At 68.5% G+C, this 111,561-nt stretch carries 108 protein-coding genes and 2 pseudogenes (1 of these 110 only partly in view); 51 read left to right on the top strand and 59 right to left on the bottom strand.

Annotated features, from left to right (window positions below; translation table 11 throughout):
* Window positions 1-56, top strand: the 3' portion of a protein-coding gene (locus tag ACFXKA_RS28710) for a helix-turn-helix transcriptional regulator (protein WP_379429656.1). Its footprint begins 892 nt before the window's first position; only the last 56 of its 948 coding nucleotides appear in the window; its start codon lies beyond the left edge, outside the window; its stop codon occupies window positions 54-56.
* 49 nt (window positions 57-105) lie between these two features.
* On the opposite strand, the gene ACFXKA_RS28705 is transcribed toward ACFXKA_RS28710, so the two are convergent.
* From ACFXKA_RS28705 to ACFXKA_RS28685, 5 genes are all read right to left on the bottom strand, one after another.
* Entirely contained in the window at window positions 106-522 is a 417-nt protein-coding gene (locus ACFXKA_RS28705) for a PIN domain nuclease (RefSeq protein ID WP_379429655.1), read from the bottom strand.
* Window positions 519-737, bottom strand: coding sequence for a type II toxin-antitoxin system VapB family antitoxin (locus tag ACFXKA_RS28700; protein ID WP_356995753.1), 219 nt, complete (start codon window positions 735-737; stop codon window positions 519-521). The genes ACFXKA_RS28705 and ACFXKA_RS28700 overlap by 4 nt, the downstream gene beginning before the upstream one ends.
* A gap of 64 nt (window positions 738-801) precedes the next feature.
* Entirely contained in the window at window positions 802-1,716 is a 915-nt protein-coding gene (locus ACFXKA_RS28695; protein ID WP_379429654.1) for a family 43 glycosylhydrolase, read from the bottom strand.
* A 238-nt stretch (window positions 1,717-1,954) separates the two neighbouring features.
* Window positions 1,955-2,854, bottom strand: coding sequence for an alpha/beta fold hydrolase (locus ACFXKA_RS28690; protein ID WP_379429653.1), 900 nt, complete (start codon window positions 2,852-2,854; stop codon window positions 1,955-1,957).
* Between the two features lie 59 nt (window positions 2,855-2,913).
* Window positions 2,914-4,212: an MFS transporter gene (locus ACFXKA_RS28685; protein WP_379429652.1), complete on the bottom strand. Its 1,299-nt coding sequence runs from the start codon at window positions 4,210-4,212 to the stop codon at window positions 2,914-2,916.
* 335 nt (window positions 4,213-4,547) lie between these two features.
* Between ACFXKA_RS28685 and ACFXKA_RS28680 the strand changes: the two genes are divergently transcribed.
* On the top strand, window positions 4,548-5,489 hold the full coding sequence (locus ACFXKA_RS28680) for an acyl-ACP desaturase (RefSeq protein WP_379429651.1): 942 nt from the start codon (window positions 4,548-4,550) through the stop codon (window positions 5,487-5,489).
* Between the two features lie 55 nt (window positions 5,490-5,544).
* Here the strand turns inward: ACFXKA_RS28680 and ACFXKA_RS28675 are convergent, their stop codons facing one another.
* From ACFXKA_RS28675 to ACFXKA_RS28665, 3 genes are read right to left on the bottom strand one after another with little or no spacing between them, the layout of a single operon-like run.
* Window positions 5,545-6,384, bottom strand: a complete 840-nt coding sequence (locus ACFXKA_RS28675; RefSeq protein WP_379429650.1) for a carbohydrate ABC transporter permease — start codon at window positions 6,382-6,384, stop codon at window positions 5,545-5,547.
* The gene (locus ACFXKA_RS28670) at window positions 6,381-7,277 is read right to left on the bottom strand and encodes a carbohydrate ABC transporter permease (protein WP_379429649.1); all 897 of its coding nucleotides are present in this window, start codon (window positions 7,275-7,277) and stop codon (window positions 6,381-6,383) included. Before ACFXKA_RS28670 ends, ACFXKA_RS28675 begins: the two co-directional genes overlap by 4 nt.
* A complete protein-coding gene (locus ACFXKA_RS28665) occupies window positions 7,274-8,572 on the bottom strand; it encodes an ABC transporter substrate-binding protein (RefSeq protein WP_379429648.1) in 1,299 nt (432 codons plus the stop codon). Before ACFXKA_RS28665 ends, ACFXKA_RS28670 begins: the two co-directional genes overlap by 4 nt.
* A 325-nt stretch (window positions 8,573-8,897) precedes the next feature.
* On the opposite strand from ACFXKA_RS28665, the gene ACFXKA_RS28660 reads away from it, so the two are divergent.
* From ACFXKA_RS28660 to ACFXKA_RS28640, 5 genes are all read left to right on the top strand, one after another.
* Window positions 8,898-11,225, top strand: a complete 2,328-nt coding sequence (locus ACFXKA_RS28660; RefSeq protein ID WP_379429647.1) for a carbon starvation CstA family protein — start codon at window positions 8,898-8,900, stop codon at window positions 11,223-11,225.
* A gap of 7 nt (window positions 11,226-11,232) precedes the next feature.
* Window positions 11,233-11,472, top strand: coding sequence for a YbdD/YjiX family protein (locus ACFXKA_RS28655; RefSeq protein WP_379429646.1), 240 nt, complete (start codon window positions 11,233-11,235; stop codon window positions 11,470-11,472).
* 67 nt (window positions 11,473-11,539) lie between these two features.
* Window positions 11,540-13,042 (top strand): Ada metal-binding domain-containing protein, encoded by a 1,503-nt coding sequence (locus tag ACFXKA_RS28650; RefSeq protein ID WP_379429645.1) that lies wholly within the window; start codon window positions 11,540-11,542, stop codon window positions 13,040-13,042.
* The gene (locus ACFXKA_RS28645; protein ID WP_379429644.1) at window positions 13,039-13,557 is read left to right on the top strand and encodes a methylated-DNA--[protein]-cysteine S-methyltransferase; all 519 of its coding nucleotides are present in this window, start codon (window positions 13,039-13,041) and stop codon (window positions 13,555-13,557) included. Before ACFXKA_RS28650 ends, ACFXKA_RS28645 begins: the two co-directional genes overlap by 4 nt.
* A gap of 72 nt (window positions 13,558-13,629) precedes the next feature.
* Window positions 13,630-13,902, top strand: coding sequence for a DUF2277 domain-containing protein (locus ACFXKA_RS28640; RefSeq protein WP_379429643.1), 273 nt, complete (start codon window positions 13,630-13,632; stop codon window positions 13,900-13,902).
* Between the two features lie 31 nt (window positions 13,903-13,933).
* Here the strand turns inward: ACFXKA_RS28640 and sigJ are convergent, their stop codons facing one another.
* Window positions 13,934-14,824: an RNA polymerase sigma factor SigJ gene (sigJ, locus tag ACFXKA_RS28635; protein WP_379429642.1), complete on the bottom strand. Its 891-nt coding sequence runs from the start codon at window positions 14,822-14,824 to the stop codon at window positions 13,934-13,936.
* 133 nt (window positions 14,825-14,957) lie between these two features.
* Between sigJ and ACFXKA_RS28630 the strand changes: the two genes are divergently transcribed.
* Together ACFXKA_RS28630 and ACFXKA_RS28625 are read left to right on the top strand one after the other, a co-directional pair.
* A complete protein-coding gene (locus ACFXKA_RS28630; protein ID WP_379429641.1) occupies window positions 14,958-15,542 on the top strand; it encodes an NADPH-dependent FMN reductase in 585 nt (194 codons plus the stop codon).
* Between the two features lie 10 nt (window positions 15,543-15,552).
* The gene (locus tag ACFXKA_RS28625; RefSeq protein WP_354833469.1) at window positions 15,553-16,020 is read left to right on the top strand and encodes a nuclear transport factor 2 family protein; all 468 of its coding nucleotides are present in this window, start codon (window positions 15,553-15,555) and stop codon (window positions 16,018-16,020) included.
* Window positions 16,021-16,073: 53 nt separating this feature from the next.
* On the opposite strand, the gene ACFXKA_RS28620 is transcribed toward ACFXKA_RS28625, so the two are convergent.
* Window positions 16,074-19,313: an AAA family ATPase gene (locus tag ACFXKA_RS28620; protein WP_379429640.1), complete on the bottom strand. Its 3,240-nt coding sequence runs from the start codon at window positions 19,311-19,313 to the stop codon at window positions 16,074-16,076.
* Window positions 19,314-19,887: 574 nt separating this feature from the next.
* Window positions 19,888-21,024, bottom strand: a pseudogene (locus ACFXKA_RS28615) (exonuclease SbcCD subunit D); the annotation flags it as partial.
* A gap of 284 nt (window positions 21,025-21,308) precedes the next feature.
* Here ACFXKA_RS28615 and ACFXKA_RS28610 point away from each other — a divergent pair.
* Both ACFXKA_RS28610 and ACFXKA_RS28605 read left to right on the top strand, forming a co-directional pair.
* Complete coding sequence (locus tag ACFXKA_RS28610; RefSeq protein WP_354833465.1) at window positions 21,309-22,475, top strand: DNA recombination protein RmuC; 1,167 nt, start codon at window positions 21,309-21,311, stop codon at window positions 22,473-22,475.
* Window positions 22,476-22,599: 124 nt separating this feature from the next.
* Window positions 22,600-23,781, top strand: a complete 1,182-nt coding sequence (locus tag ACFXKA_RS28605) for a DUF6542 domain-containing protein (protein ID WP_379429639.1) — start codon at window positions 22,600-22,602, stop codon at window positions 23,779-23,781.
* A gap of 137 nt (window positions 23,782-23,918) precedes the next feature.
* On the opposite strand, the gene ACFXKA_RS28600 is transcribed toward ACFXKA_RS28605, so the two are convergent.
* On the bottom strand, window positions 23,919-24,935 hold the full coding sequence (locus ACFXKA_RS28600; protein WP_354833462.1) for a 4-hydroxy-3-methylbut-2-enyl diphosphate reductase: 1,017 nt from the start codon (window positions 24,933-24,935) through the stop codon (window positions 23,919-23,921).
* A gap of 114 nt (window positions 24,936-25,049) precedes the next feature.
* Here ACFXKA_RS28600 and ACFXKA_RS28595 point away from each other — a divergent pair, with 114 nt between their 5' ends.
* The 3 genes from ACFXKA_RS28595 to ACFXKA_RS28585 all read left to right on the top strand — a co-directional run bounded on the left by ACFXKA_RS28595 (window position 25,050) and on the right by ACFXKA_RS28585 (window position 27,595).
* Window positions 25,050-25,787, top strand: a complete 738-nt coding sequence (locus ACFXKA_RS28595; RefSeq protein WP_379429638.1) for a lipid droplet-associated protein — start codon at window positions 25,050-25,052, stop codon at window positions 25,785-25,787.
* 357 nt (window positions 25,788-26,144) lie between these two features.
* On the top strand, window positions 26,145-27,371 hold the full coding sequence (gene xseA / locus ACFXKA_RS28590) for an exodeoxyribonuclease VII large subunit (protein ID WP_379429693.1): 1,227 nt from the start codon (window positions 26,145-26,147) through the stop codon (window positions 27,369-27,371).
* Window positions 27,371-27,595 carry an exodeoxyribonuclease VII small subunit gene (locus ACFXKA_RS28585; protein WP_354833459.1) on the top strand — a complete coding sequence of 75 codons (225 nt, stop codon included), beginning with the start codon at window positions 27,371-27,373 and terminating at the stop codon, window positions 27,593-27,595. Before xseA ends, ACFXKA_RS28585 begins: the two co-directional genes overlap by 1 nt.
* A gap of 3 nt (window positions 27,596-27,598) precedes the next feature.
* Here the strand turns inward: ACFXKA_RS28585 and ACFXKA_RS28580 are convergent, their stop codons facing one another.
* Window positions 27,599-27,952 carry a DUF4440 domain-containing protein gene (locus ACFXKA_RS28580; protein ID WP_379429637.1) on the bottom strand — a complete coding sequence of 118 codons (354 nt, stop codon included), beginning with the start codon at window positions 27,950-27,952 and terminating at the stop codon, window positions 27,599-27,601.
* Between the two features lie 40 nt (window positions 27,953-27,992).
* Complete coding sequence (locus tag ACFXKA_RS28575) at window positions 27,993-28,574, bottom strand: DUF4245 domain-containing protein (RefSeq protein WP_379429636.1); 582 nt, start codon at window positions 28,572-28,574, stop codon at window positions 27,993-27,995.
* Between the two features lie 128 nt (window positions 28,575-28,702).
* Between ACFXKA_RS28575 and glpX the strand changes: the two genes are divergently transcribed.
* Together glpX and ACFXKA_RS28565 are read left to right on the top strand one after the other, a co-directional pair.
* The gene (gene glpX, locus ACFXKA_RS28570; protein WP_354833453.1) at window positions 28,703-29,734 is read left to right on the top strand and encodes a class II fructose-bisphosphatase; all 1,032 of its coding nucleotides are present in this window, start codon (window positions 28,703-28,705) and stop codon (window positions 29,732-29,734) included.
* A gap of 150 nt (window positions 29,735-29,884) precedes the next feature.
* Window positions 29,885-31,291 (top strand): class II fumarate hydratase, encoded by a 1,407-nt coding sequence (locus ACFXKA_RS28565; protein ID WP_379429635.1) that lies wholly within the window; start codon window positions 29,885-29,887, stop codon window positions 31,289-31,291.
* A 66-nt stretch (window positions 31,292-31,357) separates the two neighbouring features.
* On the opposite strand, the gene ACFXKA_RS28560 is transcribed toward ACFXKA_RS28565, so the two are convergent.
* Window positions 31,358-32,542, bottom strand: a complete 1,185-nt coding sequence (locus ACFXKA_RS28560; RefSeq protein ID WP_379429634.1) for an FAD-dependent monooxygenase — start codon at window positions 32,540-32,542, stop codon at window positions 31,358-31,360.
* Between the two features lie 105 nt (window positions 32,543-32,647).
* Between ACFXKA_RS28560 and ACFXKA_RS28555 the strand changes: the two genes are divergently transcribed.
* Complete coding sequence (locus ACFXKA_RS28555) at window positions 32,648-33,400, top strand: TetR/AcrR family transcriptional regulator (RefSeq protein WP_379429633.1); 753 nt, start codon at window positions 32,648-32,650, stop codon at window positions 33,398-33,400.
* A gap of 49 nt (window positions 33,401-33,449) precedes the next feature.
* The gene (locus ACFXKA_RS28550) at window positions 33,450-33,872 is read left to right on the top strand and encodes a limonene-1,2-epoxide hydrolase family protein (protein WP_354833445.1); all 423 of its coding nucleotides are present in this window, start codon (window positions 33,450-33,452) and stop codon (window positions 33,870-33,872) included.
* Window positions 33,873-33,980: 108 nt separating this feature from the next.
* On the opposite strand, the gene ACFXKA_RS28545 is transcribed toward ACFXKA_RS28550, so the two are convergent.
* From ACFXKA_RS28545 to ACFXKA_RS28530, 4 genes are all read right to left on the bottom strand, one after another.
* Entirely contained in the window at window positions 33,981-34,838 is an 858-nt protein-coding gene (locus ACFXKA_RS28545; RefSeq protein WP_379429632.1) for an acyl-ACP desaturase, read from the bottom strand.
* A gap of 114 nt (window positions 34,839-34,952) precedes the next feature.
* Entirely contained in the window at window positions 34,953-35,471 is a 519-nt protein-coding gene (locus tag ACFXKA_RS28540; RefSeq protein WP_379429631.1) for an LGFP repeat-containing protein, read from the bottom strand.
* A 194-nt stretch (window positions 35,472-35,665) separates the two neighbouring features.
* Window positions 35,666-37,009 (bottom strand): PhoH family protein, encoded by a 1,344-nt coding sequence (locus ACFXKA_RS28535; RefSeq protein WP_354834070.1) that lies wholly within the window; start codon window positions 37,007-37,009, stop codon window positions 35,666-35,668.
* A gap of 288 nt (window positions 37,010-37,297) precedes the next feature.
* Complete coding sequence (locus ACFXKA_RS28530) at window positions 37,298-37,684, bottom strand: DUF488 family protein (protein WP_354833440.1); 387 nt, start codon at window positions 37,682-37,684, stop codon at window positions 37,298-37,300.
* A 22-nt stretch (window positions 37,685-37,706) separates the two neighbouring features.
* On the opposite strand from ACFXKA_RS28530, the gene ACFXKA_RS28525 reads away from it, so the two are divergent.
* Together ACFXKA_RS28525 and ACFXKA_RS28520 are read left to right on the top strand one after the other, a co-directional pair.
* Window positions 37,707-37,979: a hypothetical protein gene (locus ACFXKA_RS28525; RefSeq protein WP_354833438.1), complete on the top strand. Its 273-nt coding sequence runs from the start codon at window positions 37,707-37,709 to the stop codon at window positions 37,977-37,979.
* Between the two features lie 179 nt (window positions 37,980-38,158).
* Complete coding sequence (locus tag ACFXKA_RS28520) at window positions 38,159-38,467, top strand: glutaredoxin domain-containing protein (RefSeq protein WP_354833436.1); 309 nt, start codon at window positions 38,159-38,161, stop codon at window positions 38,465-38,467.
* A 112-nt stretch (window positions 38,468-38,579) separates the two neighbouring features.
* On the opposite strand, the gene glyA is transcribed toward ACFXKA_RS28520, so the two are convergent.
* Window positions 38,580-39,875, bottom strand: coding sequence for a serine hydroxymethyltransferase (gene glyA, locus ACFXKA_RS28515; protein ID WP_354833434.1), 1,296 nt, complete (start codon window positions 39,873-39,875; stop codon window positions 38,580-38,582).
* A gap of 562 nt (window positions 39,876-40,437) precedes the next feature.
* Window positions 40,438-41,634: a DUF885 domain-containing protein gene (locus ACFXKA_RS28510; protein WP_354833432.1), complete on the bottom strand. Its 1,197-nt coding sequence runs from the start codon at window positions 41,632-41,634 to the stop codon at window positions 40,438-40,440.
* A 303-nt stretch (window positions 41,635-41,937) separates the two neighbouring features.
* Between ACFXKA_RS28510 and coaA the strand changes: the two genes are divergently transcribed.
* Window positions 41,938-42,870, top strand: coding sequence for a type I pantothenate kinase (gene coaA, locus ACFXKA_RS28505; RefSeq protein ID WP_354833430.1), 933 nt, complete (start codon window positions 41,938-41,940; stop codon window positions 42,868-42,870).
* 141 nt (window positions 42,871-43,011) lie between these two features.
* On the opposite strand, the gene ACFXKA_RS28500 is transcribed toward coaA, so the two are convergent.
* Together ACFXKA_RS28500 and ACFXKA_RS28495 are read right to left on the bottom strand one after the other, a co-directional pair.
* Window positions 43,012-43,617 (bottom strand): hypothetical protein, encoded by a 606-nt coding sequence (locus tag ACFXKA_RS28500; RefSeq protein WP_354833428.1) that lies wholly within the window; start codon window positions 43,615-43,617, stop codon window positions 43,012-43,014.
* An 80-nt stretch (window positions 43,618-43,697) separates the two neighbouring features.
* Window positions 43,698-44,477 (bottom strand): isoprenyl transferase, encoded by a 780-nt coding sequence (locus tag ACFXKA_RS28495; RefSeq protein WP_354833426.1) that lies wholly within the window; start codon window positions 44,475-44,477, stop codon window positions 43,698-43,700.
* A gap of 144 nt (window positions 44,478-44,621) precedes the next feature.
* Here ACFXKA_RS28495 and ACFXKA_RS28490 point away from each other — a divergent pair, with 144 nt between their 5' ends.
* The 3 genes from ACFXKA_RS28490 to ACFXKA_RS28480 all read left to right on the top strand — a co-directional run bounded on the left by ACFXKA_RS28490 (window position 44,622) and on the right by ACFXKA_RS28480 (window position 47,683).
* Complete coding sequence (locus ACFXKA_RS28490; protein WP_379429630.1) at window positions 44,622-45,329, top strand: hemolysin III family protein; 708 nt, start codon at window positions 44,622-44,624, stop codon at window positions 45,327-45,329.
* 58 nt (window positions 45,330-45,387) lie between these two features.
* Window positions 45,388-46,962, top strand: coding sequence for an adenylate/guanylate cyclase domain-containing protein (locus tag ACFXKA_RS28485; RefSeq protein WP_379429629.1), 1,575 nt, complete (start codon window positions 45,388-45,390; stop codon window positions 46,960-46,962).
* Window positions 46,963-47,206: 244 nt separating this feature from the next.
* Window positions 47,207-47,683 carry a hypothetical protein gene (locus tag ACFXKA_RS28480; RefSeq protein ID WP_379429628.1) on the top strand — a complete coding sequence of 159 codons (477 nt, stop codon included), beginning with the start codon at window positions 47,207-47,209 and terminating at the stop codon, window positions 47,681-47,683.
* Between the two features lie 25 nt (window positions 47,684-47,708).
* Here ACFXKA_RS28480 and ACFXKA_RS28475 read toward each other — a convergent pair whose 3' ends face one another.
* From ACFXKA_RS28475 to ACFXKA_RS28465, 3 genes are all read right to left on the bottom strand, one after another.
* On the bottom strand, window positions 47,709-49,796 hold the full coding sequence (locus tag ACFXKA_RS28475) for a thioredoxin domain-containing protein (RefSeq protein WP_379429627.1): 2,088 nt from the start codon (window positions 49,794-49,796) through the stop codon (window positions 47,709-47,711).
* Window positions 49,797-49,862: 66 nt separating this feature from the next.
* Entirely contained in the window at window positions 49,863-50,075 is a 213-nt protein-coding gene (locus ACFXKA_RS28470; protein WP_379429626.1) for a hypothetical protein, read from the bottom strand.
* Window positions 50,072-50,641 (bottom strand): RBBP9/YdeN family alpha/beta hydrolase, encoded by a 570-nt coding sequence (locus tag ACFXKA_RS28465; RefSeq protein WP_379429692.1) that lies wholly within the window; start codon window positions 50,639-50,641, stop codon window positions 50,072-50,074. The genes ACFXKA_RS28470 and ACFXKA_RS28465 overlap by 4 nt, the downstream gene beginning before the upstream one ends.
* Before the next feature lies 1 nt (window position 50,642).
* On the opposite strand from ACFXKA_RS28465, the gene ACFXKA_RS28460 reads away from it, so the two are divergent.
* A complete protein-coding gene (locus ACFXKA_RS28460) occupies window positions 50,643-51,314 on the top strand; it encodes a LysR substrate-binding domain-containing protein (RefSeq protein ID WP_379429625.1) in 672 nt (223 codons plus the stop codon).
* Window positions 51,315-51,382: 68 nt separating this feature from the next.
* Here the strand turns inward: ACFXKA_RS28460 and ACFXKA_RS28455 are convergent, their stop codons facing one another.
* The 6 genes from ACFXKA_RS28455 to ACFXKA_RS28430 all read right to left on the bottom strand — a co-directional run bounded on the left by ACFXKA_RS28455 (window position 51,383) and on the right by ACFXKA_RS28430 (window position 57,167).
* The gene (locus ACFXKA_RS28455; RefSeq protein ID WP_379429624.1) at window positions 51,383-51,550 is read right to left on the bottom strand and encodes an SDR family oxidoreductase; all 168 of its coding nucleotides are present in this window, start codon (window positions 51,548-51,550) and stop codon (window positions 51,383-51,385) included.
* Between the two features lie 75 nt (window positions 51,551-51,625).
* On the bottom strand, window positions 51,626-52,114 hold the full coding sequence (locus tag ACFXKA_RS28450; RefSeq protein WP_379429623.1) for a DoxX family protein: 489 nt from the start codon (window positions 52,112-52,114) through the stop codon (window positions 51,626-51,628).
* A 420-nt stretch (window positions 52,115-52,534) separates the two neighbouring features.
* The gene (locus ACFXKA_RS28445; RefSeq protein WP_379429622.1) at window positions 52,535-53,755 is read right to left on the bottom strand and encodes an acyl-CoA dehydrogenase family protein; all 1,221 of its coding nucleotides are present in this window, start codon (window positions 53,753-53,755) and stop codon (window positions 52,535-52,537) included.
* Window positions 53,755-54,807, bottom strand: coding sequence for a phosphotransferase family protein (locus ACFXKA_RS28440; RefSeq protein WP_379429621.1), 1,053 nt, complete (start codon window positions 54,805-54,807; stop codon window positions 53,755-53,757). Before ACFXKA_RS28440 ends, ACFXKA_RS28445 begins: the two co-directional genes overlap by 1 nt.
* Entirely contained in the window at window positions 54,800-55,612 is an 813-nt protein-coding gene (locus ACFXKA_RS28435) for an SDR family oxidoreductase (protein ID WP_379429620.1), read from the bottom strand. The genes ACFXKA_RS28440 and ACFXKA_RS28435 overlap by 8 nt, the downstream gene beginning before the upstream one ends.
* A gap of 91 nt (window positions 55,613-55,703) precedes the next feature.
* Window positions 55,704-57,167 carry an MFS transporter gene (locus tag ACFXKA_RS28430; RefSeq protein ID WP_379429619.1) on the bottom strand — a complete coding sequence of 488 codons (1,464 nt, stop codon included), beginning with the start codon at window positions 57,165-57,167 and terminating at the stop codon, window positions 55,704-55,706.
* Window positions 57,168-57,396: 229 nt separating this feature from the next.
* Here ACFXKA_RS28430 and ACFXKA_RS28425 point away from each other — a divergent pair, with 229 nt between their 5' ends.
* The 5 genes from ACFXKA_RS28425 (at window position 57,397) to ACFXKA_RS28405 (ending at window position 62,058) form a co-directional block, all read left to right on the top strand.
* On the top strand, window positions 57,397-58,920 hold the full coding sequence (locus ACFXKA_RS28425) for a flavin-containing monooxygenase (RefSeq protein ID WP_379429618.1): 1,524 nt from the start codon (window positions 57,397-57,399) through the stop codon (window positions 58,918-58,920).
* 19 nt (window positions 58,921-58,939) lie between these two features.
* Window positions 58,940-59,845 (top strand): alpha/beta hydrolase, encoded by a 906-nt coding sequence (locus tag ACFXKA_RS28420; RefSeq protein WP_379429617.1) that lies wholly within the window; start codon window positions 58,940-58,942, stop codon window positions 59,843-59,845.
* Window positions 59,846-59,890: 45 nt separating this feature from the next.
* Window positions 59,891-60,607, top strand: a complete 717-nt coding sequence (locus ACFXKA_RS28415; protein ID WP_379429616.1) for a TetR/AcrR family transcriptional regulator — start codon at window positions 59,891-59,893, stop codon at window positions 60,605-60,607.
* Between the two features lie 275 nt (window positions 60,608-60,882).
* Window positions 60,883-61,140: an FAD-dependent oxidoreductase gene (locus tag ACFXKA_RS28410; RefSeq protein ID WP_379429615.1), complete on the top strand. Its 258-nt coding sequence runs from the start codon at window positions 60,883-60,885 to the stop codon at window positions 61,138-61,140.
* Between the two features lie 207 nt (window positions 61,141-61,347).
* Complete coding sequence (locus tag ACFXKA_RS28405) at window positions 61,348-62,058, top strand: hypothetical protein (protein ID WP_379429614.1); 711 nt, start codon at window positions 61,348-61,350, stop codon at window positions 62,056-62,058.
* A 76-nt stretch (window positions 62,059-62,134) separates the two neighbouring features.
* On the opposite strand, the gene ACFXKA_RS28400 is transcribed toward ACFXKA_RS28405, so the two are convergent.
* The 3 genes from ACFXKA_RS28400 to ACFXKA_RS28390 all read right to left on the bottom strand — a co-directional run bounded on the left by ACFXKA_RS28400 (window position 62,135) and on the right by ACFXKA_RS28390 (window position 64,729).
* Window positions 62,135-63,670: a class I adenylate-forming enzyme family protein gene (locus ACFXKA_RS28400; protein WP_379429613.1), complete on the bottom strand. Its 1,536-nt coding sequence runs from the start codon at window positions 63,668-63,670 to the stop codon at window positions 62,135-62,137.
* A 40-nt stretch (window positions 63,671-63,710) separates the two neighbouring features.
* A complete protein-coding gene (locus tag ACFXKA_RS28395) occupies window positions 63,711-63,926 on the bottom strand; it encodes a hypothetical protein (protein ID WP_379429612.1) in 216 nt (71 codons plus the stop codon).
* Window positions 63,927-64,171: 245 nt separating this feature from the next.
* Window positions 64,172-64,729 (bottom strand): TetR/AcrR family transcriptional regulator, encoded by a 558-nt coding sequence (locus ACFXKA_RS28390; protein ID WP_354833390.1) that lies wholly within the window; start codon window positions 64,727-64,729, stop codon window positions 64,172-64,174.
* A gap of 431 nt (window positions 64,730-65,160) precedes the next feature.
* Between ACFXKA_RS28390 and ACFXKA_RS28385 the strand changes: the two genes are divergently transcribed.
* Both ACFXKA_RS28385 and ACFXKA_RS28380 read left to right on the top strand, forming a co-directional pair.
* The gene (locus ACFXKA_RS28385) at window positions 65,161-66,585 is read left to right on the top strand and encodes an MFS transporter (RefSeq protein ID WP_379429611.1); all 1,425 of its coding nucleotides are present in this window, start codon (window positions 65,161-65,163) and stop codon (window positions 66,583-66,585) included.
* 113 nt (window positions 66,586-66,698) lie between these two features.
* On the top strand, window positions 66,699-67,397 hold the full coding sequence (locus tag ACFXKA_RS28380; RefSeq protein WP_379429610.1) for a hypothetical protein: 699 nt from the start codon (window positions 66,699-66,701) through the stop codon (window positions 67,395-67,397).
* A 10-nt stretch (window positions 67,398-67,407) separates the two neighbouring features.
* Here the strand turns inward: ACFXKA_RS28380 and ACFXKA_RS28375 are convergent, their stop codons facing one another.
* Window positions 67,408-68,430: a helix-turn-helix domain-containing protein gene (locus ACFXKA_RS28375; RefSeq protein WP_379429609.1), complete on the bottom strand. Its 1,023-nt coding sequence runs from the start codon at window positions 68,428-68,430 to the stop codon at window positions 67,408-67,410.
* Window positions 68,431-68,669: 239 nt separating this feature from the next.
* On the opposite strand from ACFXKA_RS28375, the gene ACFXKA_RS28370 reads away from it, so the two are divergent.
* Entirely contained in the window at window positions 68,670-69,713 is a 1,044-nt protein-coding gene (locus ACFXKA_RS28370; protein WP_379429608.1) for an AraC family transcriptional regulator ligand-binding domain-containing protein, read from the top strand.
* 30 nt (window positions 69,714-69,743) lie between these two features.
* Here ACFXKA_RS28370 and ACFXKA_RS28365 read toward each other — a convergent pair whose 3' ends face one another.
* Window positions 69,744-70,793 carry an AraC family transcriptional regulator ligand-binding domain-containing protein gene (locus tag ACFXKA_RS28365; protein WP_379429607.1) on the bottom strand — a complete coding sequence of 350 codons (1,050 nt, stop codon included), beginning with the start codon at window positions 70,791-70,793 and terminating at the stop codon, window positions 69,744-69,746.
* Between the two features lie 184 nt (window positions 70,794-70,977).
* Between ACFXKA_RS28365 and ACFXKA_RS28360 the strand changes: the two genes are divergently transcribed.
* The 3 genes from ACFXKA_RS28360 to ACFXKA_RS28350 all read left to right on the top strand — a co-directional run bounded on the left by ACFXKA_RS28360 (window position 70,978) and on the right by ACFXKA_RS28350 (window position 73,593).
* Window positions 70,978-71,643, top strand: a complete 666-nt coding sequence (locus ACFXKA_RS28360) for a class I SAM-dependent methyltransferase (protein WP_379429606.1) — start codon at window positions 70,978-70,980, stop codon at window positions 71,641-71,643.
* 127 nt (window positions 71,644-71,770) lie between these two features.
* Window positions 71,771-72,238, top strand: a complete 468-nt coding sequence (locus tag ACFXKA_RS28355) for a VOC family protein (RefSeq protein WP_379429605.1) — start codon at window positions 71,771-71,773, stop codon at window positions 72,236-72,238.
* A gap of 122 nt (window positions 72,239-72,360) precedes the next feature.
* Window positions 72,361-73,593, top strand: a complete 1,233-nt coding sequence (locus tag ACFXKA_RS28350) for an FAD-dependent monooxygenase (RefSeq protein ID WP_379429604.1) — start codon at window positions 72,361-72,363, stop codon at window positions 73,591-73,593.
* Between the two features lie 9 nt (window positions 73,594-73,602).
* On the opposite strand, the gene ACFXKA_RS28345 is transcribed toward ACFXKA_RS28350, so the two are convergent.
* The 3 genes from ACFXKA_RS28345 to mca all read right to left on the bottom strand — a co-directional run bounded on the left by ACFXKA_RS28345 (window position 73,603) and on the right by mca (window position 75,128).
* On the bottom strand, window positions 73,603-73,833 hold the full coding sequence (locus tag ACFXKA_RS28345; protein WP_379429603.1) for an alpha/beta hydrolase fold domain-containing protein: 231 nt from the start codon (window positions 73,831-73,833) through the stop codon (window positions 73,603-73,605).
* A gap of 81 nt (window positions 73,834-73,914) precedes the next feature.
* Window positions 73,915-74,229 (bottom strand): hypothetical protein, encoded by a 315-nt coding sequence (locus ACFXKA_RS28340; RefSeq protein WP_379429602.1) that lies wholly within the window; start codon window positions 74,227-74,229, stop codon window positions 73,915-73,917.
* Window positions 74,226-75,128 (bottom strand): mycothiol conjugate amidase Mca, encoded by a 903-nt coding sequence (gene mca / locus ACFXKA_RS28335; protein ID WP_379429691.1) that lies wholly within the window; start codon window positions 75,126-75,128, stop codon window positions 74,226-74,228. Before mca ends, ACFXKA_RS28340 begins: the two co-directional genes overlap by 4 nt.
* 228 nt (window positions 75,129-75,356) lie before the next feature.
* Here mca and ACFXKA_RS28330 point away from each other — a divergent pair, with 228 nt between their 5' ends.
* Complete coding sequence (locus tag ACFXKA_RS28330; protein WP_354833372.1) at window positions 75,357-75,773, top strand: DUF4307 domain-containing protein; 417 nt, start codon at window positions 75,357-75,359, stop codon at window positions 75,771-75,773.
* 245 nt (window positions 75,774-76,018) lie between these two features.
* Entirely contained in the window at window positions 76,019-76,510 is a 492-nt protein-coding gene (greA, locus tag ACFXKA_RS28325) for a transcription elongation factor GreA (RefSeq protein ID WP_354833370.1), read from the top strand.
* Between the two features lie 254 nt (window positions 76,511-76,764).
* Here greA and ACFXKA_RS28320 read toward each other — a convergent pair whose 3' ends face one another.
* Window positions 76,765-77,907, bottom strand: coding sequence for a cystathionine gamma-synthase (locus tag ACFXKA_RS28320; RefSeq protein WP_364620744.1), 1,143 nt, complete (start codon window positions 77,905-77,907; stop codon window positions 76,765-76,767).
* A gap of 254 nt (window positions 77,908-78,161) precedes the next feature.
* Between ACFXKA_RS28320 and ACFXKA_RS28315 the strand changes: the two genes are divergently transcribed.
* Window positions 78,162-79,337, top strand: coding sequence for an acyl-CoA dehydrogenase family protein (locus tag ACFXKA_RS28315; RefSeq protein WP_354833366.1), 1,176 nt, complete (start codon window positions 78,162-78,164; stop codon window positions 79,335-79,337).
* 74 nt (window positions 79,338-79,411) lie between these two features.
* Window positions 79,412-79,756, top strand: a complete 345-nt coding sequence (locus tag ACFXKA_RS28310) for a DUF6401 family natural product biosynthesis protein (RefSeq protein ID WP_379429601.1) — start codon at window positions 79,412-79,414, stop codon at window positions 79,754-79,756.
* A 63-nt stretch (window positions 79,757-79,819) separates the two neighbouring features.
* Here the strand turns inward: ACFXKA_RS28310 and ACFXKA_RS28305 are convergent, their stop codons facing one another.
* Both ACFXKA_RS28305 and ACFXKA_RS28300 read right to left on the bottom strand, forming a co-directional pair.
* Window positions 79,820-81,004 carry a hypothetical protein gene (locus ACFXKA_RS28305; protein ID WP_379429600.1) on the bottom strand — a complete coding sequence of 395 codons (1,185 nt, stop codon included), beginning with the start codon at window positions 81,002-81,004 and terminating at the stop codon, window positions 79,820-79,822.
* A 249-nt stretch (window positions 81,005-81,253) separates the two neighbouring features.
* The gene (locus ACFXKA_RS28300; RefSeq protein ID WP_379429599.1) at window positions 81,254-81,886 is read right to left on the bottom strand and encodes a transglycosylase SLT domain-containing protein; all 633 of its coding nucleotides are present in this window, start codon (window positions 81,884-81,886) and stop codon (window positions 81,254-81,256) included.
* Window positions 81,887-82,589: 703 nt separating this feature from the next.
* On the opposite strand from ACFXKA_RS28300, the gene ACFXKA_RS28295 reads away from it, so the two are divergent.
* Window positions 82,590-83,150, top strand: coding sequence for a DUF6529 family protein (locus tag ACFXKA_RS28295; RefSeq protein WP_379429598.1), 561 nt, complete (start codon window positions 82,590-82,592; stop codon window positions 83,148-83,150).
* A gap of 72 nt (window positions 83,151-83,222) precedes the next feature.
* On the opposite strand, the gene ACFXKA_RS28290 is transcribed toward ACFXKA_RS28295, so the two are convergent.
* Entirely contained in the window at window positions 83,223-84,611 is a 1,389-nt protein-coding gene (locus tag ACFXKA_RS28290; protein ID WP_354833358.1) for a cystathionine beta-synthase, read from the bottom strand.
* Window positions 84,612-84,692: 81 nt separating this feature from the next.
* Between ACFXKA_RS28290 and ACFXKA_RS28285 the strand changes: the two genes are divergently transcribed.
* From ACFXKA_RS28285 to ACFXKA_RS28275, 3 genes are all read left to right on the top strand, one after another.
* Window positions 84,693-85,157: a hypothetical protein gene (locus tag ACFXKA_RS28285; RefSeq protein WP_379429597.1), complete on the top strand. Its 465-nt coding sequence runs from the start codon at window positions 84,693-84,695 to the stop codon at window positions 85,155-85,157.
* A gap of 284 nt (window positions 85,158-85,441) precedes the next feature.
* Window positions 85,442-86,659 (top strand): acetyl-CoA C-acetyltransferase, encoded by a 1,218-nt coding sequence (locus ACFXKA_RS28280; protein WP_379380121.1) that lies wholly within the window; start codon window positions 85,442-85,444, stop codon window positions 86,657-86,659.
* A 191-nt stretch (window positions 86,660-86,850) separates the two neighbouring features.
* Window positions 86,851-87,189: a DUF1330 domain-containing protein gene (locus tag ACFXKA_RS28275; protein ID WP_379429596.1), complete on the top strand. Its 339-nt coding sequence runs from the start codon at window positions 86,851-86,853 to the stop codon at window positions 87,187-87,189.
* 136 nt (window positions 87,190-87,325) lie between these two features.
* Here the strand turns inward: ACFXKA_RS28275 and ACFXKA_RS28270 are convergent, their stop codons facing one another.
* From ACFXKA_RS28270 to ACFXKA_RS28255, 4 genes are all read right to left on the bottom strand, one after another.
* The gene (locus ACFXKA_RS28270; protein WP_364620770.1) at window positions 87,326-88,183 is read right to left on the bottom strand and encodes a Bax inhibitor-1/YccA family protein; all 858 of its coding nucleotides are present in this window, start codon (window positions 88,181-88,183) and stop codon (window positions 87,326-87,328) included.
* 183 nt (window positions 88,184-88,366) lie between these two features.
* Entirely contained in the window at window positions 88,367-89,293 is a 927-nt protein-coding gene (locus ACFXKA_RS28265) for an LLM class F420-dependent oxidoreductase (protein ID WP_364620863.1), read from the bottom strand.
* 76 nt (window positions 89,294-89,369) lie between these two features.
* A complete protein-coding gene (locus ACFXKA_RS28260) occupies window positions 89,370-90,503 on the bottom strand; it encodes a methyltransferase (protein ID WP_354833348.1) in 1,134 nt (377 codons plus the stop codon).
* Between the two features lie 119 nt (window positions 90,504-90,622).
* Complete coding sequence (locus ACFXKA_RS28255; protein ID WP_379429595.1) at window positions 90,623-92,050, bottom strand: MDR family MFS transporter; 1,428 nt, start codon at window positions 92,048-92,050, stop codon at window positions 90,623-90,625.
* A gap of 229 nt (window positions 92,051-92,279) precedes the next feature.
* Between ACFXKA_RS28255 and ACFXKA_RS28250 the strand changes: the two genes are divergently transcribed.
* Window positions 92,280-93,206: an LppP/LprE family lipoprotein gene (locus tag ACFXKA_RS28250; protein ID WP_379429594.1), complete on the top strand. Its 927-nt coding sequence runs from the start codon at window positions 92,280-92,282 to the stop codon at window positions 93,204-93,206.
* Window positions 93,207-93,269: 63 nt separating this feature from the next.
* Here the strand turns inward: ACFXKA_RS28250 and ACFXKA_RS28245 are convergent, their stop codons facing one another.
* Both ACFXKA_RS28245 and ACFXKA_RS28240 read right to left on the bottom strand, forming a co-directional pair.
* A complete protein-coding gene (locus ACFXKA_RS28245; RefSeq protein WP_379429593.1) occupies window positions 93,270-94,949 on the bottom strand; it encodes a DUF885 domain-containing protein in 1,680 nt (559 codons plus the stop codon).
* Between the two features lie 141 nt (window positions 94,950-95,090).
* Window positions 95,091-96,008 (bottom strand): ribonuclease Z, encoded by a 918-nt coding sequence (locus tag ACFXKA_RS28240; protein WP_354833340.1) that lies wholly within the window; start codon window positions 96,006-96,008, stop codon window positions 95,091-95,093.
* Between the two features lie 119 nt (window positions 96,009-96,127).
* Between ACFXKA_RS28240 and ACFXKA_RS28235 the strand changes: the two genes are divergently transcribed.
* Window positions 96,128-96,592 (top strand): DUF6153 family protein, encoded by a 465-nt coding sequence (locus tag ACFXKA_RS28235; RefSeq protein ID WP_379429592.1) that lies wholly within the window; start codon window positions 96,128-96,130, stop codon window positions 96,590-96,592.
* 90 nt (window positions 96,593-96,682) lie between these two features.
* Window positions 96,683-97,342 (top strand): DUF305 domain-containing protein, encoded by a 660-nt coding sequence (locus ACFXKA_RS28230; protein WP_379429591.1) that lies wholly within the window; start codon window positions 96,683-96,685, stop codon window positions 97,340-97,342.
* Window positions 97,343-97,456: 114 nt separating this feature from the next.
* On the opposite strand, the gene ACFXKA_RS28225 is transcribed toward ACFXKA_RS28230, so the two are convergent.
* Complete coding sequence (locus tag ACFXKA_RS28225) at window positions 97,457-97,744, bottom strand: hypothetical protein (RefSeq protein WP_354834057.1); 288 nt, start codon at window positions 97,742-97,744, stop codon at window positions 97,457-97,459.
* Window positions 97,745-97,890: 146 nt separating this feature from the next.
* On the bottom strand, window positions 97,891-99,414 hold the full coding sequence (locus tag ACFXKA_RS28220) for an APC family permease (RefSeq protein ID WP_379429590.1): 1,524 nt from the start codon (window positions 99,412-99,414) through the stop codon (window positions 97,891-97,893).
* 197 nt (window positions 99,415-99,611) lie between these two features.
* Here ACFXKA_RS28220 and ACFXKA_RS28215 point away from each other — a divergent pair, with 197 nt between their 5' ends.
* Both ACFXKA_RS28215 and ACFXKA_RS28210 read left to right on the top strand, forming a co-directional pair.
* Entirely contained in the window at window positions 99,612-100,484 is an 873-nt protein-coding gene (locus ACFXKA_RS28215; RefSeq protein ID WP_379429589.1) for a hypothetical protein, read from the top strand.
* Window positions 100,481-100,624: an alpha/beta fold hydrolase gene (locus tag ACFXKA_RS28210; protein ID WP_379429588.1), complete on the top strand. Its 144-nt coding sequence runs from the start codon at window positions 100,481-100,483 to the stop codon at window positions 100,622-100,624. The genes ACFXKA_RS28215 and ACFXKA_RS28210 overlap by 4 nt, the downstream gene beginning before the upstream one ends.
* Window positions 100,625-100,661: 37 nt before the next feature.
* Here the strand turns inward: ACFXKA_RS28210 and ACFXKA_RS28205 are convergent, their stop codons facing one another.
* A complete protein-coding gene (locus ACFXKA_RS28205; protein ID WP_379429587.1) occupies window positions 100,662-101,702 on the bottom strand; it encodes an NAD(P)-dependent alcohol dehydrogenase in 1,041 nt (346 codons plus the stop codon).
* 140 nt (window positions 101,703-101,842) lie between these two features.
* Here ACFXKA_RS28205 and ACFXKA_RS28200 point away from each other — a divergent pair, with 140 nt between their 5' ends.
* Together ACFXKA_RS28200 and ACFXKA_RS28195 are read left to right on the top strand one after the other, a co-directional pair.
* Window positions 101,843-103,306 carry a flavin-containing monooxygenase gene (locus ACFXKA_RS28200; protein ID WP_379429586.1) on the top strand — a complete coding sequence of 488 codons (1,464 nt, stop codon included), beginning with the start codon at window positions 101,843-101,845 and terminating at the stop codon, window positions 103,304-103,306.
* 4 nt (window positions 103,307-103,310) lie between these two features.
* A complete protein-coding gene (locus tag ACFXKA_RS28195) occupies window positions 103,311-104,228 on the top strand; it encodes an alpha/beta hydrolase (protein ID WP_379429585.1) in 918 nt (305 codons plus the stop codon).
* Between the two features lie 121 nt (window positions 104,229-104,349).
* Here the strand turns inward: ACFXKA_RS28195 and ACFXKA_RS28190 are convergent, their stop codons facing one another.
* From ACFXKA_RS28190 to ACFXKA_RS28165, 6 genes and pseudogenes are all read right to left on the bottom strand, one after another.
* Entirely contained in the window at window positions 104,350-104,637 is a 288-nt protein-coding gene (locus ACFXKA_RS28190) for a chorismate mutase (RefSeq protein WP_379429584.1), read from the bottom strand.
* A gap of 139 nt (window positions 104,638-104,776) precedes the next feature.
* Window positions 104,777-105,346 carry a helix-turn-helix domain-containing protein gene (locus ACFXKA_RS28185; RefSeq protein WP_354833325.1) on the bottom strand — a complete coding sequence of 190 codons (570 nt, stop codon included), beginning with the start codon at window positions 105,344-105,346 and terminating at the stop codon, window positions 104,777-104,779.
* A gap of 132 nt (window positions 105,347-105,478) precedes the next feature.
* A complete protein-coding gene (locus ACFXKA_RS28180) occupies window positions 105,479-106,714 on the bottom strand; it encodes a cytochrome P450 (protein ID WP_379429583.1) in 1,236 nt (411 codons plus the stop codon).
* A 77-nt stretch (window positions 106,715-106,791) separates the two neighbouring features.
* Window positions 106,792-109,473, bottom strand: coding sequence for an alkaline phosphatase family protein (locus tag ACFXKA_RS28175; RefSeq protein WP_379429582.1), 2,682 nt, complete (start codon window positions 109,471-109,473; stop codon window positions 106,792-106,794).
* 148 nt (window positions 109,474-109,621) lie between these two features.
* Window positions 109,622-110,758 carry a BTAD domain-containing putative transcriptional regulator gene (locus tag ACFXKA_RS28170; RefSeq protein WP_379429581.1) on the bottom strand — a complete coding sequence of 379 codons (1,137 nt, stop codon included), beginning with the start codon at window positions 110,756-110,758 and terminating at the stop codon, window positions 109,622-109,624.
* 187 nt (window positions 110,759-110,945) lie between these two features.
* A pseudogene (locus ACFXKA_RS28165) lies at window positions 110,946-111,561 on the bottom strand (mannosyltransferase); the annotation flags it as partial.

Raw genomic sequence — 111,561 nt, 5'->3', positions numbered from 1 at the left:
AACTCGTCACCCACATCCGCACCCTCGCCCACCGCTACGCGGCCGCCACCCCGTAATCGCGGACAGGACAATAACTATCGCTTCGCCATGAGGTCATGCGGCGAGCTAGGACAGTGGTTCGGTGACGAAAACGACTGGCTGGCCGGTAATTCGCGCGATGGACTTGAAGTCGCGATCGTCGCACAGCATCGTGAGCCGATGATGCTCGGCGGTCGCGGCGATGAGCAGATCGACCGGTCCAGCCGAGCGATGGATTCCCTGCTCGGTCATCAGCTGTTGAACGGTTTCAGCACGCTCGTATACGCGATCCGGCATGGCTACCCAACCGAACAGGTCCCGGAGCAGTCGTTGCTTCTCGAGCCTGTCCGCCAATGAGCGTGCCGAGTAGAGAAACTCGAGTTCGACAGCCGGACAGGTTGCGATGACACCCGCCGTCAGCTGATCCATCCATGCTTGACGGAGTTTGTCCTGCAGGATTCGGAAGAGGCCCGATGTATCGATGAGATAGAGGGCAGGGGTCACTTGCGGTAGGCCGCCTTGTTGTCGAGAAACTCGTCGAAGTCACCGCGATCGGCCATCTCGCCAAGCCTGGCGAGGGCTCGGATACGAACCAGCCGCTGTCCCACCTCGCGGAGCGCAGCGTTGACCGTATCTTTCTTGGTCTTGGTACCCAGGACCTCGGCAGCGATTGCTAGAGCTTCCTCATCGATCTCGATCGGGGTCTTCGAACCGGCCATGAGACGCCTCCAGACATCCAGGAACTCCATCTCGGATATCCGAGAATACCAGCATTGGCGCTTACTACTGGGCGCCGGCAGGTTCGGGCAGGACCGTGACATGGCGGACGGTTCCGGACAATCCTGGCAGCTCGACGGGTGCGGTCCAGGTGCGGAATCCGTCGTGGCTGTCGCTGTAGAAGTACCTCTTCTCCGTGTAGGCGTCGAAGTAGATCCGGTGTCCTCCGTCGGGTAGTTCGATCACGCAGTGACCCTCCCGCGGTGTACCCCACCCGGCCCAGTCGCCGGTGCCGATGAACCGGTACGGCCCCAGCGGCGTAGTAGCGACCGCAAGCTCGATGTACTTGCTCGATTCGTTTTTCGTGAAGGCGTAGTAGCTGCCGTCGCGCGCCACGACGGCAGTGTCGATGTAGCCGAGGTGCCCCGGCCGCTGCGGCCCGATCCCCGCGAGCGGAATCGGTGAGCTCCACACCGGCCGCGCCGGATCGGCCGTGACGATCAGATAGGGCCGGAAGCCATACCCCTGCGAGATGGAGACGAGCACTCCGACATATCCGGGAATGAGGTCGAACCATGTTGGCGCCCAGGCAGCTTCGGCTCCCGACACCGGGACCGGATAATCCGACAGGTGAGTCCAGGTGAGCCGGTCGGTGCTACGGGCGAATCCGATGGTGTGACCGTCTCCGGCAGTGGTGTACGCGATGTAGTAGGCCTCGTCGGAATGCCGGAGCAAACTGGGATCCCGCACCAGCCCGGCCGCCGGGCGGTAGGCGCCGGCGCGCAGCAGCGTGAAGTGTGCCGCGTCCTCGGATTCATAGACATACAGGTCGGTATCGCTGCCATTGGTGAACGCGGTCATCGTGTACCGCGTGGTCGCCGCCGCCCGCGCGATCGCGGTTCGCCCGCCGAGCCCAGCCCCCACCGACAACACGGCCATCGAAGCCAATACCGACCGACGATTCCACCGGATCGCGCTCATCCACAGCATTATTCAGTGCACGGTAGCTGACCCGTAGCCGCCGCGCCGAACCACTTCCGCCACCCGCCACCATCAACGCCTCGCCGACGGATGACGCACGAACGCAAGACAGCGCCGAATCTCTGCTTCCGGCCGGAGTACCGGCGACCCAGCGCTCCGAGCCGAGTCGACAGCCTCGGTCGATCCGCCCAGCGCGACCGGACGCAGACGAAACCAATTGGCGGCCTTGATCGTCGGTTCAGACGAGCCGATCGAGGATGGCCGCCAGTTCGCGAGCCCGGAACATGACACCGGCATGCCCGGCCTCGAGGCTGTGCACGTCGAAGGGATTGTCCGGGGTGAGGCGGTCGGCGTCGTCGATCATTTTCGTGGCCAGCGCCGCGGAGATGACATTGTCCCGGGTGAGACGTATGTAGCTGCGGGGAATTCGCCCCCAGGTGTCGGCCTCGACCCGGGCGTCGGCGAAATTGGTTTGCGCGCCGTCCTCGGGCTGCATTCCGAAGTTGAGTACCAGGAGCATCTGCTCGAGCGTGGCCTCGGGCATATTGGTCACCCGGAAATCCTCGAGCGCTTCGGGATCGGCCGAACGCAGGTTGAATCGGATGAGGCCGCGGGATACCGGTTCCATTCCCAGAAAGAGCGAATGGTCCGGATTCGGGATCGGGACGTCCTTCAAGGCTTCGGGTGTCTGGCTCAGCGCCATGGCGCTGGGCGCGTCCGGGGTCGACGGGCAGAAGGCGGACAGGTAGACGATGCGCTGAATGGCTTCGGGTATGGCATTGCCGACCAGACCGATCGTGATGCCGCCGAGGCTGTGACCGACCAGGATCACCGGGCCGTGCCGCCGCACCTGCCGCACCGCGTCGATGACGTGGGTGACATTGTCCTGCACGGTGATTGCCGCCATCGGCGACGGCCCGGTGGTGAATGCGGCAATGTCCTGCGCCTGATACGACAGCGGTATCGAGCCGTCGAGCCCGTGGCCGGGCAGGTCCACGGGCAGGCTGCGGTGTCCGAGCAATGCCAGTTCGCGCACGACCGGCGTCCAGAAGAAACTGTTGCTCGTCAAGCCGTGGACGAAAACGAATGTCGGAGCGGTGGTGGAGATTTCAGAGAGTTGACCGTCAGGTTCGGGCACATTTCCCCCAGTGGTCGACAACGACGGATGCTGGGTTCTTTACCCACACCGGCGTGCCGTCAACCTTCCGCACTGAGGGAGGGCAGTTCGCGGCTCGTGCTCGCGACGGGTGTGCGCTCGGCGGCGGGAATCTCGGTGCCGTGCAGTGAGGTTCCGGCGGTTTCGCGCAGGAAAGCGCAGGCGACCAGGCCGATCAGCGAGGCGGCGACCATATAGCCCGCGGGGAACAGGGACCAGCCGGTGCGCTCGATGACCGCCTCGTTGACCAGCGGGGCGGTTCCGCCGAAGACGGCCGTGGATACGTTGTAGCCCAACGCGAATCCCGCATAGCGCACGTGGGTGGGGAAGATGGCCGGGAAGGTCGAGCTGATGGTGGACAGCTGCGGTATGTACAGCAGGCCCAGCACCACGAATCCGATGACGGCCCAGACGGTCCCGCGGCCCATCAGCCAGTACATGGGCACCGCGAGGACGGTGAGCCCCACCAGCGAGACCAGCCACAGCGGGCGTCGGCCGACCCGGTCGGAGAGGCGGCCGAACAACGGCAGCGACGCCATCATCACCAGCTGGCCGATGAGCATCATGGCGGTGGTGGTGGATTCGCCCAGGCCGATGGTGTGCTGCAGGTAGGTGGGCTGATACGTGAGCAGCGTGTAGTTCACCACGTTGAGCGCCACCACCAGCCCGATCAGGGTGAGCAGTTCGCGCCGGTAGATGGTGAGCACCTGGCGCAGCCCGCCCGGCGGGGCGGTCCGGTCGTCCTGCTCGGACAGCTCGGTGAAGACCGGGGACTCGTCCAGCTTGCTGCGCAGATACCAGCCGGTCAGGCCCAGGGGGACGGCCAGCAGGAACGGGATACGCCAGCCGCCGGCGTACATGGCGTCCGAACCGAGCGCCAGCTGGCAGGCCAGCACCACCGCCGAACCGCCGACAAAGCCCGCGAGCGTGCCGAATTCGAGGAAACTACCCAGGAATCCGCGCCTGCGGTCCTCCGCGCATTCCGCGAGATAGGTTGCGGCGCCGCCATATTCTCCGCCGGTGGAGAACCCCTGCACCACCCGCAGCAGGATCAGCAGGATCGGCGCGAGCACACCGGCCGCGGCATGGGTCGGCAGGATGCCGATGGCCCCGGTGGCCACCGACATGATCAGGATCGTGGTCGCCAGCACGGCCTTGCGGCCGATGCGGTCGCCCAGCGGACCCCACACCATGCCGCCCAGCGGGCGCAGCACGAACGAGATCGCGAAGCCCAGCATGGTGCCGAGGGTGCCCAGCGAGCCCGGGAAGAAGGCGGACGTGAGGTAGCCGGCCGTGGCGGCGTACACGCCGTAGTCGAACCACTCGGTGGCATTGCCCATGGCACTCGCGGCGACCGACCTCCGCAGCGGAAAGCCGGCCCTGTTCGGTTCCGTCGCATCTCGCACGAAACAGACCGATACCCATGCACACCATTCGCAAACTGCGAGGACCCCGAACAGACCCTTCCCCACCGACTCTCACCAGCGCGAACGCCACGATCGTGATGGTCGTCACAAATGCGGCAAATTCGTCTCGGCGGTTCGACTGGTGGGCCGGATACGCCCCAATCCCATCGCGTCCGTCTAGGGTATAGGCGCGGCGATGCCGCGCAGTCAGTGATGCATGAACAGCGGTATGTTCCGTGGTTTTTTCCACCGAATCCGAAAGGCGCTGTATGGCTAGGGACTTGACGCAAATCGAGTTACTGACGGAATTGGAGCCGGTTGTCGCGGCCAATATCGACCGGCATCTGTCCACGGCGAAGGACTGGTGTCCGCACGACTATGTGCCCTGGAGCGAGGGCCGCAACTTCGCGGCCATGGGTGGCGACGATTGGGAGCCCGAGCAGTCACGCCTCTCCCAGGTCGCCAGGATCGCGATGATCACGAACCTGCTCACCGAGGACAACCTGCCCTCCTACCACCGGGTGATCGCCGAGAACTTCTCCCGGGACGGCGCGTGGGGCACCTGGGTCGGCCGCTGGACCGCCGAGGAGAACCGCCACGCGATCGCCATGCGGGACTACCTGGTGTGCACCCGCGCTGTCGACCCCATCGCGCTGGAGAACGACCGGATGGTGCACCTGACCCGCGGCGTCCACGCGCCGGATGGCTTCGGCGGCGTCCTCGATCAGGTCGCGTACGTGACCTTCCAGGAGTTGGCCACCCGGGTCAGCCATCGCAGCACCGGACGGGTCTGCGACGACCCGATCGCCGATCGGATGCTGCAACGCATTGCGGCCGACGAGAACCTGCACATGATGTTCTATCGCAACATCACCGGTGCCGCCTTCGACGTCGCGCCCGACCAGGCGATGGAGTCGGTGACCAAGATCGTGATGACCTTCGCCATGCCCGGCACCGGCATGCCGAACTGGCGTCGCAACGGCGTCTTGATGGTCAAGCACGGAATCTACGATCTGCGCCAGCATCTGGACGAGGTCCTGTTGCCGGTCCTGCGCATCTGGAACGTCTTCAAGCGCACCGATTTCACCGCGCGTGGCGAACGCAGTCGCGACGTACTCGACCAGTACCTCGAGAAACTCGGTCGCGACGTCATCCGGTTCGAAGAACAACGCGAACGCATCCTCAGCCGCGAAGCGGCACGGGTCGGCTAACCGGTAGGTCGGGCATGGGCTCAGCGCATGCCCGACCGGGTACCGGTCCTGCCCATCAGCGGCCACCCAGGCCGGAGAGGGCGATGCCGCGGACGAAGGCGCGCTGAGCGAGCGCATAGAGCAGCAGCAGCGGCAGCAGGATGACCGTGGCCGCGGCCATGAGCAGCGGCCAGTTGGTCGAGTACTGCCCCTGGAGCCGGACGAGACCCAGGGTGGCGGTCGCGTAGTCGTTGCGTTGAATCATGATCAAGGGCCAGAGGAAGTCGTTCCAGACGGTGATCCAGGTGAGGACCGCCAGGACCATGACCGCCGGTTTGGTGTGCGGCAACAGGACTCGCCAATAGGTCTGCCACGGGGTGCAGCCGTCCAGGATGGCCGCCTCCTCCAGTTCGATGGGGAGGGTGCGGAAGAACTGGCGCATCAGGTACGTGCCGAAGGCGCTCCCGAAGAGACCGGGAACGATCATCGCCCAGGGGGTGTCCATCCAGCCGAAGGCCCGCATGAGCAGGAACTGCGGGATGACGGTGACGGTGAGCGGGACCATGAGGGTGGCCAGGTAGCCCACGAACAGCACCTCGCGGCCGGCGAAACGCAGGCGGGCGAAGGCGTATCCGGCCAGAGAGCAGAAGAAGACCTGGCCGGCGGTCACGCAGGCGGCGTAGGCGACGGTGTTGAGCAGCATGCGGCCGAGCGGGATGGCGTCGAAAGCCTCCCGGTAGTTGGACCATCGGGGGTGCGACGGCAGCGGTGCCGCGTCGGTCAGCTCACCGTCGGACTTCAGGGAGGCCGAGACGGACCACAGGATCGGGGTCAGCGCGCACCACGCCACCACGATCAGCGCCAGATAGGTCAGCACTCCGGTGATCAGGCGCCGCACCACTCCGCCTCGGCTCAAAGCTCCGCCTCGGCTCGTCGGGCCAGCCATTGCTGGATCAGGGTGAAGGCCAGCAGGATTGCGAAGATCACCCAGGCCAGGGCGCAGGCGTAGCCGACCTCGTAGAAGCGGAAGGCGTTCTGGAACAGCATGATTCCCAGGACGTAGGTGCCGGTCTCGGGGCCGCCATTGCTGCCGGTCAGGGCATAGGCCTGGTCGAAGGCCTGGACCGAGTTGATGACGGTGATGACCAGGACGAAGGAGAGCGCGCCGCGAATCAGCGGGATGGTGATCGAGCGGAAACGCCGCCAGGCGTTCGCGCCGTCGATTTTCGCTGCCTCGTACAGGTTTTCGGGGACGCCCTGCATGGCCGCGAGCAGGATGACGGTGGCGAAGGGCACCGATTTCCACACCGTCACCAGGCTCAGCGAGACCATGGCCCACTGCGGATCGGTCAGCCACGGCACCGGGCCGAGGCCGAGCCGGCCCAGGAGGATATTGGCGAGCCCGTCATCGCTGGCGAAGATGAAGCGGAACACCACCGCCATGGCGACGGTCGACGCCACCAGCGGCAGGAACGCCACGGTCCGGAACACCCCGACACCGCGCAGCTTCCGATTCAGCAGCCCCGCGACGGCGAGGCTGACCGCCACGGTCGGCACCAGCGTCAGGATCGTGAACACCGCCGTATTCCGCAGGGCGATATAGAACAGCGGGTCCGCGGAGAACAGCCGCCGATAGTTCGCCACACCCACGAACCGCGGCGGGCTGAACAGATCCCAGGAGTGGAAGCTCAGATACAGCGAAAACCCCAGCGGGAACAGCATGAACACCAGAATGGCGGCCAGATTCGGTGCCACGAAAAGCCTTCCGGCGCGCGCCCGCCGCCGCTCCAGCACCGGCCCACCCCTCATACCGCCGCCCGCAGTAGCTGATCGATATCGGCGCTGGTCTGCCCGCCTAGCGAGGCCGCTGTCGCCGCGCCCCGCAGCACTCGATTGCATCCGCGCTCGAGCAGCGCCTCCACCTTGCCCCACACGGGCGTCACGGCCAGCGGACGCGAATTCTCCGGCCCCTCGGTGAAGACCTCGAGATTGCGCAGCGCCGGGTGGGCCGCGGCGAATCCCGGTGACTGCATGGCCGATCGCAGGACCGGCACGAACAGACCCGACTCCGCGATGATGGCCTGCCCCTCGGGCCCGGTCGCGAACTTCACGAATTCCCAGGCCTGTTCGCGCCGCGGACTGCTCGCCGCGATGGCCAGTCCGGTGCTGCCGATATCGGTGATCGCGCCCGGACCCCCGTCCGGCCCGATCGGCAGCACCGTGACATCGAAGTCGAGGTCGTCGTGCCCGGTGAACTCCGAGTACAACCAGTGCCCGCCCATGAGCATGGCGGCCCGCCCGCTGCGGAACAGATCCTGCGCCGAAACCGATTGCCGGTCACCGACACTGGGCGCGACCCGGTGCCGCACGGCCAGGTCGGCATAGAACTGGAACCCGGCCGCGAACCGCGGATCCCCGAGATTGGTGCTGGTGGGCCGCACCGGCGGACTGAACCATTCGACGCCGTTGTTCATACCGAAGCAGGCCGCCGAGAAGTAGGGCACCCAGGCGTCCACGAATCCCCACTGCCCGGTGCGCCCGTCGGCGTCGCGGTGGGTGAGCGCCCGCGCGGCCGCCAGGAACTCCGCGAAGGTCCAGGCCTCGGACCAGCGGGCGGGCGGGCGAATCCCGGCCTCGGCGAACAGCTTCCGGTTGTAGTAGAGGAACACCCCCGACCACTGCTCCGGCAGCGCGTACTGCCCGCCGTCCCAGACGAAGGTGTCGCGCAGCGTCGCGTACCCGTCGGCGCGCAGCCGGGTGGCGTAATCCGGCTCCCGGTCCAGGTATTCGCGCAGATCCGCCAGCACACCCCGATCGGCGAGCCCGGCGTAGAGCAGCTCCCACGCCATCAGCACATCGGGGCATTTGCCGCCTGCGCAGTAGGTGAGCATCTGCTGCAGGGGGTCGGGCCCGGACATGATGGTGCGGATCCTGATATCCGGTCGCCGCCGGTGGAATTCGTCGATGATGCGCAGCCGCGCCCGGGCCTCCTCGGGCCGCGCCTGGAAGAAGAAGGTGACCGCGTCGTCGCCCCGGCCAGCGCAGCCGCCCGCGGCCAGCAGCGCCGCCAGCGCGGCCGAGCGCAGCAGGCTACGCCGATCCATTCCACCGGGCCGGGCCGCCCATTCGCTCGCCAAAGATATATCTCCGTGAACTAAACGAACTAAAGGACCACAGTGACGCAGATCTCGAACCAGCATGGCAGCATACGGGGAGCAATCTGCGACACGCGGCAAACACGCGAAGTCGCGGGAATCCGACTGGCCCGCACCACCCCCGCGCGCCGGCCGCAGCGTCCGCCGGGCCACCCGTACCTGGCGGTACGACAGCAGGTGAACAGCCGGTCGAAGCCGGTTCACTCGCATGTCGGTTGGGCTACGTTGTGACCATTTCAGTTAGAAGCCGCAGTACCGCAGGGAGAGTTGTCGCATGGCGACCATCGAATACCTCCGGACGGATCCCGACCTACCTCCGGTAGGTGTCGTGGACCGGACGCCCATGACGCCCGCGAAGAAGGGCATCTTCCTCGTCATCGCCGTCATCGGCGCAATCGCCTGGGCCATCCTCGCTTTCATGCGCGGCGAGAACGTGAACGCGGTGTGGATCGTCATCGCCGCCCTCTGCACTTACGTACTCGCGTACCAGTTCTACGCCCGGCTCATCGAATACCGGATCACCAAGCCGCGCGATGACGTCGCCACTCCCGCCGAGGAGATGGAGAACGGCAAGGACTACATGCCGATGGACCGCCGGGTCCTGTTCGGCCACCACTTCGCCGCCATCGCGGGCGCCGGCCCGCTGGTCGGCCCGGTGCTGGCCGCGCAGATGGGCTATCTGCCCGGCACCATCTGGATCATCGTCGGCGTGGTGCTGGCCGGTGCGGTGCAGGACTACCTGGTGCTGTGGGCCTCGGTGAAGCGCCGCGGCCGGTCGCTGGGCCAGATGGCGCGCGACGAGCTCGGCGTGGTCGGCGGCATCGCGGCCATCATCGCGGTGCTGGTGATCATGATGATCCTGCTCGCGGTGCTGGGCATCGTCGTGGTGAATGCCCTTGCCGCGACCAAGAATCCGACCACCGGCGCACTCGAGGGCGGCAGCCCGTGGGGTGTGTTCTCCATTTCGATGACCATCCCGATCGCCCTGTTCATGGGCCTGTACCTGCGCTTCTTCCGGCCCGGCAAGGTCGGCGAGGTGTCGCTGTTCGGCTTCGTGCTGCTGCTGGCGGCGATTCTGCTCGGCAATCCGGTGTCCCAATCCGGTTGGGGCCGCGACCTGTTCACGCTGTCCGGCACCACCATCGCCTGGATGCTGATCATCTACGGCTTCATCGCCTCGGTGCTGCCGGTGTGGCTGCTGCTGGCTCCGCGCGACTACCTGTCCACCTTCATGAAGATCGGCACCATCGGCCTGCTCGCCATCGGCGTGCTGGTCACCATGCCGGTACTGCAGGCCCCCGCGGTCTCCCAGTTCGCGTCCAACAGCAACGGTCCGTCCTTCGCGGGCAGCCTGTTCCCGTTCCTGTTCATCACCATCGCCTGCGGCGCGCTGTCCGGCTTCCACTCGCTGGTGTCCTCGGGCACCACGCCGAAGCTGCTGGAGAAGCAGTCGCAGGCGCGCATGATCGGCTACGGCGGCATGCTGATGGAGTCGTTCGTGGCGGTCATGGCGATCATCGCGGCGTCGATCCTGGATCAGCACCTGTACTTCGCCATCAACAGCCCCGGCCTCACCTCCGCGCAGGCCGCGGCCGACAGCGTGAACAAGCTCGGTGTGGGCGGCAGCCCGATCGACGCGAAGTACCTCAACGACATGGCGCAGAGCGTCGGTGAGTCCCGGGTCTACTCGCGCACCGGTGGCGCGCCCACCCTCGCGATCGGCATGACCGAGGTGATGCACAAGTTCATCGGCGGCACCTCGCTCAAGGCGTTCTGGTACCACTTCGCCATCATGTTCGAGGCGCTGTTCATCCTCACCACCATCGACGCGGGCACCCGCGTCGCGCGGTTCATGCTCTCCGATTCGCTGGGCAACCTGGGCGGCGTGGCCAAGAAGTTCCGGGATCCGTCGTGGTGGCCGGGCGTGTTCATCTGCTCCGGCGTGGTCGTGGCCGCGTGGGGTTCGGTGCTGCTGATGGGTGTCACCGACCCGCTGGGCGGCATCAACACCCTGTACCCGCTGTTCGGCATCTCCAACCAGCTGCTGGCCGCGATCGCGCTGACGGTGGTGCTGGTGATCGTGGTCAAGAAGGGGCTGGTGAAATGGGCCTGGATTCCGGCGCTTCCGCTGGTCTGGGACCTGATCGTCACCATGACGGCCTCGTTCCAGAAGATCTTCTCGGGTGATCCGAAGATCGGCTACTGGACGCTGCACAACAACACCATCGACAAGCAGAACGCCTACATCGCCGCGCGCGATGCGGGGCAGCTGCCGAAGGGCGTCAAGGACGTCGCCGCGCTGAATCAGCAGATCCACGATATGGACAAGATCATCCGCAATACCTTCGTCCAGGGCACGCTCTCCATCGTGTTCGCGGTGATGGTGCTGATCGTGGCGCTGGTCGGCGTGTGGGTCTGCCTGCGCGCCATCCGCAAGGGCGGCGGTGAGACCACCGAATCGCCGGAGGTGCCGTCGAAGATCTTCGGCCCCAGCGGTTTCCTCGCCACCAAGGCGGAGAAGGAGGTCCAGCAGGAATGGGACACCCTGATCGCCGAGGGCAAGATCCGCGCGCCCGGCGCGGCCACGGTCGCCAGCCATTGACGCGCCGATGAGTACCTCCGAAGCCCCGCCCGCCGCAGGTCCGCTGCGGCGGGCGGGGCTCGCCCTCGTCCGGGCCGTGAAAGCCGTTGCGTGGTGGTTCAACTCGATCCTCGGCGGCAACGACTACGCCCGCTACGTCGATCACCTGCGGCTGCGGCACCCGGGATGCGAGATTCCCAGCGAGCGCCAGTATTGGCGCGATCGCCATGCGGCCGCCGCCGAGAACCCCGCAAATCGCTGCTGTTGACACGAGTGGCGGTTTTCCGCCAACATCCATGTCCGATACCCGCTAGCAGAGGTCGGCCGGGACTGACATGGTGGTATGCGTGAGTGCGAACGACTTGGATTTCGAGCGTTGCTACCGCGCCGTGGCAACCCGGGACGCCCGGTTCGACGGGCAGTTCGTGACCGCGGTGCGCACCACCGGAATCTATTGCCGCCCTTCCTGTCCGGCCATCACCCCCAAACGCACCAACGTCACCTTCCTGCCCACCGCGGCCGCCGCGCAGCAGCACGGCTTCCGCGCCTGCCGCCGGTGCCTGCCCGACGCCGCGCCCGGCTCGCCCCTCTGGAACACCCGCGCGGACCTGGCCTCCCGCGCCATGCGCCTGATCGGCGACGGGGTCATCGAGCGCGGCGGCGTGCCCGCCCTCGCCGACGCCCTCGGCTACTCCCAGCGCCAGCTCACCCGGGTACTCACCAGCGAGCTCGGCGCCGGCCCCCTGGCACTGGCGCGCGCCCACCGCGCGCACACCGCCCGGCTGCTGATCCAGACCACCCGGCTGCCCATGTCGGACATCGCGTTCGCGGCCGGATTCGCCAGCATCCGGCAGTTCAACGACACCGTGCGCGAGGTGTTCGCGGTGAGCCCGACCACGCTGCGCGAGGAATCCCGGCGCCGCAACGGCGACACGCTGCCGGCCACCAACGGGCTGCTCACCCTGCGACTCCCCTATCGCGAACCGTTGGACAAGTCGTGGCTGGAATGGTTCCTGTCCGCCCACACCGTCCCGGGCGTGGAGCTGTGGGAGAACGGCGTCTACAGCCGCAGCCTGCGAACCCCGCACGGCCACACCACCATTCGGCTGTCCATCCAGCCCGGCCACGTGCGGGCCTCACTGTCGCTGCAGGACATGCGCGACCTCGCGCCGACCGTCGCCCGCATCCGGCACCTCCTGGATCTGGATGCCGATCCCATCGGGATCGACGAGGCCATGGCCGCCGGCATGGCGGGAAGCCCACCGCGCCCGGGCTTTCCGGGCGCCGTGCTGCCCGCCGGCATCCGGGTCCCCGGCTGCCTGGACGGCCCGGAACTATTGCTGCGCACCATGATCGGGCAGCAGATCTCGGTGGCCGCGGCCAATACCCACACCGCGCGGCTGGTACAGGGCCTGGGCGAGACCATCGCCGGGCCGATCCCGCACCTGTTCCCCACCGCCGAGGCCATCGCGGAACGCGGCTCCGAGGTACTGACCGGGCCGAGCCGGCGCATCGAGGCCATCGTGGGCGCGGCCAAGGCGCTGGCCACCGGCGACCTGGTGCTGCACTCCGGCCGCACCGCCGGTGAACTGCGCCGCGACCTACTGGCCCTGGACGGGGTCGGGCCCTGGACCGCGGACTACGTCACCATGCGCCTGCTCGCCGATCCGGATGTGCTCCTACCCTCCGACCTGATCGTGCGCCGCGGCGCGGGACTGCTCGGCATCGACCTCGCCGATACGGCCCGCTGGTCGCCGTGGCGCTCCTATCTCACCATGCATCTGTGGAAACACGCCCTCGCCCACCCCACCGAGGCCAACCGGAGGACCCCGCAGTGAGCTCCGAAACCCCTGTCGGCACAGCCGATTACGCCACCGTCGCGACACCCGCCGGTCCGTTCACCGCCATCGTGGACGCCGAGGGGGTGGTCCTCGCCTCCGGCTGGACCGCCGACCCGGAGGAACTGCGGGCGCTCATCCACCCCGGCATCCGGCCCGCCGCTCTGCGCGCACGCGACGCCCTCGGCGCGGTCACGCGGGCGGTCACCGAGTACCACGCCGGTGACCTCACGGCCATCGACGGCATCGCCGTGCGCCAGGTCTCCGGACCGTTCCTCACCCACGCCTGGGAGATCCTGCGCAAGGTGCCGGCCGGAGCTCCCGTCACCTACACCGACTTCGCGGCCATCGCCGGGCGGCCCGCCGCCACCCGCGCGGCGGCCAATGCCTGCGCCCGCAATGCCGCCGCGCTCTTCGTGCCCTGCCACCGGGTGATCCGCACCGACGGCAGCCTCGGCGGCTTCCGCTACGGCCTGCCGATCAAGCGCTGGCTGCTCGACCACGAGTCGGCCTGAGGGCTCTCGCCCCCGGGGTCGGCGCCCGAGCGTGCCCTGGCCGCGTCGGTGCCCGGGCGTACCGTGGCAGCCATGTGCCGCAACATTCACACCCTGCACAACTTCGAGCCGCCGGCCACCCCGGACGAGGTGCACGCGGCCGCCTTGCAGTACGTCCGCAAGATCAGCGGAAGCACCAAACCGTCCCAGGCCAACCAGGACGCCTTCGACCTGGCGGTGGAGGAGATCGCGGCGGCGACCACCCGCCTGCTGAACGGCCTGACCACCACCGCCCCGCCCAAGGACCGCGAGGCCGAGGCCGCCAAGGCCCGCGCCCGCGCCGAAGTACGCTTCGCGGGCCGATGACCGAATCGGCCGTACGGATGCGCTGTTCGGTTCAGCCGGCCGTCCAGGGCCGCAGTTTCTCCGGGTTCCGGATCACCCAGATGCGGGTGATCCGGCCGTCCGCGATATCGAACGCATAGACCGAGACGATGGTGCCGTCGAGCTGCGCGACCAGGCCGGGCTGGCCGTTCACCGTCCGCTCCAGCAGGGTTACCGCGGCGCCGCGGGTGGCGATTTCCATCCAGGCGTGGGCGACCTGCTCACCGCCGTTGATCGGGTCGTGGAAGGATAGCGCCAGACCGCCGCCGTCGGCCGTGGCGATCACCTGCGGATCGAGCAGGCCGATCAGGGCCTCGATATCCTTTGTCTCCCAAGCCCGTTTGAAATCCCGGACCACCTCGGCGCGCACGGCGCTCGACGGGCTCCGCGAGGTATCGATGCGGCGGCGGGCGCTGGAGGCGAGCTGGCGGCAGGCTGCGGGGGTGCGCCCGACGATGCCGGCGACCTCGGCGAAGGAATAGCGGAAGACGTCGTGCAGGATGAACGACACCCGCTCTGCCGGTGTCATGGAATCCAGCACGACGAGGAAGGCCATGCTGATCGACTCGTCGAGGGTGACCCGGTCGGCGGGATCGACGGGGGCGGGACCGTCGAGCCATTCGGATCGGTCGGGGACCGGCTCCGGAATCCATTCGCCCACATAGCGTTCCCGCCTGGCGCGCGCCGAGCCGAGCAGATCGAGGCAGATCCGGCCGGCGACCGTCGTCAACCACCCGCCGGGCGCCGCCACCTCCCGCCGCTGCCGCTCGGACAGCGCGTACCAGCGAGCGTAGGTCTCCTGTACCACATCCTCGGCCTCGGACAGGGAGCCGAGCAGCCGGTAGGCGAGATTGATCAGCTGACGGCGTTCATCGATCACCCCGGGCAGGTGCGGGTCGGTCATGTGCGGCTCCTTCGGTCTGTGCGTACCCACCGAATCGACGAATCAGCGACCCGATTTGTGAGGCGGCCTGACATTCCGGACGGCTGTGTCGTCGGAGGGTCATGACGTTCTCAGCAGAGCAGGAGTTCCGGAAATGATCAGAATCGGCATCATCCTCGGCAGTACCCGGCCCAACCGCAAAGGCCCGCAGGTCGCCCAGTGGGTTCTGGACTCGGCGACGCAGCGCGGCGACGCCGAGTTCGAACTGATCGACCTGCGCGACCACCCGCTCCCGCATCTCGACGAGCCCGTGCCGCCGATGTTCGGCCCGTCGATGCATGCACACACCCGCGCCTGGGCCGAACGGATCGCCCGATTCGATGGCTTCGTGATTGTCACCCCGGAGTACAACAGCGGCGCCCCCGGGGTGCTGAAGAACGCCCTCGACCATCTGCTCCGGGAGTGGACCGACAAGGCAGTCGGATTCGTCTCCTACGGCACGGCCGGCGGCGCCCGCGCCGTGGTACAGCTGCGGGTGGTCTGCAGCACGCTGGGCATGGCCGATGTCGGCTATCAAGTCGCGATCTCGGTGCTCACCGACTTCGAGGACCACACCACCTTCACACCTCGCGACCATCATGCCGCCGCCCTGACCAAGACGCTGGATCAGCTCATCGCCTGGAGTGGTGCGCTCGCGCCGCTGCGAGCGGCCGGCGAAACCACGCTCGTCAATTCCTGAGGAGTCGATCATGACCACACCCAACGACTTTCGGTCACGCGCCGACCGCATCGAGGCCGATGAAGTCGAGATTCGCCGGAACATCGACAAGGTGGTCGAAGGACTACGAGCCAAGGACCTCGACGCCCTGAAACAGGCGTACACGCCCGACGTCGTGTCCTTCGATGTCGAGCCGCCGCTCCAGCATGTCGGGATAGCGGCGAAACTCGAGAACTGGGCGAAAGTCTTCCTGTTCTTCGAGACTGTGACCTATGAGGTTCGTGATCTGACGTTCACCATCGGTGATGATGTGGCATTCGGGCACGCCTTCGCTCGTCTCAGCGGCACGCTGAGGAACGGGGCCGCGACGAGCGGTATGTGGGTCCGGGTCACCTACGGCCTGCGGAAGATCGACGGCACCTGGTTGATCGCGCACGATCAGGTATCGGTGCCGTTCGACATCTCGAGCGGCAAAGGCGTGGCCGACCTGGAGCCCTGACGGTCCGGGGTGCCGGGTGCCGTTGCCGTGCGGGCTTTCGCCCTGTCGAAAGCCTATGCACCGACCGAGGTTTCGAGGCGGGAGCCGGTGCGGCTGCGAATGACGTGCAGGCGGCTGGGGATGCGCTGGCGCATTTCGTCCACATGGCTCACCACGCCGACCACCCGGCCCCCGGAACGGAGCTCGTCCAGGACGCCCATCACGGCGTCGAGGGTGTCGGCGTCGAGGCTGCCGAAGCCTTCGTCGATGAACAGGGTGTCCATGACCAGGCCGCCGGATTCGGCCGACACGACGTCGGCCAGGCCCAGGGCCAGGGCCAGCGAGGCCATGAAGGTCTCGCCGCCGGAGAGGGTTTTGGCCGGGCGGATCGCGCCGGTGTAGTCGTCGCGGATGTCGAGGCCCAGGCCGCCGCGGCGGCCACGCGGGCCCGCGGCATCGGTGTGGACGAATTCGTAACGGCCGCCGGACATCCGGCGCAGCCGCACCGAACCGGCCAGCGCCACCTCCTCCAGGCGGGCGGCCAGCACGTACGAGCGCAGGGACATGCGGCGGTTGTTCTCGCCACGGCCGGACACCACCTCGGCCAGACGGGCCAGCTCGTCGTGGGAGCGCTGGAGCGGGGCGATGCGATCGACGGCCGCCGACAGCTGTGCGCACAGGCCCTCCAGCTGCGCCAGCCGCCGGTCCGCCTCGGCGTTCGCGGCGACGGCCCGGTTCAGCTCCGATTCCGCCTGTGCCACCGCGGTTTCCAGCTCGCGCGGATCGCCGGGTTCGTCCTCCCCGGCCGACTGGATCTCGGGTTCGGCCAGCACGGCCTCGGCGTGCGCGCGAGCCCGGTCGGCGGCCACCAGTTCGTCCTCGATGGCCGTTTGCTGCGCGGCGGTGCGGGAGGCGGCGTCGACCGCGCGGGCGTACTCGCCCAGCACGCCGTAGTCCGGCCCCGACTCCCCCATCACCGGCGGCGCCGAATCCACCAGACCCGCGTCGTAGGAAAGTTTTTCGACCCGGATGGCGGCCGCCGCGACCTGCTCGCGAGCGGTGGCCGCCGCGACGCGCGCGGACCGCACCGCGGTGGCCTCCTCGACCAGCGCCGTCAGGCGGGCCCGGCGGCGGTCGACGGTGCCGTCGGCGCCGGCGGCCGCGCGCAGCCGCTCGGTGAGTTCGGCCAGCCGCCGATCGGTGGCGACGATCCGCTCCGTCGTTGCACTGGAACGGCTTTCACATTCCCGCGCCTCGTCCTGTAGCCGGGTCTGATCCGCACGCAGCGTGCCGAGTTCGGCTGTCAGCCCGTCCACGAGACCCGCGATGCCCTTGGCCGCGGTGTACCGCCGGGTCGAATCGTCCAGTGCGGCGGCAAGTTCCGCCTTGTCGACATCGCCGCCCCGCTCGACCAGCACCTCGACCGCCCGCTCCAGCTCGGCGACCCGTTGCCCGGCCCGCTCCCGCTCGGCCTCGGCCTTCCGCTCCGCGGCCAGCGCCGCGTCCTCGTCGGCCTTGGACACCGCATGCTCGGCCGGCCGCGCCGGATCCGGGTGCGCGAGGGACCCGCACACCGCGCACGGCTCGCCGGCGGCCAGTCCCTCCGCCAGCTCCGCCGCCATCCCGGCCATGCGCTGCTCCCGCAGTGCCTGCGTACGCCGCCACGCCTCGGCGTGCCCGGTCCGCGCCCGCTCGAAAGCGGTTCCCGCCCCGGCCAGTTCACCGCGCCGCCGCTCCAATTCCACCGCGGCAGCGGCCGAGGTGCGCAACCGCTGGCACTCGGCCTCCAGTCCGGGCAATGCGGCCGCCGCATTCGCGGCGTCCCGCAACCGGACCTCCACCGCGGCAACGGCTTCCGGCAGCTCCCGCAACCGCTGAGCCAGCTTGCCGGCACGGGCAGCCAGATCGGCCTGCTCGGTCCGCAACCCGGCCAGCTCCCGCGTCAACCGGGTCGCCGAATCCGCATCCGCCCGAACCTCATCGAGCGCGCCCACCTGTGCGCTCCACCGCTGCACAGCCGCCTCGAGCCCCCCGGCACGGCCCTCGAGCATCGCCGGTCCAGCGTCCTCGACACCGTTGCCGTCGTGCGTCCGGTCACCAGCGTCGGAGTCGACAGCGTCGGACGGGCTGGGGGCGGTGAGATCTCCAGCGTGACCTGCGCCGGCGTCGATGTCTGCGAGGTCGGCGGCGAGGTCGGTGCCGGTGAGTTCCGCTGCGGCGAGATCGGCTGCGGCCCAGGCGGTTCCGGAGAGCTCGGCGCTGGCCGGTTCGAGGAGGCGGTCGGCGAGTCGCTCGGCGGCGCGGGTGGCGTCGTCGGTGCGGCGGCGCAGGGTGACGGCGGCGGCGCGGGCCTCGGCCAGGGCGGTGGCGACGGGTTCGGCGCGGCGGGCCCGATCGAGTTCGGACTGACGCGCAGTGCGGTGGTCGGCGGTGGCGGCGAAGTCGGCCAGCTGGGTGCGGGCCGCGGTGCGGCGGCGGAAGAGCTCGTGGCGGCGGCGCTCCGCCTCGGCAGCGGCGCGGACACCGTCCGAATCCTGCCGGCGCTGCCGCAGATCGGCGGCCGTCTCGGTCACCAAGGTGCGGGCGGCCGCCAGCAGGGACTGCGACCAGCCGACCGACTCGAGCAGCCCGGCCGTCTCGGAGGCGGGCAGGCCCGCGGCCGTGCCGACCTGGGCGATGAGACGGTCGATGCTGTGCTTGCGGGCATCCAGATCGGCCGAGCTCGCGCGGCGCTTGTCGACCAGCCACTGCTCGGCGGTGCCGAAACGCTCGGTGTCGAAGAGCTTTTCGAGCAGCTTCTCGCGATCCTCGTTGTCGGCCCGCAGGAACCGCGCGAAATCACCCTGCGGCAACAGCACGACCTGGAAGAATTGATCGGCGCTCATGCCCAGCAGGCGCAGCACCTCGTCGCCGATATCGGGAATGCGGGACAGGTTCTGGCCCCGCCCGTCCAGCCACTCCAGCGTGGCGGCCGCGTTCTCCTTCACCCAGCCCGACTTGGCGCGCTTGCTCGGCCGCTGGAATTCCGCCGACCGGTTCAGGCGCAGCCGCCGGCCACCCACCGTGGCCTCCAGCAGCACCCGGGGCGGCGTCTGCTCGTCGGCGTGGTCCGAATGCAGTCGCTTGATATCGCCGCGTGCCCCCGGCACGCTCCCGTACAGCGCGAACGCGATGGCGTCCAGCACCGTGGTCTTCCCCGCCCCGGTTTGCCCGTGCAGCAGGAACAACCCGTCCGCACCGAGCTCGTCGAAGTCGACCACGGCCGTCTCGGCGAACGGCCCGAACGCCGTCAGCTCCAGCCGATGCAGCCGCACGCAGCGCCCCCTTCCCTCAACGCCACTCCCCATCCAACTACCCGGCACCCACCGCCCACCGCGGGACACGCCGAAACACTCAGCGCCCCAACGCTCATGCGGTCATCCCGCCGCCCATATCGCCCGATTCGCCCGGCTCCAACCCGAAGTCACCCAGATCGAACAGCCCGAGCGCCGCGTCGGCCTCCGCTGCGTCCACCCCACGCACCGACCCATCGAACCCGGCCGCACTCACCACCCGCGCCGCAACCTCGGCCCCGCCGCCGCCCACCGAATCGGCGCCCACCGATCCATGTCCGGCGTCTGCACCCGCCGCATCGGCATCATCGGGCACGGCGAACAACGCGCCCTCCGCGGCCACGACAGCCTCCCCGGGCACTGCAGCTGTCAGTGCGCCGCCTCCGGAAATGCCGGCCGCCTCGACAGAGACGGCAACCGCGGCGGCCGCAGCCCGTTCGACCGATGCGGCGGCCGGATCGCCCAACGCAGCACCGACAGGCACGACATCCTCGGCGGCGACAGCGGCCCGAGAAACGGGCGCGGCGGTTTCGGCCGGGGCGGGAAGGCGCAGGGGAGCGTCGGTTTCACGGGTGGCGGCGGCGAGAGCGCGTTCGAGCCAGGTCATTTCGCCGGGGGTGGGGGTGCTGCGGACGTCGGCGAGGAAGCTCCGGGCTATCTCGGTGTCACGGCGGCCGTGCACGCGTTCGCGGTAGCGAAGTTCCGGGTTGCCTTCGGGGCGTTGCCATTCCACGTGGACGGCGTGCGGGAAACGCTCGCGGAGGCGGCGCAGCGCGTCCACGGGGCGCGCCTCGTCGGTGAGGGTGGCCGAGACATAGTGCGATTCGGCTTCGGTGTGCTCCGGCGCTTCCAGGAGGGATTCCAGGGGCCCGGCGAGTTGTGAGAGGCCACGCACCACCGGGAGTTCGTGGCGCTCGACGGCGGACAGCCCCGCGGCGTCGATGTCCACGATCCAGACCGCTTTGCGGTGCGAGCGCTCGCCGAACGAATACGGCAGCGGCGAACCCGAATAGCGGACGGACTCCGACAGCGTCTGCGGCGAGTGCAGGTGGCCGAGCGCCACATAGTCGATCCCGGCGAAGGCCGACAGCGGCACGGTCTCCACGCCCCCGACCGAAATGGACCGCTCCGACCCGGTGGCCTCGCCGCCCACCACGAAAGCATGCGCCAGCACCACCGACCGCGCCCCCGCCCGCCCGGCGAGATCGGCACGCACCAGGCTCATGGCCGCGTCCAGGATCTCGGCGTGCGAACGCGCCTGCGGCACGCCCAATTCCACCCGGGTGATCTCCGGCTCCAGGTAGGGAATGCCGTAGAAGGCAATGTCGCCGAATTCATCGGACAGCACGATCGGCCGCGCCACATCCGCGATCCGGCAGCGCAAATGCAATCCGCCCGCCGCCGCGAAACTGCCGAGCGCACCGAGCCGAGTCGGCGAGTCGTGATTACCGGAGGTGGCGACAATGGTCGCCCCCGCCGCCCGAATTGCCTCGAATCCCCGATTGCACACCGCAATCGCATCCGCACTGGGAATGGAACGGTCGTACACATCCCCTGGCAGCACGACCACGTCCACCCCCTCGGCCGCCACCAATTCCGCGATGGCCCGCAGCGAGCACTCCTGATCGGCCAGCAGATCGACGCCATGAAAGGTGCGCCCGATATGCCAGTCGGAGGTGTGCAGGATCCGCATGCCGCAAGACGCTATTGGATCCCCCCGACAACCCGCGCGACACCCTCGCGAGTCGCGTCGAACACACCGCGCGTATGCCAGGGCGACAGCTGTTTTCGCAACGGTCGGGGTAACTCACCGGGCACGCCCGGAATCGGGTCGGCACCCGACCACCGGCACGGACGCCCAACGGTCGACGGCTCCGAGCCGCCCGCTGAAGTCCCGGAGAAGCGCAATTGGTCCCGACGCGCCGCCGAAATCCCGGAGCGGCGGAATTGTCGGTGGTCTCCGGCACTATCTCCGCCATGACCGCACCGATGCTGTTCGCGCTGCTGCTGGTGTTCGTATCGGGGCTGGCCCTGGGCTGGCTCGGCCATGCCGCGCGCGCGGGACAGCGGGCGGCGGTGGCCGAGGCGCGGCTGGCTGCCATGCGGGACAACGAGCAACTGTTGCGGCAATCACTCGGCGCGGCCAGCGAGGACGCGGCCCGCCGGCAGTCCCACGCCATCGGCGCGCTGGTCGATCCGCTGCGGGAGGCGGTCGGCAGCCTCGACCGCCACATTCGCGAGGTCGAGCACAACCGCATCAACGCGTACTCCGGCCTGCGCGAACAGGTCGCGGGCATGCAGCGGATGTCACATCAGTTGTTCACGCAGACCGGTCAATTGGTGGCCGCGCTGCGCGCGCCCCAGGTGCGCGGCCGCTGGGGCGAGATCCAGCTCGAGCGTGTGGTCGAACTGGCCGGCATGGCCCGGCACTGTGATTTCGACACCCAGGTCACCCGTCGCGGCGACACCGTGGTGCGCCCGGATCTGGTGGTGCGCCTGTCCGGCGGCCGCCAGATCGTGGTGGACGCCAAGGTGCCCTGCATCGCCTTCCTGGACGCCGCCGGTACCGAGGACCCGCGCGAGCGCGAGGGCCACCTGGCCCGCCACGCCCGGCATCTGCGCAACCATGTGGATCAGCTGGCGGCCAAGGAGTACTGGGCGGCCTTCGATCCCTCCCCCGAGTTCGTGGTCCTGTTCGTGCCCGGCGATCCGTTCCTGGACGCGGCCCTCACCACCGACTCCGGGTTGCTCGAGTACGCCTTCGGTCGCAATGTGGTCCTGGCGACGCCCACCACACTCATGGCCCTGCTGCGCACGGTCGCGCTGGGCTGGCGGCAGGAGGCGCTGTCGGCGGACATGGCGGTGATCCAGCAGCTGGGCCGTGAGCTCTACACCCGGCTCGGCACCACCGGCCGCCACCTGGACCGGCTGGGCGCGCAGCTGGGCAAGGCGGTCGACGCCTACAACCACACCGTGGCGTCGGTGGAGTCGCGGGTCATGGTGACCGCCCGGAAGCTGCACGACCTGGAGATCGCCGATGCGCCGGTCCCGGAGGTCCGGCGGGTGGAGAGCTGGCCGCGGGCCGTGGGGTTCGCGGACGAGTACGCGGTGGGGTTCGCCGATGGGATCGAACAGCGGGGGTGATGCCTGAGCAACCGCTTGGTCTATGCGCCGGGGCCGAATAGCTATCACCGGGTTCATGCGATTCCGCATAGCCGCCTGATGTCGCCTGCCTCGCGAAACACCGATATGCCTTAGTGTGCTTGACGTGGCAGTTACCCAACGCGAGCGAACCGAGGTGCCCCAGTCGCACCGTTCGATCCTGCCGTCGGTTCCCGGCGTCCCGGCCGGAGCCGCGGTGCTGATCGCTGTGACGTGCACGTTCGTCGGTCTTCTGATCGACGCTCAGAGCGCGGGTAGCCGACCACAGGGCGACGAACTCACCGGTTCCTTCGCCCTGCTGTACATCGCCGGCTGTGTGGTGGCCGTGCTCACGGTCCGCTACCGGGGACTGTTCACCACGCTCGTGCTCCCCCCGCTGCTGCTGTTCATCGCGGTGCCGCTGGCCTACCAGTTCCTATTCGGGTCCTCCGGCAGTCTCAAGCTGAAGGACATCCTGCTGAATCTGGCCATCCCGCTGGTGAATCGATTCCCCACCATGGCGCTGGCCACCGTGATCGTGCTGATCGTCGGCGCGGTCCGCATCGTGCTGCACCACCGCGAGACCAAGGCCGGCGCGACCGGCGAACCGCGCGGTACCCGGGCCCGTGCCACCCGCCCCGGCAGCGCCCGCGCTCAGCGCACCCGCTCCACCAAGGAACCCGCCAGACGCCGCTTCCGGCCCGGCGCGGACGCCGCTGAGGAAGGCGACACCCCCGACACCGAGGCCGCTCGTTCGTCCCGCCGCGCGGACGCCCGGGTCGCGGCCGGGCCGCCGCGGGTGAGCAACACCGGACGACCCGCCGGCGAGGGCCGCCGCCGCCGCGCCCAGGATCTGGATCAGGCCGCCGCCGAACGCACCCCGGCCGCCACCGAGGGCCGCCGCCGCGCCGCGGGCCCGAACCAGTCCGGCGCCGCTACCGCCGAGGGGCGCCGCCGGGCCCAGTTCGCCGAGCAGCCGTCCCGCGCCGGCGAGCGCCGCGCCGCCCCTGGCGACCAGCCGCGCAACGGTGAGCGCCGCGCCGCCCCGGCCGATCGCCCCCGCAACGGTGAGCGTCGCGCCACCCCGCCGCCGCCGGAAGCCGCCCAGGGCGAGGGCCGCCGCCGCCGCGCGCAGAGCCCTGAGCAGGCCGTGGGTCGCGGCGCCGAACGCCACGCCGCCCCCGAGCGCAATCCGGCCCCCGCCGCCGAGGGCGGCCGCCGCCGTCGCGCGCAGCCGGGTGAACTGCCACCGCATCCGCGGCCGAATGTGCGCTACCGCGAACGTGATTCGGGCCGCATCGAACGCTGAATCCCCGGCGACATTCGAGCGACCCGCACCGTGTATTTCCGGCAATCAGGAAATCGGGCACGAAATAAGATCATCCGGATAGCAAATTCGCGCCCTCCACAACGAATGTGGAGGGCGCGAATGCGTTTCGGAACGAGTTACGCGCGCGCGGTGCGAAGTTCGCGCGGCAGCGAGAAGACCAGCGTCTCATTGGCGGTGGTGACCGGAACCACCGCACCGAAACCGTGCTCGGCCAGCAATTCCAGCACGCCCTCCACGAGGATCTCCGGAACCGAGGCGCCGGAGGTGACGCCGACCGTGCGAATACCCTCCAGCCAGGCGGGATCCACCTCGCGGGCATAGTCCACCAGCTGCGCGGCGCGGGCGCCGGCGCTCAGCGCGACCTCCACCAGCCGGACCGAGTTGGACGAGTTCCGGGAGCCGACCACGATCACCAGATCGCATTCGGGAGCCATGGCCTTCACCGCGGTCTGGCGGTTGGAGGTGGCGTAGCAGATGTCGTCGCTCGGCGGATCCTGCAGCTTGGGGAACTTCTGGCGCAGGCGGTTGACCGTCTCCATGGTCTCGTCGACCGACAGCGTGGTCTGGGAGAGCCAGATCACCTTGTTCTCGTCGCGCACGGTGACCGAGTCGACAGCGTCGGGGCCGTCCACCAGCTGCACATGGTCGGGCGCCTCACCGGCGGTGCCCTCGACCTCCTCGTGGCCCTCGTGGCCGATGAGCAGGATGTCGAAGTCGTCGCGGGCGAAGCGCTTGGCCTCCTGGTGCACCTTGGTGACCAGCGGGCAGGTGGCGTCGATGGTGTGCAGGTTGCGGCGGGCGGCGGACTCGTGAACGGCCGGGGAGACGCCGTGCGCGGAGAACACCACGAGCGCGCCCTCCGGCACCTCCTCGGTCTGGTCGACGAAGATCACACCGCGCTCGCGCAGCGTTTCCACCACGTGCCGGTTGTGCACGATTTCCTTGCGGACATAGATGGGCGCGCCGTGCTTTTCGAGCGCCTTCTCCACCGTTTCGACCGCTCGGTCCACACCGGCGCAGTAGCCGCGCGGTTCGGCGAGCAGTACTCGCTTGTCTTGTGGGCCCCGTGGCGCGTCGGCATCACCCGCCGCGGACCCGACGATTCCGACGTTCAAAGGGATAGCCGAGGACATGCCCCACAGAATACGTGTGCGCTCCGGCGCGCATTCGCGCGGAGGTCAGGGTCACAATCACTTTTCGCGGCTTTTCGCCTTTGCATCACACGGCGTTTCGGGCAGGCTAGGGACATGTTCCGACCTCCGTTCCTGGCCCGGGTCGCCGCCGGGGCCGCCGTCTATGCTCTCGAGGAAACTCGTCGGCTACCAACGACCGCGATCAATTTCCCGATCACCGCGATCAGCCAGGTGCTGCAGACCACCATGCACCTCCAGCAGTTCGTGACCAGCCTCGCGCTCAAGGGCGACGCCGTTTTCGACCGTTTGCTCAACCAGCCCGAAGAACAGCCCGCCTGGGCCACCTTCGATGAGGACGAGGAAGACGAGCAAACTTCGAGCTTCGCCGCCGAATCGGTTCGGCAGAGCCGTTTCGACCTCTTCACCGATCCGGAACCGGCCGTCGCGGAGCCCGCTCCGGCCGTGGTGGCGCCGGTCGCGGCCACTGAACCGGTCGCGGTCGAGACCGAGCCGGTCGCGGTCGACCCCGAACCGGTCGCGGTCGACCCCGAACCGGTGCCCGCCGAATCGGCCGCGCAGGAGGCAGCCGATCCGGAGATCACCGAGACCGCCGCACCCGCAACGGCTTCCAAAGCGACCACCAACGGCCACCACAGCAGCACCGTCGTCGAACCCGAAGTGGCGGCCCGCTTCGACTACTCCGCCATGACCATCGCCCAGCTGCGCGCCCGCCTGCGCCAGCTGACCGTCGACGACCTCGCGGCTCTCCTCGCCTACGAGCAGGAGACCCTCGACCGCGCCCCGTTCGTCACCATGCTGACCAACCGCATCGCGACCGTTCAGGCGAAGTGAACCCAACTCTCGGGAGCTCTCAGGGGTTTCACCCCTGAAACCCCGCGAGACTGCGGGGCTCCGGCCCGGACCCCCGAAACAACTCGGGACTGCGGGCTCCGCCCGGACCCGATACAACGTTCGGGGCCCGGCCCCGGAACTCCGACGCCGTCACATCGGCGATCCTCGACCAGCGCCGGCCGCTCGGGCTACCGCCCGGCGGCCGGTGTTTGTATCAACCGGGATCCGCGGGGTCGGACAGCGCGCGAATCCCGTGTCGGCGGGCGGTGTGCGCCGGGCGTCGGTGGGCACTGACAGAATCGTGCGGTGAGCACCGATACGACGCCGCGGCCGCCGAGCTCGTCCGCCGAGAACCCGATGCCGGTGCGGACCGTCGCGGTGAAGGTGGCGCAGTGGATCGACCGGCTGGGGGCGGTCTGGGTGGAGGGGCAGATCACCCAGATGAATGTGCGGCCGGGGACGCGTACGGCCTTTCTGGTGCTGCGGGATACGGCGGCGGACATGTCGCTGTCGGTGACCTGTGACCCGGAGCTGCTGCGTAATTCGGCGGTGCCGCTGCAGGAGGGCAGCCGGGTCGTCGTGTACGGCAAGCTGTCGTTCTTCACCGGGCGGGGCACGGTGTCGTTGCGGGTCACCGAGATTCGGCCGGTGGGCATCGGCGAGCTGCTGGCCCGCATCGAACGCTTGAAGGCGCTGCTGTCGGCGGAGGGCCTGTTCGATCCACGGCTCAAGCGCCCGATCCCGTTCCTGCCCAATCGGATCGGCCTGATCACCGGCCGCGCCAGCGCCGCCGAGCACGATGTGGTGACGGTGGCCACGCAGCGCTGGCCGGCGGTGCGCTTCGAGATTCGCAATACCGCCGTGCAGGGCCCGACCGCGGTGCCGCAGATCCTGGAGGCCATCGCCGCGCTCGACGCGAATCCCGAGGTGGATGTGATCGTGCTGGCGCGCGGCGGCGGCAGTGTCGAGGATCTGCTGCCGTTCTCCGATGAAACACTGTGCCGCGCCATCGTTTCCGCCACCACGCCGATCGTGAGCGCCATCGGCCACGAGCCGGACAATCCGATCTCGGACTATGTCGCCGACCTGCGGGCCGCCACGCCCACCGACGCCGCCAAGCGCATCGTGCCCGACGCCGCCGCCGAAACCGCGCTGCTGCAGGAACTTCGGTCCCGTGCGAACGCGGCCCTGCGCGGCTGGGTGGACCGCGAGGCCCGGGCCCTGACCCAATTACGTTCCCGCCCGGTGCTGGCCGACCCGCTGCGGCTGCTCGATCAGCGCCACGACGAGGTGGAGCGGCTGCGCGCCGGCGCCCAGCGGGCCGTGGACCATCTGCTGAGCGGTGAGTCCACCACCACCCGGCACCTGCGCGAAAAGCTCTCCGCGGTGGGCCCGGCCGCCACCCTGGCCCGCGGTTACGCCGTGGTGCAGCGGGTGAACGGCAAGGACCGCGAGGTGGTCCGCGCCATCGAGGACTCCCCGCCCGGCACGCAGCTCCGCATCCGGGTGGCCGACGGCGCGATCTCCGCCGCCGCCCTCGGCGCCCAATCCCTGGCTCCCCGCCCGACCCGGAAGGACTCCTGATGACCGACGACGAACGCGCCGAAATCGCCACCTTCGGCTACGAGCGCGCCCGCGACGAACTGGTCAATGTCGTCAAGATGCTCGAGCAGGGCGGCATGGATCTCGACGACTCGCTGGCCCTGTGGGAACGCGGCGAAGCCCTCGCCACCCGCTGCGAACAGCACCTTGCCGGCGCCCGCAAGCGCGTCGAGGACGCCCTGGCCCACCGCACGGCGCAGGAGTGACCGCTAGGCGACGACCGTGCCCTGGTGAAAAACGATCTGCCAGTCCGCCCCGGCCCGCCGCCAGATGGTGGCCCGCCGGCTGAGCCGCTCCGGCTGCCGCAGGAGATAGGTCAGCAGGTACAGGTCGGGAGCCAGCTCCTGGCATCGGAATTCGCTGGTCTCCCAGATCTCCTCGGCCGGCGTCCGCTGCCGCTCGGCCAGCACCTCGAGGACATAGTCGCGGTCGAAGCACCGCCCGGACACGCCGATCTCCCAGAAGTCGGCGGCCACCATCGGCGCGAAATCGGTGCCCAGTTCGGGCCGATGGAAGATCGGTTCGCGGGCGCGCAGTTCGTCGAGGACGCTCATGCCGCTCATCGCAGCAATAGACCGCGGTGAGGTCGAGCGATTTATCCGATCAGCTGCGTGGCAGCGGCTGGGCCTGGGCGACCGCGGTGGCGAGGGTGTTGAAGGCGGGGCCGTTGCCCGCGCCCTTGATCAGGACCCGGGCGTCACCGAAGTCGGCGATCCAGGCCGGTTCGGAGCCGGGTTCGGTGAAGACGCTCCACCTCTGGTTGCCGCGCTGCTCGGTGCCGGTCGCGGTGAGGTTGGCCGCGTACTTCTTGGCCAGGGCGTCCACGCTCGCACTGGACTGGGTCAGCTGCATGTAGGTGCCCTGCGGCGTGATGTAGCCGACTGTGCTGGCGTTGCCGCCGCCGGTGCCGGTGAGGACGTCGTGGCTGCCGGAGTTGGGGGTCCACTTGTCCGGTCCGGAGTCCGGGAGCACGGGCAGGCGGATGGGGAACGACATGAGCCTGGCGTCGTCGGTGAGCGCGGCCTTCACATCGAAGTGGGGAATCTGCCCCTGCGTCGGACCTTTCGCGGAGAACGAGCACTGGCTGGCGATGCCCGCGATGACCAGGCAGATCAGCACCAGCGGGAGCAGGGACCAGGCCAGGTCCTTGTAGTCGTGCTGGGTGCGCGGCTTTTGGTACGACACGCACTCAGTATCCACGGGGCCCGGGTGCGACCGAGCTCACGGTCTCGGGAAACGTAAGTACGTGCCGAGGGCCGTAAACCGCAATGCGACAATTTACGCAGCTTTAGACAACCAAGGAGGCTCTCGTCATGACCGCATCCAGCCGCCGCGAGGCACCGGACCGCAACCTAGCGCTCGAGTTGGTCCGGGTCACCGAGGCCGGCGCCATGGCCGCGGGCCGCTGGGTCGGCCGTGGTGACAAGGAGGGCGGCGACGGCGCGGCCGTGGACGCCATGCGGCAGCTGGTGGCGACGGTCTCCATGCGCGGCATCGTCGTGATCGGTGAGGGCGAGAAGGACGAAGCGCCCATGCTGTACAACGGCGAGCTGGTCGGCGACGGCACCGGCGCGGAACTGGATTTCGCGGTCGACCCGATCGACGGCACCACCCTGATGTCGAAGGGTTCCCCGGGCGCGATCTCCGTGCTGGCGGTCGCCGAGCGCGGCGCCATGTTCGATCCCTCGGCCGTGTTCTACATGGAGAAGATCGCCGTCGGCCCCGACGCCGCCGATGTCATCGACCTCTCGGCCCCGATCGCGGAGAACCTACGCCGGGTCGCCAAGGCCAAGAACTCCTCGGTCTCCGACCTGACCGTGTGCATCCTGGACCGCCCCCGCCACGCCGAGCACATGAAGGCCGTGCGCGACGCGGGCGCCCGCATCCGCCTCATCTCCGACGGTGACGTGGCCGGCGCCATCGCCTGTGCCCGTCCGGAGTCCGGCGTCGACATGCTGATCGGCATCGGCGGCACCCCCGAGGGCATCATCGCCGCGGCCGCCATGCGCTGCCTGGGCGGCGCGCTGCAGGCCAAGCTGGCGCCCAAGGACGACGCCGAGCGGCAGAAGGCCATCGACGCCGGCCACGACCTGGACCGCATCCTGAACACCACGGATCTGGTCTCCGGTGAGGACGTCTTCTTCAGCGCCACCGGCGTCACCGACGGCGACCTGCTCAAGGGCGTCCGCTACTACGGCGGCGGCGCGTACACCCAGTCCATCGTCATGCGCGCCAAGTCCGGCACCATCCGCATGGTCGACGCCTACCACCGGCTGACCAAGCTGCGCGAGTACGCGTCGGTGGACTTCGTCGGCGACGAGCACGCCACCCCGCCGCTCCCCTGATCCGAGCGAAACAGCTTGCCGCCCCGGTGGATCCGTCCACCGGGGCGGCGCTGTGTCCGGGGCCGGCTATGTCCTATTCCTGCGGGCGCTGTGCGGATTCCCTCAGGCGTGGCACTCCCACGGGGTGCGCGGCGGGCATAGGGTCGGTTCATGAGCGAGGAGACGCAGTACCGCATCGAACACGACACCATGGGCGAGGTCCGCGTTCCCGTCGACGCGCTGTGGCGGGCGCAGACCCAGCGGGCGGTGGAGAACTTCCCGATCAGCGGACGCGGCCTGGAGCGCGCGCAGATTCGCGCACTCGGCCTGCTGAAGGCGGCCTGCGCGGCCGTGAATCGCGATCTGGGTCTGCTGGACAAGGCCAAGGCCGACGCCATCATCGCGGCGGCGGAGGAGATCGCCGGCGGCCGCCATGACGACCAGTTCCCGATCGATGTCTTCCAGACCGGATCGGGCACCAGCTCGAACATGAACGCCAACGAGGTGATCGCGAGCATCGCCGCCCGTGACGGCGTCACCGTGCACCCCAACGACGACGTGAACATGTCGCAGTCGTCCAATGACACCTTCCCCACCGCAACGCATCTCGCGGCCACCGAGGCGGTGGTCAAGGATCTGGTCCCGGCCCTGGATCATCTGCGGCTGGCGCTGCTGGACAAGTCCCAGGAGTGGAAGTACGTGGTCAAGTCCGGCCGCACCCATCTGATGGACGCGGTTCCGGTCACCCTGGGCCAGGAATTCGGCGGCTACACCCGGCAGGTGAGCGCGGGCATCGAGCGCCTGCTGGCCACCCTGCCCCGGGTGGGCGAGCTGGCCATCGGCGGCACCGCGGTCGGCACCGGATTGAACGCGCCGGCCGGTTTCGGCGCGAAAGTCGTTGCGGAGCTGACCCGGGTGACCGATCTGGATCACCTGTCGGAGGCCCGCGATCACTTCGAGGCGCAGGCCGCCCGCGACAGCCTGGTGGAGTTGTCCGGTGCGCTGCGCACGGTCGCGATCAGCCTGACCAAGATCGCCAACGATATTCGCTGGATGGGGTCGGGCCCGCTCACCGGTCTCGCCGAGCTGCAGCTGCCGGACCTGCAGCCGGGTTCCTCGATCATGCCGGGCAAGGTGAATCCGGTACTGCCGGAGGCGGTTACGCAGGTGGCCGCGCAGGTCATCGGCAATGATGCCGCGATCGCCTGGGGCGGCGGCAACGGCGCGTTCGAACTGAACGTCTACATTCCGATGATGGCCCGCAATGTGCTGGAGTCGATTCGCCTGCTGGCCAATGTCTCCCGCCTGTTCGCCGACAAGTGCGTCCGCGGCCTGGTCGCCGATGTGGACCGGCTGCGGCGGCTGGCGGAATCCTCGCCGTCGATCGTGACCCCGTTGAATTCCGCCATCGGTTACGAGGAGGCGGCGGCGGTCGCCAAGCAGGCGTTGAAGGAGCACAAGACGATCCGGCAGACGGTGATCGATCGCGGTCTGATCGGCGACAAGCTCTCGCTCGAGGAGCTGGATCGCCGGCTGGATGTGCTCTCCATGGCGCAGGTGGATGGAAAGAACGAATAGGGCGTCACGTTCGGCATCCGGCTCGGCGGGTGTGGCGGCGGTGGCTGCCACACCCGCGCCAGGTGTTCAAGCGGCGCCGACCATGTCCGGGTAGTTCTTCAGATCGATGTCGTTCTTGGCGTTCTCGGCGTACTTCGCCATCATCTTGAAGCCACGCGAACGCACGAACCAATTACGAAGGCGCAGACCGCGTGCGGTCCGGGGCGCCAGGAATCGGCCGGGGTTGGCATCGTCGGTCTTGCGCAGCAGGCGCTGCATGATTTCCTCGTAGCGGGCGAATGCCACGGTGTGATCGCCGTCGGCCGTGGCCAATTCACCGGCCAGCACATAGGCCCCGACAATCGCCGAACCGGTGCCGAATCCGTTCAGCGTGTGGCCGTGCGCGGAATCGCCGACCAGCGCCACCCGCCCCGACGTGAAGTGCTTCATCGACACCTTGGCGATGGCGTCCAGGTAGAAACCGTCCAAGCGCGGAAGTTCGGCCAGCATGCGCGGCACCTCCCAGCCCATTCCGGCGAAACGCTCGGCGACGATACGGCGCTGCTGATCGAAATCGTCACGCGAGTAATCGATTTCGGGCGAGGCGAACAGGTACATCTGCGCGGCCTTGTTACCGCCAGTCATGGCGAGCCGGCCGGGGGTATTGCAGCCGAGAGACCTGGCGCGAGGCCGATTCCCTTCCGGCATGTCCTCCCAGACCGAGGCGCCCGCGATGGCGTAGTAGTAGCCGTCGTGCGTGACGAAGTCCGCCTCCGGGCCGAAGACCAGCTTCCGCACCCGTGAATGGATGCCGTCGCACCCGAAGACCAGATCGAAGACCCGCGCGGGCGCGTTCTCGAATTCGACGTATACCCCGTCACCGGTCTCCCGCAGCGCGGTGACGGTGTCACCGAAGAGGTATTCGCACTCTCCCGCGGTCCGGCTGTAGAGGATCCGGGCGAGGTCGCCGCGCAGGATCTCGATATCGCCGCCGAGGAACTCCCCGGCCATCACGGCCTGCTCGACGCCGCTCTCGTCGACCAGCACCCAGTCGGTCTTACCGGTCTGCCGCCGCTCGATGTCGTCGAGCACGCCCATGCGCTCGAGCACGGTCATGTGGGTCTCGCCGGTGAAGTCGATGGCCTGGCCACCGGCGCGCAGGGCGGGCGCCTTCTCGACCACGGTCACCTGGAAGCCGTAGCGGTGCAGCCAGTAGGCGAGGGCGGGACCGGCGACGCTGGCTCCGGAGATGAGGACGGTGGTGGTGCGCATGGCGGTGACTCCTTCGGTAACTGCGTCCGTCGGACGCTGTTGATGGCGATAGCGTACGATGGACGCAGTTTCACGTCAAGCCCGGAATCCGGAAGGATGGCGACCATGCCGGCACCGACCACCCTCGAACTGCTCTGGGGCTCTCCCGACCGCCCTCGGCGCGGGCCCAAGCCGTCCCTCACGCTGGAGCGCATCGTCGCCGAGGCCATCGACCTCGCCGACGCCGAAGGACTGGCCAACCTGTCCATGGCGCGGCTGGCCGAACGCCTCGGCTGCGCCAAGATGGCGCTGTACCGCTACCTCCCCGGCAAGACCGAGCTCATCGCGCTCATGCTGGACACCGCCATCGGCGTGCCGCCGGAAAACACCACCGCCCCTTCGGATTCCGATCCGGAACCCTGGCGCACCTATCTACGCCCGTGGACCGAGACCTTCTTCACCCGCGCCGTCGCACATCCCTGGGGGAACGACGCGTCCACCGGCGTCCGCCCGATGGGCCCCAATGAGCTGGCCTGGCTCGATTCGGCCGTCGGCGCGCTGGACGGCACCGGCCTGACCGCGGCCGAGTGTTTCGACACCGTCGTGCTGCTGCTGGGTCACGCCCGCGGCATCGCCCAGCAGACCGCGACGGCGGGTGAGGATCTGGAGGGCGGACTGGCCCGGGAGCTGGGCGCGGTGCTGTCGGCGCAGGCAGAGCGCTTTCCGCACGCCGCGGCCGCCTTCGCCGAGACCATGTCCGGAACCGCCGCCGAGACCGGGCGCGACAATGCCCTCGTCTTCGGCATCGACCGCATCCTGGACGGCTTGGCCGTGCTCATCGAGACCCGGCGTCGCCGCCCCGAACGGACACGGCGGTAGTTGCCGCGGATATCTGTGCGACTGCCCGGTTTCGGCCTACGCTCGGCTCATGTCAGAGCTACCCGAGCTGAAGCAGGATCCGGTCACCACGGTGCGCGAGTTCTTCGCGGCAATGGAAATGAAGATCGTCGGCGAAGCCCTGGAGCTGGTCGATCCCGGCATCGTCTGGAAGAACACCTCGCTCCCCGACATCCGCGGCGTGGACCGCGTGCGCTGGGTGCTGAATCTGCTCAACAGTCCCCGCTACGGCTTCCGCGCCGATATGCATCACATCGCCGCCACCGAGGACGGCACGGTGCTCACCGAACGCACCGACTATCTGCGCATGGGCCCGGTCGAGATCTCGTTCTGGGTCTGCGGCACCTTCGAGTTCCGTGACGGCCGCATCACGCTGTGGCACGACCACTTCAGCTGGGAGAATTTCCTGCGCGGCACGGTCACCGGCGTCGTGCGCGCACTCCTTCCCCGCTGAGCCGGCTCTCCCGGCGGAAAGCACGACGCCCGCCACGTTTTCGCGGCGGGCGTCGGCATCGAACCGCGCACAGGGCACGGGATCAGGTTCTGCGGGGCAGGGGCACGCTCAGGGGCGCAGGTGGGCCAGTTCGGCGCGTGCCTTCTCGCCTTCCTCATCGAAGTCGGTGCGGCTGAAGACTTTCCACTGGTCGAGCAGGGGCGCGAAGACCAGTTCGGCTTCGTTCGCGCGGTCGTAGACGCCGGCCTCGGCGAGGACCTCGTCGCTGGTGCGGCCGTCGGCGAGCTGCACCACCGGGGCGTGGAAGTCGGCGATGCGGTCGGCGATGGCGCGCACGGTCTGGTCGGGGGCCAGGTCGAGGGCCGCGCCGACCAGGTTGGCGAAGAAGACGGCCTGCAGTTCGTCGTCGGCGGCCAGCCGGTCGGCGATGGTCGCGACCATGACATTCTCGGCCAGGCGCGCGGTGGCGCGGTGCCGGACGGCGGCCGCGGTCTCTTCCAGGGCCCAGGCGGCGAGCACGTCGGGCAGGTGCATGGCGGGGCGGCGGAAGCCGGTGGTCATGTGCGCCATGCGCATCCGCTCCAGCGCGACCGGGTCGACGGCGCGGGTGACCATCAGGTAGTTGCGGATGAGGATCTCGTGCCGGTTCTCCTCCGCGGTCCAGCGGCCGACCCAGCGCCACCACGGTCCGCTGCGCAGGTACTTGCCGACCTCGCGGTGGTAGGCGGGCAGGTTGTCGGCGATCAGCACGCTCACCGTGAGCGCGGTCTTGGCGACCTCGCTGAGGCCGGATTGCGCCGGATCCCAATCGGTTCCGCCGAGGAACTGGAAATTGCGGCCGTCGTCCCACGGCACGTAGTCGTGGGGCTGCCACTCGGGGGCGGCGGCGATGTGCCGCGCGAGGTTGGTCTCCACCTCGGCCGCGAGTGATTCCAGCAGTTCCCGATCGGACAAAACGTTCTGCACGCGAACAACCTAGCGGCATCGGGGCAAACATGGGGGCCTTCGCGCGGTATTCGAATCGGCTATGGCCGCAGCCAGGTCCGGGATGCCGTCACCGGGCGGCCCGGACCGGCCGGGCTACTTCTCGGTGACCGTGGTCTCGTTGTCCACCCAGGTGATGGAGCCGCCGCTGAAATCGCTCTGCTTGCCGCCGGTGATGTCGTATTCGTCGCTGGTCGGGTAGCCGAGCGTGCCGCCGGCGCCGCCCTGGTCGTCCCAGGCCTTGCGGATCTCGCCCCACACCACGTGGGTGCCGTGGGCCGAGCTGAAGTAGATTCCACCGCCGTCGAATTCCTGCACCATGCCGCCGTCGGGCCCGTCCATGGCGGGGCCGGTCGGCATGCCGAGAGCACCGGCGGCGCCGCCCATCTGGTTGTACTTGTCGAGAATGCCGCCGGCGACGGCGATCTCGGCGCCGTCGCGGGTGGCCATCTTGGTTTCGGCGGCGTGGGTGTCGTCGCCGGCCGGCGCGGCGGCGGTGGTGGTCGAGGTCGACGCGGAGTTCTTGTCGTCGTCCTTGCTGCAGCCCGCGCCGAGCGCGGTGACGACCGCAAGCACCGCGATGGCGCCAGCCGTACGTCGTGCGAAGTGGTGCATTTTCCATCCTCCCGCGAATCCTGGCCGACAACTCGGTTACGATCCGGCGAATCGGACAGCATTCACCGAAGGAGTATCCGAGCTGGAATTACAGCGAAAGGTACCTCACCACATGTGAGTTCAACCACTTGCCAAAAAATTGCCCGGCCGGGGGCGCGTCGCTCCCCGACCGGGCAGGTCCTAACTACCGGGCGTCAGGAATTGGGCCCGAACTCCTCCAGCATCTCGGTGACCAGCGCCGCGATCGGCGACCGCTCACTACGGGTCAGGGTGACGTGCGCGAACAACGGGTGCCCCTTGAGCTTTTCGATCACGGCGGCCACGCCGTCGTGCCGGCCCACGCGCAGGTTGTCGCGCTGTGCGACGTCGTGGGTGAGCACCACCCGCGACCCGCTGCCCAACCGGCTCAGCACCGTGAGCAGCACATTGCGTTCCAGCGACTGCGCCTCGTCCACGATCACGAAGGAGTCGTGCAGCGAGCGCCCGCGAATGTGGGTGAGCGGCAGCACCTCCAGCATGCCGCGCGCCTGCACCTCCTCCATCACCTCCGGGCTGGCCAGCCCGTCGAGGGTGTCGAAGACGGCCTGCGCCCACGGCCCCATCTTCTCGCTCTCGGAGCCCGGCAGATAGCCGAGCTCCTGTCCACCCACCGCGTAGAGCGGCCGGAACACCACCACCTTCCGATGCGAGCGGCGCTCCAGCACCGCTTCGAGCCCAGCGGTCAGCGCCAGCGCGGATTTGCCGGTGCCGGCCCGGCCGCCGAGCGAGACGATGCCGACGCTCTCGTCGAGCAGCAGATCCAGCGCGATGCGCTGTTCGGCCGAGCGCCCGTGCAGCCCGAAGGCCTCCCGATCACCCCGCACCAGCTGCACCCGCTTGTCCGGCGTCACCCGCGCCAGCGCGCTGCCGCGCGGGCTGAGCATCCGAATTCCGGTGTGGCAGGGCATGTCCCGAGCCTCGTCGAGGTCGATGACGCTGTCGGAGTAGAGCTTGTCGACGGTGCCGGTGGCGACCTCCAGTTCCACCATGCCGGTCCAGCCGGAGGTGACGACGTCCTGCGCGTGGTACTCGTCGGCCCGCAGGCCGACCGCGCCGGCCTTGACGCGCAGCGGAATGTCCTTGGACACCAGCACGACTCGCTGTCCCTCGGCGGCCAGGTTGAGCGCGCAGGCCAGGATGCGGGAATCGTTGGTGTCCGTGCGGAATCCGACGGGCAATACGGTTGGGTCGGTGTGGTTCAACTCCACCTGGAGTGTCCCGCCCTGGGTGCCGACCGACACCCGCTGATCGAGCCGACCGTGTGCCAGACGCATGTCGTCCAGCATGCGCAGTGCCTCGCGAGCGAACCAGCCGAGTTCGTGGTGATGGCGTTTGGCCTCGAGCTCACTGATCACCACCAGCGGCAGCACCACATGGTGCTCGCCGAAGCGGGTCAGTGCCCAGGGGTCGGACAGCAACACCGACGTGTCGACTACGAAAGTTTTCGCCGGTCCGGAATCGGCCGACTGCGAGGCGCGAACTCCCCGTGTCGTGGTCAGCCGGCTCTGGTCGGAGCCGGCGTCCCTGCTGGGAGCGTTGACGGAGCGTGCATCAGTCACGGTGGGCTCCTTTGCCACTCGCGCGACACCGCGCGAGCGTTCTCGCTGGGCCGGTCAGCCTTGGGGTCGTACGACCCGAGGGCCGGGTGCCGGCCCCCTCGCACTGAGTTGCTCAGTCACGATCAGGACCTCCCGTACGAGCCACACCTACGCGGCTCGCACTCCCGACGCTACCGCCGAAATCGCGATCCGGCTTCCGGACTGCGGGGCGCATTGGTGAAGATCGCGTTAACGCGAGTCCGCTCTGTGTGTTTCGCCCAATTCACTCAGCAGCACGGGAACATGGCTGTGCTCCGGCTCTTTGGTGGCCGTGACCAGCGTCAACGGGGCGGTTGCGGCCTCCGACCGCAGGCGCGCCAGCCCCTCCTGCGCCGCGTCCGCGGTGAGCTCGATTCGATACCTGCGCTCGAACTCGGCACGGCGTGTCTCCGGCGCGGCGTGATACCACCTCCGCAGCTCGTTCGACGGCGTCACGTCCTTGGCCCATTCGTCTATGGCCGCTTGCTGTTTGCTGATGCCGCGCGGCCAGAGCCGGTCCACCAGTACCCGGCGGCCGTCGGCCGCATCGGGATCGTCGTAGACGCGCTTGACCCGGTACCTGGGTTGCTGTGTCATGTCCTCCATTACAGTCGAGGTCATGGCCGAAACTGCGGATCTGGCAACGCTGCCCACCAAGGAATTGCACGACCGTGCCGTGAAGCTGGCAGCCCGGCGCGGCGACATCAAGTTCCTGTGGCAACTGCTCAAGGCGATTCCCGGCGCCGAGGTCGCGGCCGGCAATCAGGGCGAGGGCGAGGTCGACATCTGGAACACCGTCGCCCTGCTCGACGACTACTTCCATGCCGGCGAGGGCAGGGTGGGCGAGGCGCTGCGCCCGATGTACCTGGACTACCTGAGCAAGCACGCCTGAATCAGGAGCCGTCGTGCGTGCCGTGCCATCCCGTCGGCACGGCACGCAACGACGGGCTACAAGCCGAATCACCTGCGCTGCTTGGCAATCCCCGATACCGCGGCACCGACTCCCGGCCCCGGCGTCGCCCTCGCCCCGCCGGCATGGTGGCGGCGGCCGCGCGGACCTAGACTCCGATCATGACCACCGACGCCACCCCGGAACTGGTCGTCTACCGCCGCCCGGGCTGCCCCTACTGCTCCCGCATGCGCCGAGTGCTCAATCGCCACGGCATCGTCCACCGCGAGGTCGACATCTGGCAGGACCCGGAGGCGGCCGCCTTCGTCCGCTCGGTGGCCGACGGCAACGAGACCGTCCCCACGGTCGTCCTGCGCGACGGCGACTCCGAACGGAACTGGGTGAACCCGCATCCCAAGCAGCTGATCGCCACCGTGACCGCGGACGCACCGAGCCTCACGGGCGGGCCGCGCAAGTTCTGGTCGTTCTAGCCGGGAATCCTTGGCAGGCAATGAATCTCATCGCGGCATGGAGTCGCACCGCGACGCGGAGAGCCCGCCGCGATCAGGGAATCGCGGCGGGCTCTCGGTTGTCCGGCGGGCGTCAGCCCAGCAGGCGCCAGTCCTCCAGGCCGTCGTACAGCGGGAAGTCCTGCGCCAGCGTGGAAACGCGCTGACGCAGCGAGTCCAGGTCGGCGGAGCCGGTGAGGGCGGCGGCGATGATGTCGGCGACCTCGGTGAACTGCTCGTCGCCGAAGCCGCGGGTGGCCAGCGCCGGGGTGCCGATGCGCAGGCCGGAGGTGACCATCGGCGGGCGCGGGTCGAACGGAACGGCGTTGCGGTTCACGGTGATTCCGATTTCGTGCAGCAGATCCTCGCCCTGCTGGCCGTCCAGCTGCGAGTTGCGCAGGTCCACCAGCACCAGGTGCACGTCGGTGCCGCCGGTGAGCACGGTGATGCCCTTGGCCTTGGCGTCGGGCGCGGTCAGGCGCTCGGCGAGGATCTTGGCGCCGGAGATGGTGCGCTCCTGGCGCTCCTTGAACTCCGCGCTGCCGGCGATCTTGAAGGCCACGGCCTTGGCGGCGATGGCGTGCATGAGCGGGCCGCCCTGCTGACCCGGGAAGACCGCGGAGTTCAGCTTCTTGGCGAATTCCTGCTTGGCCAGGATCAGGCCGGAGCGGGGGCCGCCCAGGGTCTTGTGCACGGTCGAGGACACCACGTCCGCGTGCGGCACCGGCGACGGATGCAGCCCGGCCGCGACCAGACCGGCGAAGTGCGCCATGTCGACCCAGAGGTAGGCGCCGACCTCGTCCGCGATCTCGCGGAAGGCGGCAAAGTCCAGGTGCCGGGGGTACGCCGACCAGCCGGCCACGATCACCTTCGGGCGGGTGTCGCGGGCGATCTTGCGCACCTCGTCCATGTCGACGCGGTGGTCTTCCTTGGCGACGCCGTAGGCGTGCACCTCGTACAGCTTGCCGGAGAAGTTCAGGCGCATGCCGTGGGTGAGGTGACCGCCGTGCGCCAGATCCAGGCCCAGCAGCTTCTCGCCCGGGTTCATCAGCGCCATCAGCACCGCGGCATTGGCCTGCGCGCCCGAATGCGGCTGGACATTGGCGAATTCCGCGCCGAACAGCTCCTTGACGCGGGCGCGGGCCAGATCCTCGACGATGTCGACGTTCTCGCAGCCGCCGTAGTAGCGGCGACCCGGGTAGCCCTCGGCGTACTTGTTGGTGAGCACGCTGCCCTGCGCCTGCAGCACCGCGCGCGGCACGAAGTTCTCCGAGGCGATCATCTCGAGGGTGTCGCGCTGGCGAGCGAGTTCGCCGCCCATCGCGGACGCGACCTCGGGATCGAGTTCGGCGAGGGACTGGCTGTTGACAGAGGCGCTCGTCTGGGTCACGCTGCCGAGTCTATTGGCCGCTGCCGCGGAGCCGATCCGGGGGTTCTCTGTCTCGTTCATCGCGCACCTCCGTTGTCCGGGTACCCCGAATACGGTTCGGGGGTCGCCAGGCACCCAGGCGCGCGGTGCCGGACTTCGGTGCTTCCCGGTGGTTGCTTCCACCTCGAGTGCGCCAGTCGCGGTCCGGTCATCCTATCCCGCGACCGGCAGCGACCATCCGGCGGTCGCCACGCGCGGACGAATCGTGCCCCGGTAATTGGGGGCAGAGGAATCGTCGGCGCAGGGGAGACGACCGAATCCGCCCCGGAGCGGTGGACATCACTCCGAAATCAGGCTATGGCGGGGCAACAAATCTCGGTAATGTATCGCCGCGCTGGCACAAGTTACGCCAGTGACATTGGCCCATCCGAACTTTCGAGGAATCTTTCATGAGCGCTGACGCCACCACCATCCAGACTCTGATCTTCACCCTGCTCCGGACCATGTGCACCATGTCCAGCGGCGGCGCGTCCTGTACCAGCTGGGGCGCGTAAGCACCAATCAGGACGTCGGGGAGTACCCCTCACAGCCGGCGGATCGCGCCGGGTGTGAGGGGTTCGTCCAAGAGACGGCGAAAACGCTCGGACCGGTCTTCCGGATCGGCTGCCCGGTCCAGCCACCCTCCCAGCAATCGATATCCCTCCACATATGTGGAGATATAGGCCCGCCACAGCGGCGATGACAGGAATCGCAGCGATTGCGCGGCCCGCTCCGGGGTGACCAGACTCCAGCGCTGCAGAAATTCCGACACCTCGCCGGCATCCCGCCGGCGATCGTGCAGCAGCAGCGCGGCATCCTGGCGCACACTCAGCAGATTCGCGGACGCGTTCGAAATCCTTTCGGCGCGTTCGCCATCGAAGCGCAGCCCCAGGTCCGCGTAGATCTCCTGCGCCCAGCGGCCCCAGCCCGGGCCGACGATCGACTTCAGGGCCAGATCGGCCAGCCCCTCCGCCATCAGGCACTGCGGGGTGTTCACCAGGAACAGCGTCTGCTCGGCCTGCCCCGCGCCCACCAGCCCGGCCTCTTTCCGGCAGTGCTCGGTGTGATGACCCGGGTAGGCCTCGTGCGCGATCAGCTGCGGCAGCTGTGACATGTGCTGCTTGAGATCGGAATTGATGGCCACCCGGGATTGGTAGTTGCCCAGGTAATAGTTGAAGCCCGACCACGGCTTGTCGCCCACCACTTCGTATTCCACGTGCTCGTTGTCCGGCAGCGGATAGCGGTCGCGCACGAGTTCCCGCAGCGCGCCGGAGAACGCGGCCACACATTCCTTCAGGCGTTCGGGCGGAATCTCGTCCTGGCGGCGATGCACGGTAATGCGGTCGAGCAGCTCGCCGTCACCGGGCAGCACCTCGTCCAGCTGCCGGTGCGCCTCGCGGTAGTTCTCGGTATCGCCGGGGGTGATGTCCACGTCGAAGTAGGCGCGGACCTCGTCGATGAAGTTGATGTCCTCGCCGGCGAATTTGCGGCCCGAGCATTCCATCGCCCGCAGGTGCGCATCCAGGAATTCGACGCGCTCCGCGGGCAGGCCCGCCTCGGGCAGTTCCTTGCGCAGTGCGGCTGCCCCGTGGGCGATATCACGCGGCTCCGGCGCGGGCGCGTTCTCCACCTCGCGGCGCAGGCCGGGATCGCCGGTATAGGCGTCCACGAAACCCTCTTCGAGCCGGTCGAATGCCAGACCCAGCCGCAGATATTCAGTGACCAGTGGATGCGCTGCCATAGTCCGACCCTATGCGATCCGATCGCTGCGGGCGGGGCGGATCAGGCTGTCGCACAACCTCACCGGACATGCCCGGCCACTGAGATGTAGTCCATCTCACTCTGGTTACCCGCCAGTAGCAACACCTGGTGTTCACCCGAATGTTGGAGCCGAGCACAATTCGGCTATGCGTGGAGTGTTGGCCGGATCGCCGGGCACGGCGACGATGCGGCTTCCCGAGAGCTGTTGTTGTCGGCCGGCCCGAATGCGGGGACACGAGTCCCGAGTGCGGGGGCGCGGGTCTCGACTGCGGGGACACGAATAATGGCGCGGATGAGCGAGCCCAGCCCCTACGTGGAATTCGACCGTAAGCAGTGGCGCACCCTGCGCAAGTCGACTCCCCTGGTCCTCACCGAGGAAGAACTGATCGGCCTGCGCGGCCTGGGTGAGCAGATCGACCTCGAGGAGGTGGCCGAGGTCTACCTCCCCCTGGCCCGTCTCATCCACCTCCAGGTCGCGGCCCGGCAGCGCCTGTTCGCCGCCACCGCCACCTTCCTCGGCGAGACCCACCCGGACCGCCAGGTGCCGTTCGTCATCGGCGTGGCGGGCTCGGTGGCCGTCGGCAAGTCCACCACCGCGCGTGTGCTGCAGGCGCTGCTGGCGCGCTGGGACCACCATCCGCGGGTGGATCTGGTCACCACCGACGGATTCCTGTACCCGACAGCCGAACTCACCCGGCGCGGCATCATGCACCGCAAGGGCTTCCCGGAGTCCTACGACCGGCGCAAGCTGCTGCGCTTCGTCACCGAGGTGAAATCCGGTGCGCACGAAGTGTGCGCGCCCGTCTACTCCCACATCGCCTACGACATCGTGCCCGGCGAATACCACTGCGTGCGCCAGCCCGACATTCTCATCGTCGAGGGGCTGAACGTGCTGCAGACCGGGCCGCGGCTGATGGTGTCGGACCTGTTCGACTTCTCGGTCTATGTCGACGCCCGCATCGAGGACATCGAGAACTGGTACGTGCAGCGCTTCCTGTCGCTGCGCAAGACCGCCTTCCAGGATCCGAATTCGCACTTCCACCACTACGCGAACTTCAACGACCAGGAAGCCACCAACCAGGCCAAGGAAATCTGGCACAACACCAACCGCCCGAATCTGGTGGAGAACATCCTGCCGACGCGCCCGCGCGCGACGCTGGTGCTGCGCAAGGACTCCGACCACTCCATCAACCGGCTGCGACTCCGGAAACTCTGAGCGCTCCCGCCTCCCCGAGACTTCAGCGGACGGCTGAGTGCCGTCGGCAGTTGCGTATCCGTGCCTGCGTTGGGAGCCGAACCTATTTTGGACGTACCCGGCGAGTTACCCTCGCCTCACGAAATCAGTCGTCGCGTTGGTTCATAGCTTCCAGGCGGCATCCAGTCGCGCGCCGACGTCGATATTTGTGGCCGCCTGGATGTGTGGTTTGCGGATCTCTGTGGCGATATAGCGCGCGACGAAGCGGCGGATCTCGTGGTCGACGCTGGCGAGAATGCGTAGCAATTCGCCGCGGCGGGTCGCGCTGGCGACATTGATGCGGACATTGCTGGGCTGCGGCTCGTCGATTTCGATGAGCACCCGCAGCGGCTCCGCGGTGCGGACGGTCAGGTGCAGGTGAATGGTGCCGTCCACCCGGAACGGATACCGGTCCACCGCCAGGTCGATGAGCAGGTCGACCTTGAGCGGGATCACCAGGTCGAACGAAATCAGGTCGTCCACTTCGCGATTCAGCCGTGGCCGCCCGAGCCGCACGGCGGCCGAGAGTTTCGCGAGCTTGCCGGGGCCCGCCCCGATCGGCCCGAATTCGAACGCCTCCCCCGTGAGCTTCTCGAACGCCCCGGCTATCCGCTCGGTGGAGGCGGCGTATTCCAGGAATCGGCGGCCGAAGTCCTCGTAGCTGATGTACGGCACCGCCACGACCTGGCTCTCGGCCGGGCCACTCAGCCCTTCACGCAGCTCGCTCATACTCCCCGACGGTACGGCAGCGACCGTCCCGCGAACACGGAAGCCATTGCACTGCAATGGAACCGTTGATTCGCCGTGTTCTAGACCCCGAAGCGGCGGTGCCGCGCCGCGTAATCGCGCAGGGCGCGCAGGAAATCCACGCGCCGGAATTCCGGCCAGTACGCCTCGGTGAACCAGATCTCCGAATACGCGCTCTGCCACAACAGGAATCCCGACAGCCGCTGCTCACCGGAGGTGCGGATGACGAGATCGGGGTCGGGCTGGCCCGAGGTGTAGAGATGCTGGCCGATGGCGTCGACGGTGATGGACTGGACCAGATCCTCGCCGGTCTCGCCCGCGTCCATCTCCTGGCGGACCAGCGAGCGCACCGCGTCGGCGATCTCCTGACGGCCGCCGTAACCGATGGCGACATTGACGTGCACGCCGGTGCGGCCCTCGGTGCTCTTGGCCGCCTCGCTCAGGCGCCGGGCGAACTCGGCGGGCAGCTGATCGAGGGCGCCCACGATGCGGACGCTCCAATTCTGTTCCGGCGCAGAGAGTTCGTCGACGACGTCGGTGATGACCTCGAAGAGGGTCTCGAGCTCGTCGGAGTCGCGGCGCAGATTCTCGGTGGAGAGCAGGTAGAGGGTCACCATCTCGATGCCCGCCTCGCCACACCAGCCCACGAGTTCGGCGATCTTCAGCGCACCGACTCGATGGCCATGGCTGATATCGCTGAACCCGTTCTCCCGCGCCCACCGCCGGTTGCCATCGCACATCACGGCGACGTGCCGGGGATGTTGTTTGCCAGCCAGCTGCCTGGACAGCCGTGACTCGTATATGCGATATGGGAGTCCACGCACCTGACTCGCAATCTTCACGGCCGCAACCCTACGCCCCCGGAACGAATGGCGGAGCGACCGGGACAGACCAGCGAAACACCCGGGGCCCGTCGTGACGACAGCCACTATGAGAGGTGGCCCACCGCCAACCTACGCTACCGTAGGTTACCGAGGAGGAAACTGATGACCGAGGCAGTACAGCCGGTCGATCCGGCGGTGGGGATCATCGAAACCGTCCGCGAGGAGCTGGAACTCATCAAGCCCCGCATGCGCGGATGGATTCACGCCTGGGCCGTGGGCGTCGCCGCCATCGCGGTGATCGTGCTGGTGTCGGTGGCGACCACCGTGTCGGCGCAGGCCGCCTGGTCGACGCTGGTCTACGGGATCACGGTGTGCGGGGTTTTCGGGATCAGCGCGACCTATCACCGGGTGAACTGGAAGACCGCGCGGGCCCGCATGTGGATGAAGCGGGCGGACCATTCCATGATCTTCCTGTTCATCGCGGGCAGTTACACGCCGTTCGCCCTGCTCGGGGTGCGGGGCAGCGCCGGGACCATCCTGCTGGCCATCGTCTGGGCGGGGGCGCTGGCGGGGGTAGCGCTGAAGATGCTGTGGCCCACCGCCCCTCGCTGGGTAGGGGTGCCGCTGTACCTGCTGCTGGGGTGGGCCATCGTGCCGGTGGCCGGGACGCTCATCGCGCATGTCGGCTGGACGCCGGTGATCTTGCTGCTCGCGGGCGGTATCGCCTACAGCGTGGGCGGGATCCTGTACGCGTCGCGCTGGCCGGACCCGTGGCCGGAGGTCTTCGGGCATCACGAGTTCTTCCACGCGGCAACGGTGGTCGCGTGGCTGTGCCACTACGTTGCCATCTGGTTCGTACTGTTGCGCTGATCCGAGCAATTACTCACAAACGTGCAATCCGAGGCGAACGTTCTCTAAAGTCTGCGACGTGACCAGCAGACTCATCCTGTGGGCGCTGCGGGCGCCGGGGGGTCTGTCTGCTGTCGTCATGGCGTGCAATCTCGGTGGCCTCGCGGTGATCACCACCGAACTCTTCCTGAGTGGCTTCCTGAGCCGGCTCGGACCGGACTGGATGGCCACCTTCATTCAGGTATCGATCTATCCGGCCATCGGCGCGCTGGTCGGCATCATGCTCGCGGTGCGGGATCGGCACCACTATTTCAGCTGGCTGGACCAGCACCGGCCACCGACCGAGGTCGAGGCGAAACGGCTGCTGCGGCTGCCGGTCGCGATCACCGGACGGGCCCTGGCCATCTGGCTGCCGGGTGTGTTCGTGGCCGCGTTCGTCTTCGCGCACGCCACCGAGGACCGCAGCTTCCCGGTGGTGCTGTCGATGTTCACCCTGGGCGGGCTGGAGTCGGCGGCGCTCACCTTCCTGATCGTGGACCGGCTGACCCGGCCGACCATTCCCGTGGTGGCCGAGGTGCTGGACGAGACCGCGCACTGGAGCAATACCGTGCTGGCCCGGGTGCTGGTCACCTTCGCGGTAGCGGGCGCGGTGCCGCTGTTCATGCTGATCACCGTGCTGGCCGACCCGTCCACCGATGCCCAGGACCGCATCCGGACCGGGATCTACATGGCCATCGTCGGCCTGTCCGCGGGCGCGGTGGCGACGGCGGCGCTGGCCCGGGCGGTGGCCACGCCCATGCACACGCTGCGCGACGCGCTGGACCGGATCGCCCGCGGCGATCTCGACGCCCGGGTGACGATCAACAGCACCAGCGAGATAGGGCGGCTCGAGCATTCGGTGAACGAGCTGGCCGCCAATCTCAGTGAGCGCGAGCGCATGCGGACCGTCTTCGGCCGGCACGTGGGCACCGAGGTGGCCGAGCGGGCGCTGTCGGGCAGCCCCAGCCTGACCGGCGACATGCGGGTGGCGACCGCGCTGTTCGTGGACGTGACCGGGTCGGTGGCCATGGCCACCGAGCTCGCCCCGCATGATTTCGTGGCCAAGCTGAATCGGCTGCTGTCCATCGTGGTGGCGGCCACCGAGGACAACCAGGGCCTGGTCAACAAGTTCGAAGGCGATGCGGCGCTGTGCATTTTCGGCGCGCCCATCGCGCTCGACGACAATGCCACCCCGGCGCTGCGGGCCGCCCGCCGCATACGCGACGAGGTGGCCGCGCTGGGCGAGCTCGATGTGGGCATCGGCATCGCGCGCGGGCTGGTGTTCGCCGGCGATGTCGGCACCGACACCCGGCTGGAGTTCACCGTCATCGGCGACGCCGTCAACGAGGCGGCCCGCCTCACCACCGAGGCCAAACTGGTGCCGCGCCGCATTCTGGCCAGCCAGGCGGTCATAGACGCCGCCTGCGACGCCGAGCGCACGCAGTGGATCCTGCACGACACTCTCCACCTCCGCGGCCGCAAGGAACCCACTCCGGGCTGGACCGACGTGGTGTCCCCCGCAGCGCCCCACCGCAACGGCAGCGCCCCGCAGGCCGGCCCTCGACCGGCCGCACCCCCGTCTTCGGAGTCCGCCGGCCGGGCCGTGGATCGCTAATCATCAACCCGCGCAAGGGTCGGCATTGCACCTGGCGGGACCTGGCAATTCTCCGGTGAGAAACATGAACCGAACACCTCCGGGACTGTATGACCGCCCGCTCCGGGCGGCAACGGATTAAGCACTAAGCACCGGCGGCACGGCCGGGCTCGGCCCATCGAATCGCGGTGTCGTACCTGAGGACTGGGCGCTTGTCGTACTCGCGGGGGATTCGGTGCGAACCGGGACGCCGGACAGTAGCGCTATGAATGAAATCGGCGCGTTCGAGCGGACTTCGGCGGCGGTGTGGGCGCGGCCGCAGCGGGCGGTACTGGCTTATCGAGCGATCGTGGTCGCGCTGATCGCGGGCGTGGGCGAGACGTTGGGACGCGTCGCGCTCGCCCTCGATGAGCCCCGGGCCCACCTGCCCGGCCTCGCACTCGGGCTGCTGATCCGGGCGGCGATCTATCTGACGGTCTTCGCGCTGGCGGCCCGCATGCTGGCCGGAAACCTGTGGGCGCGAGGGATTCTCGTGGTGGGGTTGGGCACGCTCGGCCTGGCCTCGTTGGCGGTCGAGCCGCTGCGGGCAGCGCTGACGGCCGAGCACCTCGGCGACCTCTTCACGCACTGGACCCCGAATGCGGTGATACTCGGGCTGTTTCGCGCCGCCCACATCATCGCGGTGCTGGTCGCGGTGCCCGCCGCGGTCATGGCCGGGCACCGCGTCGACAGCGCGACCTGAACGCCGGCCGTGCCGGCAGCGGCGATCAGGCGGTGGGCGGGGGCAGCAGGCCGGCGCGCACATCCTCGACCGTGGTGACCGGGAGGTCGCAGACCGAACCGCGGCAGATGTAGGCGGCGGAGGTGTCGCGCACCGGCGGCCGGTCGGCCAGCAGCGGCTGGGAGCCGACGGGGCCGGACACGATCACCGATCCGCCCGGTGCGGCGGCGCGGGCGGCCGCCACCAGCGTTGCGGCCCAGCCGGATTCGCCGTCCGGGCCGTCCGCCACGGCCACCTGGATCGGGCCGCGCAGGGCAGCCTCGGCGACGGCGAGCCAGTGGCCGGCCGAGCGGGGCGCGCGAGCCAGCAGCACCGCACCCCGGGTCAAGGTGTGATCGGCCAGCTGCCGGTAGCGGTCGGCCCGCTGCGGATCGGTGAGGGCGGCCGCGGTGAGCAGCGCCTCCGCGAGAACCGCGGTGCCGGACGGGGTCGCGCCGTCCAGCGGGTCACGCGGCCGGGTCAGCAGGGTCTCGGCGTCGTCGGCGGTGTCGAACCAGCTGCCGGAGGTTTCCGGATCGGCGAAGTGGGCGATGGCGGCGTCCAGCAGATCCTGCGCCGCGTCCAGCCAGTCGCCCTCGGCGGTCTGATGCAGCGCGAGCAACCCCAGCGCCAGCCACGCGTAATCCTCCAGCACGCCCGGAGCCGCGCCGGGCACACCGCCCAGCGAGGCGCGGCAGACGCGGCCGCCGCTCATATGGGTGTCGAGCAGGAAGCGGGCGCACCGGACGGCGGCCGCGATCCACTCCGGATGTCCGTGTGCCGCACCGGCTTCCGCGAGCGCGACAATGGCCATGCCGTTCCAGGCGGTGACCACCTTGTCGTCCCGATCCGGCTGCGGGCGGCGCGCACGGGCGGCGGACAGCTTCGCCCGGATCGCCTCGAACCGCTCGTAATCGGCCGGTTTCGGATCGGTGTACCGGGTCAGCACCGAGGTGCCGTGCTCGAAGGTGCCCGCCGTGGTGACATTGAAAACCTCTGCCGCCCAGGCACCGTCGAGCGCGCCGAGCACGCCGTTGAGCTCGGCGGGCGTCCACACGTAGGTGGCTCCCTCAACCCCGGGCCCGCCCGGTTCCAGGTGGGTGTCCGCGTCCAGCGCCGAGGCGAAGGCCCCCTGCTCGGTACCGAGGTCCGTCAGCAGGAATTGCACGGTCTCACGAGTCACCCGCAGCGCCAGCGGTTCCCAGGCATCGGTCGCACGCTCATCGGCCGACTCGTCATACCCCCGCCGGGCCAGATGCGCGTACACGCGCAGCAGCTGCGCATTGTCGTAGAGCATCTTCTCGAAGTGCGGCACCACCCACGCCGCATCCACCGAGTACCGTGCGAACCCGCCCCGCAGCTGGTCGTAGATGCCGCCGCGCGCCATCGACTCGCAGGTGAACGAAACAGTCTGCAACACGGTCGGATTGCCGGTCAGCTCGTAATGCCGGAGCAGTCCTTCCAGCAGGGCCGACGGCGGGAACTTGGGCGCGCCCCCGAACCCGCCGTGCTGCCCGTCCACATCCTTCGACACCGCGCCGACCGCATGCTCGAGCAACTCCGGCCCGACCGCGATCTCCGCATCCGGCAACCCCGCGGTCTGTTGCCGCAGCGCGTCGGCCACCTGCGCCGCCGCCGTGTTCACCTCGTCGCGCCGGTTCCGCCACGTCTCGCTCACCGCCGTCAGCACCTGGGTGAACGACGGCATCCCGTGCCGCGGCGTCTTCGGGTAATACGTCCCGCAATAGAACGGCTCCCCCTCCGGCGTCAGGAAGCAGGTCATCGGCCACCCACCCTGCCCGGTCATGGCCACGGTGGCATTCATGTACACCGCGTCCAGATCAGGCCGCTCCTCCCGATCCACCTTGATACACACGAAGTTCTCGTTCATGACCGCCGCGGTGGCCTCGTCCTCGAACGACTCGTGCGCCATCACATGACACCAGTGGCACGACGCGTACCCGATCGACAGCAGAATCGGCACATCCCGCTCGGCCGCCTCGGCCAGCGCCTCCGCATCCCACTCCCGCCAGTGCACCGGATTCCCAGCATGCTGACGCAAGTAAGGCGATGTCGCGCTGCCCAATCGGTTCATATCCCCACCCTTCCACACCCGGCGCGCACGCAACACGACCCGGACGCAACCTCGCGCGGGTCGGGATCAGTGGGCGAGCCAGCCGCCGAAGCGGCGGGTGAGGAACGGCATGACGATCCACACCATGGCCGCGACGCTGATCGGGATGAGCAGGGCGAGCCTCAGCGGCGTCGGCCAGGATGCGAGCACCGGGCCCAGAATCGTTGCCAGAACGGTGATTACCGGATAGATGCCGCACACGGTGAGCAGCCACAGCTTCCAGCGGGCGGGCTGGTTCATCGACCGGCGTCCAGGCAGTCGACGACCAGCCGGACGGCTTCGGGGAGCTGGATGTGGTCATCGGGGGCGGCGCCCAGGTGGCCGCCGGTCGGCAGGATCAGGGCGGTGGCGCCGAGTTCGCGGACCAGGACATTGACGTGCTCGAGCGGGTCCGGGGCATTGACGGGGTCGTCGATCGCTTGCAGAACGCGGAACTGCCCGGCCGTCCGGCGGATGTGCGACCAGTCGAAATCGTCCTTGAAGAATTCCGCGAGCAGGTCGTAGCCGACCTCGTGCACCGAGGCCGAGACCAGGACCACGCCGGCGAAAACCCCGGTGCCCGGGTCGTGTGCTTCGAGCATGCGCAGGACATTGACCGCGCCGATGCTGTGACCGACGAGCACGATGTCCCGGGCCGGGCCGGCCGCCGCCGCGGTGAGTGTCTCGCGCCAGGGATCGAGCCGCGGCGCGTCGGTGCCGGGCAGGTTGGGGATCACGACGCGGTGCCCCCTGCCTTCGAGCTCGGCCTCGAAGGCAGGGAACCACACGCTGTCGTCACGCGCCCCCAAGCCGTGCGAAACAACGATCGTGGCACTGCGTGTCCAGACCGTGGCCCGGCGTCAGGAAGGCCGGCTGCGCGTGGCCTGCTGCCCCTACGCGGCAACGGACTTCGCCACGAATATCGCCGATGCCCTCGAAATCGCGGTCCCGGGCCTGCGTGTCGACCTACTGACCATTCCGGCCACGCAGAACGGCTGGCAATTGCTGTTGTCGGAAGCGGCCGACGTCGCATTCATGTGGCCACCAGCCGACCATGATCAATTGGAACGCGCGAATGTCCGCGCCGATACCCGCATGGTCGCGCTACCCGGCAAGCACCGCCTCGCCCATCGCGAGGCGGTGACACTGGCCGACCTCGCCGACGACCCGGTCGTGATGCCCGAACTCTTCCTCCCCGAGGACGCCCGCGGCCGCCGAACGGCCGCCCCGGACACCGCGGCCGCCGCTCGGGTACCCATGCTCAACGATCTGCACGATGCGATCCTCTTGGTAGCTCGTGGTCGCGGCATAGTCCTGGCCCCCGAACCGTTCGGCCGCGCGGCCGCTGTCCCCGGAGTGCGCTGGCTGCCGGTGACCGACGCCGAACCCGCCTACATGGCCGCCCTGTGGCTGCCCCGGGGCCCGGTCGGCCTGATCTCCCGACTGGTCGCCGAGGTGCGCACCGCAACCGGCTGGGCCGACGAGCCCGCCGCTTCCTGAATACCGCTCTGCTACAACGCGATTCTCGTTCATCATTGTCGTGCTGGTCATCTATCGATCGACGGTCGCTACTGTGCGCCGATGGCCGGGCTGACGGCGGTGCCGCCGCTCACATCGACCACATCGGCGGTGATCCAGCGAGCGTCCTCGGAGGCGAGAAAGGCCACCACATCGGCGATATCGGCAGGCTGCCCCACCCGGCCCAGCGCGGTCATGACACTGATACCGGCCCGCACCCGGACGCACCGCTGGCCGAGGACCGGCGCATCTTGCGCGGGCTCGCCCGCGAAGTCCTCGGCGAGGATTGAACTTCAGTGTGACGCAGCCGATCTCGCGGTAGCCGTCAGGCGCGCGTCCACCGACCAGGACCCGGCACCGACGAGCAGCAGGAATACGCTGCCGCACAGTTGCGCGAAATCCAGGCGGGCTTCGTGCAGAAAATCACCGAACCCGGATTCGCGGGCGAACAGCGGCGCGTCGCCCCACACGATAGGAAGTTTCGTGATCAGCAGCGCGCCAACCATGTCCACGATCATCGGCACAACCGCGAGACGGGTGACCAATCCGGCCAGAATCAGTGCACCGCACACGATTTCGAACACCCCATCGACAGGCGCGAAGAACCCCGGAGCCGGGATGCCGGCCTTGTCGAACCGGCCGGCGCCCAGAGCGTCGGGGCGGGTGAACTTCAGGATGCCCTCCGTGAGGAACACTACGCCCACGTAGACGCGGATCCAGATCGCCGCCGCCGGTGCCGACGTCGCGATCAGCCGGGCTTGCCAAGTGCGGTTGTCGGACACGTCGAAACCCCTCTCCTGTCAGCCGAATCCTTCTGCGACCGCAGCCCGACCAGTACCGACGGCCCCGGCAGGGTGAATGCCAGCATTCCATCTCCCATCCGCTCGATATCGGTACCGGCACCGGGCCGAAAGAGTTGACCACCCGCGAACGCGAAGCCGTGACCCTCGTCGCCCAGGGTTTGTCCAACGACGAGATCGCGGGCCGCATGGCATCAGCCCACTCACCTCGAAAACCCACGTCAACCGAGCCATGACCAAGCTCCGCGCCCGCGATCGCGCCCATTCGTGGTCCTCGCATACGAATCAGGCCTGGTTGTCCCGCGTAAATCCTGACATCGCGCAGCGCAGACCACCGACTCTACGCACCGGCGGTGTGCGACACCTCGGCGATGTTCCGCGCCGCCACCCGATGGCCGGCGGTCATCGTGCCGCCCTCTGGTTGCGCAGCTCGGTGCGTGCGAGCGTGCTCTTGTGCACCTCGTCCGGTCCGTCGGCGAACCGCAGGGAGCGGATGCTCGCGTAGGCGGCGGCCAGCGGGAAGTCCTGGGACAGGCCGCCGGCGCCGAATACCTGGATGGCCTTGTCCAGGATCCACTGCACCGTGGCCGGCGTGGCGATCTTGATCGCTTGGATCTCGGTGTGCGCGCCCTTGTTTCCGACCGTGTCCATCAGCCACGCGGTCTTCAGCACCAAGAGCCGGAGTTGCTCGATACGGACCCTGGACTCGGCGATCCAATCCCGCACCACGCCTTGCTCGGACAGCGGTTTTCCGAATGCGACCCGTTCGTCCGCCCGCGCGCACAGCAACGCGAGCGCACGTTCGGCGACGCCGATGGACCGCATGCAGTGGTGGATCCGGCCGGGTCCGAGCCGGGCCTGCGCGATGGCGAACCCGTCGCCCTCGTCAGCGATGAGGTTCTCGACCGGGACCCGCACATCGGTGAACGAGAGTTCCGCGTGGCCACCGTGGTCATGGTCGTCGTAACCCAGGACATGCATGGCCCGATGGATCTCGAATCCCGGGGTATCCCGCTCGACCAGGATCATCGACTGCTGACGGTGCCGCTGGGCGGAGGGGTCGGTCTTGCCCATCACGACGAAGATTTTGGCGTTCGGGTTCATCGCGCCGGTGATCCACCACTTGCGGCCATTGATGACATACTCATCGCCGTCCCGTTCGATCCGGGTCCCGATATTGGTGGCATCGGAGGAGGCCACATCCGGCTCGGTCATCGCGAAGGCGGAACGGATCTCGCCCTCGAGCAGCGGTTCGAGCCACTTCTCGCGCTGCTGTCCGCTGCCGAAGAGCGAGAGCACCTCCATGTTCCCGGTATCGGGGGCGGCGCAGTTCATCGCCGCCGGGGCCAAGTGACTGCGGCCGGAGATCTCCGCGACGGCGGCGTACTGCAGATTGGTGAGTCCCGCGCCCTCTTCGCCGGGCAGGAAGAGGTTCCACAGCCCGCGCCAGCGGGCCTCGGCCCGCAGCTCCCCGATGATCGGCACGGAGTCCCAGGCCCACTTGTCGTCGAGCTGGGCCAGTTGTTCCGCGAAGACCTTCTCCGCCGGGTAGACGTGGTCGTTCATGAACTCGAGCATCGTCTCCCGCAGCTCCGCGGTGAGGGGGTCATAGTCGAAGTGCATCAGCGGACCTCGTGCAACGCGTCGAGACCGGCGTCGAGCAACGGGTGGATCGCCGCCCCCAGTTTGTCGAACCCCGCCCCGACCGTCTGGCCGTTGAGATACCGGAAATGAATGCCCTCGAGGATCGCGGCCAGCTTGAACGAAGCCAGACCGAGATAGAAACCGAACCGCGACAGGTCACGGCTACTGGCCCGGGCGTAGCGCTCGATGATCTCCTTCTCATCGAGGAAGCCCGGTGCCGAAGCCGCATCGGCGACCACCTCACCACCGAGCAATTCACCGAGCCGGTGATAGGTGAGCATCAGCGCCAGGTCGGTCAGCGGGTCGCCGAGCGTCGCCATCTCCCAGTCGAGCACCGCGGTGACCTGATCGCCGGAGTCGACGAGCAGGTTGTCGAGCCGGTAGTCACCGTGCACGATGCCGGTGGCCGACTCCTGCGGCACGTCGGCGGCCAGGCGCTCGTAGAGCGCGTCGGCCGCGGGAAGATCCCGGCTGTACGAGGCGTCGAGCTGTTTCTTCCAGAGATGCACCTGGCGTGCGAGATAGCCCTCCGGCTTGCCGAATTCGGCGAGGCCCACCTCCGACGGGTCCACGCGGTGAAGTGCGGCCAGTGTGTCCACCAGCTGCGTCGAGATCAGGCGAGTGCGTTCGACGCCGAGCGATTCCAGCTCCGCGGCCCGGCGGTAGGGCACACCGGCGCAGCGCTCCATCACATAGAAGGGCGCACCGATCACGGCGTCGTCCTGGCACAGCGCGTACACCATCGGCACCGGCACCGCGGTCTGCTGCAGCGCCCACATCACGCGGTACTCGCGGGCCATATCGTGCGCGGTGGCCAGCACGTGGCCGAGCGGTGGCCGGCGAACGATCCAGCTCGACGCGCCGTCGGTCACCTCGTAGGTCAGATTGGACTTGCCCCCGGCGATCAGGGACGCTCGCAATCGGCTTCCCGCACAGGGGATCTGGGCGGAGAACCAGGTACCGAGTCGCTCGAGGTCGAGGCCCGGGGGCGCCTGGACGTCCAGGTCGGAAGGCTGCCGGTTGTCAGACATTGATCGCACCCGCCGTCCGGAAGAGCCCGGCGTCACCCAACCGCTGCCCGCCATCGATGACGAAGGTCTCCCCGGTCACCCAGCTCGCCGCGTCCGAAACCAGGAACGCGATCGCGGAGCCGACGTCTTCGGGCTCACCGATCCGCGACAACGCGGTAGCCGAATTCAATTGGTCCTCTTGCTCTTTCCACAGCGCTTCGGCCAATTTCGTCCGCACCACGCCTGGCGCGACGGCATTCACTCGCACCTGTGGCGACAACTCGAGCGCCAATTGCTTGGTGAGATGGATCAGTGCGGCCTTGGATGCGTTGTACACACCGAGGTTCGCCTCGAAACCCATCCCGCCGATCGACGCCGTATTGACCACGACGCCCCCGTGCTCCCCCATCCACGCGCGGGTCGCCACCGAGGTCCACAGGATCGGCGCCCACAGGTTCACCTCGAAGGTTTTGGCGAATCGGGCGTAGTCCTGGTCGCAGACCGGTCCATAGGCCGGGTTCGTCGCCGCATTGTTGACCAGGATGTCGACGCTGCCGAACCGTTCCAACGCCACATCGATGCAGCACCGGGCCTCGTCCTCGTCGGCCGCGTGCGCGGCGAAACCGATTGCATTGCCGCCGATTTCGGCCGCCGCGGCATCCGCGGATTCCTGCCGGCGCGACGTCACGACCACGTTGCCGCCGGCCGCCGCAATCGCGTGCGCCGCCGCCAGACCGATGCCGCGGGAGGCGCCGGTGACGATCGCGGTCCGGCCGGTGAGATCGAATCGGCTTGTGTCATCGCCGGTTCTGCTATGAGTCTGCAAGATTATCCTCTGTGTCGAATTCGGATGGCTGTCGCCGCGGGTGCCACGCCGCACCTGTCAGCGGCAGTGATGGTGTTGAGAGCCCGGTCGCTCATGCGAGCACTCCCGACTGCCGGAGCAGGGCCTTGAACTCGCCGTGATGACGTAGTTGAGAGACGAGCGTGGCGACCAGGATGAGCAGCGCACAAGCCAGCGTGACCAGGTAGCCCACCGTGTAGAGAGATGCCGTCGGCAGGTGGGTGGCCGGGTCGGTGTCGGCGCTGAGCACGCCGGTGATCAACGCGGAGCCGAAGGCGATGCCGATCGCCATCGTGGTGCCCGCCATGCCCGCGGCCATCCCGGCCTTGCGTTCCGGCACGAGCATTTGCGGCACCGCGAAGGCGCCGCTGTATCCGGCGCGACTGCCGAGTCCGATGAGGGCGGCGCCGACGAGGTACTCCCACCACTGCCGATGGGCGACGACCAGAAAAGCGAGCCCGCAAGCGGAGATCGACGCGCCGAGGACGAGCACCTCGCCCGGACGGCCCTTGGCGACACGTTTCTCCGCGACCTTGCCGCTGATGAACATCGTCAGGGCGAAGGGAAGCATCAGCAGACCGGTGCCCAGGGCATCGATGCCGAGCCCGTAACCGGCGCCCCTCGGTGTCTGCGTGTAGTAACTGACCAGCAGGAGGAACCCGGCGTCCACGGCACCGAACAGACCCGCGGACAGCAACGCGACCCCGACGAACGGCATCGTGAGCAGCTTCAGATCGAAAACCGCTGTTGCCGAACGCCGTTGCGCGCGTATCCAAGTGATGCCGCCGACGATCCCGGCCACCAGCGGAACCAGCACGACGTCGCCCCACACCAGCCCCTGAGTGAAGGTGAGGAGCACGGCAGTGAGCCAGCCGAGCATCCAGACGGTGCCGAGAACGCCGATCTTGCCGGCCGATTCCGGCTTCGCGGACGGGACGATGACCATCAGGGCCACCGTCGTCGCCGCGGAGACCAGCACCAGGATCCAGAAGAAGCTCGCGATCGACAGGCTGCGGACCGTCAGCCCGCCGCCGATCATGCCGGCGACGACACCGGTGCCGGTCGCCATGATCAGGACGCTGACGGCGGTCGAGACCTTGCTTCCGGGAAGGTGCCGGCGCAGGAATCCGATCGGCAACAGCTGCGCCGAGCTGCCGAATCCCAGTAGGGCACAACCGAGAACGATTGTGGGGTACGAGTTTCCGATGGCCGGGATCAGCGCCCCCAGTGTCAGGACACCGCCCGACAGCAGTGCGGTGGTGCGGTCGCTGAGGACGTCGGCGAGCCGTGGAAGCAGGACGAATCCGGCACCGCCACCCAAGGTCAAGGCCGTGAAGATCCAGGTCTCATCCGACAGGCCGAGTGCGAACCTCGCCTGCATCAACGGCAGCAGCGGCGGCAGCATGAACGTGACCGCGTTGGTGACGGTCGCCAGGAGCGCCGCGACGCCGATGAGCGAGAGACGCTTCGATGCCGCGCTCGGCGGGGGTGGTGCCATCAGGCTGGCGATATCGAACGCCTGGTGATTGTGGGCCATCATTTTCTCCAAGGGACGCCAGCTGTCTCAGCAAACTCGAATATGATTCGATTTCGAAGTAAGCTAAGTCACGATCCATCGGGTGTCAATGGACTCCACGGAAGGCATTGACGGACCTGTCGGCCGACTCCATACTCAAACTCGAATTGAGTTCTACTTCAGGGTATCGAAGCTGCCGCGGCGCACCGCACGTACCCCGTGTATCCCAGCCCCAGGAGATTTGACAAGCATGATCATCAAGCGCAATGGGCGCTCCACGGAACACCGTTCGAGGCACGTCGACGTCCTGGTCATCGGCGCCGGGATCTCCGGAATCGGCATCGCCCACCATCTGAAGTGCGAACGTCCAGGGACGTCGTTCGCGATCCTGGAGGCGCGCGAGGAGATCGGCGGCACCTGGAGCCTGTTCCGCTACCCGGGAATCAGATCCGACTCGGACATGCCCACCTTCGGCTACAGCTTCAAGCCGTGGACCAGCCCCCTGTCGATCGCCGAAGGGCCGTACATCCTCGAATACCTGCGCAAGACGGCCGAAGAATGCGGGATTCGCGAGCGAATTCGCTTCGGCCACAAGGTGGTTGCCGCCGACTTCGACACCGGCTCAGGGCTGTGGACGGTAACGGTCCACCGGACCGGCAGTCGGCGTCCCGCGACCTTCACCTCGCGCTTTCTGTTCCTCAGCACCGGTTACTACGACTACGAGTCCGCCTTCGTCCCCGACTTCGAGGGCATCGGCGAGTTCAAGGGACGGGTCGTCCATCCGCAGTTCTGGCCCGACGACCTCGTCTACGCCGACAAGCGCGTAGTGGTGATCGGCAGCGGCGCCACGGCCGTCACCCTGATCCCCTCGATGACGCCACTGGCCAAGCACGTCACCATGCTCCAACGCTCGCCGAGCTACGTGCTCTCGGCCCCCGGCGTGGACGTCACCACCCACCTCCTGAACAAGGTCGTCGGACCGGAGCGGGCACACCGGATCAGCCGGCACAAGAACATCGCACTCGGCCGGGGACTCTTCAGAGCGAGCAAGCTGGCGCCGGGGCTGATGCGCAAGCTGCTCATCGCACAGGTTCGAGCTCAGCTGCCCGAGCACTTCGACGTCGACACGCATTTCACGCCGCGCTACAACCCGTGGGAACAGCGCCTGTGCATGGTGCCGAACGGCGATCTGTTCAAGGCCATCTACTCGGGGAAAGCGTCGGTGGTGACCGACCACATCGACAGGTTCACCGAGAACGGCATCCGGCTCCGGTCGGGCCAAGAGCTGGTCGCGGACGTGGTCGTCACGGCCACCGGACTCAATATGCTCCCGTTCGGCAGCATCACCCTCAGCGTCGACGGGCAGCAGGCCCATCTCCCGGACCTGGTCGCCTTCAAGGCGATGATGCTCTCGGGGATTCCCAACCTCGCCTACGCCGTCGGCTACAGCAATCTCTCCTGGACCCTCAAAGTCGAGCTGGTTGCCGAGCACTTCTGCCGATTGCTGGACCACATGAAGGCTTTCGGCTACGACACCGTCGTTCCGGTCCTGGACAATCCGGGTATGGAGCGGTTCCCGATCCTGGATCTCCAGGCGGGCTACGTCAACCGCGGAATCGGCGCATTCCCCCGGGCCGGCGACGAGGGGCCGTGGACCCTCGAACATGTCTACGAAAAGGACGTCGAGCGCCTGCGCCGTGGTCCTGTCGACGATCCTGCCCTCCATTTCACCACCGTGCGCAAGCCTGCCTCCGCCCGAGCCGGGAGCCGGTGAGAAAGCGATGACGAATTCGATGACACGCAAAGATATCTCATTCACCAGTCACGGAATCACCTGTGCCGCATGGCATATCCCCGCCACGAGCACTGCCTTCGAACGGCGTTCCGGGCGGCCGTGCGTTGTCCTGGCACACGGATTCGGCGGAACCCGGGACACCGGCCTGCTGCCCTACGCCGAGTCGTTCGCAGCAGCCGGGCTGGACGCATTCGTCTTCGACTACCGCGGCTTCGGCGATTCCGAAGGCACGCCACGCCAGCTCATTTCGTACCGCCGGCAACGACAGGACTACCACGCCGCGATCGATGCCGCGCGCCGCCTGCCTGGCGTCGACCCCGATCGAATCGCCCTGTGGGGCACCTCGTACTCGGCGGGCCATGCGATCGCGGTCGCCGCACAGTCACGTCGGATCGCGGCCGTGGTCTCGCTGACACCGGCTACCGACGGCCTGGCCGGCCTCGCCTTGATCGCGCGCAAGGACGGGGTCGGCCGCCTGGCTCGCCTCGCAGCACGGGGACTCGCCGATGCGGCGACCGTGATCACCGGCGGCCGGCCGCGCATGGTGCCCATCGTGGGACAGCCCGGCAGCACGGCGATGATCACCGTGACAGGCGCGGAGGAGGCCTATACGTCGTTCGCCGGACCCACGTGGCGCAACGAGACCGGGGCCCGCCATGCGCTGGAGGTCGCCCGCAACCGACCGACGATCTACGCCGAACAGGTGACCTGCCCGGTACTCGTCCAGATCGGCGAGGCCGACCGTGTCGTCCCGGTCGCCGCGGCCCATCGCACGGCGCGGAAACTCGGCGATCACGCTGTCGTCAAGAAGTACCCGGTCGATCACTTCGATGTCTATGACGGTGTGTGGCAACGACGTGCGCTCGCCGATCAGCTCGAGTTCTTCGGCCGGGTGCTCCGCTGATAATGTGTCGAATTGTGATCGACTTTCCGGCTGAGGGCAGTATCCATGGCTGAGACTGCCCGCTCCCCCAAGCGTTCGGCTTCGACCAGGAAGCCGAACGCGAAGGCCGCGCCGGCGGCCGATCGCATCCGCGCGAACAAGCACCAGGCACCCGCACGCCCGGACGCCGTCCTGCAGCGGCGCGGCGCCGAACGCGTCCAGGCCATCCTGGACGCGGCGGAGACTCTGCTCGCAGAAGAAGGCTACGAGGCCGCGACCCTCAAGGCCATCGGCGAGCGGGCCGGCATCCCGATCGCGTCGGTCTATCACTACTTCTCGGACCGCCACCAGGTCGACACCGAGATCATCGGTCGCCACATTGCCGAACTGGATCAGCAGCTCTCGACTTCGCTCGACGGCGATGTCCGGCTGGACTCGGTACAGGATGTCGTCGATGCGGTGATCGATCCGATGCTCACCTATTTTCGTACCCACCCGAGCTGCGTTCAGCTGTGGTTCTCCGGGCGTAGCGACGCGGTGACCGAACTCGTGCAGTCCTTCGACGAATCGACTGCCGAGCGAACGCTTCAGCTGGGCGTCCAACGCGAACTGCTCCGGCCGGACACGCCCCCGCTGGTGATTCAGCTGGCTTTCGAGGTCGGCAACCGCCTGTTCGACGTCGCATTCCGCCGGACACCGAACACCGGCGACGACGCCACCATCGCCGAGGCACGCCGCCTGCTCGGTCTCTATCTGGAGTCGTACGCCCCGAAGTCCGACTGACCTGCCGGCAAGACCCGACCACCTTTCGCACCGCGCGGCGGCCTGGAGCCAGGTAACGCCTCGCGGTCCGAAGTCGCGCCCCGATCAACCCCCGTCAGGCCACAACCTCCCGCGCTGACGATGCGCCGAACCCGGGATCCGACCGGCTGCGCACTCTTCGATCCTTCATTCAGATCCCGGCGCCTCCCCCATTGACATAGATCACACTTCTTCATAAAGTCGAATTCGAGTCGAGTTCCATTTCAACTCGATGAGCGGCCGGAACGGAGAAGGTCATGGCAGCCGATCACAGCGAGGTACGGGACATCGACGTTGTCGTCGTCGGCGCCGGACTCTCCGGCCTCACCGCCGCCCACCAGCTGGTACGGAAGGGGCGCTCGGTGGCGGCCCTCGAGGCCGGTGATCGTGTCGGCGGGCGCGCGCTCAACCTCCAGTGGGCCGGCACCGAGTCCGCACCCGAGTTCGAGGGCTACCTCGAGGGCGCCGTCCGCGCGGCCGAGCGCGCCGTGACCGAGGTCCTCACCACGCTCTGACACTTGCCGCCCCACTCGTCGGCGAGCCGCTGCCGCAGCAGCTGAAAGCCCTTCATCTGCGGGGGGCTTCAGCGGAACGGAGGTTCCAACGCTCTACCAAATCTAGTCGGCAAACAAGTCAGCAGAACCAACGACGACCCCAGCGTTGCCGCTCGATAACCCTGCGGCACTGTTCAATTCGCGTTTCTTGGAAGGTTCGGTTCACCGATGAGGAAGATCACCGCCTACACCGTCGCCGCCGCTGTCACACTCGGCGTGCTCATCTGCAATATACCCGACTCCAATGCCGTTCCGGCGCAGCCGATCCCGGCCCCGGCCGGTCCGGTCGATACACAGCAGTCCGGCATCCGCTGGACCGCCGACCGCGTCGGCGACTCCGTGGTCGTCACGACCGATCTGGGCTCACTGGCCACCGACGGCGGCCAGTTCCAGGTCCTCGACTCGACCGGAAAGGTCGTCGCCGGTCTGCCACTGAGCTACGACATACGCGGCCTGCGGTTCCCGATCGCAGCGAAGATCGACGGCAATACCGCCATCCTGACCCCGAGCACCGACCCGGCCGCGGCCGCCCCGGTCGACATGATCACCCTGCCCGCCGATCCGCTGCAGCCGGTCGATGCCCAGTTCGACGCCGATCTGGGCCGCGCCGCTGCCCAGTTCGGCCTGGCCACGGGCGTCGGGACCCTCCTCGGCACCATCGTCGGACTCGGCGGTGGCTGCATCCTGGGCGCGGTGGTCGGCGCCGCCCTGATGACGCCGATCTTCGTCCCCGGCTGGGTCGGCAGCTGTATCGCCGGCGCGGCGATCGGTACCGCGCTGGGGGCGGCGGCAGGCATCATCCTGCTGGGCGTGCCGGTGGGCATCGCCTCGGCGATCCAGTTCTTCCAGATGGAGAACGCACCGGCTCCCGCATCCTGACAGCCCTATGTGGTTGCGCCGGTAGCGATCTCGCCCGGCGCAACCACAAGATCCACTGGTCGGTCCCGGTGGGTCTTCATCGCAACGGAGCACCCCACCGCACCTGCCGGCGCAGATGGTTCTTGAGCAGTTTGCCCCCGGCATTGCGCGGTAGCGCCTCGGTGACAACCGTGGCGTACTGCGGAATCTTGAAGTCGGCGAGATGGTTTCGGCAATGCGCGAGCACGGCGGCGATATCGATCGGCGCCCGGTCTCCGAACAGGACGGCGCCGACCTTCTCCCCCATCACGTCGTCGGGTACGGCGAGCACCGCGGCGTCGGCGACACCGGGAGCGGACAGCAGTACCGCCTCCACCTCCACGCTCGAGATGTTCTCGCCGCCGCGGTTGATGATGTCCTTGATCCGGTCGATGATGCGCACGCGTCCGGCATCATCGATCCGGACGACATCGCCGGTGCGCAGCCAGCCGTCCACCATCGTTTCCGCGGTCGCCTCCGCTCGGTTCCAGTATCCCGCAGTGACATTCGGACCTCGGACCACCAGTTCTCCCGTGCCCGGTTCACCGTCGATCGGCACGATGCCCAGATCCACCGACGGCACCGCGTAGCCGACCGAATCGGCGTGCTCGATCGCGTCCCGGTCCGGCAGCACGGCGATCAAGGACGCCGTCTCCGTCATGCCGTAACCGTTCATCACGGTCGCCTGGGGGAACGCCGCCTGCAACGCCTGTACCAGCGACGGCGCGATCGGCGCGCCGCCATACCCGACTATGCGGACCCGGGACACGTCCGCGTCGGCGAAATTCGGATGGCGGACCAGCAGGGAGTACACCGCGGGCACCGTCACGAGGAAGGAAATGCGTTCCGCGGCAATAGCTTCGATCAATGCGGGCAGGTCGAGTGCGGGCAGGATCACCGAGGTGCCGCCGGCGTACGCGGCGACCAGCAGTTGTGAATTGCAGGCCGTCACATGGAACAGGGGCACGGAGATGAGGGTGCGCAGGTCCGGGCCGGCGTCACGGGAGATGCCCGAACAGCGAATCATGTTCTCGGCGCTGGTGATGAATGCCTCGTGTGTCGTCGGAACACCCTTCGGGTGTCCGGTCGTACCCGAGGTGTAGAAGAGCGCCGCCACATCACCGGCGTCGAGACCCTCCGCCACGTACTGATCACCGTCGGGCAGTGGAGTATCGGCCGCCAGATCGACCGTCACGTCGGCGTCGTCGAGCACGAACTCCACCTCCGGTCGAGCCGAGCGCGTATTGACCGGCACCGCGATACCGCCCGCGAACACCGTGCCCCAGAAGGCCAGCACCCAGTTCACACCGGCCGGATATCGCAGGGCGACTCGATCCCCGCGCCGCACGCCGAGCGCCCGTAGCCCACCGGCCACCCGCGACGCGCGTTCCCACAGCTGGGCATAGGTCAGCCGATCGCCGCCGATCTCGACAACCGCCTCGGCATCGGGGTGCGCGTCGACATGCGCGCGCACCATGTCGGGCAACGTCGCCGGCACATCGGTGTAGTGCGCGATTCCCCGCGCGTCTCTGGTCAACGCCGATTGGTCGAAAGGGTTGCGCGAGCGCGTTATTTCGATGATCGCGGTGGTCATTCGGCGGCCTCCGGGCGGCGGCGCGAGTCGGCTACGGACATCATGGTGATCTCTCCTCTGTCATCGCTGGGGGAAGTCCGATTCGGCACAGGACGGCCCGCTGGACCACGGCCTCGACGATCTCGGCGCGCGGGGTGCCGACCTGCTCCACGGCGTCGTAGAGCGCCTTCGGTCCGGCCCAGTCCTCGGGCGCGAAAGCGCCTGCGCGCGTATCGCTCTCGTCCAGCGTCAGCACCGGGACAGGTCCGCGCGGCACCGATGAGGACAACCCGGCGCGCGGTCATGCGATCGCCTCGGCATCGCTGATGTCTACGACGTCAGCACAGTTGGCCATCAGGCCACTCCGTCCTCGTGGTGTTGTCGTCTGCGCGGCGACTTCGCACAACGCGGCCGGCAGCCTCCGCGATGCTATTCGATATCGAATCGAATTCGACTTTATGGCTCATGGCGCGAGCTTGTCAACATCCGGCCGACGTGCGCGAGGGTCGGGACTTTCCCGCCTCAGCCCGGTGGCGCGTATGTCCCCAGGTACGCAGCGACCAGGCGACGCGCCTCGTCGATCGTGGCGTCATGTCCCTCCGGAGAGCGCCGGAAGGCGACATCGAAGAGCCTGTCGGCGGCCTCGAAGGCGAGTTCGACAACGACCGGCGGGGTATCGGGACGAATCAGGGCCTGCTCGGTGAGGTAGCGCCACAGGTGCCGCGCCTGCGACGCGTCGAACGTCTGCGCCAGTTCGCTCAGCAACGAGCTACGCCCCGAGAACCAGAGCTCGCCGAAGCTCGGATGTTCGCGCATGTAAGCGAGATACAGGTCGCCGACCGTATCGCAGGCGTCGCGCAGGGTGCCCGGCTCGCTGCGACCCAATGCGGCACGCAGACCTTCGTCGAGTTCGCGCAGATACCGCTGCGCCAGCTCGGTTTCGACCTGATGCCGGTCGGCGAAGTAGTGATACACCGAGGCCACCGGAATGCCCGTTCGCTCGCCCATCGCCTTGAGGGTGGCAGCCTCGTAGCCCCGCTCACCGAGCAATGCCTCGGCGGCGTCGAGAATGGCCTGCACACGCTTGACTCCTCGGCGCTGGACCGGAGCAGGGCGGGTGGAAGCCCGAGGTGTCGACAGATTTTCGAACACGATTCGAGATCGTAACAGCGCCAAATTCGAGATCGAAATCGATTCGATATCGCTAACGCAAGACAGAGCCGGACGAGGCTACATCGCGGCAACCGTGCGATGAGGCGGCCGCACCGTCGCCCATCAGGGTTTGCGAGCTACACCGCAGTCGCAGAGGACCTTGGTTTCCGAGCAGGGCAACCACTCACCTTCTCGCGACGAGCAGGACTCGCACTAGATGTCACATACCCCCAATGGGTATGGGATAGGTCACAGCAGTCAAAACTGTTCCAATATACCCCTTGGGGGTATCAAAGGACGGGTTGGAACTGCCAGCGGCCGACCGGCCGCCCGAGATCTCTGTCAGGGGAGTGATTCCTATGTCCACCCGGAACTCCGCGCCGCCGCCGTCGCGGCGCTGGATCGCCTTGGGGCTCATCGCCCTCGCCCAGTTCATGGTCATCATGGACACCTCGATCATCGGCGTCGCGCTGCCGGAAATGCAGGGCGCCCTGGGGTTTTCACAGGGGAATCTGTCGTGGGTGTTCAATGCGTACGTCGTCGTCTTCGGCGGGTTGCTGCTGCTCGGCGGCAAGCTGTCCGACATTGCAGGGGCGCGGCGGATATTCCGGATCGGCTGGGGCGTACTGGGTATCGGGTCACTGGTGGCGGGGCTGGCCGGGAATGCCGCGGTCGAGCTGATCGGGCGTGGCGTGCAGGGCGCGGGGGCCGCGCTGATCGCCCCGTCGGCGCTGACGCTGCTCATGATGCTGTTCGGCAGCAATCCGGGCGAGCTGACCAAGGCGTTCGCCGTGTACGGGGCGGCCGCGCCCGCCGGTGGCACCGCAGGCGTGTTCCTGGGCGGGCTGATCACCCAATACGCCTCGTGGCCTTGGGTTTTCTACATCAATATCCCGATCGCGCTGGCAGCGCTGCTGGCCGCGCCGGCCCTCGTGCCCGACGGCGCGATGGCGCCGCACGCCTCGGTCGACCTCCTCGGTGCGGTGACCGCCACCCTGGGCCTGGGCGCCGCGGTGTTCGGTGTGGTGCGGGCGGATTGGGCCGCGAGCTCGACCTGGGTGGTGCTGTTCGCGGCCGCCGTGCTGCTGGGCGCGTTCGTCGCGATTCAGGCCCGGCGCAAGGAACCGCTGATGCCGCTGAGCATCTTCCGGGCCCCGGATCTGGGTGCGGCCAATCTCGCGCAGGTGCTGCTGGGTGCGGCGTGGGTGCCGATGTGGTTCTTCCTGAACCTGTATCTGCAACAGGTGCTCGGGTATTCGGCGTTCCCGTCCGGCGCGGCGCTGCTGCCGATGACCGCGCTGATCATGGTCGGCATGATCGCGATCTCGCCGAAACTGTTCGCGCGCTTCGGGGCTCGCACCATGACCGTCGCCGGTCTGCTGCTGCTCGCGGCCGGCCTGGTCTGGCTGTCGTTCATCCGATCCGACGGCAACTTCTGGATCGACGTCCTGCCCGGCTCGCTGGTGGCCGCGCTCGGCATGTCGCTCGCGTTCATTCCCACCCTGCAGACGGCCATTTCGGCCGCGCCGCCGCAGGAGGGCGGTCTCGCCTCGGGCATCGTGAACACCGGCTACCAGATCGGTTCCGCGCTCGGCCTCGCCGCGGTCACCGCCATCTCCGCGCACGCGGGCGCCGACCGCCTCGGGGACACGGACGCACTGACCGGCGGCTTCTCCGCGGCCTTCGTCGCGGCGGCGGTCATCGCGGTCGCCGCGGCGGCGCTCGCCCTGGCCACCTTCCGGTCACCGGCCCTGCGCACCCGGGCGGTCGCGGCCGGAGCGTGACGGGAGCCGGCCGGATCGGAAACATGAACGGCCCGACGGGAACCCACCCCCGCCGGGCCGTTCGCCCGCACCGGAGATCGGGCGCCCATGCGCCGGGGTGCATGATGGGGCGCATGCTTCCCACCGACCGCCTGCACCAGGTCGACCGGCATCCCGCCGTGATCGATACGCCGCTCGGCACCGTCGTGTTCGCTGTCGCGCTCGGCTCGGAACGGGTACCGACCGGTCCGGATGCCGTGTGGCGCTTGGCGAACGGCTCGCACCTGCACCGCTGGCGGCACCGGGACGCCACGGTCGATCTGCTCCTGGGCCGCATCGAGATGCCGGCCTGGGACGGCGGCGCGGCCGTACCCATGTGGGCGGGAATCTGGCAGGTGCAGGCGCATTCGGCGGTCCCCGCACTGTCCTTCTCGGCCGAACTGACCGATCTGTCCGCGGACACGTTCTGTGGTCCCGACTCCGGTGAATGCCTCGCGGCCGTGACCGCCGAGAACGACCGCTTCTCGGTGTCGATCGGCGGCCCGGATTCCGAACTGCTGGCCATGCAGGCCGCCGACGGCCGGCTCATGCCCGCCGACTGGGCGGACCAGCTGCCCGCCGACGGCAATGACGACGACTCCGAATACGGTGTGCGCTACCTGGATCCGGCCGGAATCCAGTGGCGGCTACCCGGTCTCGCCACCACGGAGGTGGCCCGGCTCTGCATCGCGACCGCCTGGTGCCCCCGCGACGACGACCGGCCCGCGGCCTGGTTCGCGGTCGACATCCCCCTCGACACCGCCTACCTCCACCTCACCACCGAACGCCCCTGACCACCGCCGGCTACCCGGATATCGAACCGGTGGCCGCCCACCGGCGGAACTCGTCCGGGGATTGCCCCGCCCGACGGCGGAACGCCCGCCGCAGCGACCTCGGGTCGGTATAGCCGAGCCGGGCCGCGATCGCGTACATGGGAAGATCGGTGCCGCGCAACAGATCCGACGCGTGCTCATGGCGGACCATGTCGACCTCGGCACGCCAGCTGGTGCCCAGCTCCCGCAGACGACGTTGCAGGGTGCGCGGGCTGACGGCGAGCCGGGCAGCGACCTGATCGAGTTCGAGTTCGCCGCCCGCCATCGCCTCCAGCAGCACCTCCCGGATCCTGCCGATCGGGCTGGGCACGGGACGCGCACTGGCGAGCAGCAGTTCGGCGTAGCCGCGATGGATCCGGCCCAGATTCGGGTCGCCCCCGGTGGGCAGGGCCGCCGCATCGAGGAAGGTCAGCTCGGAGTGGGGGGCCTCGAAGCAGACCCGGTTGGTACCGAACGCCTCGACGAGATGCCGGTGATTGCGCGGCGCGCGGTGCCGGAACGCCACCCGGACCGGAACCAGCGGATGCCCGGTCGCCTCACGAGCCCGCTGCAGCATCACCGCGAGCGTGAACTCCTCGACCAGCCCCAGGATCGGCCCCGGTTCGACGGTCGCCGTATCCCGGACGACGAGCAACCCGCCGCTCTCCAGCACCTGGCCGCCGCCGAGCGGATCCGCGACGACGGCGCGCAATTCGACCACGCTGCGCAGACTTTCGGCCAGCGTCGGCCCGCTCGAGAACAGGTAATCCCACACCGACAGGCTCCCCCGTGTGGCCGTGGCCGCCGCGCACAGACCTCCCGTCGGCCCCGCGGCCGCATAGATCAGCTCCCAGAGCCGCCACGCCGAGCCGGTCGGAACCCGCACCAGATCATCGCCGAGCTGATCGGCCCCCAGCTCCAGCGCGCTGAAGAGTTGCGGCGCCGACGCTCCCGCCCGCAGCGCCGCCTCCCGAACCAGGACCGCCAGCCGCGACGAAATGGTATTGCCGATCATCGCCGCAGCTTAGCGACCACCGATTACTTCTGAACGGGACCTTCGGGACCGCGACCCGACCATTGCTGCCCGGCCGCTGACCGACCGGCCCGCCGTCACCTCGGACGCTGAGGTCACCCGCGTCGTGCGTCCTGTTTCAAAAACCGCACCGCACAGTCTAATTTGGACCCTCGTGCATTGCACCGTGAGTGCAACACGATGCCACCGCCCGTCGATGACGCTCCACTCCCGGGATCCCAATGACCATCCACCCCACCGGTATTCACGCCCCCGCCGGGGCCGGGCTCGACCCCGACGCACAGGTGATGGACACCGTGCTGCTGCCGGGCTATGTGCTGAGCACGATCGGAGTGTGCGAGGACACGCGACATCGCCTGGCCCTCGCGGCGGACCTGCCGGGCTGGCTGCTGACCTCGCCCGAATCCATGGTGCCCAGCGAGCGGTATCTGCGGCTGTGGGAACTCGTCGAACACGAAACCCAGGATCCCGCCATCGCCGTCCGCACCGCACTCGAGTACACGCCGGGACAGCTCGGCATCATCGACTACCTGCTGCTCACCGCGCCCACCCTGGGTGCGGGACTCGCGCTCACCGATCGATTCATGGACGCGTGCTCGACCAACCGGGAGTTCCGGGCGGTCGCCGACGCGGATCCGGACGGTGTGACGACGGTGTACACCGGCCTGACCCGGGGCGAGGGCCGCGGCAGCGAACTGGCCATGCACACCGGCCTGTGCGGGATGATCGTGAAAATGCGCACGGCCACCGGGCAGCACGTGGTGCCGGTGGACGTGCGACTGCGACAGCGGGCGCCCAAGGGCCGGGCGGAGCTGACCGCGCTCACCGAGCTGTTCGGTACGCCCCGAATCGATTTCGGGGCGGCCACCAATCGCGTCACCTTCCGGAACGCCGATCTGGCGCTGCCGCTGCTGCGCGCCGACCCGGTCCTGAACCGAATCCTGGTGCAGCAGGCCGAGATGACGGCGCCACCGCGCATCACCACCTGGTCCGACCGGCTGCAGCAGGAGCTGGCGTCGATGCTGATCGACGGCGCGGTGACCATCGACGCGGTGGCCCGCCGGCTGCTGACCGGCCGTCGCACCCTGCAGCGCCGCCTCGCCGAGGAGGGCACCTCCTGGCGGTACGAGCTCGAAAAGGCCCGCAGGCGACAGGTTCTCGACCAGCCGCTGGGCCTCACCCAGGCCGAGCGCGCCCGCCGCCTCGGCTACTCCGATCCGAGGTCGCTGCGCCGCGCCCAGCAACGCTGGACCGACGTGAGCTGAGCGGGCCGCGGTGCGCCTCCGCGCCGGCGGTCACCGCGGCTGATCCCGGCGGAAGCTCGCGGGTGACTGCCCGGTCCAGCGGCGGAAAGCCCGGGCCAGCACCCGGTGATCGCGGTACCCGAGGCGCAACGCCACCGACCCCACCGGCACCGTGCGGTCGCGCAGCAGGGCGATCGCCGTGTCCCGGCGCACGATGTCGAGCTCCGCGCGCCAGCTGGTGCCGTGCTCGGCCAGGCGGCGCTGCAAGGTCCGGTCGCTGATCCGGAGGGCGGTGGCCACCTCCGCCAAACCCGCCCCGTCGCCGCCGGACTCCGGCAGCGCCGCGTGCAGCGCCGCGCGGAAGACATCCAGCCAGGCCGGTTCGGGCCCGATCGAGTCGATCAGCTGCTGCGCGTGCGATCGCAGAATCCTCTGCAGGACAGGATCATTCGTCCGGCCACGGGTCTCCGCAGTGGCGAGGAAGGTGATGGCGTCCCGGTCCTGACCGAAGTGGATGTTCCCGGTGCCGAGGGCACGGATCAGGTGCGCACGATGGTCGGGACCCCGGTGCGAGAAGTCGACCCGCACCGGCCGGCCCGCGTCGCCGAAGCTCTCCGTCGCCCGCCGCACCATCACCGCCATCACGAACTCCTTGTTGGCGGCCCCGGCCGCGCCCCGATGCGGCAGATCGAGATAGCGTGCGGTGAGCAGGGATCCGTCCTCCACCACCTCCAGATCGACCCGGCGGTCGCAGATGGTGTTGTTGTAGCGCGCCGCGTCGCGCAGGCCCTCGGCGAGTGTGGGCGCATTGCCGATGAGGTAGTCCCACACGTGCAGCCGCCCCAGCTCGGCCACGTCCGCGGCCAGCACTCCGGCCTCGGGTCCCGCCAGCCGGTGCAGCAGCTCCCACAACCGCGACGCCGTCGCGGTCGGGATACGCATCGTGTCGTCGAACAGCAGGGCCGGATCACGACCGAGCAACTGGGCGATCTGCTCCGTCTCGGCGCCCGCCCGCCGGGCCGCGTCCGCGATCACCCCCACCACATGGGACGAGACGGTATCGACCGCATTGCCGGACGGGTCCAGGACCGTAGTCGCCATCTCTGCCACCTTCTCACGGAATTGCGCTTTCTCACGGAATTGCGCCGAGACTCCCGTTAACTCGGACCTTTCGGTACGTATTCCCCCTGCGCTGACCCGCAGAGTAAGCGCATCGGAACTGCCACCGCCCTGCTGGAGGAGCTGCGCATAGGCGATGATGCCCGTCCGGCGTACTGTCGAGTCTGTGAGCAGTGACGCCGTCCCGGCGGCAGCGGCGGAGGGCTCGGACCTGTGGGCCCGGGCTTTCGCGACGTTGTACGACCCTCTGCTGTGGATGGGCGAGAGGGCGGGGATGGCCACTCGCCGGCGAAATTTACTCAGCCGTGCGAGGGGGCGGACTGTCGAGCTCGGCAGCGGCACCGGCCTCAACCTGGGGTACTACCCGGACGGCCTGGACGAGCTGATCCTGACCGAACCGGAGGCCGCGATGCGGACGCGGTTGGCGCGGAGGCTGCGCCGCAGCCGACATCACGCCCGCGTGCTCGACGCATCGGCCGAAAAACTGCCCTTCGCGGATGGAACCGTGGACACGGTCGTCTCAACGCTCGTGCTGTGCACTGTCGACGACCCTGATCCGGTGTTGCGGGAGATCGAGCGCGTGTTGCATCCCCGCGGCCAACTGCTGTTTCTCGAACACGTGCGTTCCGAGTCGCCGCGACTTTCCGCTTGGCAAGACCGTCTCGCCGAGCCGTGGCGCCGGTTCGCCGAGGGCTGCCACTGCAACCGCGCCACCCTCGAGCTGATCCGGGCGTCCGGGCTGGAACTCGAAGACGTCCAGGAAATGTCGTGGCGGGCAATGCCCCCGATCGTTCGACCGCTGATCACGGGCGTGGCCACCAAAAACGGTTGAGAGCCGGCGCCCCATCCGGGCGGTGGCCACTCGCGCCAGGAGAGTGCCGTTCCGCGTCAGCGGCATGGTGAAGTGGCATCCTTCAGGGGTTCATGCCCCGCTCGTCGCACCCCGATCAGGAGGCACCATGGCCGGATTGGTCCGCATCCGCCACGTCAAACTGCCGGTCAGCGACCTGGCGCACAGTGTCGCCTGGTACTGCGACCTGCTGGATCTGCGCCTGGCGGGCGAGTTCCGGGAGGAGGGTGAGCTGCGCGGGGCCCAGCTCATGCACCCGTCCGGCTTCGGCATCACGCTGTGGGAGCGCGAATACTGTGCGGGCACACCGGATTTCCGCGGCTTCGATGTCTTCGCCCTGGAGGTGGACTCGGTCGACGACCTGCACGCCTTCGCCGCCCGCGCCGACGAACTGGAGTACACCCGCGGCGAGGTGATCGATCGCGGCCCGTACGGCGCGATCCTGGATCTCGCCGACCCCGACGACACCGTGGTGCGGCTGCTGGCCAACAACCCCTTCCACACGGATCGATTCCTCGGGATGGACACCGACGGCAAGGGCGGGTTCACCGTCTACGACACCCCGACCCTCGGCTGAGTACCTTCCCCGGAAGCACATACCCCCAGGTAGGCATGTCTGAGACATTTGTACTAGACAATCGTGCCAGCGATTTAGTACATTTGTCTTAGACGTTAGAGCCAACCGAGAGGCCCGACACCATGAACACCACCGCCAACTCGCTGCACATCCTCGTTTCCGGCGGCGGCATCGCCGGCAATGCCGTTGCGCTGCAACTGCTCCGGGCCGGAGCCCTGGTCACCGTCGTGGAGCGCGCCACCGCGCCCCGCCCCGGCGGCCAGGCCGTCGACCTGCGCGCCGCCAGCAAGGAGGTCGCCGAGCGCATGGGCCTGATGCCGGGCATCCGCAAATACCAGCTCGAAGAGCTGGGCATGGCCTGGGTCGACCGCAACGGCACCGAATACGCCGCCCTGCCGATGGAGGCCTTCGACGGCAAGGGCCCGATCGCCGAAATCGAGATCACCCGCGGCGATCTGAACCAGGTGCTGCTCGATCTGCTGGCCGAAACTCCGGGCAAGCTCGACTACCGCTACGGCGAGTGGATCGAGACCCTCGACCAGGACGACACCGGCGTCACCGTCGGCTTCGGCTCCGGCGCGACCGGGCGCTTCGATCTGGTGGTCGGCGCGGACGGCGTGCACTCGGCGGTCCGTCGCCTCGCCTTCGGCCCGGAGGAACAGTTCTCCACGTACCTGGGCGGCTACACCGCCTTCTTCACCATGCCCACCCCCGCCGACGCCAAGCCGGGCTGGTTCGCCATGCACTCGGTGCCCAGCGCCGCCGTCGGCATCCGCCCCGACCGCGACCCGCGCACCGCCAAGGCCATCCTGACCCTCCGCACCGCGGAGAACCCCGCGCTGCGCCGCGATGTCACCGCCCAGCAGCGCCTCATCACCGACATGCTCGCCGAGGCCGGCTGGCACGCGCCCACCGCGCTCGCGGCCATGCCCGACGCACCCGACTTCTACTTCGACGTGCTGGCCCGCATCGACATGCCGACCCTGGCCGCCGGGCGGGTCACCCTGGCCGGCGACGCGGGCTACTGCGGCTCCCCCCTGACCGGTATGGGCACGGCGATGGCGCTGGTGGGTGCGTACATCCTGACCGGCGAAATCGCCGCCACCCCGGACGATCTGCCCGGCGCGCTGGCCCGCTACGAGGAGCGGGTGACCCCGTTCCTGGACGCGGCCAAGGAACTTCCCGGCGGTGGCATCCAGATGATGCTCCCGAAGTCGAAGGTCCTGACTGCCCTGGGCCGGCTCAACATGCGGATCATGACCTCGGGCCCGATGCTCCCACTGACCCGGAAGCTGTTCGAGCCCAAGGCCGAGGACTACCGGCTGCCCGCGTACGAGACCGGGACGCTGGTCTGAATCCCGGCCTCAGCCGAGATGCTTGCGCAGGAAGGCCGCGATCTCGTCGGTGGCGGCCGCCGCCTCACCGGGCGACAGCGTCACATCGACGCCCGCGGCCCCCGCGGCGGCCGCGAAGCCCTCGGAATCACTGAGCAGCAGTTCGGCCGTGCCGACCTGGATCAGCAGCAGCGGCAAACCGGCCGGGTCAGCGAAAAGCGGTGAGGCCGAAGGAATTCGGGGATCAGCACGATTCAGCACCGATTCGCCGTTTGTTCCGGCGGCCCCCGGACATGCCACGACCCCGGTCACCGGACCGGGGTCGTGGGATGCCGAGGGGATTCAGGCGGTGCCGTTGGTGGCTTCCGGCTTGGTCTCGCTGCGCGGCTCGGACTCGGTGTCCTCCGCCTGCGCGGCCTCGTGATCCTCGCTCGCCGCGATGCCGTGCTCGGTGCCCTCGTCGGCCTCCTGGTCCGCCTCCGGATGTTCCGGGGAGAACTCGGCGGGCAGGTTCTTGATGTGCCTGTTCATGTTCCGGATGAGCAGGATGGTGCCGGCCAGCAGCACCAGCACGATGACCAGACCCAGCGGGGACGCCTTGCCGAACTCGGGTCCGGTGGGCGAGTTGGTGCCCTGGGCGAGCAGCGTGAGCATCATCGGTCGGTGTCCTCGGTGTCGGCGGCGTCGAAGCCGGAATCGGCCTCGTCGATTCCCGCGAACAGGTCGGTCTCCGGGATCGCGGTCTTGACCCGGGTCTTGGCCAGCTCGAACTCCTCGGTGGGCCACAGTCGCTGCTGCATCTCGAGCGGAATCGCGAAGAAGGCGCCGTTGGGGTCGATCTGGGTGGCGTGGGCGCGCAGGGCGTCGTCACGCTGCGGGAAATACTTGGCGCACTCTACCTGGGTGGTGACCCGCGCCATGATGTCGCCGCGCTCGGCGGCGTACTTGCGCATCCGGTCCATCCAGTCCTGCATGGGGAAGGGCTCGCCGCGGCGCGCGTACTCGTCGGCGAATACCTCCAGCCGGGTGAGGCTGAAGCCGTGGTTGTAGTACAGCTTGAGCGGCTGCCAGGGCTCGCCCGCGTCGGGGAACCGCTCCGGATCGCCCGCCGCGTCGAAGGCCGCGACCGACACCTTGTGGCACATGATGTGATCCGGGTGCGGGTAACCGCCCATCTCGTCATAGGTGGTCATGACGTGCGGCCTGAACTGGCGGACCACACGCACCAGCGCCTCGGTGGCCTCCTCCAGGGGCACCAGCGCGAAGCTGCCCTCGGGCAGCGGCGGCAGCGGATCGCCTTCCGGCAGACCGGAATCCACGAAGCCGAGCCAGGTCTGGCGGACGCCGAGCGCCTCGGCGGCGGCGGCCATCTCCTCGCGGCGGACCTCGGTGATGCGGTCCTTGATGCCGGGGGTGTCCATGGCGGGGTTCAGGATGTCGCCGCGTTCCCCACCGGTGAGGGAGACGACCAGCACGTCATTGCCTTCGGCGGCATAGCGCGCGGTCGTCGCCGCGCCCTTGCTGGATTCGTCGTCGGGATGCGCGTGCACCGCCATGAGGCGAAGACCACTCACTTCTCGTTCACCTCACCGATCACGTTTTTCACCTCGTAGCGTCGAGCTGTATCAATTGGCACGTGCAGGGGTCCTGCGTGGTTACGCAAGCTTCCGCCGCCGGACCCTGACCGCACGTGCCGAGTCCAGACACAGGCATCAGATATGCATTCCCTATAGTTCCATCCGATCGTTGTTTGTTCCGACCTACCCCCCGGGAGCGTCCCCGATATGAGTGAAAGACCGGCTGACCGGTACGGGATTGCGCCTCGGAAGACCCGCCGCTGGCTCCCCTACGCCCTCGGAGCGGTCGTCATCCTCGCCGGGCTCGGGGTCGCCTATCTGGGCTACCGCACCTACGGGCCGCAGGCCATCGAACCGGATCGGATCGGCTACACGATCGTCGACGACTCCACGGTCAGCGTGGATTTCAAAGTGACACGCAAGGATCCGGGCCAGGCGGTCGTCTGCTTCGTGCGCGCCATGGACGGCGACTCCGACGAGGTCGGCCGCCGCGAGATCCTGGTGCCCGGCTCCGACTCCGGCACCGTCCGCGTGGTCACCACGATCAAGACCACCCGACGGGCCGGCGCCGGCAATGTCTACGGGTGCACCGACCATGTGCCGGCCTATCTGCGCGCCGGGTGAATCGTCCGTTAAGCGACCCGCTTTGACGCTTCTACCTGCGCCTTTCCGAATCGTGCTAAAATGACGCGATACACGGTTCCGACGTTCGGAGCCGTGTTTGCTGCATTGACGGCCGGCGCTGTCGGGACTCTCCCCAGGGATCGCTCTGGCTGTCCACTGGCTGCTGTGCCCATCTCCGGATGGCCACGGTAGCGGGCATCAGGGAATCCCGGCTTGCCGGGGACAACTACTAGGGAGTGATCGAGATGACTGAGACCGTGACTTGGCTGACCCCGGAGTCGCACGAGAGGCTCACGAGCGAACTCGGCGCGCTCATCGCCAACCGTCCCGTCATCGCGGCCGAAATCAACGAGCGCCGTGAAGAGGGCGACCTCAAGGAGAACGGCGGTTACCACGCGGCGCGTGAGGAGCAGGGCCAGCAGGAGGCGCGCATTCGCCAGCTGCAGGAGCTGCTGAACAACGCCAAGGTTGGCGTCGCGCCCACCAAGTCCGGCGTCGCCCTGCCCGGCTCGGTCGTCAAGGTCTACTACGACGGCGACGAGACCGACACCGAGACCTTCCTCATCGCCACCCGCGAAGAGGGCCTCGGCAGCGCCGACCTCGAGACCTACTCCCCCAACTCCCCGTTGGGCGGCGCCCTCATCAACGCCAAGGTCGGCGAAACCCGCGAATACACCCTGCCCAATGGCAACACCATGAAGGTGACGCTGGTCTCCGCGGAGCCCTACCACAGCTGATTTGCGACCGACGGATTCGCGGCCCCGGTCCATCCGGACTCCGGGGCCGCAATGTTTGTCGGTACCGGCCGCGAACAGCGAAGCGCCGCACCAAAAATGGTGCGGCGCTTTGTTTTTCGGAACGCGACAGCTGATTTCGGGAGGCCGGGGTAACTCACCGGGTACCCCCGAAATCCGTTCGGATCCCGACCCCCGGCACGGGTGCCGTGACCGAGCACGGCACCCGGCCGCCCGCTAAAGGCGCGGGGAGGCGGTCAAGCCAGGGCCTGCTCGATGTCCGACAGCAGGTCGCTGATGTCCTCGATGCCGACGGAGAGGCGGACCAGGTCGGCGGGGACCTCGAGGGCCGAGCCGGCGGTGGAGGCGTGGGTCATGGCGCCGGGGTGCTCGATGAGAGATTCGACGCCGCCGAGGGATTCGGCGAGGGTGAAGATCTTGGTCTTGGCGCAGAAGGCGAGGGCCGCATCCTTGCCGCCGTGGACGCGCACCGAGATCATGCCGCCGAAGCGGCGCATCTGCTTCTGGGCCACGGTGTGGCCGGGGTGCTCGGGCAGGCCGGGGTAGATGACCTGTGCGATCTTGGGGTGGTTCGCGAGGAATTCAGCGATGGTCTCGGCATTGTCGCAGTGCCGGTCCATGCGCAGGGCCAGCGTCTTGATGCCGCGCATGGTGAGGAAGGCGTCCATCGGACCGGGGACCGCGCCCGCACCGTTCTGCAGGAACGCGAACTTGGCGTCCATCTCCTGATCGTCGGTGATCAGCGCTCCACCCACCACATCCGAGTGCCCGCCCAGGTACTTGGTGGTCGAGTGCAGCACGATGTCCGCGCCCAGCAGCAGCGGCTGCTGCAGGTAGGGCGAGGCGAAGGTGTTGTCCACCACCAGCTTCGCGCCGCCCGCGTGCGCCACCTCGGCCAGCGCCGCGATATCGCCGACGTTCAGCAGCGGGTTGGTCGGCGTCTCGACCCACACCAGCTTGGTGTTGGGGCGCATGGCCGCGGCGACCGCGTCCACATCCGACACCGGCGCGACCGAGTACTCGATCCCCCACTGGGTGAACACCTTGTCGATGAGCCGGAAGGTGCCGCCGTACGCGTCGTTCGGGATCACCATGTGGTCACCGGGCCGCAGGTTCGCGCGGATCGCGCAGTCGGTGGCCGCCATACCCGAGGCGAAAGCCCGCCCGTAGGTACCGGATTCGAGCGCCGCCAGGTTCGCCTCCAGCGCCGTGCGGGTCGGGTTCCCGGTGCGCGCGTACTCGTACCCGCCGCGCATCCCGCCGACACCGTCCTGGGCGAACGTCGAACTCGCATAGATCGGCACGTTCACCGCACCGGTCTGAGGGTCCGGATCGAACCCAGCGTGCACCGCCCGTGTGGAGAAACCCAGCTCGCTCATGCGAACAGCCTAAGGAAGCTGCAGATTCGCCCATGCCCCGGGTCGGGGCCCGCACCGCCGCCACCGCTGCCCGCGCGTCGAACGACCACGGCCGACACCCCGCTCGGAGCGGAAACCCCTGGTCCACCCCGCAGAGCGAGCGGGGCGCCGGAGCCGTCGGCACCGGACCCGGCGCTGCCGGCCGTCGCCCGGCCCGGCGCTATCGACCCGGCGCGGCATTGTGAGTCCGGCGGCGGCGGTTCTAGGGTGGGCCCATGGTCACCGTGGACGAGCTGTTCGCCATCGATTCCCTGCTCAGTGACGAGGAGCGGGCGATCCGGGATACGGTGCGCGCCTTCGCCGCGGAGCGATTGCGGCCGCGCGTGGCGGAGTGGTTCGAGGCGGGGACGTTTCCGGCGCGGGAGCTGGCGCCGGAGCTGGGGAAGCTCGGGCTGCTGGGGATGCATCTGGACGGGTACGGGTGCGCGGGGACCTCGGCCACGGCGTACGGGCTGGCCTGCCTGGAACTGGAGGCCGTGGATTCGGGTGTGCGCAGCATGGTTTCGGTGCAGGGGTCGCTGGCCATGACCGCGATCCACAAGTACGGGTCCGAGGAGCAGAAGCTGCGGTGGCTGCCGGAGATGGCGGCGGGCCGGGTGATCGGATGCTTCGGGCTGACCGAGCCGGACTTCGGTTCGAACCCGGGCGGCATGCGGACGCGAGCGCGGCGAGACGGGGACGACTGGATCCTCGACGGGTCGAAGATGTGGATCACCAACGGGTCGGTCGCGGATGTGGCCGTCGTGTGGGCGCAGTCGCGCGAGGGTGAGCGGGATGTGATCCGCGGATTCGTAGTGCCCACGGACACACCGGGTTTCAGCGCTCGCGAGATGAAGCACAAGCTGTCGCTGCGCGCGTCGATCACCGCCGAACTCTCCCTCGACGGCGTCCGGCTGCCCGCCGACGCCCTGCTGCCCGAGGCCCGCGGACTCCGCGCGCCGCTGGGCTGCCTGTCCGAGGCGCGTTTCGGCATCATCTTCGGCGCGCTCGGCGCGGCCCGCGACTGCCTGTCCGCCACAATCGAATACGCGCGGACCCGCGAGGTGTTCGACAAGCCGCTGGCGGCCTACCAGCTCACCCAGGCCAAACTGGCCGACATGGCACTCGAACTCGGCAAGGGCGAACTGCTGGCGCTGCACCTCGGCCGATTGAAGGACCGGCACGAGATCTCCAACGAGCAGATCAGCGCCGGCAAGCTGAACAGCACCCGCGAGGCCATCAAGATCGCGCGCGAGTGCCGGACCATCCTGGGCGCGAACGGCATCACCCTCGAGTACCCGGTGCTGCGGCACGCCAACAACCTGGAGTCCGTCCTCACCTACGAGGGCACCGCCGAAGTGCATCAGCTCGTCCTCGGCGAGGCCCTGACAGGCGCGAAAGCGTTCCGCTGACCGGCAGTTCCGGCGAATTGCGCGATATGTCACAGCCGGTCCCCCAGGTGCCGGTCGATTGCTAGCATCACCGGGTGTTTGTGCCCGGCTCCGCCCTGCTCGTCGTTTCGGCGCGTAAAACCCTGAACCGCCTGCAGCGCACCCACGGAGCCCCCGCCGCGGAGGCCGCGGCCGTCTTCCCCGGTGTGTCCGCAGCGATCGACCAGCATGCCGCGGCCATCCGCGACATCCTCGACCTCGGCGTCGAGAACTCCGGCCTCGTCCCGGCAAGCGTCCTGCTGGCCGGCTACGCCCGCGGCATCCTCGAGGACCTGCGCGAAGCCGAGGCCGTCATCCCCCGCTCCCTGCTCGACTGGCAGGACGCCGACTGGCTCCACCTGCGCCTGGCGGGCGTCTGCTCGCTGGCCCGCGCCTCCTGACCTCACGATGACGCAGCCCCGGGGTGGAAGCCCCGGGGCTGCTCGGTTTCCGGCTGCGTGGGATCAGCCCATGTCGTCGCGATCGCCCCGGTCCTGACTGCCGGGCCGCGGCATCTGCCCGCTGGAACGTGGGGGCTGTCCGGGCGGCATCGGCTGTCCGGGCGGCGGCATCTGGCCGGGTTGTGCAGGCATCTGGCCGGATTGGGGCGGCATCTGCCCGGGCTGCGGCGGCGGCATCTGCCCGGGCTGCGGCGGCATCTGGCCGGATTGCTGCGGCGGCATCTGGCCGGATTGCTGCGGCGGCATCTGGCCGGGCTGCGGCGGCGGCATCTGGCCCCCGCCGCCCGGTCCGTGGCCGCCATACTGACCGTATCCCGGTTGCCCGTAACCCATCTGGCCACTTTCGGGCTCGGCCCACTTGCCCGGAGGCATCTGGCCCATGCCCTGCCCCGCCATCATGGGCCGGGTCGCCGAGCGCTGCGCCCACATGGCCGCCTCCTGCGCCTGCCGCTGGCGGGCCGCATCCTCACGGCCCCGCTGATAGGCCTGCGCATGCCCCTTCACCTCGGGCATTTCGCCCTCGATGGCGTCGAGCCAGCCCGCCCACCGTTCCTGCATGGGCCGGATCAGGCCACCGCCGAGACCGACGATGAGGACACCGCCGATCGTGGCGAGCACCGTGATGAGAATCGGCATGGTGACCGATGTTCCCACCCCGATCTGGTTGAGGGCCGCGATGATGCCGATGCCCCAGATGAACACCGCCGCAATGCGTCCCAGCGTGCGGCCGTAGTCCAGACCGCTCAGCATGTTGGACACCATGTCCTGCACGACGCGCGCGATCGCGCCCGCAATACAGACGATGACGATGGCGACCGCCAAGCGGGGTAGCCAGGCCACGATGCCGTTGAGCATGGTGCTCACCGGGTTCGGGCCGAAGACGCCGAAGCCGAGCTGCAACGTGATCAACAGAATCGCGTAGTAGGCCAGCTTGGCGATGATGCCGGTGGCGTCGTAACTGCCGCGGGCCAGCATGTCCTTGATGCCGCCGCGTTCCACCAGCCGATCGAACCCGACCCGGTTCAGGATCCGGGTCACCAGCTTGGCCACGAGTTTGGCCACGAGCCAGCCGATGAACAGAATGACCAGGAACCCGACGAATTTGGGCACCCACGTGGCGATGGAACTCCACGCGTTCGAGAGCCCCTGTCCGATCTGGATATCGATAGCCGAACTCGAGGTGTGCATGACCCCGTCCCTTCGCTATCCGTTCCGGCCGTGTGCCGGAACTGCTCTTCGGGGTCGTTATACGCCTGGTCGATCGTCGAGTTCGCTAGTTTGCGAAATAGTTGCCAAATCAGATGCCTGAGATTGGCTAAATGGCGGTAGGACCGCCGCCGAGACTCCGCGACGGGCACCGCGAGCCGAGACGACACGATGGCCCGCCCCTCATGGGGCAGGCCATCGCGGTGTGGTCCGGTACGTCGTCGGACCGGATCAGTAGGCGCTGAAGACGTTGTCCATCGAGCCGTAGCGGTGCGCCGCGTAGTTGCAGGCAGCCACGATGTTGGCGACCGGGTCCCAGACGTCGAAGGCGGTGCCGTCGACGTGGTACGCGTTGAAGGTCGGGTCGATCACCTGGAGCAGGCCCTTGGACGGGATGCCCATGGCCGCGTTGGAGTCGTACAGGTTGATCGCCTGCGGGTCGCCGCTGGATTCGCGAATGATGTTGCGGTAGATGCCGTCGTAGCTACCCGGGATGCCGTGCTGGGCCATGATGTCCAGCGCGTGGCGGATCCAGCCGTCCAGGTTGTCCCCGTAGGCGGGGGCGGGCGGCGCGGGGGCCGGAGCCGGCTCGGGAGCGGGCAGCGGGGCCGGCATGGGCGCCGGGGCCGGAGCCGCAACTTCGGCCGCGGGAGCGGGAGCGGGCTGTTCCTTGACCGGAGCGGCGGCGGGCGCGGCGACGGCCAGGGAGGCCTTCAGCGCGGCCGGCTGGACATCTCCACTGGCGGCGGCGCCGGCGGCGGTGATGATGGAGCCGAAGACGCCCAGAGCGAGGGCGGCGGCGCCGGCCGTACGAGCGGTGGCAACTACCTTGCTACGTCTAGCAGGGTCACTGAGAGCAGTCATAACATTCTTGGGCATGGCGAATTTGGATTCCTGTTCGGTTTCGGGCTCGCGGGCCTGAAGAAGGCAGCGCAGGACCATTCGGGCGTCTCACGACCCCCGTCTGCGTACCTCGGGCTGTTGTGGATGCTGTTGTGAAACCCGGTATGGGTCAATGGGTTTGGCACACTGCGCGGAGTGCAGTGGAGACCTTTGCGACCTTCCGGCCGCGGTGCCTCATTGCACCGATGTAGTGATCACGTTCCGCATGTGTGTTCACATCTCCTTGCGCCATTCAGACTTGCGGTCTGTTTCCGACAAGGTCACAGCTTGATTGCGTGTTGTTAACACAGCCTGAATCAAAAGTGAACAGAAGGTGAACTGGCCCGTCTGGCAGCCCCGGGACCTGCATTAATACATGCGCTGACCTGGTGATTCAATTCCAAACGCAAAGTGTTTCGGATCACAGAAAAATATCGCCCCAAGATCGCGATATACCGATATTTGCCTGATTTCTTGCCGTTCATCGGCGTTTCACATTCCAAAAGTAACAGCTCAGCAAATCCACATTGGTTACCACAAATCACATTCGTCCCAATCTTCACGCAATATAAAGACCCCGCAACGGTGCATCTCGCGGCCCGCACCGCGGACGACGCACCTGACGGCTGTAACCCGCCGAGGTATCTCCAATGCCCCTTCTGACAACACCATTCACAGAGGCGAGATGTCCTTGCTGACAGACGTTTTCACCGCGTCTCGGCGCAATCTGATCGCGGTGCCGGTGCTGCTGGCCGGCGCCGCGGTCGCGATCGCGCTCGGGATGGCCGGCACCCACTACTGGCCCGGCGCCCAGCCCCTGCCCACCTGGGGCTTCTCCGCACCGCAGATCTTCAAGGCGTATCTGAGCAGCGTGGTGCTGGTGCTGATCGGCGGCCAATTGGTGACCGCCGTCTGGATCTACCGGTTCCACGCGCCGCGATCGGTGCACCTCTACCACCGGCTGTGCGGCGTGCTGGCCTTCCTGCTCAGCCTGCCGGTGGCCTTCTACTGCCTCTACAGTTTCGGCTTCCAGTTCGGCCGGGGCGTCACGGGCCGGGTCATGGCGCACTCCGTCGCGGGCGTGGTGTTCTACGGCGCCTTCGCCTCGAAAATGCTGACGCTGCGGCTGAAGCGGACGCCGGGCTGGCTGCTGCCGATCCTCGGCGCCCTGGTCTTCACCAGCTTCGTGCTGGCATGGACGCTGGCGTCGCTCTGGTGGTTCCGTACCGTCGGATTCGGGAGATGAGCAGCCGCGAAAAGCAGACCGCCCGCCGGAACCAGCTGCGGTTCCGGCGGGCGGCGAATACTCGGCTGCGACCTAGGAGAGGGCGCCGGTGCTGAGGAAACCGAGCAGGTCGTGGCGGGTGATGACGCCGACCGGCTTGCCGTCCTCGACGACCATGAGGGCGTCGGTGGACTCCAGCAGCTTGGTGGCGGCCGCGACCGGCTCGCCCGCGCCGATGAGCGGGAAGGCCGGGCTCATGTGCTTGGCGACCGGGTCGGTGAGCTTGGCGCGGCCCTCGAAGACGGCCGACAGCAGATCGCGCTCGGTGACCGAACCCGCGACCTCGCCCGCCATCACCGGCGGCTCCGCACCGACCACCGGCATCTGCGAGACGCCGTACTCGCGCAGGATCTCGATGGCGTCGCGCAGCGTCTCCTGCGGGTGGGTGTGCACCAGGTCCGGCAGCTCACCGGACTTGCCGCGCAGCACGTCTCCCACGTGCACCTCGGTGTCCGCACCGTCGAGGCGGGTGCGCAGGAAGCCGTAGGAGCTCATCCACTGGTCGTTGAAGATCTTGGACAGGTAGCCGCGGCCGCCGTCCGGCAGCAGCACGACCACCACGGCGTCCGGATCGCGCTCGGCGACCTTGAGCGCCGCCACCACGGCCATACCGCAGGAGCCGCCGACCAGCAGGCCCTCCTCACGGGCCAGGCGACGGGTCATCTCGAAGGAGTCGGCGTCGGAGACGGCGATGATCTCGTCCGGGATGGCCGGGTCGTAGGCGGTGGGCCAGAAGTCCTCGCCGACGCCCTCGACCAGGTACGGGCGGCCGGTGCCGCCGGAGTAGACCGAGCCCTCCGGGTCCGCGCCGACGATCTTCACCTTGCCGCCGGAGATCTCCTTCAGGTACCGGCCGGTGCCGGTGATGGTGCCGCCGGTACCGACGCCCGCCACGAAGTGTGTGATCTTGCCCTCGGTGTCGCGCCAGATCTCCGGGCCGGTGGTCTCGTAGTGCGATTCCGGGCCGCCCGGGTTGGAGTACTGGTCCGGCTTCCACGCGCCCGGGATCTCGCGCACCAGCCGGTCGGAGACGTTGTAGTAGCTGTCCGGATCCTCCGGCGCGACCGCGGTCGGGCAGACCACGACCTCGGCGCCATAGGCGCGCAGCACGTTCCGCTTGTCCTCACTGACCTTGTCGGGGCAGACGAACACGCACTTGTAGCCGCGCTGCTGCGCGACCAGGGCGAGGCCCACACCGGTATTGCCGGAGGTCGGTTCGACGATCGTGCCGCCGGGCTTCAGCAGCCCGGCCTTCTCGGCGGCGTCGATCATCTTGACGGCGATGCGGTCCTTCGAGCTGCCGCCCGGGTTCAGGTATTCCACCTTCGCCGCCACCAGTCCCGAGTTCGGACCCACCACGGAGTTCAACCGAACGAGCGGGGTGTTTCCGATCAGATCGACGACATGGTTAGCGATGCGCATACCCCTTATCGTTGCAGAAAGGAGATCCGCGCCCACGCGCACGTCGGAGATATCACGGCGCCGCGAACTACGATCGGCCCTATGTGGATGCCGACGAGCGTGCCCGCCGCCTCCCTGCTCGCCGCCTCCGGCCTCGCGACCATGATCGTCGCGGCCGCGCCCGCGGAGGCCGCGACCGTCGAATTCCCGCAGGTCCCGAGCGTTTATCACGATGCGCTGATCTGTGGCGGCAATATCCGATCCTGGGCCGACATCGGCCCGCAGTGGCCCGGCCGGGCGATCATCAGCATCCAGGCGCTGCCGGTCGCCGGGTTCGATCCGGGCGAGTACAGCTTCGCCCCGCAGTGCATCACCGTGGCCACCGTCGCGTGGCGGAACGTGGACACCGGCGCGGCCGGCGAATATCGAGTTCCCGTGCTGGCCGGCTTCTACGGCAGCGAGCACTACGCCCTGTTCCAGGACACCGGGCCCGGGCACATCATCGTCACCGTGTACACCGACATGCCGAACATCCCGGCGCACAGCGCCTTCGACGTCCCAGGGTGACCCACCTTCATCGACTTGCCGAACATCCTGATCCGCCCAGTATCGCGCCTCGACCTGCCCGGGTAAGCCAACTCCATCGCTGTGCTGCCCCATTTCTCACCCTGTCCGTGCCGCGTTCTCACCCTGTCCGTGCCGCGCTGCCGGCAGGCAGCGCGGCGCGAGAGCCGCGAGAGTGAGCGATATCCCACAGTTCAGTAGTTGGGATACGGGCATACCGGATGTTTGAGCCCGAACACACCCGTCGTAAATTCGAAGAGGATCACCCCAGCAAAAAAGGAGTCCTCATGGCTGAGGCCGTCATCGTTTCGTACGCCCGCTCGCCCATCGGCCGCGCTGGCAAGGGTTCTCTGGTGAGCATGCGGCCGGACGACCTCGCCGCGCAGATGGTGCGCGCCGCCCTCGACAAGGTGCCCTCGCTCGCCGTCTCCGACATCGACGACCTGCACCTGGGCTGCGGCCAGCCCGCCGGTGAGGCCGGTTTCAACATGGCGCGCGCCGTGGCCGTGCAGCTGGGCTACGACTCCCTGCCGGGCGTCACCGTCAACCGCTACTGCTCGTCCTCGCTGCAGACCACCCGCATGGCCTTCCACGCCATCAAGGCCGGCGAGGGCGACGTGTTCATCTCCGCCGGCGTCGAGACCGTCTCGCGCTTCCCGAAGGGCACCGCCGACGGCTGGCCGGACTCGCACAACCCGCTGTTCGCCGAGGCCGAGGCCCGCACCAAGGCGACCGCCGAGTCCAACGCCACCTGGACCGACCCGCGCAACGACGACATCCTCCCGGACGTCTACATCGCCATGGGCCAGACCGCGGAGAACGTCGCCACCTACACCGGCATCTCCCGCGAGGACCAGGACCACTGGGGCGTGCGCTCGCAGAACCGCGCCGAGGAGGCCATCAAGTCCGGCTTCTTCGAGCGGGAGATCACCCCGGTCACCCTGCCCGACGGCACCATCGTCACCACCGACGACGGCCCGCGCGCCGGCACCACCTACGAGAAGATCTCGCAGCTGAAGCCGGTCTTCCGCGCCGACGGCACCATCACCGCCGGTAACGCCTGCCCGCTGAACGACGGTGCGGCCGCCCTGGTCGTCATGTCCGACGTCAAGGCGCGCGAGCTGGGCCTGACCCCGCTGGCCCGCATCGTGGCCACCGGCGTCTCGGGCCTGTCCCCGGAGGTCATGGGCCTCGGCCCGATCCAGGCGGTCCGCAACACCCTGAAGACCGCGGGCATGACCATCGACGACCTCGACCTGTACGAGATCAACGAGGCCTTCGCCGTGCAGGTGCTCGGCTCCGCCCGTGAGCTGAACATGGACCTGGACAAGCTGAACGTCTCCGGTGGCGCCATCGCCCTCGGCCACCCGTTCGGTATGACCGGTGCCCGCATCACCGCGACCCTCATCAACAACCTGCAGACCCACGACAAGCAGTTCGGTCTGGAGACCATGTGTGTCGGTGGTGGTCAGGGCATGGCGATGATCATCGAGCGCCTGAGCTGAGGCACGAGATACCCGTAGCTGAGCTACGGCATTAGTAGGGCCGCTCGACCTCACGGTCGGGCGGCCCAATTCGTTTGGGGAAGGCGGGCCACACCCTCTCAGGAGCCGGCTTTACCTGGCGAGTAATCGACTTCGTTCCCCGCGGGCGGAAATATCAAGGGCAGCAAAGCAATCCGACCGAGGAGCCCGAAATGCCCGCCTACGCCATAGCCAATCTGTGGGACGTCGACATCAATGCCGAGATCGTGGAATACCTGGAGCGCATCGACGGCACGCTGGCGCCCTACGGCGGGAAGTTCATCGTGCACGGCGGCACGCAGCGGGTGATCGAGGGTCCGGCCAGTGCGATCGTCATCGTCATCGAGTTCCCCGACTATCAGGCCGTGACCGACTGGTACGAGTCGGCCGCCTACCAGGAGATCCTGCCGCTGCGCCTGCGCAACTGCTCCAGCGTCGGAGTTCTCGCCGCGGACTGCGGCGAGAATCACGTCGCCACCGACGTCCTGGAGGAGGTGGTGACCAACGACTGAACGCTCTCAGGCTGGCTACACAGCAGTGGGCGGGCACCGGATTCCGATGCCCGCCCACTCTTTTCGTCTCGGACGAACTGGGGGTTCGAGGGCCTGGCCCCCGAAAATCTCTCTCAACCGCGAAGCGGCTGTTCGACTATCTGTCCTGGAAGTAGCTCAGCAGGCGCAGGATTTCGAGGTACAGCCAGATCAGGGTGACGGTCAGGCCGAACGCCACGCCCCAGGCCGCCTTCTCCGGAGCCTGGGCCCGGATGAGCTGGTCGGCGGCGTCGAAGTCCAGCAGGAAGCTGAAGGCCGCGACACCGATGACCACCAGGCTGAACACGATCGAGAGGGTACCGCCCGAGCGCAGGCCGAAGCCGTCGGCGGTGAAGAAGCTGGCGACCAGGTTGCCGAGCATGAGCACCAGGATGCCGATCATGGCGCCCACGATCATGCGGGTGAAGCGCGGGGTGACGCGGATCGCGCCGGTCTTGTAGACCACCAGCATGCCGAAGAAGACGCCGAAGGTGCCCAGCACCGCCTGCGCGATCAGGCCGGATCCGCCGACGCCGCCGAATTGCACATTGGTGAACAGGAACGAGAACGAGCCCAGCAGCAGGCCTTCCAGCGCCGCATAGCTGAGCACCAGCGCCGGGTTGTCCTGCTTGCGGCCGAAGGTCATGATCATGGCGAGCGCGAAGCCGCCGAGGCCGCCGACCGCGAGGAACAGCACGGCCAGGCCGTGGTTGGCCGAGGTGAGCGCGTAGGACAGGATCGCCGTCAGGGTGACCACGCCGAGGGTGATGCCGGTCTTCTGCACCACATCGTCGATGGTCATCGGGCGGGTGGTCGGTACGGCCGGCTGGTAGGGCTGCTGGTAGCCCGGGTACTGCGGCTGCTGACCGTACGGGTTGTTGGGGAACTGTCCGGCTCCAGGCGCCGAGCCGAAGCCGGCGTAGCCGCCCTGCTGCGGCTGCAAGTTCCGGAAGACCGGGTTGGATGTGGAGCGCATTTCCGTGCGTCCCTTTCTGGAGTCGCGGCTCACGTCGGTCGTGGCCATTGAAGCTACTCGTCCAACGCGCTGTGGGGGCCCGGAGTTCCCGAACCCCCACAGGTCGGACGAACCGGACTTTACCTTAGCTTTACTGAATGCGCCGCCCGATAAGCCGCGGTCCGGCCGTCCCGCAAGCCGGTCTCAGCCCAGCTGGCTCATCACGCGAGTTGCGATGAGCTCCAGGTGATCCAGATCGGACAGATCCAGAATCTGCAGGTAAACCCGGCTGGTACCGGCGATCTCGGCATAGCGGCCGATCTTCTCGACCACCTCGTCCGGGCTGCCGGCCAGGCCGTTGGCCTTCAGCTCGTCCACCTCGCGCCCGATGGCCGCCGCACGCCGCGCCACCTCGGCATCGCTCGCGCCGACACAGGCGACCAGCGCGTTGGAGAAGGTGATGTCGTGCGGATCGCGGCCGGTGTCCTTGGCGGCCATGCGGACTCGCTCGAATTGCTCGGCGCTCGCCTCGGCCGACTGGAACGGCGCGTTGAACTCGGTCGCGTACCGCGCGGCCAGGCGCGGGGTGCGCTCGGCGCCCATGCCGCCGATGATGACCGGGATACGCGGCTGCGCGGGCTTGGGCAGCGCCGGGGAATCGGTGAGCGTGTAGTGCTCGCCGGCAAAGGAGAAGGTCTCGCCGACCGGCGTCGACCACAGGCCGGTGACGATCGCCAGCTGCTCCTCGAAGCGGGGGAACCTCCGGGCCGGGAAGGGAATGCCGTAGGCGGCGTGCTCGGCCTCGAACCAGCCCGCGCCGAAACCGAATTCGACGCGGCCGCCGGACATGGCGTCGACCTGGGCCACCTCGATGGCGAGCACGCCCGGGTGGCGGAAGGTGGCCGAGGTGACCAGGGTGCCCAACCGGATGCGGCGGGTCTCGCGGGCCAGGCCGGCCAGGGTGATCCAGGCGTCGGTGGGGCCCGGGAGACCGTCGGCGTCGCCCATCTTCAGGTAGTGGTCGGACCGGAAGAAGGCGTCGTAGCCGAGGTCCTCGGCGGTCTTGGCGACGGTGCGCAGCGTGTCGTAGGACGCGCCCTGCTGGGGTTCGGTGAAGATTCGAAGATCGATTCGTCCCATGCGCCCGATTATTCGACGTCGCGCGGGCCGGGTACCCAGCGGGTCACAGTGGGCGGATCCCAGCGGGTCACAGGGGACGCACCGAGCGGGTCACGGTGAACTTGCGATTGCGGCCCATCACATCGGTTCTGCCGACCATGCGCTCCATGACGCCCCGGTAGTTGAGGTGGGTGTTGTAGACCGTCCACAGCTCGCCGCCGGGGCGCAGCACCCGGCCGGTCTGCTGGAACATCTTGATGGCCGAGCCGGTGTGCACGGCCGCGCCGACATGGAAGGGCGGGTTGCACAGCACCAGGTCGGCGCTGTTGTCGGGGGCGCTGGACATGGCGTCGTCCTGCAGCACGGTGACGCGGTCGGCGACGCCGTTGGCGGCGGCCGTGGCGCGGGTGGAGGCCACCGCGGCCGCGGACTGGTCGGTCGCCGTCACCCGGATGCCGGGGCGGGCCTTGGCGAGTGCGACCGCGAGAATGCCGGTGCCGCAACCCAGATCGATGGCATCGTGGGCATCGGGCTTCATCCGCTTCAGGTGGTCGAGCAGGAAGCGGGTGCCGATGTCCAGGCGCGGGCCGGAGAAGGCCGCACCGTGGGCCACCACTTCCAAGCCCTGCTCGTCGAGCCGGTTGCGGATCGGAAAACGGGGCTCGCCAATGGTTTTGGGCTCGGCGGCGAGCAGGATGCGGGATTTCTGGCGGCCGCGGGTGGCGCGCACCGAGCCGAAGGATTCGGCGAGCACCTCGTTCATGGCGGGGGTCAGGTACTTGTCGCGGCCGCCGGCGAAGACCTCGACATCGGGTGCGGCCCAGCGCGCGATGGCCTCGGCGGTTTCGGCCAGGCCGGACAGCGCGCGCGGCAGCCGCCACAGCACCACGCGGACATCGGAGAGCAGTCCCGCACCCAATTCGCGGGTCGAAAAGCGATCGGCTAGACCGACAATTCGGGCATTGCTGGCGAGTGCCAATTCACCGGTGAGCAAATCCTGATGCACCCGGACCCCGTGCAGGTCGTGCGCGGCGATGGCCCCGAGCGTCAACGCCCCGTAGCCGTCGTCGATCACAGCCACCCGCCCATCCCCGGCGGTGGCCAGCGAATCCGCGGCGACATCCAGCATGAGACGGTCGGCGGCATCGACCGCGTACAGGTTCACCGCTTCGACATCCGGATACCGCCGTAACCGGCCCAATACGTCCTCGACCTCAACCACACCTACAGTGTGCTAGATCATTGCCGAAGGACTCCATTCGGCACGGTCGGCGGCCTTTTTGCGGAATTAACCGATCCCGGCGCTATTCTGCGATTCCGCAAATCACATGTCGATCGTGTTCACGCCGAATGGAATTCCGAGTTGCCCGCGCTTCGCCGGGGCATGACGGCCGCCGCACCGATGAGAACCACCGCCATGGCGGCCACGCCCAGGAACACCAGGTGCACCGCCGGCGCGAGGTCCGACGCGGCCGGCTGGCCGGCCTTCCCGAGCCGGGCATTGACCAGCGCGCCGAACACGGCCACGCCCACCGCGCTGCCCAGCGAGCGGGCGAACATATTGGTGGCGGTGACCACGCCCCGCTCCGACCATTCGGCGCTCGCCTGGGCGGCGATCAGGGTCGGGCTGGCCACCAGGCCCATCCCCATGCCGACGACGAAACAGCCGATCGCCAACTGCCACAGGCTCGAACGCGCGTCCACCACCAGCAGCGACGCCGCGCCCACCACGGCGAACAGACTGCCGACCACCGCCGTCGCCCGGAAACCTATGCGCAGGTATACCTTTCCGGCCTGCGACGCCGACACCGGCCAGCCCAGCGTGAGCGCGCCGACGGTGAGACCCGCGATCAGCGCCCCGCTGCCCAGCACACCCTGCGCGAAAGTCGGCACGTACGAGGTGAGACCCAGCAGGATCGCGCCGACCAGCAGCGAGGCCAGGCTGCTGGCCACGACGATGCGCCGGGTGAAAACCCACAGCGGCAGAATCGGATTCGCGGCCCGCCGCTCCACCAGCCCGAACACCGCCAGCATCACCCCGCCGCCAGCGAAGAGTGCGAGACTCGCGGGTGAGCCCCAGGCCCACGCCTGGCCGCCCTCGAGCAGAGCCAGGATCAGCGCCCCGGCTCCGACGGTGAGCAGTCCGGCGCCGAGGTAGTCGATCCGATGGCTCTGCCGCGGAGTGCTTTCGGTGAAGTTCCGCAGGATCATCCAGCCCGCCAGCGCCGCCAGCGGCAGATTGATCAGGAAGATCCACCGCCAGCTGATGTACTCGGAGAATACGCCGCCGAGCAGCGGCCCCAGCACCGACGAGGTCGCCCACACACTGGCCAGATACGCCTGCACCTTGGCCCGCTCCGGCACCGTGTAGATGTCGCCCGCGATGGTCATCGAGATCGGGCTGACCGCGCCCGCCCCGATGCCCTGCACCGCGCGGAACGCGATCAGCGCGGGCATGCTCGTCGCCAGCCCGCACAGCAGCGACCCCACCGCGAAGGCCCCGATCCCGAACAGCATCACCGGTTTCCGCCCGACCATGTCGGCCAGCTTCCCGTAGATCGGCACCGTCACCGCCTGCGCCAGCAGATAGATGCTGAAAAGCCAAGGGAACTGCGCGAACCCACCGAGCTGATCGGTGATCGTCAGCACCGCGGTGGCAATGATGGTCGAGTCCAATGCCACCAGCGACGTCGACAACATGATCGCCGCGAGAATCGGCCCCCGCTCCGACCGCAACCCGATCGACGACGTCACATCCGTAGCCGTCACCGGCAGCCCCTTCCCTCAACACAACTCACCACCACTGTCGAACACGCCATCCGGGCCGCTATTCCCGGTGCGGTTGCGCCGGCTCGTGCGGGACGCGATACACGAAGGCTCGCGACGGCCGGCACGCGGTCGCGCCGACAGCGAGCCGGCGTGCCCATGAAATCGGGGGCGCAACGATCTGCGTCCGGGACTCGACGTGCTCGGTAGTACCGAGTGGGAGGGATTTCTCATGAAGAGGATCGTTGGCATCATCGCGGCGGTCGCCGCGGTGGCCCTGGCGACGGCATGTCAGGACAGTAGTTCGATACCTGCGACCAGCGGGGCGTCGGTGCCGAGTTCCGCCACCGTGACCGCACCGGGAACGGTTCAGTCTCCCGCCCCTCAGCAGTCGCCGGGCACCACACAGCCCGCCGGTGACGGCGCTCCCGCCACCGCCGGAAACGGCAGATGCGTCGATCTGAAGTCGGCGGCGGTCACCGCCGCGCTGGGCCGACTCGGCTCCGGTGTCGGCGGTGACGGCTACTACGCGGACAGCGGTACCGATGCCGCCGTCGGCTCCTGCCCCGCCCTGCTGTGGGTGCTGGCCGGGACTCCGCACGGCACGGCCAGCTCACCGTGGCACGTGATGCTGTTCAACCACGCGGGTTACCTGGGCACCGCGACCAAGAAGTCGACGTCCTACACCCAGGTGGTCGGCTCGTCCGATCGCAGTGTCCAGGTCCAGTACCGGTGGCTCGCTGGTCAGGACGCCAGCTGCTGTCCCTCGGGCGGGCCGGTCACCGTCACGCTCACCCTGGGCGCCGACGATCACACCGTCACCCCGGATCGTGACTTCCCGGCCGAGGTGACCGATCCGAGTTCAGCGGGCACCCCGCCGGTGTGCCCGGTCACCAAATCCGTTCTGCTCCAGGCGTTGCACGGCACCGACATCGAGTCGCGATTGGCGCAGCCGGTCGAACTCGAGGATCGAATCGACTGCTCGGGCGATTGGGCGATGGCTCACAGCGGAACCCACAACAACACGGTCAACCGGGCGCAGGTCCTGTTCCACTACGTGGCGGCCGAAGGCGGCTGGAAGCCGGTGAACCTCGGCAGCGCCCTGCACTGCACCGAGATCGGCGTTCCTGCCGATGTCGCGGACAAGATCTGCCACTGATCGACCTGTCACCGAGTGGGCAGGCCGGTGAGCCACGCCCACCGGCCTGCCCGCCACAGCGTGTCAGAGCGAGTCGGCTAGATCGCGCAGAACCGGGAGGCTGACCGAGCCGGAGCCGAGCACCGTGTCGTGGAAAGCCTTGATGTCGAAGGCGGATCCGAGGCGGTCGGTGACCAGGGCGCGCTGGCGGCGAATCTCCAGCTGACCGACCTTGTAGGCGACCGCCTGGCCGGGCATGGCGATGTAGCGGTCGATCTCCACCCGGATTTCCTCGAGCCCGACGGGGGCATTGGCGGACATGAAGTCGACGGCCTGCTGACGGGTCCAGCCCTTGGCGTGCAGGCCGGTGTCCACGACCAGGCGGCAGGAGCGCCAGGAGTCGGCGGCGAGCATGCCGACGCGGGTGAGATCGTCGGGGTACAGGCCCATTTCGTCGGCGAGGCGCTCGGTATAGAGCGCCCAGCCTTCGACGAAGGCCGTATTGGAGAAGGACATGCGCTGGAAGCGCGGGAGATGGTCCAGCTCGTTGGCGATGGTGAGCTGGAGGTGGTGGCCGGGGATGGCCTCGTGGTAGGCGACCGCGGCGGTCTCGTAGCGGTTGCGGCTCTTGGGTTCCCGCAGATTCACGTAGTAGGCGCCAGGGCGGGAGCCGTCGGCCGCGGGCGTGAAGTAGTAGGCCGCGGGCGCGTCCGCGGCCAGGAAATCGGGGACGGGCAGGATGTCGCAGGACTGGCGCGGCAGCCGGCCGAACCAGTTGCCCATCTCCGCCTGGGCGGCGGCCAGATACGCCCGGGCGTCCGCCATGATCTCCGCACCGTCGCCGTAGCGCAGCGCCGAATCCTCGCGCAGCCGGGCGAAGATGGCGGTCTGCTCGGCGAGGCCGAACAGGCGGCCGCCCACCTCCTCGTATTCGGTGCGCAGGCGGGCCAATTCGTCCAGCCCGAGCTGGTGGATCTCGTCCGCGCCCAGGTCGGGCAATGTGGTGTGGTGGCGCAGCAGGCGGCGGTAGATGTCCGCGCCGTCGTCGCCGAGCCAGCAGAGGCCGGGCTGGTCATCGGGGCGCGAAACGGGTTCGAGCTCGGCGGCGAGCACCGCCCGGTAGGCGGCGAAGGCGGGCCGGATGACCTCCCGCGCGACCTCGGCCAGCTCTGCGCGCCAGTCGGTTTCGCCATCCCAGCCCGCCGGGCCGGCCAGGGTGACGAACGGGTCGTCGGCGAGATCCGAGGCCAGGTAGCCGTCCAGCTGGTTGAGCGAGCGCTCGATGGTGATGTGCGCGGGCGTGCGCCCGGCCGCGAGTCCCGCCCGGAAGCGCTCCACGGCCTGGTTCATCAGGGTGCCGAACTGCCGGTAGCGCCGCACCAGCCGCTGCGCGTTCTCCGGTTCGGGCGCGTTCACCAGGGGAGCCATGGTCAGCATCCCGGCGTGCACGCCCGTCATCTGATCCGAGGCCATCTCGACGGGCCGCCACTCCAGATGCGAGACCGCCGAAGCCAATTCGGTGCGCAGCAGGCTCCGCGTGGTCCGGTCCTCGTCACCCAGCCGCGCCGGATCCAGCGCATCCACCTCGGCCAGCAGCCCCCGCCAGGTACCCAGCAGCCGTTCCTCCGCCGCGACCGACAGATCCTCGATGCGATCGTCGAATCGCCTGTCCCCCAACAGAGTCGCCTCGCTGGGCGCGGACTCCAGCATGGCGTCCCAGTACCGGTCGGCGAGTGCGATGAGTTCCTCGTGCGCTGTGTTCAATTTGCCCTCCGCTTCGCTCCGGGCGGGTTCGCGGCCTGGAGGTCTCGTTCTTCCCTCCCTGCGCTCCCCCGCTTCGCTCCTCCGCTCCGCTCAGTCCAGAACGAGACCGGCCGCGAACCATTATGGCCTTCTTCTCCGATGTCAGCGGCGTGGCGGAACCGGAATGCGCATCAGATCCTCGGCCACCACGATCTCACCGTCGAAATGGGCACGGGCATCGGCCAAATGCTGGTCCAGGGTGCGGTAGCGCTGCGAGTAGTGGGTCAGCACCAGGGTGCGGACCCCCGCCCGCGCCGCCACCTGCGCCGCCTGCCCGGCCGTGAGATGACCGTATTCGACCGCCAGGTCCTCATCGGCATCGATGAAGGTGGACTCGATGACGAGCATGTCCACGCCCCGGGCCAGGTCGTGGACGCCGTCGCAGAGCCGCGTGTCCATGACGAACGCGAAACTCTGTCCCGGCCGCGCCTCGCTCACCTCGTCGAGCCTGACGGTGCGCCCGCCGATCTCGACTTCGCCGCGCCGCTGCAATTCACCCACGACCGGTCCGGACAATCCCAGTTCGCGCAACCGCTCGGGAATGAAGCGCAGGCTGTCCGGCTCGTCGAGGCGATAGCCGAACGATTCGACCGGGTGGGACAGCCGCTCCGCGCGCAGGGTGAAATCGGCTCCCGGCGGCGGCAGTTCACCGGCGTCGGTGATCGGGTGCGGGTGCAGTTCCACCCGGCGGTTGTGCGCCGAGGAATCGATGAGCCGTTCGTAGTAGACCTCGCCGGACGCCGGGAAGTAGACGTCCACGGGATGCAGCGCCCCGTCCAAGCTGATGCGGCCCAGCACACCCGGCAGGCCGAAGCAGTGGTCCCCGTGGAAGTGGGTGATGCAGATGCGGGTGATCCCGCTGGCGGCCACACCGGCGAAGCTCATCTGCCGCTGGGTGCCTTCGCCGGGGTCGAACAGCAACCCCTCGCGATCCCACCGCAGCAGGTAGCCATTGTGATTGCGCTGTTTGGTCGGTACTTGGCTGGCCGTCCCCAGAATGACCAGTTCGCGCTGTGACACGGCCGTCAGGCTACCGCCCACCCCGCCGATCCTCGCGATGGCGAGCCGGGCGCGTCCCATGACGATACCGACAGGGGGTATCCGGCACGGGGCAGCGGCAGGTCCGTAGAATGGCCGCCGTGATCGAGCAGCAGCCCAGAGGCACCCGGTTCATCCGGGCCTTCGGGCTGCTCGCCCTGCTGGCCGGGCTGGTGGCCATGCACGCGCTCGTCCTCGGCATGAGCCACGACCGCATGACCGGCGACCACGCCGGGAGCGCGGCGACCGTCATGACCGAGCACCTGCACGACGCCGTTCTGCCCATGGCGGGTATCGCCCCGATCGCGATGGCCGCGGGCGAGGACCACGAGATGTCCATGCCCGGCTGCGGCGGCGATTGCGGCAATGGCCACGCCGGAATGCACGGTTGCCTGTTCGTGCTCGCCGCGCTGCTGCTCGGACTGGGTCTGGCCGTGCTGGCCTGGGTCGGCATCGGCCGTCGCGACGCCGCCGCCTCGACACCGCGCCACCCGCGCGCGCATCACGCCCGTCCACCACCCTGGACGGTGCTCTCCCTGGCCGAACTGGCGATCCTGCGGATCTGATGGGCCGCCGCGGCCGCGTATCCCCCACGCGGACGCGGGTTTTCGCCTGCTCATTTCCCGATTCACCAGTACCCACCAAGGAGTTCGACCATGTTCAGCACCCGGATCAAGCTCGCCCTGATCGCCGGCACCGCGGCCACCGCCCTGATCGCCGCCGGCTGCAGCAGCAATGACACCAGCGACACCCCGAAGGCCGCGCCGTCCTCGACCACCACGGCCATGGATCACGGCAGCATGCCCGGCATGGATCACGGCGCGACCGGCACCTCGGCGCCGGCGGCCACCCGCAGCGACTTCAACGCCGCCGACGTCACGTTCCTGCAGATGATGTACCCGCATCACGCGCAGGCCGTGGAGATGGCGAAGCTGGTGCCCACCCGCTCGCAGAACCAGCAGCTGATCACCCTGGCCACGGCCGTGGAGCAGGCGCAGTCGCCGGAGATGCGGCAGATCACCACGCTGCTGCAGAGTTTCGGCAAGCCCGCGCCGAGCGGCGACATGGGTCACGACATGCCCGGCATCATGTCGAAGGACCAGATGGCCAAGCTGGCGGGCCTGTCCGGCCCGGACTTCGACAAGCTGTGGATGCAGATGATGATCGAGCACCATCAAGGCGCGATCACCATGGCGAATACCGAACTGGCACAGGGCTCCAACGCCGAGTCGAAGGCTCTGGCGCAGTCCATCGTGGCCGCCCAGCAGCAGGAGATCACCCAGATGAACACCATGCTGGGCCAGAGCCAGCAGTAAGAAGCCAACGGGTGCGCCGGTTTCCGGCGCACCCGCAAGCCTCGCTCTCCCAAAGGGATTCAGAGGCGAAGCCCACGGCCTTGGGAGGTATGGCCGCGAGTCACGGGAGTTGTTCTAGTTTCCGATGACGGTGTTCATGATGGTGCCGGCGCTGGTGGCGGTGGCGCCGCCGATCATCGCTCCGGCGATCATCTTCGGTGATTCGAGGCCGCCGCCGCTCCACTTCTCCCAGGCGAACCGGCCACCGCCGTAGGTGATGGCGGTGACGCCGGACAGCATGGTGAACCAGGTGAAGTACCGGACCAGCTTCATCAGCTTGTCCGCTACGGGCGGGGTCTCCGGGGTCGGGTTGCCGATCTGCGCGACAACCGTGGTGTAGGCGTCATGCACAGCGAGGAGCATGCTCACGATCGGTTCCTCTCGGGATGCTGAGACGGTGCTGATGGGCCGAACTTGTGGCACAACTCTCAATATTCAGAGCAATTGAACCGCATTCCACGAGGTGGCGTAGGGAAGACACACCACCAGCACCGAACTCGAGCACCCGATCAGCTACCGGTTTTCGCCTCCGCGCGAGCCATCACCGAGTGCCGTCGGCCGTAGGCGAAGTACACGATCAGGCCCAGCGCCATCCAGATGACGAACCGCAGCCAGGTCTCCACCGACAGGTTGAACATGAGCCAGGCGCAGGCGATGACCGACAGGATCGGGATGAGCGGCACCAGCGGCACCCGGAAGCCGCGCTTCAGATCCGGCCGGCTGCGGCGCAGCACGACCACGCCGACGGACACCAGCACGAACGCGAACAGCGTGCCGATATTGACCATTTCCTCCAGGGTGCCGAAGTCCACGAACCCGGCCAGCACCGCGCAGATGACGCCGACGATGGCGGTGATCCGCACCGGCGTGCCCTTGGTGCCGGTGTGCGCGAGCCGGCGCGGCATCAGGCCGTCGCGGGACATGGCGAACAGCACGCGGGTCTGACCCAGGAACAGCACCATGACGACCGTGGTCAGACCGGCCAGCGCGCCGATGGAGATGATGTTCTTGGCCCAGGTGACACCGTGCAGGGCGAATGCCGTCGCGAGGGTGGCGTCGTTGCCCTGCAGGTCCTTGTAGGACACCATGCCGGTGAGCACCAGCGAGACCGCCACGTACAGCACGGTCACGATGGCCAGCGAGCCCAGGATGCCGCGCGGCACATTGCGCTGCGGATCCCTGGTCTCCTCGGCGGCGGTGGCGACCACGTCGAAGCCGATGAAGGCGAAGAACACGATGGAGGCCGCGGCCAGCAGGCCGTACCAGCCGTAGTGGCTGTTGCCGCCGCCGGTGACCAGCTGGAACAGGGTCTGCTGCAGCTTGCTCGCGCTGCCGGAGTCCGCGTTGGGGACCGAGGCGGGGATGAAGGGCTTCAGGTTCGAGGCCTTGAAGTAGGTGGCGCCGACCACGACCACCAGCGCGATGACGGCCAGCTTGATGGCGACCGCGACCGCGGAGACCCGCGAGGACAGCTTGGTGCCGAGGGCGAGCAGCACGCCGAGCACCGCGATCAGTACGACCGCGCCCCAGTCGAACTTGACCGACCCGAAGTGCCAGATGGGCTGATGCCCGCCCATGACCGTGCCCAGGTACTGCGACCAGCCCTTGGCGACCACGGAGGTGCCGAGCGCGAATTCCAGGATGAGGTCCCAGCCGATGATCCAGGCGACCAGCTCACCGAAGGTGGCGTAGGAGAAGGTGTACGCGCTGCCCGCGACGGGGACGGTCGAGGCGAATTCGGCGTAGCAGAGTGCGGCCAGGCCACAGGCGACGGCCGCGAAGACGAAGGCCAGCGAGACCGCGGGTCCGGCCATGTTGCCCGCGGTACGCGCGGTGAGGGTGAAGATACCGGCGCCGACCACGACCGCGACGCCGAAGACCGTGAGGTCCCACGAGGTCAGGTCTTTGCGAAGTTTGGCATCGGGATCGTCGGTGTCCCGGATCGACTGTTCGACGCTCTTGGTGCGGAACAGTCCGGTGGTGCGTTGGGCAGCGGGACCGGCAGCGTCTCGCGAGGAGTCCGATATCGCCACTGTCTCTCCTAAATCTGGCTTCTCGGCAACAATGCAGTTCTCACCGGTCGGTCACCATCAGGCGAGTTGTCGGCGTCACACGGCACCGTATCATCAGCTGGTACGTACCAGTTCAGCAACAGGCTGGTCACCGAGAAGGCACCCGCGTGCCGCCGCAACACCACGCCGGGGACCGCTGGGCGGATTAGTGTTTCGGTATGGCTTTCGGGGGAACGTCCGCGGGTGGGGATCCGGTCGCGCTGGATCGGGTGCTGGCGCGTGCGCACGGCGTCCGGGTCAGGGAGATGCCCGGGGACGCGCCGACCCTGCTGGAGGAACGGGACCCGATTGCCGTGCGAGCGCTGCGGGACGCCCTGCGCGTCGCCGACCTGTCCGGTTTCGTGTGCATGTGCTGGGGCGATGTGGTGCTGGAGTTCTTCGACACCGACGAGCGTCCGCTCACCACGGTGACCCTGCATCACGGCTATTCGATCCGCTGGGACGGCTGGCCCGGGGACGCGCTGCTGGCCGACGGCGTCCGCTCGCTGGAATGGCTGGCCGTGCGCGGCATCGCCGTTCCCCTGCGCGAATACCGCGTGGCCGAGCAGCGCCAGGCCGAAATCGACCGCACCGCCCGGCTCTGGGTGGCCGAGATCCCCGCACCACTCACGCCCTACACGAACATCTTTCTCGACACGTCCACCTCCGGCGGCGGTCTGACCGGACCCCAGGTGGCAGCGGCCCGGGCCCTGCTGCCGGCGGCGTACCCGGATGCGGTGGATCGAATCCTGCGCCTGTGCGCCTGGTACGCCGCGGGCACCGGCGCCTACTCGGGTTACCCTCCGCACGAACGCATTCCGGCCCAGTTCCTGGATCTGGAGAACCACACCGATTTCGCCCGCGCCGTCGACCTGGCCGACGACGCCGCCATCGCCGGCGCGGTCCGTTACCTGATCAGCTGGGATACCCGAAAACGCCTGGCCCGCCTGCTATCCGCGCTCTCCCCCGCCGCCCGCCGCAAGGTCCTCGTCCACGCCCGCGACGCCGAATCCCGCCGCTGGCTGGAGCGCCGCATCGCGGGGTTGCAATGAGATACCGCCGGGAGCTGGTGCCCGGCGGACAATTCGAGGTGTGGCCGGATGCCCCGCACGCCATCAACGGCGAGTTCCCGGACGAGATCGCGGCGCGCGTCGCGAAGTTCCTCGGCGAGATAGAGCCCGCCGCAGGCTGATTCGTCCGGCCTGCCTCGGGCTCATTTCGCGAATCGGTCAGGGCACCAGGACCGCGCGCCCCCGGATCTGGCCCGCGTCCAGGCGGCGGAAGGCTTCCGGCCCCTCGGCGAGGTCGAAGCGCTCGACCTCCATGTGCAGCTTGCCCGCCTGGGCGAGGGCCACGCAGGCGTGCAGGTCGCTGCGGGTGCCGCCCAGCGATTTCCGCACGGTCGCGCCCCACGGCCAGCCGGGGCCGCCGGCCGGTCCGGCGGTGATTTCCGGTGCGCCGCCGCCGATTCCGACCATGCGGTAGGCGCCGTTGGGGGCGACGGTCTCGCAGGCCAGCTTGGCGGTGGAGTCGACGCCGACGAAGTCGAAGACGGCGTCCGCGCCGCGCCCGCCGGTGAGGTCGAGGATCTGCTGGGCGGTGTCGCCGCCGGAGAGGATGCCGAGTTCCGCACCGCAGTCGGCGGCCAGGTCCAGCTTCTCCTGCGCCTGGTCCACGGCGATGACCCGCACGCCGGAGATGGCGTGCAGGATCTGCACCGCCACGTGCCCGAGCCCGCCGATGCCGATGGCGACCGCGGTGCCGCCGGGCCGGAGTGCTTCGCGCGCACCGCGAATGGCGTGGTAGGCGGTGAGGGCGGCGTCGGCGACCGGCGCGGCCTGCAGGAAGTCCAGGTCGCCGATGGGCACGAACGAGCTCGCCGGAATCCGCACGTACTCCGACATCCCGCCCTCGATGGTGAGTCCGGGGCAGGGCGGCATGGCGACGCGACCCGCCGCGAGACAGACGTTCTCGTTGCCGCTCACGCACTCCCGGCAGACGCCGCAGGTCCAGAACAGGTAGACGACGCCGCGTTCGCCGATCTCGCGCCCCTTCACGTCCGAACCGATGGCCTCGATGGTGCCGGCGATCTCGTGGCCGAGGGTGAGCGGATCCTCGCGCAGCTGGATCGGGAAGTTGACCAGGGTCAGGTCGGAGTGGCAGACCCCCGCGGCGCCGACCTTCACCAGCAGGTCGGTGGGTCCGATGTCCGGGACCGGAATGTCGTTGATCTGCACCTTTTCCGGGCCGGTCCACTGGAGTGCGCGCATCGTGCTTCCTTGTCTCGAACTTGTGATCTGGCGCACACGGTAGCAGTGGCTTTACACTGTGTCTAGCGAATGACGGAATGTCTACTGATTTACTCGAAAGTCTTCCCACCATGTCGGACAGCTGTCTAGGCTCGCGTCCCATGAACACACCGCGGATCGCCATCGTGGGCGCCGGAATCTCCGGGATCTGCATGGCCGTGGCTCTGCAGCGGGCAGGATTCACCGACTTCACCCTCTACGAGAAGGCCGACGAGTACGGCGGCACGTGGCGCGACAACAGCTATCCGGGCCTGGTGTGCGATGTGCCCTCGCGGTACTACCAGTTCCGGTTCGCCATGAATCCCGCATGGTCACACCTGTATTCGGCGGGGCCGGAGATCAAGGACTATCTGGCCGGAGTGGCGCGCGAGCACGGACTGCATCGCCGCACCCGCTTCGGGACCGAGGTGACCGGCGCGGTGTTCGACGGCGACGGCTGGCAGCTCACCACCTCCGACGGCGTGACCCGGCGCGTCGACTTCGTGTTGTGCGCAACGGGTTTCCTGCACCACCCGAGCCGGCCGGATATCCCCGGCTTGGACGAATTCGACGGCCCGGTCATGCATTCCGCGCGCTGGCGGCACGATGTCGAGCTGACCGGCAAGCGGGTGGGCGTGATCGGCACCGGCTCCACCGGCACCCAGCTGGTGAGCGCGCTGGCGGGCACGGTGCCGGAAGTCGTGCTGTTCCAGCGCACTCCGCAGTGGATCCTGCCGACGGTGAACCGGCCTTACACGCGGGTTTCGAAGCGGCTCTACTCGCTGATCCCCGCACTGGGCGCACTCCCCTACTGGTTCAATCGCGCCGCCTTCGCCGTGTTCTCGCAGGGCCTGGTGCATCCCGGCCGGGTGCGCCGGTTCATCCAGTGGGTGGTGGAGCGAAACCTGCGATCGGTCAAGGATCCTGAACTGCGGCGCAAGCTGACGCCCGACTATCAGGCCATGTGCAAGCGGCTGGTGGTGTCCGACCGCTTCTACCAGGCGGTGCAGCGCCCCGATGTCACGCTGGTGACCGAGGGCATCGATCACGTCGAGAAGCGCGGCGTGGTGACCACGGACGGTCGTCTATCCGAGCTCGACATCCTGGTCCTGGCAACGGGATTCGACTCGCACGCTTTCATGCGCCCGATGGCCATCACCGGACTGGACGGCCGCACCCTGGATCAGGCCTGGGAGCAGGGCCCGCGCGCCTTCGAGGGTGTCATGATGCCGGACTTCCCGAATCTGTTCATGCTCGTCGGCCCGCACAGCCCTTTCGCCAATCATCCGCTGACCGCGGTCGCCGAGGCGCAGTCCGCCCGGATCGTCGGCTGGCTGCGGCGGTGGCAGGCAGGTGAATTCGCGACCGTCGCCCCCACCCGTGCCGCCACCGACCGCTACAACGCGCGGATGCGGGCCGCCGCCCCGAGCACGGTGTGGACCACCGGCTGCACCAGCTGGTACCTCGGCAAGGACGGGCTGCCCGAGCTGTGGCCGTGGACCCCGGGGCGCTACGAGAAGCTGATCCGCAGCGCTCCGGATCCGGTCGACTACGACTTGAATCAGCGTGTCGAGAGCCGGAAGTGACATCGTGGAAATAGCGTTCTGGCGCTTGCTCTCCCGCCTGGTGGGCCACTGGTGGTTCGGCCCCGCCCCTGACTGGTCCCGGGTCCGCGCCCGGGTCGGCGCGGGCACCACCTTCGCCCGGGCGCCGCGCGGTATCGCCGTCGAGACCAGTCGACTCGGCGGCATACCGGTCGAAACCCTCACTCCCCGTTCGGCGCCCGCCGATGCCGCGGTGCTGTACCTGCACGGCAGCGGCTATGTGATCGGCATGCCGCGCATGGTCCGCACCCTCACCGGCGCGCTGGCCGCGGCCATGGGGACGACCGTGCACGCCCTGGACTACCGGCTGGCCCCCGAGCACCCGTACCCGGCCGCCATCGACGACACCGTCGCCGCTTATCGAGCCCTGCTCGCGGCGGGCATCCCGGCCGAACGCGTTGCGGTGGTCGGTGATTCGGCCGGCGGCGGCCTGGCGCTGGATCTGGCCCTGCGGCTGCGCGAGAAGCACTGGCCGCAACCCGCGATCCTCGGGCTCATCTGCCCGGTGCTGGATCTGACCGCGAATTCCTCGGCCTTCCAGTGCGATCCGAGCCGGGAGCCGCTGCTGAACCCGCCGCTCATGACGCAGTTCATGGACGCCTACCTGCCGGGCGTCCCCGAGGACGAGCGCCGCGCCCGGTCGCCGCTCTACCGCGACATCACCGGCCTGCCGCCCATCGTCATGCATTCGGCGGGCGACGATCTGCTGGCCGGCGACGCCCGCCGCTTCGCCGCCATCGCGGCGAAATCGGCTGCGCCCCTGCGGCACCGCGAGTACCGCAATCTCTGGCACGTCTTCCACGCCATGCCGATGCGCGTGGCACGGGAAGCCGTGACCGATCTCGCCTCCGCGCTGTCCGACCGCCTCTACGGCCACCACGTCGGACATCGGGCAGGCCACTGATCCGATCGCGCCACCGGGACCGCCCGGCCGGTGAACACCCGCTCATGGCCCGCCGCACCACCTTCGGGCCCCGTCGGCCCACCGTCACGGAGATGGGCCGGGAGCCACAGGTGCATCGAGCTCACCGGCGTGCGCTGTGCTCGTCCAGCTCGAGTGCGATGAACGCGCCGATCATGGCCCGCCAGACCGCTTCTGCCACAGCGGGCTCCAGCCCTGCGGCGGCGGCGCGCTCGCGTGCCAGCGAGACGACCCGCTCAACGCGATCGGGCGCACGCACGGCCTGCTCGTCGGCCTTGAAGGCGGCGGCCGCGCGCACCAACTCCTGTCGCTCGGCCAGCAGCCGGATCAGGTCACCGTCGAGAACGTCGATGCGCGTGCGGACTTCGGCCAGCGAACGTGGAGCGGACATGAGCAGGCAGCCTATCGAACGCCCCGGAGGAGTGCCGCCGACCGCGCGCGTGACCGGCCTGGTTCGGGGCCCGACCGCGCCGCCGCACTGCGGTCACAGGCCGGCGGCGCCCGACTGTCCGGTTCGGCGGCCCCGCGGATCAGACGAAGGCGCGGCTGACGACCGGCACCACGAACTCCTCCAGCATGGCGCGCTCCTCGGCGTCGTCACGGCCGGGGGCGGCGAGGAAGGAGACGATGATGCGGGTCAGCCAGCGGGCCAGCCGGCTGCGTTCGGGATCGGTGAGGGCGGTGGGCGTGAACAGGCCCGCCGCAATGGATTCGATGACGTCGGAGTCCTGGCTGATGCGCCCGGCCGCGCCGGATTCGCCGGGGCGGAACCAGGCGATGAGCATGGGGTCGGCCCGGACCGCGTGGATCGCGCCGAGCATGGCGGTGACCACCTTCTCGCCCGGATCCTCGATCGTGGCAACCTGTTCGAACACGCCCCCGGCAATGCGGCGGGTGGCGCGGTGCACGAAGGCCAGGCGGACGGCCTGCCGGTTCTCGAAGTACCGGTAGAGGGTCGCGCGGGAGCATCCGGCCGCCTTGGCGATATCGCCCATGCCGACCGCGGTGACGCCGCGCTCGGCGAACAGGCGCGCGGCGGCATCGAGGATGCGCTCGGCGGCCAGGTCGGCGCGGTCGTCGGCCAGCCAGTCTCGGCTCATGGATGTCCCTTCGCTGCTCGCGGGTCCGGCGGCGGGGCAGCCGCCACCGGACCCACTCGTGCACACTCTGCCCGCGCGGTGCGCGGATGGTGCGATCGGGCCGACCTTGGGTGCTGGCCGGCCCGGAGTCGGTCAGGCCGTCGCCCGGAACGGGACGGAGATCGGCCAGCGCACGTAGTTGCCGTGCGCCCACTGCACGGTATCGAGATCGACGGTGAAGTCGGGGCAGCGGGCCAGCAGTTCCTCCAGAGCGACCCGTGCCACCATGCGGGCGGCGGCCGCGCCGAGGCAGTGGTGGTGGCCGTGGCTGAAGGTCATGATGCGCTTGGGATTGCGGCGCACGTCGAGTTCGGCGGCGGTGGGCCCGAATTCGCGTTCGTCGCGGTTGGCCGACCCGTAGAGCAGCAGCACGCGGCGGCCCGCGGGGATGGTGACGCCGTGCAGCTCCACATCGCGGGTGGCGGTCCGAGCCAGGCCCTGGACCGGGGAGGTCATGCGCAGGAATTCCTCGACGGCGTCGGGGATGAGCGCCGGATTCTCCACCAGCAGGCGGCGCTGGTCGGCGAAGGCGGTGAGCAGTTGCACCGCACCGCCGAGGTTTCCGGTGGTGGTGTCATTGCCGCCGGTGATCATGGTGAAGGCGAAGCCGAGCATGGCCAGCAGGCCCTCGTTGTCGCCATCCGCGCCGAGCCTGGAGGCCAGCAGGTGCGAGATGGTGTCGTCGCCGGGTTCCTTACGCCGCCGGTCGATGAGTTCGCTGAAGTAGCCGACCATTTCACCGACCGCGGTGAAGGCGTTCTGGTCGCCCGCGGCCAGTCCCGCACCCTCGACCGCGCCGCCGACGATGTTCTCGGTCCACGCGTCGAACTTGCCCCGATCCTGTTCCGGCACACCGAGATAGTGCGCCACCACCATGGTGGGCAGGGGCTTGAACAGGTCCTTGACGATATCGCCGGAGCCCGCGGCCCGCAGGCCCTCGATGCGCTCGACGACGAAGGCCCGCACCTCGGGTTCGACCGAATTCACCTGCCGGGGTGTGAATCCCGGTGATACCCGGCGGCGGAAGTCGGTGTGGTCGGGCGGGTCCATGAAGACGAACGGCTTGGCGGCGCCGAATCCGGCGGCCAGCAGGTCGACGTAGTCGACGGTCAGGCCGGAGGCCGAGGAGTAGGTCTCGGGGTCGCGCGCGGCCGCGTAGACGTCCGCGTGCCGGGACAGGACGTAGAAGTCGTCGGATTCGCGGCCCTCCGGGACGGCCCGGTGGACCGGATCGTGGTCGCGCAGCTGGGAATACATGGGATACGGGTCGCGCCAGGTTTCGCCGGAGCGCAGTTCGAATCGCACCGCATGAGACGCCGTTGAACTCATGAACCGACGGTAAGACAAAACCAGCGATATGTCTAGAACACGTTGCATAACTGACCCGATGTACCAGGCAGCCGGAATCAGAGCACCCGGAAGCGCACCGGATGGGCCAGCGGCCGGCCCGCATCATCCAGGTGATGTAGCAGGTAGGAGCCCGTCGGCAATGGACCGGACCGCGGGGCCGCGTCGGCCGGGACCGCGCCGACCTGCCGCAGTCCCGCTACCGGAGCGACCGCCGCATCTGCCGCGCCAGGCTGGGCGACGACCGGCAGGACCACCTGATCCCGCGTCACCCCGTTCCCCAGCGTGAGAGTGCGCAGCGCGGGCGTGGCGGGCACCGTGGCGGCCAGGCCGCCGGGATCGGCGTAGACGGCGAGGCGATGCCCGGCCACCGCGCCCGCCAGGCCGTAGCTGACTACCAGGTCCCGGCCGGGCTCGTAGAGGGACCGGTCGAGCAGCAGCCGGTCGAAGGGCGCCGCGTCGTCAGCGGTCCTTCCGGCAGCTCCGGTCTCGACGAATCCTCTTGCCCGGCACCAAAATCCGGCATCCGCGGCGGCCGTCACCGAGAAGTCGTACCAGCCCGCTCCCTCGGCATCGGTGTCACAGGACATCTCGCGCCGTTCGGTCCCGCCTGCCGCGATATCGATAGTCCAGGGCCCGTCGTGACGGTAGGCATTGGAGATCACCGCGACCGAAACCCGTTGCGTCCCGCCATTTTCGAATACCCAGGAGAGCTTGCGCCGGCCGGAGGCGGCCGCCGTGGCGGTGACCCGCAGCGCGCCGCACGGACCGGTGAGATCGCCGGCGAAGCGGCGCTGGAAGCCGTCGGGGCCGTACACCGAATAGTCGTAGCGACCGTTCACCGCCGGAAAGTCCTGTGCGACAGTGCCGCCGCCGGGGATGTCGAAGCGGGTCGGCGTGAAGTCCGCGGCGAAGGCGTTCGGGTGCACCCGGCAGTGCACGGTGCCGGTGCCGCCGTTGTCGATGGTGAGGGTGATTCCGCCCTGCCCGTTGGGCGCGCACCGGGCCTGCATCCGATACGGCAGCGGCACCCGCGCCTTGCTGCCGCTCTGCTGCTTCGGCAGGCGCTGCACGAACGGAAGCGGTTGCGCGACACCGGACATCGCCTGCTCGGCGCGCGGGGCGGCGGTGGGCAGGATGAGGGTGCGGCGCGCGCCGAAGTCGAACAGCGAGGACAGGTCGCCGCACACCTCCCGCCGCCACGGGCTGATATTGGGTTCGGCGACACCGGTGACCCGCTCCAGGAACTTCAGCACCGAGGTGTGGTCGAACAATTCGGAGCAGACGGCCTGTTTGCTCCACGGCGACACGATGATCGCGGGTGTCCGCGCGCCCAGGCCGGCATTGTGGCGGCTGAAGTATTCACCGGGCGCGCCCTCCGGCGGCGCCGGCGGCGGGATGTGGTCGAAGTACCCGTCGTTCTCGTCGTAGTTGAGGATGAATACCGTCTTGTTCCAGACGTCCGGGTGTTCGGCGAGCGCCTCCAGCACCCCGCGCACCATGGCCTGCCCATTGCGCGGGCCCATGACCGGATGCTCGCAGTCGACGTAGGGCGCGACGATCCAGGACACCGTGGGCAGCCGTCCGGTCGCCACGTCGGTGCGGAAGGATTCCAGGAGCGTGCCGGTGCGCGCCCGCAGCAGCCCCTGCTCCACCAGCGCCCGCTGCCCCGCCGACAGCTCGTCCAGGCCCCGCTTCAGGTCGGCGGCGTAGGCGGGTTCGAGGCTCGGATCCCGTTGCAGGTCCGTGTAATAGCGGAAGAAGTTCTCGAAGGCGACCCCGCGCCCGCCATTGGTGTACTTCAGCGCCGCCCGCGCGGCCTCACGGAAGGGCAGGAAGAACTCGAGCGCATTGTCGGTGTAGTTGTCCCACTCCTGGTAGACGCGCCAGCCGATGCCGCGCTCCTGGAGCCGTTCGGCGTAGGTGGTCCAGGGCAGGCCGAAGATGATGTCGTTGACGTAGCGTCCGGCGTCGGGGCCGAGCAGTGCGTCGTAGAGGAACAGATTGCCGGTCCGCGGCGCCACCAGCCCGGCCAGCGATTCGGCGACCGAGTTCGGGAGGGCGCTGGTCAGTCCGTGCACCATCCCCAGTACGGCATCCACGATCCCGGCGACCGGCAGGCTGCGCATCCAGCGCAGTTTCAGATCGTCGGCGAACAGCGAGACCTGCAGGGATTCCGCGAAATTGTCCAGGGCCAGCGGGTTTTCCACGGTGCCGGTGAACAGGTACATGCGATTGGGGTCGGTGGGCCCGTTCACCGAGCAGTGGTAGCCGTCGCACAGGGTGAACGCCTCGGCGAGCTGGTAGTAGAAGCCCAGGCTGTCGCGGTCGTAGCCGACCATGGTGCCCTCACCCTTGGCGGGGATCCAGCCGTCGTGCCGGCCGAAGGCGAAAGCGTCATGGCCGGTGCGGGTTCCGTGATCGGTGCCGTCGATGTTCTGGAGCGTGGTGGGGTATGGCATCACCACCCGGCCGCCGTCGGGCTGGTGGAAAACCGAGCGTCCGGTGGACAGTTGTAGCGCATTGAGATCGGCGTAGCCGCGCACGCCGGCCATGGAGCCGTAGTAGTGGTCGAAGGAGCGGTTCTCCTGCATGAGGATGACCACGTGTTCGATCCGGTCCCAGCCGCCGGGCGGGGCCGGTTCGGCCCAGGCCTGCACCAGGCTCGGCGGGAGCATCGACATGGCTCCGGCCGCACCACCCAGCTGCGCGGCGTGCTTCAGAAAACGCCTCCGATCCATGGCAACCCCTGTGAGCATAGGAACGGCTACCGTTGAGGATCGCCGACCGAGCTTGGGGGTTCGTGGCGGTGAGGGGGATCAGTAATGAAGGGTCAGTTAATCATTGGCTCCGGACGTCGCGGATCTGTCATGTGTCATTCACTGCTGTTCAGCCGGCGTTGTCCTCGTCGCGAACCAGCAGGAAGACCAGTTCGGTATCGCCGATGCGCAACACCGCTCCATCGGACAATAATCCGCTGTCGGCAACCCGTGCGCCATCGACATAGACGCCGTTGGAGGAGTGCAGGTCCTTGATCACCCAGGTGTGCCCGTTGTCGATGAGCAGCGCGTGGTGGCGGCTGACCCGGCCGTCGGCGAGCGCGATGTCATTGTCGGACAGGCGGCCGATGCGGGTCGTGGAGCCGGTCACCGGGAAGACGTTCCCGGAGCGGTCGCGCAGCAGCGCCTGCGGCTCGTGCCAGCTGCGGTCCACGATGGTGGTGGCGCGGGTGGCCGAGGCCGCCGCGACCGCTGGCACACTGAGCTGATCCTGGCGCAGGATGCGTGATTCCAGCTCCCGGATGCGATGGCCCGGATCGATGCCGAGTTCCTCGGCGAGGATGCCGCGCAGCCGGCGGGCCGCCTCGAGCGCGTCGGACTGCCTGCCGGTCAGGTAGAGCGCGGTGATCAGCTGCTCCCAGAGCGATTCCCGCAGGGGATGATCGCGCACCAGCAGGGCCAGCTCGGAGACCACGCCCTCGGCGCGGCCCTGGGCGATATCGGCCTCGGCGCGGGCCTCGATGACGCCGATGCGCTCGTCGTCGAGGGCGACGGCGTAGGCGTCGGCGAAGCCGAGTCCGCGCAGATCGGACAGGACCGGTCCGCGCCACTGGGCGAGCGCGTCGGAGAGGGCGTCGGCGGCGGCGGCGAATCGTCCGGCGGCGAGGGCGCGCAGGCCGTTCTCGCGGCGGGCGCGGAAGCGGAAGACATCGCAGGCCGGGTCCGCGAGCACGATGCGGTAGCCGGTGCCCATGTGCTGCAGCATGTTCCGGGCGTCGATGCCGCCGTCGCGCAGCGGCTTGCGCAGATTGGAGATGATGGCGTGCAGGCTGACGCGTACGTCGGGCGGCGGATTGTCCTCCCAGACGGCGCTGGCCAGGGCCTCGACGGATACCGGACGGTTGGCGTTGATCGCCAGGTAGGCGAGCACGGCGCGCTGTTTGGGCCCGCCCAGCGGCTGGGCCACCCCGTCGATGGTCAGCTGCACCGGGCCGAGCACCCCCACCCGCGCGCGCACCTCGCCCATCGCCGACCTCCCACCCGGCCCCAGCTGTCGCCCGTCACTGTAGCTATCCACGGCCGCCCCTCGCATCCACCGAATTCCTCTCACCGAACTGGTCGGTCCCCGGCCCGAATTCGTTCCACCCAGGCGCGAATACGACGGGCATGCACCGGTGCCCGCACCAGTGCATGCCCGTGGATGCTGTCCCCGGTCAGGGGTTGAGGTTGTAGACCTCCACATTGCCCATCATGGTGACCGGGTAGTTCGCCTTCACCCAGGCGGTGATCTGGGCGGAGGTGGACTGATCCGACTCCGAATTACCCGGGCCGGACTGCGGGTTGCTCGGCTGACCGGCATTCGGCCGGCCACCCCGAGAGTTGTTGTCCTGTCCGGATTCCTCGCGCTGACGCACCAGCAGGTAGCCGATCTGATGGTCGGCGACGTACTGCTGGAACTGGGCCAGCGTCGGTGAATCGTCGCGACCGCTGAAGCCACCGACCGCGAGCAGCGCCTTGCCCGTGCTCAATTCGAGCGAGCTGACGTCCTGAGCGCCGATAGCGGCTGCGGCCCAACGGGTGTCACTGCCCGCGATGAGGCCGGCGACCTGCGGGTCGGCCACGCCGCCGCGCTGGCCGGGGCCGCCACCGTGTTCGCTGCGGGGCGGACCGGCGGTCGGGCTGCCGCCATTGTGCACCTGGGCGACGGTCTCGAGGGTATAGACGGTGGGACCGAGCAGCCCGGCGAGCAGGGCGAAGACGCCGATGGCGAGCGCGAAGCGCGGCAGCTTCGGGGCGACCAGCAACGCGGCCGCGGCGACCACCGAGAGC

The sequence above is a fragment of the Nocardia sp. NPDC059228 genome (assembly GCF_042754245.1).
Lineage (GTDB): Bacteria > Actinomycetota > Actinomycetes > Mycobacteriales > Mycobacteriaceae > Nocardia.
Note: the sequence above shows the minus strand (reverse complement) of the source record. Positions and strands in the feature narration are given on the sequence as shown.

Excerpts from the sequence above, each read along its gene's own strand:
- ACFXKA_RS28700 (WP_356995753.1), bottom strand. The coding sequence starts at position 737 with ATGGCCGGTTCGAAGACCCCGATCGAGATCGATGAGGAAGCTCTAGCA.
- ACFXKA_RS28695 (WP_379429654.1), bottom strand. The coding sequence starts at position 1,716 with ATGAGCGCGATCCGGTGGAATCGTCGGTCGGTATTGGCTTCGATGGCC.
- ACFXKA_RS28685 (WP_379429652.1), bottom strand. The coding sequence starts at position 4,212 with ATGGGCAATGCCACCGAGTGGTTCGACTACGGCGTGTACGCCGCCACG.
- ACFXKA_RS28680 (WP_379429651.1), top strand. The coding sequence starts at position 4,548 with ATGGCTAGGGACTTGACGCAAATCGAGTTACTGACGGAATTGGAGCCG.
- ACFXKA_RS28670 (WP_379429649.1), bottom strand. The coding sequence starts at position 7,277 with ATGAGGGGTGGGCCGGTGCTGGAGCGGCGGCGGGCGCGCGCCGGAAGG.
- ACFXKA_RS28665 (WP_379429648.1), bottom strand. The coding sequence starts at position 8,572 with ATGGATCGGCGTAGCCTGCTGCGCTCGGCCGCGCTGGCGGCGCTGCTG.
- ACFXKA_RS28660 (WP_379429647.1), top strand. The coding sequence starts at position 8,898 with ATGGCGACCATCGAATACCTCCGGACGGATCCCGACCTACCTCCGGTA.
- ACFXKA_RS28655 (WP_379429646.1), top strand. The coding sequence starts at position 11,233 with ATGAGTACCTCCGAAGCCCCGCCCGCCGCAGGTCCGCTGCGGCGGGCG.
- ACFXKA_RS28650 (WP_379429645.1), top strand. The coding sequence starts at position 11,540 with ATGGTGGTATGCGTGAGTGCGAACGACTTGGATTTCGAGCGTTGCTAC.
- ACFXKA_RS28640 (WP_379429643.1), top strand. The coding sequence starts at position 13,630 with ATGTGCCGCAACATTCACACCCTGCACAACTTCGAGCCGCCGGCCACC.
- sigJ (WP_379429642.1), bottom strand. The coding sequence starts at position 14,824 with ATGACCGACCCGCACCTGCCCGGGGTGATCGATGAACGCCGTCAGCTG.
- ACFXKA_RS28630 (WP_379429641.1), top strand. The coding sequence starts at position 14,958 with ATGATCAGAATCGGCATCATCCTCGGCAGTACCCGGCCCAACCGCAAA.
- ACFXKA_RS28625 (WP_354833469.1), top strand. The coding sequence starts at position 15,553 with ATGACCACACCCAACGACTTTCGGTCACGCGCCGACCGCATCGAGGCC.
- ACFXKA_RS28610 (WP_354833465.1), top strand. The coding sequence starts at position 21,309 with ATGACCGCACCGATGCTGTTCGCGCTGCTGCTGGTGTTCGTATCGGGG.
- ACFXKA_RS28600 (WP_354833462.1), bottom strand. The coding sequence starts at position 24,935 with ATGTCCTCGGCTATCCCTTTGAACGTCGGAATCGTCGGGTCCGCGGCG.
- ACFXKA_RS28595 (WP_379429638.1), top strand. The coding sequence starts at position 25,050 with ATGTTCCGACCTCCGTTCCTGGCCCGGGTCGCCGCCGGGGCCGCCGTC.
- xseA (WP_379429693.1), top strand. The coding sequence starts at position 26,145 with ATGCCGGTGCGGACCGTCGCGGTGAAGGTGGCGCAGTGGATCGACCGG.
- ACFXKA_RS28585 (WP_354833459.1), top strand. The coding sequence starts at position 27,371 with ATGACCGACGACGAACGCGCCGAAATCGCCACCTTCGGCTACGAGCGC.
- ACFXKA_RS28580 (WP_379429637.1), bottom strand. The coding sequence starts at position 27,952 with ATGAGCGGCATGAGCGTCCTCGACGAACTGCGCGCCCGCGAACCGATC.
- glpX (WP_354833453.1), top strand. The coding sequence starts at position 28,703 with ATGACCGCATCCAGCCGCCGCGAGGCACCGGACCGCAACCTAGCGCTC.
- ACFXKA_RS28565 (WP_379429635.1), top strand. The coding sequence starts at position 29,885 with ATGAGCGAGGAGACGCAGTACCGCATCGAACACGACACCATGGGCGAG.
- ACFXKA_RS28560 (WP_379429634.1), bottom strand. The coding sequence starts at position 32,542 with ATGCGCACCACCACCGTCCTCATCTCCGGAGCCAGCGTCGCCGGTCCC.
- ACFXKA_RS28555 (WP_379429633.1), top strand. The coding sequence starts at position 32,648 with ATGCCGGCACCGACCACCCTCGAACTGCTCTGGGGCTCTCCCGACCGC.
- ACFXKA_RS28550 (WP_354833445.1), top strand. The coding sequence starts at position 33,450 with ATGTCAGAGCTACCCGAGCTGAAGCAGGATCCGGTCACCACGGTGCGC.
- ACFXKA_RS28540 (WP_379429631.1), bottom strand. The coding sequence starts at position 35,471 with ATGCACCACTTCGCACGACGTACGGCTGGCGCCATCGCGGTGCTTGCG.
- ACFXKA_RS28530 (WP_354833440.1), bottom strand. The coding sequence starts at position 37,684 with ATGACACAGCAACCCAGGTACCGGGTCAAGCGCGTCTACGACGATCCC.
- ACFXKA_RS28525 (WP_354833438.1), top strand. The coding sequence starts at position 37,707 with ATGGCCGAAACTGCGGATCTGGCAACGCTGCCCACCAAGGAATTGCAC.
- ACFXKA_RS28520 (WP_354833436.1), top strand. The coding sequence starts at position 38,159 with ATGACCACCGACGCCACCCCGGAACTGGTCGTCTACCGCCGCCCGGGC.
- ACFXKA_RS28510 (WP_354833432.1), bottom strand. The coding sequence starts at position 41,634 with ATGGCAGCGCATCCACTGGTCACTGAATATCTGCGGCTGGGTCTGGCA.
- coaA (WP_354833430.1), top strand. The coding sequence starts at position 41,938 with ATGGCGCGGATGAGCGAGCCCAGCCCCTACGTGGAATTCGACCGTAAG.
- ACFXKA_RS28500 (WP_354833428.1), bottom strand. The coding sequence starts at position 43,617 with ATGAGCGAGCTGCGTGAAGGGCTGAGTGGCCCGGCCGAGAGCCAGGTC.
- ACFXKA_RS28490 (WP_379429630.1), top strand. The coding sequence starts at position 44,622 with ATGACCGAGGCAGTACAGCCGGTCGATCCGGCGGTGGGGATCATCGAA.
- ACFXKA_RS28480 (WP_379429628.1), top strand. The coding sequence starts at position 47,207 with ATGAATGAAATCGGCGCGTTCGAGCGGACTTCGGCGGCGGTGTGGGCG.
- ACFXKA_RS28475 (WP_379429627.1), bottom strand. The coding sequence starts at position 49,796 with ATGAACCGATTGGGCAGCGCGACATCGCCTTACTTGCGTCAGCATGCT.
- ACFXKA_RS28470 (WP_379429626.1), bottom strand. The coding sequence starts at position 50,075 with ATGAACCAGCCCGCCCGCTGGAAGCTGTGGCTGCTCACCGTGTGCGGC.
- ACFXKA_RS28445 (WP_379429622.1), bottom strand. The coding sequence starts at position 53,755 with ATGCACTTCGACTATGACCCCCTCACCGCGGAGCTGCGGGAGACGATG.
- ACFXKA_RS28440 (WP_379429621.1), bottom strand. The coding sequence starts at position 54,807 with ATGTCTGACAACCGGCAGCCTTCCGACCTGGACGTCCAGGCGCCCCCG.
- ACFXKA_RS28430 (WP_379429619.1), bottom strand. The coding sequence starts at position 57,167 with ATGGCCCACAATCACCAGGCGTTCGATATCGCCAGCCTGATGGCACCA.
- ACFXKA_RS28425 (WP_379429618.1), top strand. The coding sequence starts at position 57,397 with ATGATCATCAAGCGCAATGGGCGCTCCACGGAACACCGTTCGAGGCAC.
- ACFXKA_RS28420 (WP_379429617.1), top strand. The coding sequence starts at position 58,940 with ATGACACGCAAAGATATCTCATTCACCAGTCACGGAATCACCTGTGCC.
- ACFXKA_RS28415 (WP_379429616.1), top strand. The coding sequence starts at position 59,891 with ATGGCTGAGACTGCCCGCTCCCCCAAGCGTTCGGCTTCGACCAGGAAG.
- ACFXKA_RS28410 (WP_379429615.1), top strand. The coding sequence starts at position 60,883 with ATGGCAGCCGATCACAGCGAGGTACGGGACATCGACGTTGTCGTCGTC.
- ACFXKA_RS28405 (WP_379429614.1), top strand. The coding sequence starts at position 61,348 with ATGAGGAAGATCACCGCCTACACCGTCGCCGCCGCTGTCACACTCGGC.
- ACFXKA_RS28400 (WP_379429613.1), bottom strand. The coding sequence starts at position 63,670 with ATGACCACCGCGATCATCGAAATAACGCGCTCGCGCAACCCTTTCGAC.
- ACFXKA_RS28385 (WP_379429611.1), top strand. The coding sequence starts at position 65,161 with ATGTCCACCCGGAACTCCGCGCCGCCGCCGTCGCGGCGCTGGATCGCC.
- ACFXKA_RS28380 (WP_379429610.1), top strand. The coding sequence starts at position 66,699 with ATGCTTCCCACCGACCGCCTGCACCAGGTCGACCGGCATCCCGCCGTG.
- ACFXKA_RS28375 (WP_379429609.1), bottom strand. The coding sequence starts at position 68,430 with ATGATCGGCAATACCATTTCGTCGCGGCTGGCGGTCCTGGTTCGGGAG.
- ACFXKA_RS28370 (WP_379429608.1), top strand. The coding sequence starts at position 68,670 with ATGACCATCCACCCCACCGGTATTCACGCCCCCGCCGGGGCCGGGCTC.
- ACFXKA_RS28365 (WP_379429607.1), bottom strand. The coding sequence starts at position 70,793 with ATGGCGACTACGGTCCTGGACCCGTCCGGCAATGCGGTCGATACCGTC.
- ACFXKA_RS28355 (WP_379429605.1), top strand. The coding sequence starts at position 71,771 with ATGGCCGGATTGGTCCGCATCCGCCACGTCAAACTGCCGGTCAGCGAC.
- ACFXKA_RS28350 (WP_379429604.1), top strand. The coding sequence starts at position 72,361 with ATGAACACCACCGCCAACTCGCTGCACATCCTCGTTTCCGGCGGCGGC.
- ACFXKA_RS28340 (WP_379429602.1), bottom strand. The coding sequence starts at position 74,229 with ATGATGCTCACGCTGCTCGCCCAGGGCACCAACTCGCCCACCGGACCC.
- mca (WP_379429691.1), bottom strand. The coding sequence starts at position 75,128 with ATGGCGGTGCACGCGCATCCCGACGACGAATCCAGCAAGGGCGCGGCG.
- ACFXKA_RS28330 (WP_354833372.1), top strand. The coding sequence starts at position 75,357 with ATGAGTGAAAGACCGGCTGACCGGTACGGGATTGCGCCTCGGAAGACC.
- greA (WP_354833370.1), top strand. The coding sequence starts at position 76,019 with ATGACTGAGACCGTGACTTGGCTGACCCCGGAGTCGCACGAGAGGCTC.
- ACFXKA_RS28320 (WP_364620744.1), bottom strand. The coding sequence starts at position 77,907 with ATGAGCGAGCTGGGTTTCTCCACACGGGCGGTGCACGCTGGGTTCGAT.
- ACFXKA_RS28315 (WP_354833366.1), top strand. The coding sequence starts at position 78,162 with ATGGTCACCGTGGACGAGCTGTTCGCCATCGATTCCCTGCTCAGTGAC.
- ACFXKA_RS28305 (WP_379429600.1), bottom strand. The coding sequence starts at position 81,004 with ATGCACACCTCGAGTTCGGCTATCGATATCCAGATCGGACAGGGGCTC.
- ACFXKA_RS28300 (WP_379429599.1), bottom strand. The coding sequence starts at position 81,886 with ATGACTGCTCTCAGTGACCCTGCTAGACGTAGCAAGGTAGTTGCCACC.
- ACFXKA_RS28295 (WP_379429598.1), top strand. The coding sequence starts at position 82,590 with ATGTCCTTGCTGACAGACGTTTTCACCGCGTCTCGGCGCAATCTGATC.
- ACFXKA_RS28290 (WP_354833358.1), bottom strand. The coding sequence starts at position 84,611 with ATGCGCATCGCTAACCATGTCGTCGATCTGATCGGAAACACCCCGCTC.
- ACFXKA_RS28285 (WP_379429597.1), top strand. The coding sequence starts at position 84,693 with ATGTGGATGCCGACGAGCGTGCCCGCCGCCTCCCTGCTCGCCGCCTCC.
- ACFXKA_RS28280 (WP_379380121.1), top strand. The coding sequence starts at position 85,442 with ATGGCTGAGGCCGTCATCGTTTCGTACGCCCGCTCGCCCATCGGCCGC.
- ACFXKA_RS28275 (WP_379429596.1), top strand. The coding sequence starts at position 86,851 with ATGCCCGCCTACGCCATAGCCAATCTGTGGGACGTCGACATCAATGCC.
- ACFXKA_RS28270 (WP_364620770.1), bottom strand. The coding sequence starts at position 88,183 with ATGCGCTCCACATCCAACCCGGTCTTCCGGAACTTGCAGCCGCAGCAG.
- ACFXKA_RS28250 (WP_379429594.1), top strand. The coding sequence starts at position 92,280 with ATGAAGAGGATCGTTGGCATCATCGCGGCGGTCGCCGCGGTGGCCCTG.
- ACFXKA_RS28230 (WP_379429591.1), top strand. The coding sequence starts at position 96,683 with ATGTTCAGCACCCGGATCAAGCTCGCCCTGATCGCCGGCACCGCGGCC.
- ACFXKA_RS28225 (WP_354834057.1), bottom strand. The coding sequence starts at position 97,744 with ATGCTCCTCGCTGTGCATGACGCCTACACCACGGTTGTCGCGCAGATC.
- ACFXKA_RS28215 (WP_379429589.1), top strand. The coding sequence starts at position 99,612 with ATGGCTTTCGGGGGAACGTCCGCGGGTGGGGATCCGGTCGCGCTGGAT.
- ACFXKA_RS28210 (WP_379429588.1), top strand. The coding sequence starts at position 100,481 with ATGAGATACCGCCGGGAGCTGGTGCCCGGCGGACAATTCGAGGTGTGG.
- ACFXKA_RS28205 (WP_379429587.1), bottom strand. The coding sequence starts at position 101,702 with ATGCGCGCACTCCAGTGGACCGGCCCGGAAAAGGTGCAGATCAACGAC.
- ACFXKA_RS28200 (WP_379429586.1), top strand. The coding sequence starts at position 101,843 with ATGAACACACCGCGGATCGCCATCGTGGGCGCCGGAATCTCCGGGATC.
- ACFXKA_RS28190 (WP_379429584.1), bottom strand. The coding sequence starts at position 104,637 with ATGTCCGCTCCACGTTCGCTGGCCGAAGTCCGCACGCGCATCGACGTT.
- ACFXKA_RS28185 (WP_354833325.1), bottom strand. The coding sequence starts at position 105,346 with ATGAGCCGAGACTGGCTGGCCGACGACCGCGCCGACCTGGCCGCCGAG.
- ACFXKA_RS28180 (WP_379429583.1), bottom strand. The coding sequence starts at position 106,714 with ATGAGTTCAACGGCGTCTCATGCGGTGCGATTCGAACTGCGCTCCGGC.
- ACFXKA_RS28175 (WP_379429582.1), bottom strand. The coding sequence starts at position 109,473 with ATGGATCGGAGGCGTTTTCTGAAGCACGCCGCGCAGCTGGGTGGTGCG.
- ACFXKA_RS28170 (WP_379429581.1), bottom strand. The coding sequence starts at position 110,758 with ATGGGCGAGGTGCGCGCGCGGGTGGGGGTGCTCGGCCCGGTGCAGCTG.